The sequence below is a fragment of the Candidatus Binatia bacterium genome (assembly GCA_036563615.1).
GTDB lineage: Bacteria > Desulfobacterota > Binatia > UBA12015 > UBA12015 > DATCMB01.
In genome coordinates this window covers 115,344-230,358 of the sequence record DATCMB010000009.1, presented here as the reverse complement: position 1 = coordinate 230,358, position 115,015 = coordinate 115,344, and the positions used below count along the sequence as shown (strand labels likewise).

Genomic DNA, 115,015 nt, shown 5'->3' with positions numbered 1-115,015 from the left:
GCGCATCGAGGTCACCGACGCGGACGGCGCGACGCGCACGCTCGAGATCCTGCGTCCGCGCCAGCTCTGCTCGCCGGCCGACGTCGCCGGCGAGACGATGAAGCGCGCGCGCGTGCACCTCGCCTGCTACGACGCGCGGCTCGTCGGCAGCAAGGCGACTCGGCAGCGCGGCCTGCGCGTCGACGACGGCTTCGGCGCGACGGCGCTCGACACCGCCGCCGTCAAGGAAGTGTGCCTGCCGTCGACCGCGGTGCACGCCTGCAACGGCGCGCCCGAGCTCTGCGACCGGCGCTTCGACCAGGTCGCCTACGTGACGACGCACAACGCGAACTCGAACGTCGAGGACGGCTTCGTCGGGCCGAACCAGCGCTACGGCGTCGCGCGCCAGCTCGCGGACGGCGTCCGCGGGCTCATGCTCGACACGTACTACGACGCGGGCGAGGTGGTGCTCTGCCACGCGCTCTGCCAGCTCGGGAAGAAGCCGCTCGTCGACACGCTGATCGACATCCGCAAGTTCCTCGAGCGGCACCCGTACGAGATCGTCAGCATCATCTTCGAGAGCTACGTGAGCGCCGCCGACACCGAGGCCGCGTTCGCCGCGGCCGGGCTGCTGCCTTACGTGCACGCGCAGCCGGTCGGCGTTCCGTGGCCGACGCTGCGCGAGATGATCGCCGCCGACCGCAGGCTCGTCGTCTTCACCGACAACCAGGGCGGCGCGTATCCCTGGTACCACCGCGTGTGGACCTACGCGTTCGAGACGCACTACTCGTTCGCCAACCCGGCCGCCCTGAGCTGCGATCCGAACCGCGGCTCGCCGTCGAACAGCCTGTTCATCCTGAACCACTTCCTGACCCAGGTGTTCGGCTCGCCGGCGCTCGCCGAGCAGATCAACCACAACCCGCTGTTCATCGACCGCGCGCTCGAGTGCCAGGCAGCGAACGGCGCGCTGCCGAACTTCGTCACCGTCGACTTCTACGACATCGGCGACGTGATGAAGGTGGTCGCGCAGCTGAACGGGCTGTGATCGAGGGCTGTGAGCGGAGGGCGCCCCGGCGCGCCCCGCGGTCGGCGGCGCCCGCGCGCCGCTCGCGCGGCCGCTCCGTGACAGCACCACGACCAGCCGCTAAAGGCCGTGCACGCCGGCTCCTTCCGGCGCGGGAAAGGTCGAGGCCATGCAAGCGGAAGCGATCCAGACCGAGCGCGAGCCCTTCGCGACGACCACGCTGAACGGCAAGGCGCTGCCGCTCGTCGTGCAGGCGAACGGCGAGCGCGACCCGGCGCTCCTCGCCGAGCGCCTGCGCGCGAACGCGTCGTGGGTGCAGGACAAGCTCATCCGCCACGGCGCGATCCTGTTCCGCGGCTTCGCGGTGCGCACGCCGGACGACTTCGAGCGCATCGCGCGCGCGATCGACGACGACCTGAAGAACGACTACCTCGGCACCTCGCCGCGCGACGCACTCACCGACTACGTCTTCTCCGCGAGCGAGCTGCCGCCGTTCTACCCGATCCCGCAGCACTGCGAGATGAGCTTCGTCAAGGAGCCGCCGCGGCGTCTCTTCTTCTGCTGCCTCGTCGAGCCGGCGGACGGCAGCGGCGAGACGCCGCTGTGCGACTTCCGCGCGGTGTGGCGCGACCTCGACCCGCAGGTGCGCCGACGCTTCGAGGAAGGCGGAATTCGCATCGTGCGCAACTACGCCGGACCGTCGGGCGGCTCGTCCTTCGACCTCTGGAAGCTCAAGCGCTGGGACGAGATGTTCCGCACCACCGACCGCGCGACGGTCGAGGCGCGGTGCCGCGAGGAAGGCTTCGAGCCGATCTGGACCGACGGCGACGGGCTCAGGATCGTCAGCACGCAGCCGGTGTTCCGCGACCACCCGGTGACCGGCGAGCGCGTCTGGCACAACCACGTCACGACCTTCCACCTGTCGTCGGCGGCCGACGAGTACGGGCACATCTACAGGCTGCGTCCGACCGTCAAGCACTTCGCGCTGTGGCAGTTCGCGCGCGCGATGGTCGCGCTGCAGCGCCTGACGCGATCGTCCGACGAGCAGTCGATGCACTGCACGTACCTCGACGGGCGCGAGATCCCGGACGCCGACGTCGCGCACGTGCGCGAGGTGATCTGGCGGCACATGGTGGTCACGCCGTGGCGGCTCGGCGACGTCGTGGCGATCGACAACCACTCGACCGCGCACGGGCGCCTGCCGTACGCGGGGCCGCGTCAGATCGCCGTCTGCTGGGCCTGAGCCCGGCGCGGCCGGGCAGCCGTCAAGCCGTCGCCGGCGCGTCGTCGCGCGGCGGCTTGGCCGCGCGGCGGCGGCGCGCGCGCACGAGGACGTAGATCGCGAGCGCGAGCAGCAGGACGACCAGCGCGAGCCCGACGAACGGCAGCACGAGGACGAGCACCACCGTGCCGAGCGCGCCGAAGAGCTCGAAGCTCGCGAGCAGCAGGTTGCCGAGGCCGCCGGTGAAGAAGGTCGAGCCGACGCGCGTCAGCACGGTCGCGCTCTGCACGATCCCCGCGGTGCCGCCGCCCGCGATCACCGCGAGCGTCCACTGAACGACCGGCGGCACGTCGGTCAGCACCGCGGCGGTCGCGACCGTCCCTGCGACCACCGCGCTCGGGGTCGCGAGGACGTCGAGCAAGTGGTCGAGGAACGGCACGTGGTAGGCGAGCACCTCGATCACCGTCGCGGTGCCGAACGCGATCAGCGCCGGATCGCTCGCGAGCCAGGCGAAGTTGTCGCTGAGTGCGAGGTGACCGGTACGCGCCGCGACGCCGACGGCGAGCAGCGGCAGGAAGACGCGCAGCCCGCACGCGGCGGCGAGCCCGATGCCGAGGGCCACGCTGACGAGCGGCGTCAGATCCGGCGGCGGAGGCTGCACGCTACGACGGATAGCGGAGGTGCCGCGCGCGTACCATCGCTGCGCGCTCGTCGCGCGGCCGTCGCGCAGCGTGATCGGATACGCGGCGTGCGCGCGCGGCTCGCGTCAGACGCGCGCACGACGCGGCGTCGTCACGCCGGGCAGGAGCGCAGCCCCGGCAGCGGCTCGCCCTCGGGAACGAAGGTCAGCGCGACGCCGTTGTTGCAGTAGCGCTTGCCGGTCGGCGGCGGTCCGTCGTCGAAGACGTGGCCCTGGTGTCCGCCGCAGCGGGCGCAGTGGTACTCGGTGCGCGGGAAGATCAGCTTGTAGTCGGCCTTGGTGCCGATCCGTCCCGCGATCGGCGCCCAGAAGCTCGGCCAGCCGGTGCCGCTGTCGAACTTGGTCTTCGACTCGAAGAGCGGCAGCGCGCACGCCGCGCAGACGTACGTGCCGGCGCGCTTCTCCTTCTCGAGCGGGCTCGAGAACGCGCGCTCGGTCGCCTCCTCGAAGAGCACGGCGTACTGCTCGGGGCGCAGCACCTTGCGCCACGCCTCGTGCTCGCAGTCGAGCCGCGGCACGTCGGGCGCGCCGACATCGTCGGCGTGGCCGCGCGAGCAGCCCAGCAGCGCAGCGCCGCAGGCGAGGAGGCCGCGCAGGACGCGGCGCCTGTCGATCGAATCGATCAACGGATGGGTCACGTCGTCAGGATGCCAGAAGCGCCGCGCACGGTCACCCGTGCCGAAAATGCATGGTTGTGCGGGCAAGGTCGGCGCAGCTACAAAGTCCGTCTCACCACCGTGTACGAAGCCGAGGACCAGGCGGCCGCGCACGCGGCGCTCGCCCCCGCAGCGAAGCGCGGGGCGCACGCCGTCATCGAGTTGCAACGTCCGCAGCCCGGGGCGAGCACCAAAGCCCGGCTCGCCCCGGTGGGCGTTTTCCTCGCCACGCTCGGCTTCCTGCTCTTGACGCACGGCGGGCACTTCTACGCCGCCGACTCGCTGATCGTGCACCTGACCGCGACCAAGCTCGTCGAGGAGCAGACTCTCGAGCTCGGCGACGTCTGGGGCACGGTGCAGGGCGCCGACGGCAAGCGCTACGGACGCTACGGGCTCGGTCTGTCGCTGCTGCAAGCGCCGCTCGCGTGGCTCGGCAAGCAGATCGACCTGCGCACCCCCGACGCGTTTCGCGAGCTCGCCGGAGCGAACGTCAGCATCTACTACCCCGAGAGCTTCGCGGTCTTCTTCGCGACGCTGCTCGGACCGCTGTGCGGCGCGCTCGCCGCGGCGATGCTGTGGCTGATCGCTCGCCGGCTCGGGTACGCGCCGCGCGTCGCCGGCGCCCTCGTGCTGCTGCTCGTCGTCGCGACGCAGACGTGGCCCGCGTCGCGTGACGGCTTCCCGCACGTCGTCGTGCTGGCGTGCTTGCTCGTCGCGATCCACGAAGTGCTCGCGTGGCGCTCGCTGCGCAGCCCTGCGCTCGTCGGCGTCGTGCTCGGGTTGCTGCTCCTCGTGCGCCCGTTCGACGCCGTGCTGACCTCGCCCGCCGTGCTGCTCTACGCGGCGCTGCGCCACGCGCGCGACGACGCGCGCGCGGGCGTCCTCGGACGCAAGGTGATCGCGCTCGCTGTTCCGCTCGCGCTCGCCGCCGTGGTCGTCGCGCTGCACAACCACCTGCGCTTCGGCCACGTGCTGCGCTTCGACGAGCCCGGCACGCAGGCGTTCAACACGATCCTGCCGGTCGGCCTCTACGGTCTGCTGCTCAGCTCGGGACGCGGCTTCCTGCTCTACTCGCCGCCGCTCCTCGGCGGCCTCTGCGGTCTGCCGGCGCTCGCGCGCCGGCGACCTGCGGAAGCGGCGCTGCTGCTCGGGACCACGCTGCCGCTGCTCCTCGGCTACGCGTTCTACGCGCACTGGGACGGCGGCATCTGCTGGGGTCCGCGCTACCTCGCGCCGCTCGTGCCGCTGCTGCTCCTGCCGGCGGGCGAGCTCGTCGGCGCGGGCGCCGCGGCGACCGCGTTTCTCTGGGTTCTTGGTTTGACGGGCGCGTTCGTGCAGCTCGTCGGCACCGCGGTCGACTTCCACCGCGCGGCGCACGAGGTCGGCATGACGCGCGACGTGCTCTTCGATCCGACGAAGATGCCGATCCTCTCGCACTGGCGCTTCCTGCGCGCGGGCAAGCACCTCGACTGGCTCGTGCTGCGCATCCTCGAGGCGCGCGGCGCGTCGGTCGCGCTCGCGTGGCTCGCCGTTCCGCTCGCGCTTCTCGTCGCCGGGCTCGCGCTGCTGCGCCGCGCTTGGCGCGCTGCGGCATTCACGACCTCGACCAGCGATTGCACGACGTCGCGGAAGGGGCGAAGCTCGCCCGAGCCCAGCGAAACGGAGGCACCATGGCGAAGATCGTCGGCAACGTGAAGCCCGAGGACGACTACACGCACCCCCTCGGCCCCGAGCCCAACTTCAACGAGTCGGTCTACTTCAACTTCTTCGACCGCGCGCAGCAGCGCGGCGGCTTCGTGCGCATCGGCAACCGCGCGAACGAGGGCTACGCCGAGGTCACGGTGATCGTGTACGAGCCCGACGGCTCGGCGCTGTTCAACTACAAGCGCCCGGCGATCACGAGCAACGACGGCTGGAACGCGGGCGGGCTCGCGGTCGAGGTGCTGGTGCCCGGCGAGAAGCTGCGCACGACCTACGAGGGCTCGGTCGTCCACCTCGCCGACCCGCGCGCGATGCAGGATCCGAGCAAGGCCTTCAAGGAGAACCCGCACCGCCGCCTCGAGCTCGACCTGCTGCACGAGGGCGTCGGCCCGATCTACGGCCACGTCGGCAAGCCCGGCGACGGCAACGAGTTCGCGCGCGCGCACTACGAGCAGCACATGCGCGTCACCGGCACGATGTCGGTCGACGGCGGCCCCGAGGTGAAGCTCTCCGGACACGGCCTGCGCGACCACTCGTGGGGTCCGCGCTACTGGCAGTCGACCCCGTCGTACCGCTGGATCACCGGCAACTTCGGCGACGACCTCGGCATGGTGATCTCGATCGTCGGCGACCGCATCGGCGGCGTCTTCCATCGCGGCGAGGAGCTGCTGAAGATCGACCGCGTCGAGCTCGACACGGAGTACGAGCCCGGCACCCGCTTCCACCGCGCGCTGCGCGCCGAGGTGCTGCTCGAGAACGGCGAGAAGCACCGCATCGACGGCACCGTGAAGGGCTTCATCCCGCTGCGCAACCGCCGCGCCGGGATGCAGACCTACATCGGCGAGGGCATGACCGAGTACGTGCTCGACGGCGAGCGCGTCGGCTACGGGCTCAGCGAGTACCTCGATCAGCCGCAGGAGCCGCCCGCGCAGGCGTAGCGCGCGGCCGTCGTGGGTCGTGCGCGGCGCTAATCGGCCGCCGCGCGCGAGCGCGCCTCAGCCGAGGAACGCGAGCAGCAGCTCGTTCACGCGCTCGGGCTCGTCGTGCTGCACCCAGTGCGTCGCGTTCTCGAGGTAGGTGAGCGTCGCGTCGTCGCACAGGGCGCGGCTGCGCTCCGCGAGGTCGCGGATCGCGTAGGGGTCGTGGACGCCCCAGACGATCGCGGTCGGCACGCGGATGCGCGGCTCGCGCTCGGGCTCCGGCAGATCCTTGGCGAGCAACGCGCGGTACCAGTTCACCATCGCGGTGAGCGCGCCGGGGTGTCGCCACGCCGTGCGGTACACCTCGAGGTCGCGCGCGTCGAAGGCGTCCTTGCGCGCGGCGCCGCGCAGCGCGTCGGCGAGCGCCTTGTAGTTGCCGGCGCGCATCATCAGCTCGGGCAGCCACGGCACGCGGAAGACGCGCACGTACCAGCTGAGCCTGCGCTGCACGGGGTCGTGCCGCATGGCGTGCTTCCACACCGCGGGGTGCGGGGCGTTCAGCACCGCGAGGCGCTCGACGCGCTCGGGGTAGCGCGCGGCCGTCCACCACGCGACGGTCGCGCCCCAGTCGTGGCCGACGAGCGCGCACGTCCGCCGTCCGAGCGCATCGACCAAAGCGACGACGTCCTCCGCAAGGCGGTCGAGGTCGTAGGCCGCGACACCCTGCGGCTTCGAGCTCTCGGCGTAGCCGCGCTGGTCGGGCGCGACGACGCGGAAGCCCGCATCGGCGAGCGCCGGGATCTGGTGCCGCCAGCCGTAGGCGAGCTCGGGAAAGCCGTGCAGCAGCACGACCGGCCGTCCGTCTTGCGGGCCCGCTTGCGTGCAGCCGAGCGTGATGCCGTTTCCGAGCTGGAGCTGCACGCTCAGAACTCGACGCGGTAGAGGCGCACCCAGATGTCCGCCTCGTCCGAGCCGTCCTTGCGGACGTTGAAGCAGCCCGCGCGCTCGCCCTCCCCGCCGGTGCCCGCAGGCGGCTCGAGCACGACCGTGCGGCACAGTGAGCGGCTCTGCTCGAGCGCTTCGCAGAAGTCCTCGGTGCACCAGATCTCGCCTGGCGTGACGCGCGGCTCGATGCGCGCCGCGACCGCGATCGCGTGACCGCCGGTCACGACCGCCGTCGTGCCGCTGGTCTGCAGCCTGACCTCGCCGTAGTGCAGCGCGACGCGCAGCAGCGGCTGTCCCGGCGCGTCGTACACGTCGTCGACGATGCGACGCGCGATGCGGGCGAGCGCCGCCGCGTCGTGGTGCGTGATCAGCACGTGGTCGCCCTCGGTGATCTCGCGCGAGCGCGCGCGGTCGGCGTGCCGCGCGACCGCTTCCTCGATCGCGCGCCGCACGGGCGCGTCCATGCCGCGCTCCATGAGGCCGAGCATGCCGCGCACGTCGGCCTGCATCACGGCGAGCGTCTCCGCGCGCGGCTCGTTCGGGTCGCGCCACGGGCGTCCGCTGCCGACCACGTTCACGCGGTCGATGCGCTCGGCGTAGCCGTGGTTCAGGCGTGCAATGACCTGCGACAGCACCGGGTGGACGAGGTAGTGCGTCGAGCGCGGCAGCACGCCGTCGGGCTCGAACGTCCCCTCGCCGGGGCGCAGGAAGCGCTGACGGCGCGTGCCGTCGACCATGTCGTGCTCGAGCCAGCCGAGCAGCCCGGCGCGGTAGAGCGCGCAGCAGACGTGCAGCTCGTCGCCCGGCAGCGCCCCCGCGGCGTCGTTGTAGTCGCAGAACAGCGCCTCGATCTCGTCGCGCGTCAAGATATGACCGGGAATGCGTGCGAGCAGATCGTTGAGATCGAGGCCGCCCAGGTACGGGGCGATCTCGCGCAGGTACTCGTGCGCGATCTCGGTCGCGGCGGCGTTGACCGCCGTCTTGATGCGGTCCTCGGTGCGCTCGGACGGCTTCAGCGCCGAGATGCGCTGCCCGATGGTCATGAAGTCGCGCGGCCGCAGCAGCGTGTGACGGCAGACGTACGCGAAGACGTCCTCACGCTCGCCGGTGAAGCCGTGCGTGACGTGCGTCGTGCCGAAGTACGCGGTCAGCGGATCGTCCTTGACGCGGTCCGGGAGCACGAGCCGGCTCGCAGGCTCGCGCCGGATGTTGCTCACGAAGATCTCGCGCAGGCTCTCCGGCGTGTACGCGATGTCGACCGCGCTGCCGTGGTACTGCTGCGACATCACCGTGCTGTCGGGCAGGCGGAGAAACGCCTCCTTGCGCACCGCCGCGAACACCTTGAGGTGGTGGTTGATGCGCCGCAGCTGGTAGCCGACCTCGACCAGGCCGAGCTGCGAGAAGTACCAGATGTTCGGCGCCAGCTCGCCGGCCGCGCTCGCGCGCCCCGCCCCGCTCTCGACGTGCTTGTTGAAGTACTCGTCGACGCTGTCGATGAAGATCGCGACCGGCACGTCGATCGCGCGCAGGCGCGGCACGAGGTAGCCGTCGGTCTCGTTCGCGCAGCGCTGCAGCTCGCCCGGCGGAAAGTCGAGCAAGCGGACGAAGTGGTCGATGACGCCGCGCAGGTCCGGGTCGAGGAGCAGGCTCTTGAGCCGCGGTCCGACCTCGAGCCCGGCGGCGCGGTCGAGGCGCTTCAGCGTCGCGAGCGCGATCGACGTGAGCCACACCTTCGACCACCAGAGCGGCGAGTCGGCGTAGATCGAGATCGCCTCCTTGCTGAACACCTTGTCGCCGATCGGCTTGTCGAGGAGGCTGCGGTCGGGCAGGCAGACGACGCCGCCCGACTGGTAGAGGACGCGCTTCGCCTTGAGCAGCAGCGTCTTGCCGAAGCCCTTGGTGCCGATGACGACGAACTTGTCGCCGCCGTGGCTCAGGAAGTCGTCGATCTCGGGCGTGCGGTGCAGCAGCGCCGCGTCGAAATCCTCGGCGACGCGGATGTCGTCGGCGTCTACCGTCCAGGCACGCATGGGCGCACCGAGCGATAGGCGCCCCGGGGTGCTGCGTCAACTCGCCTCGGCGAGAACCACGCGCCGCGACGTCGGCCACGCGAGCCACCAGATCTTGAGCAGCGTGGTCCCGAACTGCCGGCCGAGCGAGCCGGTGTTGTAGTCGAGCCCGTAGCGCGCCGCGATCTCGCGCACGCGCGGCGCGAGCTCGGCGTAGCGGTTGCTCGGCAGGTCCGGGAACAGGTGGTGCTCGATCTGATGGCTCAGGTTGCCCGTCAAGATGTGAAAGAGCTTGCCGCCCTCGATGTTGCACGAGCCGAGAAGCTGGCGCGCGTACCAGTGGCCGCGGCTCTCCCGATTGACGTCCTGACGGCGGAAGTGGTGCACGCCGGCCGGAAAGTGGCCGCAGAAGATGATCGTGAAGGTCCAGAGGTTGCGCATCACGTTGGCGAGCGCGTTCGCGGCGAGGATCCACAGGAAGAAGGGACCTGCGAGCGCGGGCCACAGCACGTAGTCCTTCAGCACCTGCCGCTTCGCCTTGCGCCCGACCTGCCGCAGCAGCGGGCGCGCCTCCGACCACGGCCGCTTGCCGGCGAGCACGCGGCTCAGCTCGACGTCGTGCAGGGCAACGAACCACTCGAAGAAGAGCGCCATCACCACCACCGAGAACGGCTGCAGCAGGTAGAACGGGCTCCAGCGCTGCTCCTTGGTGATGCGCACCATGCCGTAGCCGACGTCGCGGTCCTTGCCGAGCACGTTGGTCCACGCGTGGTGCATGACGTTGTGCGAGTGCTTCCACTGCTCGGACGGGCAGACGATGTCCCACTCCCACGTGCTCGACTGGATCTGCGGGTCGCGCATCCAGTCCCACTGCGCGTGCAGGATGTTGTGCCCGATCTCCATGTTCTCGAGAATCTTCGCGACGCCGAGCATGAGCGTGCCGAGACCGAGCACGCCGAGGAACGCCGCCCAGCCGGCGAGTGCGTGCCCCCACCAGGGATGGAAGGCGATCGCCGCCAGCAGGACGAGACGTCCGCCGAGCGCGAGCGACCGCTGCACGCGGATCACCCGCAGGATGTAGCGACGATCGCGCTCGCCGCGGTCGGCGAGCACCTCCTCGCGCAGCCGATCGAGCTCCTGCCCGAACTCATCGAGGCGCTCGTCGGTGAGGTGTGACAGCACGTTGGTCTTGACGCTCATCTTCAGGCTTCCACTTCCGCGTCGCCGCTCGCCGCGGATACGCACAGCTGAATCATCGCTCCCGGCTCGTCGACGCGGCGGCCGTTGCGGACGTCGCGCACCGAGCCGGCCCGGAGGCGCACGGTGCACGTGTGACAGATGCCGATGCGGCAGCCGTGCGCGGGCCGGAGGCCGGCGTCCTCGGCGGCGCGCAGCAGCGAGGTCTGCGCGTCGGCGTCGATCGTGACGCCGCTGCGCGCGAAGCAGACCCGCCCGCCCACGGCGTCGGCCGAAGGCGGCACGATCCGCGGACGGAAGCTCTCGACGTGCAGACGCCGCGCGAGCCCGGCCGCGCTGCACTCGCGCTCCACCGCGTCGAGCAGGCCCGTCGGGCCGCACGCGTAGACGTCGCGCTGCCGCCAGTCGCACAGCTCCTCGAGCGTCGCGGCGGAGAAGCGCGGCTTCGGCCCCTCGGCGTCGCGCGTCGTGACGACGTGCAGCCGGTAGCTCGGAAAGCGGCGCGCGAGCACCGCGAGGTCGTCGCGGAAGATCACCCGCTCGGCGCTCGGCGCGTAGTGGACGTGCACGACGTCCGGCATCTCGCCGCGCACGGCGAAGCTGCGCAGCATGCTCATCACCGGCGTGATGCCGCTGCCGCCGGTGACGAACAGCGGGCGCACCGGCATCGCCTCGGGCAGCACGAACTCGCCCTGCGGCACGGCGAGGTCGACGTAAGCGCCGACCTCGAGGTCACGCACGAGGTGACGCGACACGCGTCCGCCGGGAACCTCCTGCACCGTGATCGTGATGCGGCCATCGGTGCGCTCGGGCGCAGACGTGATCGAGTACGTGCGCACGTGGCGCGCGCCGTCGATGGTCACGCCGAGCGTGACGAACTGACCGGCGCGGTGGCGCCGGAAGCCGCGCCCGGGACGCAGCACGAGCGTGCGCGCGTCCTCGGTCTCGCGCACGGCGTCGTCGACGCGCGCGCGCACGACGTCGGTCGACCAGAGCGGGTTTGCGAGCTCGAGGTAGCTCGAGGCGCGCAGCGGCCAGGCGAAGCCGTCGGCCAGCGCAGCCAGGCCCGCGCGCAAGCGCGCGAGCGGAGAGCGGGGAGAGGAACGCTCGGAGAGCAAAGCGGCGTCGTCTCGACCCGCGGTGGCGGCATCAATCATTGGGCGGGTCTCCTACGGGGACGGGGGCGCGTGGCTACGCGTTCGTAGCCTACGTTTGCGTAGGTTACGCCCGCGTAATATCCGTGTCAAGGTGAGCGAGCGACGCGTGCACGGAAAAGGACGCCTGCCGGCTGCGGCGCGACGCGCGCAGCTCATCGACGTCGGACGCAAGGTCTTCGCCGAGCGCGGCTTCGAGGCGACCTCGGTCGAGGAGATCGCCGAGCGGGCGAAGGTCTCGAAGCCGATCGTTTACGAGCATTTCGGCGGCAAGGAAGGGCTCTACGCGGTGATCGTCGACCGCGAGGTCGAGCACATCCTGAACAGCATCGCGCAGGCGGTCGCGTCGGGAACGCCGCGCGAGCGCATCGAGCAGGCGGCGCTCGCCTTCCTCACCTACGTGAAGCAGCGTCCAGACGGCTTCGCGATCCTGCTGCGCGACGCGCCGCCCGCGCGCGGCGGCGGCGGGATGCACGCGCTGATGTACGACCTCGCCGACCGCGTCGGCGGCATCTTCAGCGAGCAGTTCCGCAAAGCGGGCTACGACGCCAAGACCGCGCCGATCTACGCGCACGCGCTCGTCGGGATGGTCGCCTTCGTCGGCCAGTGGTGGACCGAGGCGCGCAAGCCGCCGCCCGCCGAGGCGGTCGCGAGCCACATCGCGGCGCTCGCCTGGATGGGGCTGCGCCACCTGCCGAAGCGCCCGGCCCCGATCGCCAAGCGTCGCGACCCGAGCGCCGCGTCGAGCTGAGCGCGTCGCGCGTCGAGCTGAGCGCGGGACGCGTCGACGAGCGCGCGCGGCGCGCGTCGTATTGCCCTGCGCACCGGCATCGGACACGGTGTGGCAGAGGAGCAGCTCTGATGCGGATCCGACAAGTCGCTCTGGTGGCGCGCGACCTCGAACCCGTGGTCGAGGATCTGTGCGCGGTGCTCGGCGTCGAGGTGTCGTTCAACGACCCCGGCGTCGCGGAGTTCGGGCTGCGCAACGCGGTCATGCCGCTCGGCGACCAGTTCCTCGAGGTCGTCTGTCCGGTGCGCGACGACGTCACGGCCGCCCGCTACCTCCAGCGCCGGCGCGGCGACGGCGGCTACATGGTCATCCTGCAGACCGACGACCTCGAGGCCGACCGCGCGCGCCTCGAGGCCTCCGGCGTGCGCGTCGTCTGGCAGATCACGCTACCCGACATCGCGACCATCCACCTGCACCCGCGCGACGTCGGCGGCGCCATCGTGTCGCTCGACCGGCCGCTGCCGCCGGAGTCGTGGCGCTGGGGCGGACCCGGCTGGGAGGAGAAGGGAGCGCGCAGCGAGGCGCGCGGCATCGGCGGCGTCGAGCTGCAGAGCGACGACCCGGCCGGGCTCGCGTGCCGCTGGAGCGAGGTGCTCGGCGCCGAGGTCGCCTACGACGACCGCGGCGCCCCGCACATCGAGCTCGACGGCGGCCACCTGCGCTTCGTCAGCTCCGACGACGACCGCGGCGAGGGCATCGGCTGCGTGCGCGTCGCGCTACGCGACCCCACCGCGGCCGCCGAGCGCGCCCGGGCGCGCGGCTGCGTCGACGCGAACGGCCGGATCGCGATCGGCGGCGTGCGCTTCGACCTCGTCGGCGCCTGAAGCCGGCAGCACGCCGGCGACGCGCTGCGCCATCGCACCATCGCGGGCTCCGTCCGCGGCGCCTCGTCTCCGTCGCAACGACCGTTCGACACGCGATTCGTGCCGTGCGCGCGCCGTGCTTCACCGAACGCGCAATCCTGGGCGCCGATCACCCGGCGATCGCTTGCCCACGAAGCTTCAGGATGGGATCAATCGCCCGAACGCCTACCAGGAGGGACCATGCTTCTCCGTACGAGCGACAAGACGCGAGACGACGAATCGTACGACGGCGGGCTACCGATCCCCACCCAGATCGTCTCCAATAGCGAGTTCTACCCGATCCCCCAGACCGAACGTCAGCGCCGCATCGAGCGGCTGATCCGCGAGATGGCGGACGAGCGCGCCCACGCGCTCGGCTGGTCGCGCCGCCGCTTCCTGCAGTCCGCGTGCGGCACCGCGACCGCCCTGATGGCGCTCAACATCGCGAGCGGCTGCAGCGACGCGAAGAGCGACGGCGGCTTCGACGTCACCGACTGCGCGACCCGCGACCCGGAGGCCGCCCGCGAGGTCTTCCAGCCGGGCGAGTACTTCATCGTCGACGTCCAGACGCACCACGCGGACCTCGAGGGCCCGATCGGCACCAACCCGGCCCTGCAGGACTTCTTCCGCGCCTTCCGCATCTGCGCGCCGGCGACCGAAGCGTCGGGCGACTGCCATCCCAACGAGCTCGCCGAGCTGTCGCGCGCGAACTACCTGAAGGAGATCTTTCTCGACAGCGAGACCGCGGTCGCGATGATGAGCGGCATCCCGGCGCCGAGCCGCGATCTGCAGCTCATCAGCAACGAGGCGATGGCCGCGACCAAGGACCTCGGCAACGAGCTCGGCGCCTCGCAGCGCATGCTCACGCAGGGCATGCTGACACCGAACTTCCCCGAGAGCGCCGACACCGGCACGCGCATCCAGGACATGGAGCACCTGGTGCGCGACCTCGGCATCCGCGCGCTCAAGACCTACACCGGCGCCGGCTACGGCGTGTTCGGCGACATCCCGCCGTGGTGGCTCGACGACGAAGAGGTCGCCTACCCGATGTACGAGGAGGCGCTGCGCCTCGGCATCGACATCATCAACTGCCACAAGGGGCTGCGCCTCGGCATCTTCGATCCGGTGCACATCCACCCGCGCGACATCCCGAAGGCCGCGCGCGACTGGCCGCAGATCCGCTTCGGCATCTACCACGCGGGCTTCGAGTACGTGGAGGAGCTCTGCCGGCTGAAGGTCGAGGAGATCCCCGAGGCGACCAACGTCTACCCCGAGCTCGGCGCGATCTTCGCAAGCCGCGTGCTGTCCGACGACGGCGTCGACGCGATCGGGCACCTGCTCGGCCAGCTGGTCAACGCCTTCGGCGCCGACCACATCCTTTGGGGCACGGACTCGATCTGGTACGGCTCGCCGCAGTGGCAGATCGACGCGCTCAAGACCTTCCGGATGCCGCCGCGCCTGATGGAGCAGTACGGCTACCCGGAGATCACCAAGGAGATGAAGGCGCAGATCTTTGGCTTGAACGCGGCGCGGCTCTACAACCTCAATCCCGACGAGATCCGCTGCACGCTGCCGAGCGACCAGATCGCGCAGGCGAAGAAGGCGTACGCCGACCTGCGCGACCCGAGCCTGCGCACCTACGGTCCGAAGACGCGGCGCGAGTTCCTGAAGCTCGCCTTCGGCGGACGGCCCGACCCGCGCCGGTCCGCATGAAGCGCGCCCGAGCGCTCGTCGCGCTCGGCGCAGCCCTCACCATCGCGGCGGGCGTCGCGGCAACGGCGACGCCCGCCGCTGCTTTTCCGGCGACGCCCGCGGCGTTTCTACGGGCGCGCGCCGCGGCTTCCCCGCAAACACCCGTTGCGCCGACGCCCGCCGGGGCTTCGCCGTCGACACCCGCCGCACCGACGCCCGCCGCGAGCGCTCCGCAAACGCCGACGACACCCTCCACGGTCACGCCGGGCGCCGGCACGTCGTCCGCCGACTCCGCCGCGGTCTCGTCTGCCATCGCGGCCGCGCTCGCTGCGCCCGACCGCAGCCCGGCCGACCGCGCGCTCGATGCGCAGCGCCGTCCCGCGGAGCTGCTCGCCTTCTTCGGCATCGCGCCCGGCATGAAGGTCGCCGAGCTCGGCGGCGGCAGCGGCTACACCGCCGAGCTGCTCGCGCGCGTCGTCGGCCCGCAGGGCCGCGTGTACGGCCAGAACTCGCCGCTCCTGCTCGAGCGCTTCGCGCAGAAGCCGTGGAGCGAGCGCCTCGCGAAGCCGGCGATGAAGAACGTCGTGCGCCTCGATCGGCCGCTCGACGATCCGTTCCCGCCCGACGTGCGCGACCTCGACGTCGTGCTGCTCGTGCTCGGCTACCACGACGCCTACGCGCAGCAGGTCGACGTCGAGGCGATGAACGCGGCCGTGTTCCGCGCGCTCAAGCCGGGCGGCGTCTACGGCATCGTCGACCACAGCTCGGTGCCCGGACTGGGCGCCGAGGACGCCGCGAGGCTGCACCGGATCGACGAGCTGATGGTGATCCTCGACGTCGAGGACGTGGGCTTCGAGCTCGACGCGACCGCCGACTTCCTGCGCAACCCGGAGGACACGCGCGACTGGAGCGCCTCGCCCGCCGACGCGGGCGACAAGCGCGGCACGAGCGATCGCTTCGTGCTGAAGTTCGTCAAGCCAGAAAACGCCGCGGCCCATCCGTAGCCCGCCGGCGCGTCGGAGCCGCGCGCGTCGCGACGAGCGTTTCGCGGAGAGCAGAGAAACAGCGCGGCGCAAAGGCGCAGGAAGCGCGCGCGAGCTCAGCTCCCGAGGTAGCGCTGCACGACGTCCTCCCACTCCGGGTCGTCGAGCACCTCGAGCATCGCGACGTCGAGCTGGCGGCGGCGCGGGCTGTCGAGCGGCAGCGCGAAGCCGACGAAGCCGCGCGCGCGCGGCTGCGGCACGATCGTCAGCTCGCCGGAATACCGGACCTGCGACAGGTAGCGCAGCACCGGCCACTCGTCGACGAAGGCGTCGAGCTCGCGCGCGAGGACGTCGCTCAAGCCCTCCTCGACCGTGCCGTAGGGACGTGCCACGATGCCGAGCGCGCTCAGGTAGTCGGCGGTCCCGGAGTCCTGCACGACGCCGACGCGCACGTGCGCGAGGTCGTACAGGCTGCGGATCGGCGGCTGGAGCTTGACGACGGTCAGCGCCGACGTGACGGTGGCGATGAAGGTCGACACCAGCACGATCGAGGACAGCATCCAGATCATGCCGACGACGCGCCCCCAGAGCGTGATCGGCGTGCGGTCGCCGTAGCCGACCGTGGTCATGGTGCTCACCGACCACCAGATTGCGTCGCCGATGCCCTGCATCACGCCGCCGCCGAAGTGCTCCGGGTTGCGGCGTCGCTCGAGCAGCCAGACGAGGATCGCGAACGCGACCACGATCGCGAGCAGCGTCAGCAGCGCGGTGCCGAGCGAGCCCAGCACGCTGCGCGCGACCGCGAGGAAGGTCGCGTCGTGCGACGGACGGGTCGCGATCGCGAGCGACACCGGCATGAACGGGATCGTCATGTCGTAGCGACGCTCGCGGTGCGCGGTGATCAGGAGCGGCCCGACCGCAACGTCGACCTCGCCGCGCTCGAGCGCGGCGAGCAGCCCCTCGAGGTCGTACTCCTCGACGCGATACGAGATGCTCTGGCGGCGCGCGATCTCCTGCCAGAGCTCGATCGCGAGCCCGTGCCACTCGCCGTCGATCTGCTTCATCACGAACGGCGGCGAGAGGTAGGTTCCGACCACCATCTCCTTGGAGGTCTGGCTTGCGGAGGTCTGCTCGCCCGCGGCCTGCGCGGCGCCCGGGGTTTGCGCGGCAGCCTGCGCGGCCGCCGGCCTCCCGACCGTCACGGCGAGCAAGCCCAGAGTGAGCACGAGCGCGACCAGCGCGCTCACACGGCTTCGCACCACACCAACCACGCCGCCCTCCGTACGTCGGCGAGGACCGTCCGGCAAACGACCCGCGCGCGGGAGCGACGTCACCGCCACAACGAGTGCGTCGTCACCTCGCCGGTCGCGTGGTCGACGAGCACCAGGAGCGGCTCGCTGACCTTGCCGGGGACGGGGACGCGCGTGCCGACGAGCGCGGTCGAGCCCGCGCCGGGGAGGATCTGCTGCAGCCCGAAGCGGTCGAGCTGCGTGTCGGCGCTCCAAAGGACGTTGCCGTCGTCGTCGACGCGCGCGAGCACGACGGTGCCCTTCCCGCCCGGCGCCGAGGTGTGGACCGTCAGCGCTCCGTCGGGGTCGCGCACGCGGATCGGCTCCGACGCTTCGTCGATGCGCAGGAAGGCGGCGTCGAGGTACTGCGCGTCCCCGATCGGCTCCATCGCGACGATCTGCCGGCTGCCGGTGCCGGAGCCCTCCCCGACGATGCCGCGGTACCATCGCCGCATCTCCTTGCTTGACGCCGCGTGCGTGACGCGGCGCAGCCACTGACCGGGCGCGTACTCGCGCGCGCGCTCGGCGTCCGAGAGCAGACCGAGCCAGGTGCCGCGACCGGTGAAGAAGCCGGTCGCGAGGTGGCTCTCGACCCGCGGCGCAAACGCGCGCGGACGCGCGCCCTGCAGCTCGCGCAAGTTCGCCGGCGCGCCCTTCACGAGCTCGTCGGTCGCGAGGTCGACGCCGCCGACGCCGTTCACGTCGAACCACAGCGTGCGGCCGTCGCTGCCGAGGATCTGGACGAGGCCGAGCGAGTTGCCGGAATGTCCGCCGCCGATCGGCACGAGCCGCGGCGCGGAGCCGTCGAGCGGGACGAGGAAGAGGCCGACCGCGTACGTGTCCTTCGCGTGGTCGCGCGCGAGCGACGGCACGTAGGCCTCGAGCGTCTGGATCAGCGTCGCGACGTGCGTGTCGGTCCGCACGCTGCGGCCGATCGGCGTCCCCTTGCCGGGATCGATCGAGAAGATCGTGTTCTCGACGGCGACGAGAAGCGCCAGGAGCAGCGCGAGCGCGCCGACGGCGAGCGCGAGCTTGAGCTGCAGGCCGCGCAGCCGGTGGTACCAGCCGACGTCGTCGTGCCCGACGCGTGCACGCGTCGTCGCCGCGGACCCGGGGCGTCGTGCAGGATCGTCCTCGCGACCGGCGCTCGTCGCGGCAGCGCTCCCGCCTCGTCCCGCCGCCGCGTCCCGCCGCAGCGTGATCCAGCCGCGCGCGTCGTCGATCTCCGCGACGCAGCCCGGGGTCTTCTGCCGGATCACCTCGTCCGCGACGAAGCGCAGGATCTCCTGGCGGCGCTCGGCCGCCCAAGGATACCGCGCGCGCCAGTCCGACGCCGCGCCCACGTGGACGACGGCCAGCGCGTCGTCGCCGCCGAGCTCCCAGTGGAACCTCAGCTCACCGTCCGTCGCGCGGTAAACCACGAGCCCCGCGCGTCCTGCTTCGGTGATCGTGACGCGGGGCGAGCTCATCGTTCGGATACGCGGAGGCGGGCGGACGGCGCCGGGCGGAATCTCATGTCCGAGCGACGCGCGTCTCGTCAAACGGCGTGCGTCGATGCCCGTCGGCGCGAGCGCGTACGCCCCGCGCCGTCGTCGCAGTTGATCTCGGACAAGATCCGAGTCTTGCGTCGCGAGGGTGTACCACACAAGCAAGCCGTCGCCAGCTTCCCACATCGCCTTGCCGGCAACGTACACGACCTCGTTACGGTACGGCTCGTCGATCGCGATCTTGAAGCTGCGCGGGACGCGCTGGCCGCCGATCGTGTAGCCGTCGACGCGCGTCTCGCTGCGCGTCTGGCCGCGCCAGCTCGAGCGCACGCGGAACTCGACCATGCCCTTCTTCGGGTCGGCCGCGATGTCGCGGATCACCGCGCGCAGCGCCGAGCGTGCTCGCGCCGAGCATCGCCTCGGATCCGCGGCAGATCGAGCAGTGGGGACGCTTCGAGCGCCTGTCGGTGAGCCCCGGCGGCGCGCAGACGCTGTTCCGCATGATGCTCGGCCTCGACGTGCGTCACGTGCTGCCGACGATCCGCACCCCGACCGTCGTGCTGCAGCGCAGCGGCGACCGCATCACCACGCCGCCCGGCGCGCGCTACATCGCCGAGCACATCCCCGGCGCGCGCTACGTCGAGCTGCCCGGCGACGACCACTTCCCGTGGATCGGCGACGTCGAGCCGATCGTCGGTGAGGTGCAGGAGCTCGTCACCGGTCACCGCACGGCGCCGGAGCCCGACCGCGTGCTCGCGACCGTGCTGTTCGTCGACATCGTCGACTCGACCGGGCACGTGGCGCGCCTCGGCGACCGCGCATGGCGCGACCTGCTCGTGCGCTTCCGCGCGCTCGTCCGCACGCACCTCGCGGCGTACCGCGGCCGCGAGGTCGACACCAAGGGCGACTCGCTGCTCGCGACCTTCGACGGCCCCGCGCGCGCCGTGCGCTGCGCGCGCGCGATCAGCGACGGCGTCGCCGAGCTCGGCCTCGCGGTGCGCGCCGGGCTGCACACCGGCGAGTGCGAGATGCTCGGCTCCGACGTGACCGGGATCGCGGTGCACATCGGCGCGCGCGTCGCGGAGGCCGCCGATCCGGGCGAGGTGCTGGTATCGAGCACCGTCAAGGACCTGGTCGCGGGGTCGGGGATCGCCTTCAGCAGCCGCGGCACGCACACGCTGGCCGGCGTGCCGGGCGAGTGGGTGCTGTACCGCGCCGAGGTCGGTGCTTGACGCCCTACAAACCCATCAGCGCCGTGACGCCGTGGTCGCGGCCCGCCGTGTAGCCGCCGTCGACCGCGATCGCCTGGCCGGAGACGAACGACGCGTCCGACGACAGCAGGAAGCACGCGACCGAGGCGATCTCCTCGGGCCGCCCGAAGCGGCGCAGCTTGTGCTCCTCGCGGATGTGCTCGCGCACCGTGTCCATCATCGGCAGGTCCAGCACGCCGCGGAGCATCGGCGTGTCGATGAAGCCCGGGCAGATCGCGTTGGCGCGGATGCCCTGCCGGCCGTAGTCGATCGCGACGTTCCGGGTCAGCAGCACGACCCCGCCCTTCGAGGCGTTGTACGCGCTGCCGCCGGCCGTGCCCTCGAGCCCCTCGATGCTCGCGATCGTCACCAGCGAGCCGCGCTCGCCGTCGCGCGGCTCCTGCGTCAGCATCTGCTTGACGGCGTGCTTGACGACGAGGAACGTGCCCTTGAGGTTGACGTCGAGCACCGGATCCCAGCCGCTCGCGGCGTCGAGCAGGTGCACCGGGCCGCCGCCCGCCACGCCGGCCGCGTTGACTACGCCGTCGAGGCGGCCGAAGTCGCGCACCGCGAGCGCGACCGCGGCCTCCACCTCGTCCTCGCGCGTCACGTCGCACTTCGCGAAGCGGCACGCGTCGCCGGAGGCTTCCGGCGGCGGCTCGCTGCGGTCCGCGCCGACGACCCGGGCGCCCTCCGCGAGGCACTGCGCGAGCGTCGCGCGTCCGATGCCGGAGGACGCTCCGGTCACCAGCACCACCTTGCCCTCGAGCCGACCGCTGCGCGCCTGCATGCTCGTGCCCTCCGTCGCTTGCGCCGCGCTTATACAACTTGATAGGAGCTGTTCAAATGTTCAAACCGGCGACAGCGTCGTCGGGCGCCGCACGCGCGGCGTCGCCGCGTCCGCCGGGCGCGACCGCGGAGCGCATCCTCGACGCGACCGAGCGCTGCATGCGTCGCCTCGGGATGGCGCGCTTCTCGATGGCCGACGTCGCGGCGGCGGCGGGTCTGTCGCGCGGCGCGGTGTACTTCCACTTCCCCGACCGCGACGCGCTGGTACGCGCGGCGCTCGCGCGCGCCGCCGAGCGCTTCGTGCGCGACAGCGAGCAGGCGGTGCGCGCGCGGCGCACGCTCGCCGCGCAGGTCGCGGAGGCCGCGGTGTACATCCGCCGCAGGCTGCGCGACGAGCCGCAGGCGTCGGGGGTGGCCGGCGAGAGCGACACGCTGCTCGCGACCCTGCTCACCGCGCACCTCGAGGGCGTGGTCGCGAGCTGGGTCGACTTCTGGCAGCCCTACCTCGCCGCCGCGGCGGCGCGCGGCGAGATCCGCCGCGGCATCGACCGCCGCGAGGCCGCGGAGTGGATCGTCCGCATCATGCTGTCGCTGGTGGTGATGCCGTCGGCGGTCGTCGACCTCGACGACCTCGAGGCGGTCCGCGGCTACGTGAGCCGCTACATCGTGCAGGGCCTCGCGCCGCGCGCGAGCAGTGATCGGAGGAAGTGAGCGATGCGATTCGCGCTGTTCTACGAGATCCCCGTCCCGCGGCCGTGGAGCAAGCAGAGCGAGCACCGGGCCTACAAGAACGTGCTCGAGCAGGCGCTCGCCGGCGAGGAGTTCGGCTGGGACGCCTTCTGGACCGTCGAGCACCACTTCCTCGACGAGTTCTCGCACTGCTCGAACCCCGAGGTGCTCTACGGCGCGATCGCGAGCCGCACGAAGCGCATGCGCATCGGCTACGGCGTGCGGCTGATGCCCAAGCCGTACAACCACCCGGTGCGCACCGCCGAGTCGGTGGCGGTGCTCGACCTGCTCTCGGACGGCCGCGTCGACTTCGGCACCGGACGCTCGTCGACGCGCGCCGAGCTCGAGGGCTTCGGCATCGACCCGCACGAGACGCGCGAGATGTGGGCCGAGGGCATCCGCCACGTCGTCGACTGCTGGACCAACGACGAGGTCGAGCTGAACGGCAAGTTCTGGCAGATGCCGCGCCGTCGCGTGCACCCGAAGCCGCTCCAGGAGCCGCACCCGCCGATCTGGGGCGCGACCTCGAGCGAGGACGGCCACCGGCAGATCGGCGAGGCCGGCATCGGGCTGTGCTCGTTCGCCGTCGGCATCTCGCCCGAGGAAGTCAAGAAGAAGATCGACATCTACCGCGCCGCGATCCAGAACTGCACCAAGCCGCTCGGCAAGTACGTCCACAACCAGGCGTCGACCTTCACCATGGCGCTGTGCGCGCCGACCGAGGCCGAGGCGCGCGAGGTCGCCCGCGAATCCTTCGAGTGGTACCCGAAGGCCGGCGCGCGCCTGATCGGCTCGCTCGCGAGCTGGATGGCCGAGAAGAAGCGCGACCTCGGCAGCTACTCCTACGCCGCCGACATGAAGAACGTCGACGAGGCGGGCGCGCTCGACCTCTTGTCGCTCGAGTACCTGATCGAGAACGGCGCCTGCGTGCTCGGCACGCCCGAGCAGTGCGTCGAGGCGTGCAAGCGCTACGAGGCGGCGGGCGTCGATCTGCTGCTGTGCCTGATCAACCCGTACAAGATCCCGCACGAGAAGTGCATGCAGACGATCGAGCTCATGGGGCGCCACGTCATCCCGAAGTTCCGCTGACGCGGCCGAGGAAGCCCAGCACCGCGTCGCGCAGCACGTCGCCGGCGTCGGCCTGCAGCATGTGGCCGGCGCCCGGGATCAGCACGAGCTCGGCGCCCGGGATGCGCTGCGCGAGCAGCCTGCCGTTCTCCGTCGGCACGAGCAGATCGGCCTCGCCGTGCAGGACCAGCGTCGGCACGCGCAGCGCGCCGAGCTCGTCCCAGGTGTCGTGGTGCATCGCGGCCTGGAGCTGGCCGAAGTAGCCGGTGGGCGTGGTCGGGATCCGCATGCGCTCGGCGAGGTCCTCCTCGATGCGCTCGGGATGGTTTTGCCGCGTGTCCTCGCCGTAGAGGAACCACGCGTTGCGGCGGTAGACCTCCGCCGGATCGTCGCCGCCCGTGGCGAGCGCCTGCAGCACCTCGGGCGACGCCGGAACCGCGTTGCGTCCGCCGGGCGTCGTGCAGATCAGCACCAGCGAGCGCAGTCGCTCCGGATACGTCAGCGCGAGGCGCTGCGCGATCATGCCGCCGAGCGACATGCCGATGACGTGCGCGCGCTCGATGCCGCACGCGTCGAGCACCGCCGCCGCATCGCCCGCCATCTGCGCGATCGTGTAGGCGCCCTTCGGGACGTCGGAGCGTCCGACGCCGCGGTTGTCGAAGGTGATCGCCTGGTAGCGCTCGGCGAGCCACGGAAGGCTGCGGTGCCAGCCGTAGGCGTTCGAGCCGAGGCCCATGATCAGCAGCACGGGCTCGCCCGTGCCGTGCGTCTCGTAGTGGAGGCGGACTCCGTCCGCAGAGGTCGCGTGAGGCATCCGGCGCTTGTCGCATGCGCGGACGCGTCGCGAAAGCGCCGGCGTCACGATCGTGTGCGACACGCGCACAGCCCCGGTTCAGCCCCGCGCGCGAGTTGCGTTCGCGGCCGCAGCTCGTGTAGCGCCGATCGCGGAGGGCAGCAGATGACGCGCAGCGCACAACGGCTTTTCGATCTCACCGGCAAGGTCGCGTTGATCACCGGCGGCAGCCGCGGGCTCGGTCGCGAGATGGCGCTCGCGTTCGCGCAGGCGGGCGCGGACGTCGTGATCGCGAGCCGCAAGGCCGACGCCTGCGAGCGCGTCGCCGCGGAGGTCGAGGCGCTCGGGCGCAAGGCGCTCCCGCACGCCTGTCACGTCGGCGACTGGCAGGCGCTCGACGCGCTCGCCGACGCCGCGTGGTCGCACTTCGGCAAGGTCGACATCCTGGTCAACAACGCCGGGATGTCGCCGCTCTACCCTTCGCTCGCCGAGGTCAGCGAGGCGCTCTGGGACAAGGTGCTGGCGGTGAACCTGAAGGGGCCGTTCCGCCTGACCGCCAACCTCGGCACGCGCATGGCCGCGGCCGGCGGCGGCTCGATCATCAACGTCAGCAGCATCGCTGCGATCCGCCCGACGCCGACCGAGACGCCCTACGCGGCGGCGAAGGCGGGGCTCAACGCGCTGACGGTCGCGTTCGCGCACGCCTTCGGCCCGAAGGTGCGCGTGAACTGCATCATGGCGGGGCCGTTCCTGACCGACATCGCGAAGGCCTGGCCGCCGGCGGCGCTCGCCGCGATCGAGTCGACCTCGGCGCTCCGGCGCGCCGGCAATCCCGACGAGATCATCGGCGCCGCGCTCTACTTCGCGTCCGACGCGTCGAGCTTCACGACGGGAGCGATCCTGCGCGTCGACGGTGGCAGGCCGTAGCGGACCTGCCGCCGTCGCGTGCGGCGAAGCGCTCTTCGTTGCTTGACGAGGCCGTGCGTCAGCGCTGCGCCGGATTCTGCGCGGGGCGCGGCGCCGCGCCCTGACGCTCGTCGAGCTCGTGGCCGGTGGCGAGGCTCTGGCTCACGCTGCGGGCCATGCTCAGGTGATGGTCGAGGACCGGCACCATGCGTCGCGCGTACGCGGCGACGTCGCCGTCACCGGTGCGCGCCTTGGCGTTGAACAGCGCGAGGTCCTTCTCGTGGTCCGCGACCATGTGGCTCATGTACTCACGGTCGAACTCCTCACCTTGCAGCTTCGAGAGCTGGTCCTTGAGCTGCTGGTCCGCCGGGCTGAGCTTCGTCGGCTGCTGGATGCCTTCCTGGGTCGCGGTGTTGGCGAGGATCGACTGCGCCGAGGTGTGATCCTTCTTCATCTGCTCGGCGAAGCTCCTGACGGAGTCGTTCTTCGATTTCTCGAGCGCGAGGTCGGCGAGCTGGACCTCCGCCATGCTGCCCTCGAGCGCCTGCGGCACGAACGCCTGATCGTCGAGCAGAACGGTCTTCCCCGCCGGGCTGTCGGGCACCGCCTGGTTGCTGCCGGGCCTGCCAGCGTCCGTGGTGGTCGCGCTGCCCTGCGCATGGCCTGCGCGGCCTGAATGATCCTCAGCCCACGCGGCCGGCGCGGCGAGCAGCGCGAGCGCGGCCGCGCATGCGAACGTCCTGAGCATCGTCGGACCCTCCTTGCCCGAGCAAGGCAGCAACGCTCGTGCCCCGCGCTTTCGCTGGATCGCACGACGTCCATCGCTGCGCGCGAGCGGGAATTGCACCGCGCGGCTGTAATTCCGTCCGCGCGCGCTCGTCGTCGTGCGTGACGAGCGCGTCCGAGGTCGCGCACCTCGGCGCGTCTCCCTGGCACATGCGCTGCACCACGCAGCCGCCATGAGACGCAAGCTTCACCAGCGGATGATCGTCGCCGGCGCCGCCGCGGCGCTGCTCCTCGCGGGCGGGGTCGCGCACGCGCAGGGTGGCTCGGGCGCCGGCACCGGAGCCAGCGCCGGCACGGGCAGCGGCGTGGGCACGTCCGGCGTCGGCAGCGGGCTCGGCAGCCCGGGGAGCGCGCCCGGCACCGCGAGCGGACGAGGCACCGCCGGCGCACCGGGCACCGCGGGCGGCTCGCTGAGCGGCACGCGTGCCCCGAGCGCGGCGAATCCCGCCGGCGTCCCTCCTTCCGGCATGCGCCGCGGCGGGCTTGACACGGAAGGGACTCCGGGCGACGTCAACCCCGGCCCCCGCAACCCGGTACGTCCCGAGACGACGCGCTGACGTCCCGGGCCGCGTCCTCGTCCAAGGTCGTTCAACGAGTCGGCGCAAAGCGCCGACAACCAGACGAAGTCGCCCTTCCGGCGGCAGGAGGAGGACGAGCCGTGACGACACGAACGCTTCTCATCGGTGCAACCGCCCTGGCGATCGCGCTGCAGGCCTGCGCGAGCCGCAAGCCCGCCCCGCCCCCGCCGCCCACCGTCTCGGTGAGCTCCTCGCGCACGGAAGGCGGCGGCATGGCCGAGGAGACCGTCACCGTCACGGCAACGGTGCAGTCGATCGACCACCAGACGCGCATGGTGACGCTGCTCGGACCCGACGGCGACACCCGCAGGGTGCACGTCAGCGACGACGTCAAGAACCTCGACCAGGTGAAGAAGGGCGACCTGGTCACCCTCGTGCTCTACGAGGCGATCGCCTACCAGGTGCGCAAGAAGGGCACGACGGAGCCCGGCATCGCCGAGGCCGCCGACGTCGCGACGGCGCCGTATGGCGCGCGCCCCGGAATGGCGGGCGCCTCCGCGGTCACGATCACGGCGACGATCGTCTCGGTCGACCGCCACACCAACACCGTCAAGCTCAAGGGACCCGAGGGCAACGTCGTGTCGGTGAAGGTGAGCGATCCGACCCGTCTCGAAGGCGTCGCCGTCGGCGACCTGGTCGAGATCACGTACACCGAGGCGGTCGCGGTCGCGGTCACCCCGGCGCCGAAGAGCTGAGCCGACGTTGCGCGGCGGCGCCGGCGGCTGGAGACGCAGCTTTCCTCCGCCGGCGCCGGTGCGCTGCCCGGCGCCGGTCGGCGCGCGGCCTGGACGCCTGTCCCGGCGTCGCCGGCAGGCGCTCGACCGCACGCGCGCGCGTGACGCGGCGTCGCATCCGCCCGCACGTCCGACGTCGCTTCGCGGACCCACCCGAGCGCAGCGTTCCCTCATTCCTCGCGGCCGCGAACCAGGCATGATGTTCTTGACGGCCGGTCGCGATCCAGCGCCAGCGCCGGGGAGGTTCCGGTGACCGCAGAGCAGCAGCGTTTGGACGAAGCGCGCTCGGGCGTCGCGTGGCGGCGCTGGGGGCCGTACCTCAGCGAACGTCAGTGGGGCACGGTCCGCGAGGACTACAGCGAGACCGGCGCCGCCTGGGACTCCTTCACGCACGACCAGGCGCGCTCGCGCACGTACCGCTGGGGCGAGGACGGGCTCCTCGGGATCAGCGACGACAAGCAGCGTCTCTGCTTCGCGCTCGCGCTGTGGAACGGCCGGGATGGGATCCTGAAGGAGCGTCTCTTCGGCCTCACCAACAGCGAGGGCAACCACGGCGAGGACGTCAAGGAGTACTACTTCTACCTCGACTCGACGCCGACCCACTCGTACATGAAGGCGCTCTACAAGTACCCGCAGCGCGCCTTCCCGTACGCGGACCTGGTGGAGACCAACCGCGCGCGCACGCGGCGCGAGCTCGAGTACGAGCTCATCGACACCGGCGTCCTCGACGACGACCGCTACTTCGACGTCTTCGTCGAGTACGCGAAGGCCGCTCCCGACGACGTCGCGATCCGCATCACGGTCGCGAACCGCGGACCGGAGGACGCGCGGCTGCACGTGCTGCCGACGCTGTGGTTCCGCAACACGTGGCGGCGTCCGCACGGCGGTGCGAAGCCGTCGCTGCGCGCGCGCGACGGCTCGTCCTCGGAGCCCGCGATCGTCGCGTCGCACGACGTGCTCGGCACGTACGTGCTTTCGTGCGACGACGCGTCCGCGACGCTCCTCTTCACCGACAACGAGAGCAACGAGGAGCGTCTCTCCGGGCAGCCGAACGCGAGCCCCTTCGTCAAGGACGCCTTCCACCGCTGGCTCGTCGACGGCGAGGCGGGCGCGGTGAACCCGGAGCGCACGGGGACCAAGTCGGCGGCGCACGTCGCGTACGTCGTGCCGGCGCGCGGCGAGCGCGTGCTGCGTCTGCGGCTCAGGGCAGACGGCAGCCACGAGCCCGCGTTCGGCGCCGGCTTCGATGCGCTCTTCGAGCAGCGCAAGGCCGAGGCCGACGCGTTCTACGACGTGCTCACGCCGCCCGCCGCCGACGCCGAGGAGCGCATGATCGCGCGTCAAGCACTCGCCGGGATGCTGTGGTCGAAGCAGTACTACTTCTTCGACCTCGACGTCTGGCTCGACGAGCACCGGAGCCATCCGCTGCGCCACAAGGAGGCTGGCAGCGTGCGGAACCGCGAGTGGTTCCACATGCTGAACGACGACGTCATCTCGATGCCCGACAAGTGGGAGTACCCGTGGTACGCGGCGTGGGACCTCGCCTTCCACTGCCTCGCGCTGGCGATCGTCGACATCGACTTCGCGAAGCAGCAGCTCGACCTGATGCTGAACGAGCTCTACCTCCACCCGAGCGGTCAGCTTCCCGCCTACGAGTGGAACTTCGGCGACGTCAATCCGCCGGTGCACGGCTGGGCGACGATCCACGTCTACCGCAGCGAGCTCATGCGCACCGGCCGCGCCGATCGCGCCTGGCTCGAGCGCGCCTTCCACAAGCTGCTGGTCAACTTCACCTGGTGGGTCAATCGCAAGGATCCGCGCGGCAAGAACGTCTTCGAGGGCGGCTTCCTCGGCCTCGACAACATCGGCGTCTTCGACCGCTCGAAGCCGCTGCCGACCGGCGGCTCGCTCGAGCAAGCGGACGGCACGGCGTGGATGGTGCTCTACAGCCACAACATGCTCGAGATCGCGCTCGAGCTCGCGGCCGAGGATCCGGCGTACGAGGAGCTCGCGCTGAAGTTCGTCGAGCACGCGCTGTCGATCGCCGCGGCGATGGACCGCATCGGCGAGGCGCACGACGCGATGTGGGACGAGGAGGACGGGTTCTTCTACGACGTGCTGCGCCTCCCCGACGGCAGCGCGCAGCGCCTCAAGGTGCGCTCGCTGGTGGGGCTGCTGCCGCTGTGCGCGACGACCACCATCTGGGCGACCGACGTCAGAGAGCGCTTTCCCCGCCTGTTCCGTGGCGTGCAGCGCTACCTCGAGCGCTACCCCGAGCTGCTGCACAACATCATGCCGCCGACCGAGGTGGGCGTCGGCGGCCGTCGCTTGCTCGGTGTCCTCCAGGAGAGCAAGCTGCGCCGCGTCCTTGCGCACATGCTCGACGAAGGCGAGTTTCTGAGCCCGTTCGGAATCCGCTCGATCTCCCGCCATCACCTCGAGCACCCGTTCGTGTTCGTGGTGCACGGCGAGGAGCACCGCGTCGAGTACCAGCCGGCGGAGTCGACCTCGGGGCTCTTCGGTGGCAACTCGAACTGGCGTGGACCGGTGTGGTTCCCGACCAATCTGCTGATCATCCGCGCGCTGCTGACGATGTACGCCTACTACGGTGACGACTTCACGGTGGAGTGCCCGACCGGCTCGGGACGCCGCATGACGCTCTACGGCGTCGCGGAGGAGATCGCGCGGAGGCTCATCACCATCTTCCGCCGCGGCGCCGACGGCCGCCGCCCCGTCTACGGCGACACGACGAAGTTCCAGACCGATCCCCACTTCCGCGACCTGCTGCTGTTCTACGAGTACTTCCACGGCGACAACGGCGCCGGCATCGGCGCGAGCCACCAGACCGGCTGGACCGGCAACGTCGCGGGTCTGATCCAGCTCTTCCGGCACCTGACGCCGCAAGCCGTCCTCGGCTCGCACGAGCGTCCGTCGGTGTTCTACGTGCCGCCGAGCGAAGGGGCGCGGTGAAGCAGCACACGCTCCACGTCGGCGTCGCGCTGCTGCTCGTCTGCTGCTCGACGATCGCCGGCTGCGGCACGCCGGTCGGCGTCAAGCGCATGGACCCGACCACCGTGCAGCGCGAGCTGCAGCGCAGCATCTTGACCTCGGACACGCTGAGCGCGCCGACGCGCAACACGCTCTACCGCTACGACCTCGTCGAGCTCTGGGAGGACGACCCGGCCGCCACCATCGCCGCGCTGCACGAGGTGCTGGCGCGCGGTGAAGCGCGACGCAACGACGTCTACGCGCTCGCCGAGCTCTCGTTCGCCTACGCCGACAGGAAGAACGACCCGGCCTACCACCGCGCCGCCGCGGTGTACGCCTGGCTCTTCCTCTTCCCGCGCGAAGACGAGCCGCTGCAGCCGCTCGACGCGCGCATCCGCGTCGCGGCCGACATGTACAACCGCGGCCTCGTGCGCGGCTTCGCCTACGGACGGCGCGGCAACTTCGTGCCGCAGTCGGGCAGCTACCCGGTGCCGTTCGGCACGCTCGACGTCTACTTCGACGAGTCGGAGCTGATCTGGGGCAGCCGCAAGCTGACCGACTTCGTGCCGGTCGCCGACCTCGAGGTGAAGGGCCTCGCGACGCGCTACCGCTGGACCGGCATCGGCGCGCCGCTCGCGGCGAGCACCGAGCCGCTGTACGGCAAGAGCTTCGACGATCACGTCGAGCCGTGGGTGAAGGTGCCGGTGACCGCGGTGCTGCGGCTCGGCGACGACGTCGGACCGCAGCTCGAGGCGGGACGGGTCGCCGGCTGGCTGACGCTCGAGGAGCCCGTGCAGCAACGCGACGTCGAGATCGACGGGCAGCGCGTGCCGCTCGAGAGCGAGACGACGGCGTCGCTCGCCTACATGCTCGCCGAGTCGCCGGTCTGGCAGCGCGAGATCGGCGGCTTCCTGCAGCGGGTCGGCGCGATCGAGAAGGGCACGCAGCTCGCGTCGCTGTCGCCGTACCGCCCGGGGCGGATCCCGATCATCCTCGTCCACGGCACGGCGTCGAGCCCGGGTCGCTGGGCGCAGCTCATGAACGAGATCCTCAACGACAGCCGCATCGGGCCGCGCGTGCAGGCGTGGCTCTTCATGTACGACACCGGCAACCCGATCGGCTACTCGGCGATGCTGCTGCGCGAGTCGCTGCGCGAGATGGTCGAGACGCTCGACCCCGAAGGCAAGGACCCCGCGCTGCGCGACATGGTGGTGATCGGCCACAGCCAGGGCGGGCTGCTCGCCAAGCTCACCGCGATCGACAGCGGCGATCGCTTCTGGCGCATCGCGAGCAACCGTCCGTTCGACGAGATCGACCTCGGCAACGACGAGCGCGAGATGATCCGCAACATGGCGTTCATCGAGCCCGTCCCGAGCGTCAAGCGCGTCGTCTTCCTCGCCACCCCGCACCGTGGCAGCTACGTCGCGGGAAGCTGGCTCGCGCACCAGGCGGCGCGGCTGATCGTCTTGCCGGCCGATCTCACGCGCCTCGGCACCGACCTGCTGCGGCGCAACCAGGACAAGCTCAACGCGCGCGCCTGGGGCCTGGGCACGAGCGTCTTCGGCATGACGCCGGGCAACCCGATGATCGAGGAGCTCTCGAAGACGCCGCTCGCGCCCGGGATCAAGGGACACTCGATCATCGCGGTGAAGGATCCCGAGGCGCCGTTCGAGACCGCGGACGACGGCGTCGTCGAGTACACGAGCGCGCACATCGACGGCGTCGAGTCGGAGTTCATCGTGGTGTCCGGGCACTCGTGCCAGGACAATCCGCACACGATCAACGAGATCCGCCGCATCCTGCTCGAGCACATCGCCGAGTACGACGCCGCGCACCCGAACGCCGCAACCGCCCCGCCGCCCGGATGAGAAGAGCCGGAAGCGTCCTGCTCGCCGTCGCGGCTCTGCCCTTCACCCCCTGGGCGGTGCTCGCCCTGTGGTTCCGGCTGCCGGGACCGGCGTGGCTCGCGCACGGCGTCGCGCTCGCGTTCGCCGCGGGCGTGCTGCTCGTGCTCTTGCGCGTGCGCTCGCTCGCGCGTCGCGCGGCGCTCGTCGGCATCGCCTTCGCGGTGGTGCTGCTGTGGTGGTCGTCGCTGCGGCCGTCGAACCAGCGCGACTGGGCGCCCGACGTCGCGCGTCCGCCGACGGCGCGCGTCGAGGGCGACACGCTGATCGTCGAGAACGTCCGCAACTTCGACTACCGCAGCGAGACCGACTTCACCGAGCGCTGGGAGGAGCGCCGCTACGACCTCCGCAAGCTGCGCGGGCTCGACCTCTTCCTCTCCTACTGGGGCTCGCCCGCGATCGCGCACACGATCGTCAGCTTCGACTTCGGCGACGGCGAGCACCTCGCGATCTCGATCGAGACGCGCAAGGAGCGCGATGAGGCGTACTCGGCGATCCGCGGCTTCTTCCGCGAGTACGAGCTGTACTACGTGGTCGCGGACGAGCGGGACGTGGTGCGGCTGCGCACGAACTACCGCGGCGAGCAGGTCTACCTCTACCGCCTGCGCGCGCGCCCGGAGCCCGTCCGCGAGCTGCTGCTCGACTACGTCGAGACCATGAACGAGCTCGCGCGCAAGCCGCGCTGGTACAACGCGCTGCTCGAGAACTGCACGACCGGCATCCGCGTGCACACGCAGCACGTCGGCGTCGCCGCGCCGTGGGACTGGCGGCTGCTCGTCAACGGCCACGTCGACGAGATGCTCTACGAGCGCGGCGCGATCGACACGAGCCTGCCGTTCGCCGAGCTCAAGGAGCGCAGCAACGTGGTCGAGCGCGCCCGGGCCGCCGACCACGACCCGGCGTTCTCCGCCCGCATCCGCGCCGGCCTGCCCACACCCGAGCCTCCGCCCTTCCCCGCGCCGCGAAACAACCGCTAGGGTTTCGCGAGCCGATGCGCTACAAGATGTTGCGCTCGGCCGCGGGACGGGCGCAGGGGACAGCCGCTGTCCGCGAAAGCGGGTAGGCTCGGAGCCGATCGAGGCTCCGAGGGCGCCCGCGGCCCGCGGTGCGAAAGGCGCAGGAGGGAGGCGACGGCATGACGGACTTGGCGGGCATCATCGAATCGGTCGACGTCCTGTACGTCGCGGCCGCCGCCACCGCGCTGCTCACGATCGTGCTGCTGATCGTCGCCCTGCGCCGCCCGCGCCGCGACGAGCTGGCGCCGGTCCTCGACGCGCTCGAGCAGCTCCGCGAGCGCCACGACCGCACCGAGAGCACGGTGCGCGACGAGGGCGAGCGCAACCGCCGCGAGGCGTCGAGCGTCGCGCGCGAGACCCGCGAGGAGCTCGCGCGCAGCCTCGGCGCCTTCGGCGACTCGCTGCACAGCCGCACCACCGACATCGCGCGGCTTCAGCAGACGCAGCTCGAGCAGTTCGGGCAGCAGCTCACCGGCCTCCTGCAGACGGTCGAGCAGCGCCTCGATCGCCTCACCGAGAGCAACGAGGGCCGCCTCGAGCGCCTGCGCGCGACGGTCGACGAGCGCCTCGGCCAGATGCACCGCGACAACGCCGAGAAGCTCGAGCTCGTCCGCCAGACCGTCGACGAGCGCCTGCACGGCACGCTCGAGCAGCGCCTCGGCGAGTCCTTCAAGCAGGTCTCGGAGCGCCTCGAGCAGGTGCACAAGGGGCTCGGCGAGATGCAGTCGCTCGCGTCGGGCGTCGGCGATCTCAAGAAGGTGCTGAGCAACGTCAAGACGCGCGGCGGCTGGGGCGAGGTGCAGCTCGCGGCGCTGCTCGAGCAGGTGCTCGCGCCCGAGCAGTTCGACCGCAACGTGCGCGTGCGCGAAGGCACGCTCGAGGCCGTGGAGTTCGCGATCCGGCTGCCCGGCAATGGCAACGGCAACGGATCGCGCGAGTGGGTGTGGCTGCCGATCGACGCCAAGTTCCCGCTCGAGGACTACCAGCGCCTGGTCGACGCCGCGGAGGCGGCCGACCGCGAAGCGCACGACGCGGCCGTCAAGGCGCTCGAGCGCCGCGTGCAGGCGTGCGCCAAGGACATCTGCGTCAAGTACATCAACCCGCCGCGCACCACGGACTTCGCGATCATGTTCCTGCCGACCGAGGGTCTGTACGCCGAGGTCGCACGTCGTGTGGGCCTGCTCGAGACGCTGCAGCGCGACCACCGCGTCGTCGTCGCCGGCCCGTCGACCTTCGTCGCGCTGCTGAACAGCCTGCAGATGGGCTTCCGCACGCTCGCCATCCAGGAGCGCTCGAGCGAGGTGTGGAAGCTGCTCGGCGCGGTCAAGACGGAGTTCCGCAAGTTCGGCGAGGTGCTCGACGGCGTCAAGAAGAAGCTCGACCAGGCGTCGACCACGATGGAGCAGGCCGCCCGCCGCTCGCGCGCGATCGAGCGCAAGCTGCGCGACGTCGAGCAGCTGCCGATGTCCCAGGCCCAGGCGCTGCTCGGCGACGCAAGCACGCTCGAGGAGCTCGACGAGGCGGTGTAGGCCCTCGCGCTACGGCATCCGGTGCGTCTCCCGCACCGGGAACCTGACCCGGCCACCGACGCGGTAGAGGCCGAGCGTCGCCGTCGCGTCGTCGAGCTGCGCGAACCAGTCGCCGACCTGCGCCGCGCGGTAGCACCATGGGGTGCCGGCGGTGTAGGTCGCGGCGAGCTCGACGCCGCCGCCGACGCTGCGCAGCTCGCGGCACTCGTCGCGCAGCACCTCGAGCTGCGCGGGCGCGAGCCCGAGCATCGCCGCACGCGCGTCGCGCACGACGAGGCTCGCGTCGAGCGAGCGCTCGGCGAGGCGAGCTGACGCGTCCGCCGCCCGTCCCGCGCGCCGGCGGCGCAGCGACACGACGCCGTGCCGATCGATCTCGACCGCGCTCTCGCCGCCGCGGCCGCGCACCCGAAAGCGCACGCCGCGGCCCGTGAGCACGCCCTCGATTTGCGCAGCATCCACCGCGACCGGGACGCGCGCGTACTCGAGGAGCTGGAGCTGGTGCACGGCGAGCGAGGGACGGCGCGCGTCGGCGGCGCGCTCCTCGTCGAGCGGCTGGAGCCGCGCCGGGCGCTCGGAGCGCGCCTGCTCGACGTGGTGACCGTAGAGCACGGAGCCGATCGTGCCGCGCACGAGCGGCGGCTGGCGCTCGAGCACGAGCTCGTCGCCGTCGGCGAGCACGCCGAAGCTCACTCGGCCTTCGTGGTCGGCGTAGGCCTCGACCAGGCGGCGCCCGCCGTCGTAGGCGAGGACGCGGTCGGCCACCCAGAAGCGCTCGCCGAGCACGACCCACAGCCGCTTCTCGTACGGGTGCTCGTAGGGCGGCGGGTCGATCGACCAGCGCGGGTTGTACTTCTGGAAGTAGCGCGTCCAGTCGTCGACCAGCGTCTCGCAGTACGCCACGCGCCAGGCCTGCGCCCAGAACTCGCCCTCCTGGGCGACCTGCGGATCGAGCGGCGGCGGGAACGGGATCCAGACGAGGCGTACGCCCGCGCTGGTCACGACGTGCGTGCGAAAGCACGCCGCAGCCGGCGGGATCTCCCCCGCCGGGATCGAGATCGCGAGCTCGACCTCGCGGGGCTTGTCGGACAGCACGGACCTGCGCACGAACTTGTCGTAGTCCTTGCTCGGCGGCAGCCCCTGAAACGCAATCGTGTCGGGGAAGGTCGCGCACACCGTGACCGGCCAGTCGCCTGCCGTTTGCTTGACGAGGATCGAGCCGTTGGCGCTCCAGTGGAGCGGCCCGTCGCACGTCTTGCGCGGCTCGACCCACGCGAGCGTCCCCGGCACGACCTCGATCGTCGGGCGCGCGAGCCCGCCGACGGAGACGTTGCCCGCGAGCACGAGCCCGTCGGACCGACCGCTGGCCGCATCGAGCGTCAAGCCATAGTCCGCGCCCGGACCCGGCTCGACCGAAAGCTGCAGGTAGCAGACCTGCACGTCGGGATTGCTCGGATCGGGGATCTCGCAGCCGGCGAGCGCCTCGTCGAGCGTGCTCGACGTGTCGCCTTCGAGCGCGAACAGCACGACGTCGACGACGCACAGCGCGAGCAGCGCGACCGGTCCGAACACCACGGCGACGCCGACCGGGAACAGCGGCTTCGTCCCCTGCAGCCAGCCGACGAAGTCGCCGACGAAGCTGCCGTCGAACAGCGACTCGAGGCGGTCGAGCAGGTTGTCGAGCTCGAGCGAGTGCGTGACGCCGTGGCAGAGCGCGGCGATCGCGTCCGGATCGGCGTCGTGCGACGCGCTCACGTCGGCGCGCAGCACCGTCCGCGTCTGTCCGCCGATCTGCCGCTGCGCGATGCCGAGCCCGCAGGCGACCTTGACGGTCACCGGGACGTCGATCCCCTGGCCGAGGCACTTGAGAGCGTCCGGCGCCTTGCCGCTGCACGAGAGATCGATGCGCGGCGGGGACGCGTTCCAGGTCGCCATCGGCGCGCCGCTGCGGCGAAAGGCGTTCTTCTTCTCCGCCGCCTCGAGCCCCTGCTCGAACATCCGCCGCCCGCGCCCGACCAGGATCTCGCGGTCGATCAGCAGCGCCCAGTCGCGTCCCGCGCGCAGGTCGTCGACGCCGGTCTGGTTGTGAAACGCTTGCCAGGCGGCGAAATCGATCCCGGCTTGCCCGCCCTCGCGCAGGTCGAAGCGCATCTCGATCGAGCCGAATCCGACGCTGCCGGCGATCCCCATGTGTGCGACCGGCGGCAGCTCGAGCGCGCCGAGCTCGTCGAGGAAGCCGAGCGGTTGCGCGATCGGTTCGGCGAGCGCCGAGGCGAGCATGTTTTCGACGTCCTTGCTCTCGAGGCCGACCTGGAAGCGGGCAGCCAGCTTCGCGAGGCTCTTCCCGACCGTGACGTCGCGGGTCTGGACGTGCGTCAGGGTCAACGCCCGCTGGGCGTAGTGCATCTCGAGCGCCAGGCGAAAGACGAGCGTGACGTCGAGCGTGTGCACGTCCGGCGCCATGTTGATCTTGCTGTGCAGGTCGAGGAACGTCACGATCCCGAGGGTCACCCTTTGCGCGAAGTGCAGCGCCGGGTGCTCGAGCGGCGTTCCGTCGAGCGCGAAGGTCCGCGACGGTCCGACCTCGAACGGCAGCGGCGGGTTCTCGCTGATCTCGATGTGGTCGAGGAAGACGAGCCCCTTGTGCGTCTGCTGCGGCTTGTTCAGGAGCTCGAACGGGCCGAGGTCGTTGCCTTGCGGCTGCGATGCGACCACCTCGAGAACCTGGGCGTCGCAAAGGTTCTGCTTGGCGAAGCCGCGGCGCAGGATGCGCGCGAACGTCTCCCCCGCGAACTGCACCCGCAGCAACATGGGGCACCTCCTTCCGCCACGCCCTGCGCGAAGGGCGACGAAACCGGCTCCGGGTCACGCGGAAGGAGGGTGCGCGCGCGGACCGTCGCACGGGGCCGGGTTGCCGTCAAGTAGTTCCCTCGTCGTCGCCTGCACGCTTCGCTTCGGCGCGTGAAAACCGCTAAGACCGTGCGCCCACGACACGGGGCGGCACGTCCACCCTCATGAGGCGACGAGGCTCATCAGGCGAATACGGCTTGCTCGCGGGCGTCGTGCTCTTCTTCTGCCTGCTGTCCGCGAGCTATTCGGTCGTCGCACCGCCCTTCGAGAACCCGGACGAGGTCGAGCACGCACGCTACGCGGTCTTCCTCGCGGATCATCGTCGCCTGCCGCGCCTGCTCGGCGACTGCGTGCGCATGGCCTTCCACCCGCCGCTCTACCACGCGCTGCTCGCGCCGCTCGCGGCCGCGACCGGCGTCGACTACGAGCGCGTGTTCCTCGGCTACGCGCTCAATCGCGATCCGAGCACGCCCGGCGTCATCCTGGCGCACGGCTTTCCCGACGAGCGCTTTCCGTACGCGGACGGTCCGCGCTTCGTCCACGCAGCTCGTCTGCTGACGATCCTGCCCGGCGTCGTGCTGCTCTTCTTCACCTGGAAGCTCGCCAGGGTCGTCCTCGGCGGCACGGGACCGCCGCTGGTCGCGACGGCGCTCGCCGCGAGCTTGCCGCAGCTGCAGTACATCTCGGCGTCGCTCAACCACGACGCGCTCGCCGCCGCGGCAGGAGCGGGCGTCGCGTACGCGAGCGTGCTGCTGTTCGCGCGGCCGACGGCGCGCATCGCCGCCTGTGCGGGGCTCGCGCTGTCGGTCGGCCTGCTCACCAAGGCGTCGAGCGTCGCGCTCGTGCCGGTGCCGCTCCTCGCGCTCGCGCTTTCGCCGGCGGGCCCTGTGGCGAGGCGGCTCCGGCTCGCGCTGCTGGTGGCGGTGGTGCCTGCCGTCCTCGCGGGATGGTGGTACGTCGAGCAGTGGCGCGAGCTCGGCTCGCCGTTTCCGACCGCCCGGCTCGTGCGCGACACCTGGGTCGGCTTCGGCCTCCGCCGCACGGAGCCGTTCGCGGGCGTCGATTACTGGCACTTCGCCCGCAACGTCTACGAATCCTTCGTCTTCAAGGCCGGGCTGATGCACGTCGCGGGTCCGAGCGTCGCGTACGTCGTCTGGCTGCCGTTCGTCGCCGCGGCGCTCTGCGGGCTCGCACGGCTCGCCCGCGCGCGGCGCACGCTGCCGCTCGCGGTCGGCGTCGTGTGCTTGACGGCGGCGCTGCTCTCGTTCAACCAGAGCGTGAGCTCGCCGCAGGGGCGCTACCTCTTTCCGGTGCTGCCGGTCCTGGCCGTCGCGGCGACGAGCGCGGGGCTGGCCGCGTTCCGCGCGCGCTTCGCCGTCGTCGCGGGCGGCTACGTCGCGCTGCTCGCGCTGACGTCGCTCGCGACGCTCGTCGGTTACGCGCAGGTGTTCGCGGGCATCGCGCCCCGGCCGCGACCCGACGTCGCCGGCACCGCGCGTCTCTTCTGCGACAACGAGTACCGCCAGCCGCTCGAGGCGACGGGCGACGTGCTCTCCGGGCTGCGGCTGCGCGCGCGCGCGGACGGCGAGCGCGACTTCGTGCTGCGAGTTGCGCTTCACCGCGCCGACGAGCCCGAGCCGGTGCGAGCCGTCGAGCTGCCCGGCCACGCGCTGCCGAGCGAGCTCGCGCCCGTCGAGGTGCGCTTCCCTCCCCTGCCCACGCAGCCCGGCGAGCGCCTGATCGTGAGCTTCTCGACCCGGGACGCGACCCCGCTCGCGAAGCCCGTGCTCGCCTACGAGCCGCGGACCAACGGCGACGGATTCTCCGTCGACGGCGCGCCGCAGCGCGGACGTCTCGTGATCGAGGAGATCGCCGCGAGCTCGATCCCGGCGACGCCCGGCTGACGCCCGCGCGCACGCAGCCTTCGCGCGAAGGCCTCAGCGCATCCCGAGCTGCTTGCGCGCCGCCGCGGTGATCGATTGCTTGACGTCGTGCCAGCCGGCCCACGGGTCCGGGCGCTCGCCGAGGAAGCGCGGCAGCGTCGTGATCGTGAACTCCTTCGGATCGACGCCGCGCTCGAGCTCGTCCCACGAGACCGGCGTCGCCACCGTCGCGTACGGACGCGCGCGCGGCGAGTACGCGGCGACCGCGGTCGCGCCGCGCCCGTTGCGCAGGTAGTCGATCAGGATCTTGCGCTTGCGTCCCGCCTTGGCGGGGTTCGTCGTGTAGAGCTCCGGCTGATCGGCGGCGAGACGGTCGGCGATCGCCTTCGCGAAGGCCTTGAAGTCGTCCCAGCCGATGCGCCGCGCGACCGGCGCGACGACGTGCAGCCCCTTGCCGCCCGTCGTCTTGACGAAGCTCTCGAGGCCGAGGTCGTGCAGACGGCGGCGCAGCTCGAACGCGGTCTCGACCACGATCTGCCACGGCAGCTCGGGGTCCGGATCGATGTCCATCACCAGCAGGTCGGGACGCTCGATCTGGTCCGCGTGGCAGCCCCAGTGGTGGATCTCGAGCGTCCCGAGCTGCGCGAGCGCGATCAGGCCCTCGAGGTCCTCGATCATCATGTACTGCGCGACGCCGTCGTCCTCGGGGATCGGGACGCGCCGGATCGACTTCGGGATGCCGTGTCCCTCGCGAGCGTGCTTCTGGAAGAAGCACTGCTTGTGGTGGCCGTCGGGACAGCGCACGAGCGTCAGCGGACGGCGCCCGGCGTGCTCGAGCAGGCGATCGGCGACCACCGCGAAGTAGGCGATCAGCGCCGCCTTGGTGAGCTCCGCCTCGGGGTAGAGCACCTTGTCGAGGTTCGTGAGCTTGACGTCGACCGGCAGCGCGCGGACCAGATCGAAGAGGCTCTGCCCGCCCTCCTCCGCCGCCGCGCCGTCGTCCTTGGCGCCGCGTTTCTTCTTGACGCGCGTGCCGCCGTCCTGCTCGGCTGCCTGCCGGTTCGAGTGCCACAGCCGGTCGCGCGCCTCGCCGACCTCCTCGAGCGTGCGTCCGGTCGCGACGCTCTCGGGACGCTCCTGCACGATGTCGGTGCGCTCGCTCGCCGCCTCGTCGCGCCCCTTGAACAGCAGCCAGCTCTCGTGCCGGTCGGCGTCGCGCCCCGGGCCGCGCGTGCGCACGAGGTGCCAGCGACCGTGCAGCTTCTCGCCGTGCAGCTCGAAGGTGAGCCGTCCGCGACGCAGCGCCTCCGCGGGGTCGCCCTCCGGCGTCCAGGTGCCGCGGTCCCACACCACGACCGTGCCGCCGCCGTACTCGCCGGCCGGGATGATGCCCTCGAAGTCGGCGTACTCGAGCGGGTGGTCCTCGGTGCGCACCGCGAGCCGACGCGTCTTCGGGTCGAGGCTCGGCCCCTTCGGCACCGACCAGCTCCAAAGCACGCCGTCGTGCTCGAGGCGGAAGTCGTAGTGCAGGTTGCGCGCCGCGTGCTTCTGGATCACGAACAGCGGACCGCGCGCCTTGCGCTTGCGCGCCGCCTTGCCGTCGCCCGAGGGCTCGGGCGTCTTCTCGAAGCGCCGCTTCGCGCGGTAGGTCGCGAGACGTGCCTCGGCCGAGGTCTTCGCCGCGCTCGTCTTCTTCGCGCGCTTCGTCCGCCCCTCGCTCGCGGTGCGAGCGAGGCGCGAGCCGCCGGCACGTGCGCTCGTCTTCATGGCGTTCCCGACCATCGTGCCACCGGCCGGGCGCTGGCGCGAGACGTGCTTCCGCCCTTGGGGTGGCCCGCGGACGCATCCTCGTCGGCACGAGCGGCTGGAACTACCCCTCGTGGCGCGAGCACCTCTACCGGGGCGTGCCGCGCCGCGACTGGCTCGCGCACGCCGCGCGGACCTTCGGCGCGCTCGAGGTGAACGGCTCCTTCTACGTTCAGATCGCGCGCGAGACCTACCGCCGCTGGCGCGACGAGACGCCGCCCGAGACCCGGTTCACGATCAAGGGCCACCGCTTCGTCACCCACTACAAGCGCCTGCGCGACGTCGAGCGCTCGGTCGTGCTGCTGCGCGATCAGGCGAGCGGCCTCGGCGACAAGCTCGAGGCGGTGGTCTGGCAGCTGCCGTCGAGCTTCGCGGCCGACCTCGAGCGCCTCGCGGGCTTCCTGCGCGCGCTGCGCGCCTGGCGCAAGGCGCGGCACGCGATCGAGTTTCGCCATCGCTCGTGGTTCACCGACGCGTGCGCCGAGCTGCTCGAGCGCCACGGTGTCGCGGTGTGCATCAGCGACGCGCCCGACTTTCCGCTCTGGGACGCCGCCACCGCGGACTTCGTCTACGTCCGCCTGCATGGCCACACGCGGAAGTACGCGTCGTGCTACTCGCGCGCGAGCCTGCGCCGCTGGGCGGCGCGCGCGGTCGAGTGGGCGCGCGAGGGCCGCGACGTCTACGTGTTCTTCGACAACGACGCCGAGGGCCACGCGGTGCGCAACGCGCTCACCTTCCGCGCGGAGATCGACGCGCTGACGGCGCCGGGCAGACTCACGCCACCACGCGGACTCAGGCCGGGCGGACGGCGCGCGCGAACTCGTCGGGCGGCAGCGTGTTGAGCACCTCGTGGCGCCGGATCCGCGCGCGGCGTGCGATGCCGACGGCGTTCGCGAGGTAGTCGAGCTGACCGGTCGCGTGCGCGTCCGCCGACAGCACGAAGCGCGCGCCACGCGCCCGCGCGAGCCTGGCGCGCTCGGGATCGAGGTCGAGCCGCCGCGGGTCGCCGTTGATCTCGACCGCGACCCGCGAGTCGCCGATCGCGTCGAGCACCCGATCGAAGTGCACCGCGATCGGGTCGCGGTGGAGAAGGATGCGTCCCAGCGCATGGCCCCAGATCTTGAAGATCGGCTGGCGCAGCGCGGTGACCACGCGCCGGGTCATGGCGTCGACGTCGAGCTTGTGCCGCTGGTGGATGCTCGCGATCACGACGTCCATCTGCGCGAGCACGTCGTGCGGGTAGTCGAGGCTGCCGTCGGCGAGGATGTCGCTCTCGGTGCCGCGCAAGAGCCGCACGGAGGTCGCGCGCTGGGCGGCGTCGATCTCGAGCCACTGCTGCCCGATGCGATCGAGCGTCAGACCGCCCGCGTAGCCGGCGCTGCGCGAGTGGTCGGTGATCGTCAAGTATCCGAGCCCGCGCGCGGCGGCGGCCTGCGCCATCTGGGCGATCGTGTGCTTGCCGTCGCTGTAGGTCGTGTGGCAGTGCACGGCGCCCGCGAGGTCTTCGAGCGCGATCAGATCGTCGAAGCGGTCGCCCGCGAGCGCGGCCGCGATCTCGTCGGTGCCGTCGCGCACCTCGGGCGGCAGCCACGGCAGGCCGAGCGCCGCATAGAGCGTGGCCTCGTCGGGCGCCGCGATGCGCTCGAGCTCGGTGCCGCGCTCGCGCGCGTGCGCGCGCAGCGCCGCGAGGTGCCCATGCGAGCCGGTCGCGAGGACCAGGGCGACGCCGAAGCGCTCGCGTGACGCGACGTACAGCTCGCACACGACGCCGCTCGCGAGCTGGCCGCGCAGCACGCCGATCCTGGCGCCGTCGCGTGCCCCGTCCTGCTGCGCCTCGTCGAGCGCGACGGTCGCGGCGTAGCTGCGCGTTCGCGCGAGCAGCGTGCGCGGGTCGTCGCTCGCGACCGCGAGCACGACGCGGTCCGCGACCTCCATCCAGCGCCGCACCGGCCCGCACACCTGCACGTCCGCGACGCCCGGCGCCGCGCGCACGATCGATGCGAGCTCCTCGCTCGCGAGCCGCGCATCCTCGAGCGTCAGCAGCGCGCCGCGCTCGTGTCGCGTACGGATCGCCTCGAGGACGCGTGCCTCGCTCACGCGGCCGAATCCCGGCAGCTTGCGGACCCGCCCCGCCTCGCAGAGCGCCGCGACCTCCTCGAGGCTCGTCGGCGCGAGCCCCTCGTGCAGCCGTCGCGCGCGCTCGGGCCCGACCTCCGGCAGCGCTGCGAGCTCGAGCACGACGCGCGGCCAGCGCTCGCGCAGGCGCTCGAGCAGCTCGATGCGTCCGCGGGTCGCGAGCTCTTCGATGACGCGCGCGAGCGACTTGCCGATGCCCGGCAGCTCGTCGAGACGTCGCTCGGCGATCAGGCGGTCGAGCTCGGCGACCGCGCCGATGCTGCGCGCCGCGCGCTCGTATGCACGCGCGCGGAAGCGGTTGCCCTCGAGGTCGACGTAGGCCGCGATCTCGCGCAGCGCGGCGGCGATCTCCGCCGGCGTCATGCCTGCTCGCTCATGCGGCGCATCGCGAGAGATCGTGCAACGGACGTGCCCCGGATGTGCGCGCAGCGGCCCCACGCGGGCGTGCGGGTCGAGCGCAACGGACGACGTCGCGCGGCGCGATCTCCGTTTGTCGCTTCGACATCATCCCTCCCGCGAGTTACAGGACGCGCCGCGGCGCCTGCCACTTCGGGCGCGCTCGAGTCGCGGGCATCGCTCTTGCTGTTCTGATCTGCTGTTCTTGGGTTTCGAGTCGATGCGTCCACGCGCGAAGAGCACGAGTCTGGAAGAGCGACGCCGCATGCCGCGCACGCCGCGGCTCGGTCGGCGCTTCACGCGCTGGCTGCGCGCACGGGTGTCGCGCCGTGCGCAGACGCGCCCCGCGCCCGAGCCGTGCGACGTGCTGGTGGTCGGCCGCGACCGCGACTTCCGCGAGTCGCTCACGATGCTGCTCGCCGCCGACGGCGTGTCCGCCACCGAGGCCGCGTTCGGACGCGACGCGCTCTGCCGGCTGCCGCAGCACGCGCCACGCCTGGTCGTGCTCGACCTCGACGACGAGCCATCGGACGGCATCGCCTTCCTCGAGACCAAGCGCATGCTCTGGCGGCGAGACCTGCGCGCCGTGCCGGTGCTGGCGCTGACGGGCGACGAGCTGCTTGCGCGCTCCGCCGAGGAGCTCGGCGCGACCCTGGTGCTGCGCAAGCCGACGCGCTTCGACGTCCTGCTCGATCGCGTCGACCTCGAGCTCGCGCGGGCGTAGCGCGTCGCACCGGACGCCGTTCGTGCTCGCGCGTCTGTGCTTGACATGAACGCGACTGCGCCCACACATCGCGGCGCCGCACGTGCGAACGACGCGGCGCGCGATGGCGGACGCGGTCTCCGGTGTGCGATGAGGGCCGGATGAGCAAGTGGTTCGAAGACGCACGGTTCGGCATGTTCATCCACTTCGGTCACTCCAGCGCGCGGGGGCTCGAGCTCTCGTGGCCGCTCGTCGGCGGGACCAAGGCCATGCCGTACTGCCAGGACGTGCCGGCGGCGGAGTACCACGCGGGCGCCGCGAGCTTCGCGCCGCGCAAGGGTGTCGCGCACGAGTGGATGGCGGCCGCGAAGCGCGCCGGCATGCGCTACGCGGTCCTGACCACGAAGCACCACGACGGCTTCGCGCTCTTCGACACGAAGCTCAGCACCTTCTCGGCGATGCACGCGCCGTATCGCGGCGACCTCGTGCGCGAGTACGTCGACGCCGCGCGCGCAGCGGGGCTCCGCGTCGGCTTCTACTTCTCGCTGTGCGACTGGCACCATCCCGACTATCCGCCGTTCACCGACGCGGACCGTCCCTACACGTACGGCATGAAGCCGCGCCCGACCGAGGAGCAGTGGCAGCGCTACCTCGAGTTCCTCTTCGGCCAGATCCGCGAGCTGCTGACCAACTACGGCCGCATCGACCTGCTGTGGTTCGACGGCGGCTGGGAGCGTCGCGCCTCGGAGTGGAAGAGCGACGAGCTCGAGAAGATGATCCGCTCTTTGCAGCCGGAGATCGTGCTCAACGACCGCCTGCCCGGCGTCGGCGACTACGACACGCCGGAGCAGTTCGTCCCCGCCGTGCCGCCCGCACGCGCCTGGGAGACGTGCTTGACGATGAACGAGAGCTGGGGCCACGTGCCGGCCGACACCGACTACAAGTCGGCACGCCAGCTCGTGCACACGCTGTGCGAGGTCGCGGGACGCGGCGGCAACCTGCTGCTCAACGTCTCGCCAACCGGCGACGGCAGCCTCCCGGAGTGGCAGGTCGAGCGCCTCGACGTGATCTCGCAGTGGATGGCGCAGCACGCCGAAGCGATCCACGACACGCGGCCCGGGCTCGAGCCGTGGCAGTTCTACGGCCCGTCGACGCGCAAGGGGAACCGCATCTTCCTCCACCTGCTCTCACGGCCGTACGAGACGGTCGCGGTGCGCGGGCTGCCGGTGCGCAAGGTGCGCGGCGTGCGCGACCTCGCGACCGGCACGGCGCTCGAGCACCGCGCGCGCTGCACGGTGGTCGACACGCTGTTCAACCAGAACCCGATCGGCGAGCTGACGATCACGGTGCCCGAGCGTCTGATCGATCCGCTCGCGACGGTGATCGAGCTCGAGCTCGAGCCGGACGCACTCTGAGCGCGCGCGAGGCTCGCCGCGCAACGCCGCGCGACGCTGCCTGATCGACGCGCGCGAGGCGTCAGGCGGCGTCGCGCGCGGCCAGCGTCGCGCCGCGCCGCCGCAGCTCGCGCACGAACAGCGCCGCGAGCACGAGGCTCGCGAGCACGTTGCCGGCGGCGATGGTCGCGAACACCGCGCTCTCGCGGAGCCCGAGCGCGCCGACGCACAGCGACGCGGCGCCGAGCACGATCGGCACGCGCACCGCCATGACGACGAGTGGCGGGGTGGCGCGCCCTAGCCCCTGGAACGCGAACGCCAGCACCATCGACAGCCCGACGAAGGGGTACGACGGACCGACGATGCGGAAGTAGAGCGCGCCCACCGCGTGGATCCCGGGGTCGTCGGTGAAGATCCCCATCCACAGCGACGGTCGCCACCACAGCACGGCGCTCGCGACCAGCATCAGGACGGAGATCAGCGCGCAGGCCGAGCAAACGTACGCGGCGATCCGCTCGGGACGACGCGCGCCGGTCGCGAGCCCGACCAGCGTCAGCACCGCCGCGCTCACGCCGAAGGCGAACGACAGCAGCACGAAGTCGAGCCGCGTGCCGAGGCCGTAGGCCGCGAGGTCCGGCGTGCCGAGGCGCGCCACCACGCCGGTCAGCACCATGACGCCGACGTAGTTGATCGTCGTCGAGAGCGACGCCGGGATGCCGATGCGCAGGATCTCGCGCAGCGGCTCGAGCGCAGCGCGCGGCCGGACGAAGCGCGGCCGCAGCACGGCCTGCCCCCGGTAGAGAAAGACGATGCGCGGCAGCATGGCGAGGAACTGCGACAGCAGCATCGCGCCCGCGGCCCCCGGAAGCCCCAGGTCGAGCACGAACATGAAGACCGGCGTCAAGAGGATCTGCAGCAGCAGCGAGGTGCTCGACCAGATCGCCGGCACGCGGACGTTGCCCTCGCCGCGCAGCACGCTGTCGAGCATGCCGGCGAGAAACGTGATCGCGGCGCCGCCGAACAGCACGCGCGCAAACCCGGTCGCGTCGTCGAGCACCGTGCCGCGCCCGCCCATCCAGGCGAAGATCGTGCGCCCGGCGATCTGCATCACCACCGCGAACAGCACGCCGATCGCGATCGCGAGCAGGAACGCGCTGCCGGCCGTCGCGTTGGCGTGCTCCGTGCGCCGCGCGCCGAGCGCGCGCGCGATCGCCGACGTCGTGCCGCCGCCGATGCCGCCGCCCATCGCGGTCATCGCGACCAGCGAGATCGGGAAGACCAGCGAAACGGCGGCGATCGCGTCCGCCCCGAGGCGGCTCACGTAGTACGTGTAGAGCACGTTCGACACCGCGGCGACGAGCATGACGACCGTCGTCGGCACCGCGAGCCGCGTGATCGCGGGCAGCGGCTCGAGCGCGAGCAGGTGCTCTGGAGGTCGCCCCTTGCTCATCGGCGTCGGCGCGAGCGCGCACGGGCGGCGGACGTGGCTCGCGCCACGACGACGCCGCGCGGCCTCAGCGCTTGCTCCTCCTGCGACGCGCCGGCGTCGTCGCGCCGCGCAGATGCTCGTCGAGCAGACGCGCGAGCCAGATGCGGAAGCGACGCTGCACCGTGGCATCGTTGGACGCGCCGGCGAGACGATTCAAGACGTCGCCCATCAGCGCGTCGCCGAGCATCGCCACCGCGACCAGCCGCACCGTGAAGTCCGCCTCCTCGCGCGCCGGCGGCCGCGCGCCGGACGCCTTCGCTTCTTCGACGAGACGTCGGTGTACCGCGTCGCCGAGCATGCGCAGGGTCTGCTGCTGTGGCGGCGGCTCGCTGCGCGTTCGCGGCGTACGCTCGCTCAGCGCCGCCCAGGCGAGGAGCCGCGCGTGTCCCGACTCGCCGAGCGTCTCGAAGACGCGGTCGAGCACCGCCTCGGGCGCGGTGCTGCGGCTCGGGTCGGAGATCGCGCGCAGCACGTCGTCGTTGAGCGCGCCGATCGCCGAGCGCGCGAGCGCCTGCATCAGCCCCTCGCGGCTCTCGAAGTGGTGCAGGATCGTCGGGTGCGAGATGCCGAGGTCGCGCGCGATGTCCTGCAGACGGATCGCCTCGGGTCCGCCCTCCGCGAGCCGACGCTGCGCCGCGGCGAGGATCTCGTGCCGCGCCTCTTCCGCGGTGCGTCGTCGGCGTGGCTTTCGCGTCGCCGCCACTATTGACAATCCTGTACGTAGCCGGATACTGACATTCTGTCAGCAGCTATCACGCCCCGTGCGTCCGGTCACGGAGTTCGAGATGTCCGAGTCGAAGCAGCTCAAGCCCAGGAAGAAGCGCATCCAGCCGCTGCGCGCCTGGCGCGCGATCCGCGAGCTGATCGCGAACCCCGACGATACGGCGAAGGTGTTCGAGATCATCGACGCGCTGTCGGGCAACTCCGGCGAGCGTCAGTTCCAGCGCTTCCGCGCGACCCCGACCGGCGAGCGCATCCTGCGCGAGAAGCGCAACCTGCTCGAGACGCTCGACAACCGCGAGTACCTGCGCTCGCTGCCCCCGGGCACGCTCGGCCGCGCGTACTACGAGTTCATGGAGCGCGAGCAGATCAGCGGGAAGGGCCTCGCCGACGCGAGCATGGTGGCGCGGCGTGACGACATCGGCCCCGAGCGGCGCCTCTTCGCCGACCGCCTGCGCGACATGCACGACCTCTGGCACGTCGCGACCGGGTACGGCCGAGACCTGGTCGGCGAGGCGGCGCTCCTCGCCTTCAGCTACGCGCAGACCCGCAACCCCGGGGTCGGCTTCATCGTCGCCGTCGCCTGGCTGCGCGCGAAGGGCGACGGCGCGTTCGCCCGCCCGGTGATCGTCGAGGGCTACAAGCGCGGGCGTCGCGCCGCGTGGCTCCCGGCGGCCGACTGGGAGCACCTGCTGACGCTGCCGCTCGAGCGCGTGCGCGCCGAGCTCAACCTCGGCACGCCGCCGCAGTACATCCCGATTCGCTCCGCCGGCGCGCCGGCCGTCGCCTGATCGGATCGCGCGAGCGCGCGACGCCGTCGTGCTCGCGCGCCGTCCCGACGCGCCTGCGCGCGGCTCCCGACGCGACGCGCGCTACGCCGCGGCGAGCGCGCGTGCCAGCGAGGCGGCGTCGAAGTAGCGGCGCGCGGCGAGCACGCGGCCGTCGACCAGGTCGAAGCGATCGGCGATGCCGAGCGCGTAGGTGCCGCGCGCGGTCGGCACGCTCGCTTCCCACTCGACGAAGACCAGCGCGTCGTCACCGGCGACCGCGCGCGCGACCGGCACGGCGCCGCGCAGCAGCGTCGCGAGCCGCGCGAGGTAGCCTTCTGCTTCGGCGCCGTGCAGCGGCGTCGGCGCGCCGGGCGCGATCAGCACCGCGTCGTCGCGGAAATGCGCCACGAGCTCGGCGAAGCTGCCGCCACGCCAGCAGCGAGCGAGGAGCGCCACCAGCGCGTCGCGCGCGAGCCCGCGCTCGTCGGTGCCGGGCGGCGCGGGACGAGCGAGCGCGTCGTCGTCGGCGACGGGCGCGGCGGGCAGCAGGTCCGCGAGCCGCGGCGCTTCCGGCTCGAGCGCCGCGAGCAGCGGCGCGCGGTCGTAGTAGCGTCGCCCGCGGCGCACGCGGTCGCCGTCGAGGTCGATGCGGTAGACCGAGCGCCACGCCTTGCGCGCGCCGAAGATCGTCGCCTCGTTGCGCGCCTCGACGAACAGCGCGCCGCCGCTCACGCGCCAGCGCTCGGGTGCCATGACGAAGCCCTGCACGAGCGCCAGCGTCGCCTCGATGCTCGCCGGGATCTCGTCGTAGCCGATCGGGCGCTCCATGCCGTCGTCGAACAGCGTCGCCTCGGGGTGGAAGAGCGGCATGTAGGTCTCGACGCTGGGTGCTGCGCCGAAGCGGCGGAAGCGCTCGAGGAAGCGGGCGACGTCCGCGTCGCTCGCGTGTGCGATTGTCGGAGGAGCGGGCGCACGTCGTGCGGCGTCCGCGGCGTCGGTGTGCACGATGGCCGTCTGCGTCTGCACGGCGCCTCTCCTCAGCTCGCGATGCGCTCGTCGAGCGCGGCGCGCGGAAAGAGACGCACCGGCACGCCGTTCAGGACCGACTGGCCGGCGACGGCGTCGACCAGCGTCTCGTCCGTCCAGTCGTTGATCGACACGCCCGGCGTCGCACCCGCGACCTTCTGCCACGGCGCCGCCTTCGCGTGCCCCCAGCCGTGCGGCAGGCTCACGACGCCGGGCATCATCTCGTCGGTGACGCGCACGCGCACCTCGCCGCGGTGCACGCGGCTCTCCATCACCACGACGTCGCCGTCGCCGATGCCGCATGCGGCCGCGTCATCGGGGTGGACGTAGAGCAGGCAGCGCTCGGAGCCCGCGACCATCGCCGGGACGTTGTGCATCCAGGAGTTGTTGGTGCGCTGCTCGCGGCGTCCGATGAGCAGCAGCACGCCGTCCGCGCGCGGCTCGTCGAGCGACCTGAGGAAGCGGTCCCACTCCTCGAGGATCGGCTGCGGCGCGAGGTGGATGCGCCGATCTTTGTGCTGGACGCGGCGCGAGATGCCGGGCTCGAGCGGACCGAGATCGATGCCGTGCTCCGCGCGCTCGAGATCGCGCATCGTGAGGCCCTTGCGCCACGGCAGGAAGCCGTCGCCCCAGGCGCCGGTGCGCAGCAGGAAGGAGATCGTCGGACGCGGCGTCCAGCGCAGCCCCAGGCGCTCGGCGAAGTTCAGCACGCGGTCGAGCGCCGGCACGCCGCTCGGGCCGCCGCCGAGCCGGCGCGTCAGCGCGAGCAGGATCTCCCAGTCGTGCAGCTCGTCCGGGCGCTTCTCGACCACCGGCGGCGAGCGCCGCACGACGTTGCGCACCGAGATCAGCGGGAACAGCACGTCGAAGTGCTCCTCGGTGAGCGTCCACGCCGGCGGCAGGATGAGGTCCGCATGGCGTGTGGTCTCGTTCACGTAGAGGTCGATCGACGCCATGAACTCGAGGCGCTCGAGCGCGCGGTCGAGCCGGCCGCCGTTGGGCACCGACAGCACCGGGTTGCCGGCGAAGGTGAGCAGCGCCCGCACCTGCCCCTCCCCTTCGGTCTCGATCTCGTCCGCGAGCACCGCGGACGGCACCTCGCCGAACGTCTCGGGAAGATTGCGCACGCGCGTTCGCCAGCGGTCGTGGCCGTCGCCGCCCCCGAGCTGGATCAGGCGGACGGTGTCGATCGCGGGCGTGGTGAACATCGCACCGCCCTCGCGTCCGACGCGCCCCGCGACCACGTTCAGGAGGTCGGTCGCGTAGGTCCCGAGCGTGCCGAAGCGGCCGTTGCACACGCCGATGCGCGAGTACACGACGCCGGACGGCGCGGCGACGAGCTCGCGCGCGAGGCGCTCGATGGTCGCGCGCGGCACGCCGCTCGAGCGCGCGCAGGCATCGACGTCGAGCGCGCGCAGGCGCGGCTCGATCTGCTCCCAGCCGCCGACGACGTCGCGCACGTCCTCCGGCAGCCCGCGCTCGCGCACGATGGTCGCCGCCATCGCGAGCAGGAACGCCGCGTCGCCGCCGGGACGGATCGGCACGTGCTCGTCGGCCTCGCGCGCGGTCTCGGTGCGGCGCGGGTCGACGACCACCACCTTGCCGCCGCGCGCGCGCACCGCGCGCAGACGCCCGCGGATGTTCGGCGCGGTCATCACGCTGCCGTTCGACACCACCGGGTTCGCGCCGACACAGAGGAAGTAGTGCGTGCGGTCGACGTCGGGGATCGGCACGACCAGCGAGCTGCCGTAGAGGTAGTACGAGGTCGCGAAGCGCACGCTCACGTCCTGCGAGCCGGCGCCGAAGTTGTTGCGCGTGCCGAGCGCGCGCGAGAGCGCCGTGCGCAGGATCAGCGCGCCGTGGTTGTGGATGATCGGGTTGCCCCAGTAGACCGCGACGGCGTTGCGTCCGTGCTTTTGCTTGACCTCGGCGAAGCGGCTCGCCGCGAGGTCGAGCGCGTCGTCCCACGAGATCGGCTCGAAGACGCCGCGCGCGTTGCGCTTGACGGGGCGACGCAGCCGGTCGGGATCGTCGTGCACCTTGGCGATCGCGATCCCCTTCGGGCAGGCGAAGCCGCGCGAGAACGGGTCGTCGTGGTCGGGGCGCACCTGCAGGATGCGGTCGCCCTCGACCTCGAAGCTGAGCCCGCAGGTCGCCTCGCACAGCGTGCAGACGCGATGCACCGTGCGCGCCACGTCACGCCCCCGCCGCCGCGAGCGGCGCCGCGTGCTGCTCGGCGGCGACGAGCCCGCCGAGCGCGCGCTGCACGGACTCGACCGGCACGCCGATCTGGCGGCACAGCGTCGCGAGGTCGAAGAAGAAGCGCTCGCCGCGCAGCGCCGTCGAGTCGCAGGCGAAGACCGAGACGAACGGCAGGCGTGCGGCGCGTCCGGTCGGCGCCAGGTCGAGCAGCGGGCCGGCGAAGGTCAGGTGCACGTCGCCCCAGCACGCGACCGAGTCGCCCTCGGCGCTCATGCCCTCGACGGTGACCCCGTAGTCGGGGAAGGCCGCGAAGAAGAGCTCGAGCTGCGGCCGCGCCTCGTCCTTGCCGCGCACGATCGTGCCGAAGGGCGGGCAGTCGAGGACGAAGTCCTGGCTGCAGATGGCGAGCGCCGCCTCGACGTCCTGCTGGCTCTTCGCCGCGCCGTAGCAGCGCACGAGGCTGCGGCGGACGGCGAGCTCGAGGTCGCGCAGGTCGTGCGGCGCGGCGTCGGCCGCGAGCGGCGCGCCGGCGGGACGCAGTCGCGCGCCGTGCTCGCGCAGGTAGGCCGCGGCGCGCTCGCCGGCGCCGGCCTCCGGCGTGTCGAGCAGCTCCGCGATGCGGCCGTCACGATACTTGACGACGTGGTCGCCGGTCATGCGGAGCTCCGGCAAGCCCGCGCGCCGCAGCGTCAGCGCGTAGCGCATCCAGACCCCGTCCTCGCGCACGACCGGACCGGCGAGGATCTCCGGGATGCGCACGTCGAAGCGCCGGTCCATGTCGTGCGTGCTCGCTCGCAGAGCCGCTACCACGCCGTCGCGCCCCGTGCCGCCTTCACCGAACGGCCCCGCGCCGGGCGACGCGTAGCGCGCGTCGGCGGTGAAGTGATCGCCGAGCTGCGACCAGTCGTCCGTCAGCCAGGCGAGCTCGAACGCCTGGACGTAGCCAAAGAACCTCGCGAGATCGCTCGTTGCCATCGTGGCCTCCTCGGCGCGGTTGCGCCTGGGTGACGAGCTTGGCTCCCGCGGGTGGCCCGAGAAAGGGCCACAATTCGCGTTTTCTCAGGAACCAGCTGAAGGTAGCGCTCTGCGGGATCTGCGCTCAGCTGAACGTTCGTCGCAGCAAGTGAACGCGCTCGGCGACCGGACCACTGTGAGGTGACGCGAACGCATGCGCTGCGAGGGGCCCGAGCCGCTGGCCCGACGGATACGGGACACCGAGATGGTAGGCCGCGGTGATGAACTCACCGGAGTCCTCGAGCGGCACCGTCGGCGCGAGGGTCGCGACGTAGAGGAGGAGCGGCAAAGGGAACGCCGCGAGCTCAGCGATGATCTGGGTCCGTGTGGCGGCTGGTCGGTCGGCACTCGTCAGCAAGGGGCCGCACTACCGGCGCGTCACGGAGCGCTAGCGATCCACCCCTGGCGCCGCACGTTGGCGATCCCTTCGGCAGGTGCGAACGAGCGCGCAAGCCCGGCGTCGCGCGAAAGACCGGAGCGCGTCGTCAGCCGGCGGTCTCGTGGAAGCACTCTCCGACCGGCGAGCACTGTCCGATGCGCGGGTAGGCACCGGGGTGGGGGATTGCGCAGTCGTCGATGAACTTTCCGAGCTCGTCCGTGGTCGACACGATCGCGTCGTAGCAGGTGTTGTCCGTCACCTGGCAGCAGATCGACACCGGCGTGATCGGGTCGCTCACGCAGCGGCCGTCGCCGAAGCACGTACCGTCGCTGCAGTCCGAACCCCGGCAGGTCCTTCCCACGGAGAAGCGGCCGCCGCCGACGGTGACGCAGGCCTGCGGGCTCAGCGACTGGGTGGCGCAGATCGACCCTCCGGAGCCGTCGGAGAACTCACAGCAACCGTTGAGCTCGACCTGGCAATCCACACAGAAGTCTTGCCCGTCGCAGAACTCCCCGGGGTCGACGATGCCGTTGCCGCAGCCCGGCGTCGGACGTGGTGTCGCGACCGGTGTGGGCGTCGGCTGGCTTTTGTTCTTGTCACCGTCGCCGCAGGCAGCGGCGAGGGTCAGAGCGAGCAGGACGAGGACACGCGCAATGGTCTGCACGGGCGCGTCTCGTGCCACGAAGTTTGGCGCGCCAACAAGACGGAAAGCGCCAAGACGCGCGCTCGGAGGCGTCCGTCCCAAGCACCCGCCAAAGCACCCGCTCGCTCTCGCTGCGCACCGCCGGCGTCCGCGACGGCGAGCTGCGTCGAGCGTGCGCGCGACGCTCGCTCGATCCGGAAGCGGCTTCCCTACTGGCCCCACGTGCCGCTGCACATCCATCGTCCTTCTGGTACCAGCGCCGCGTGCTCCATCTGCGCCTCGACGGCGACGGACCGCTGCACCGCCAGACCTACCGCGCGCTGCGCGACGCGATCCTCGCCGGACGCCTGCGTCCCGGCGAGCGCCTCACCTCGTCGCGCGACCTGGCGGCCGAGCTCGGCGTGTCGCGCAACACGGTCCTGCAAGCCTACGACCGCCTCGTCGCGGAGGGCTACGCGACGACGCGTCCGGCATCGGGCACGTACGTCGCCGACGCGCTGCCGGCGCGACCGGCCGGTGCGAGCAGCTCGACGGGCGCGCGCGGCGTCACGAGTGGAGCACGCGCGAGCACGGGCGGAGCACGGAGCACAGCCGGCGGAGCACGCGGCGCTGCGGCACGACAGCGCGACGCACATCCGCCGACGATGTCCGCCTTCGCGCGTCGCTTCACGGAAGCCGTGCCGACGAACCGCGCGACCTGGAGCTTGCCGCGCGAGCCCCTGCCCTACGACTTCCGCTACGGCGAGCCGTCGTACGCCGACCTGCCGCTCGCCACCTGGGCGCGTCTGCTCGGACGCCGCGCGCGCCGGCTGTCGGTGCGCCGCCTCGCCTACCAGCCGCCGGGCGGCGCGGAGGAGCTGCGCCGCGCGCTCGCGGGCTACCTCTCCCGCGCGCGCGCCGTGGTGTGCGCGCCGGAGCAGGTGCTGATCGTGCGCGGCTCGCAGCAGGCGATCGATCTCACGATGCGGCTGCTCGTCGATCCGGGCGACACGGTCGTGCTCGAGGAGCCGCACTACACGGGCTTCTCGTTCTGCGCGGCTGCGGCGGGCGCCAGGCTCGTGCACGTGCCGGTCGACGAGCAAGGGCTGCGCACGAGCGAGCTCGGCCGGATCCGCGCCGCGCGCCTCGCCTGCGTCACGCCGTCGCACCAGTTTCCCGCGGGCGGCGTGCTCGCGCTGCCGCGCCGGCTCGAGCTGCTCGACTGGGCGCGCACGCGCTCCGCCTACGTCCTCGAGGACGACTACGACGGCGAGTTTCGCTTCGCGGGTCAGCCGCTCGAGTGCCTGCAGGCGCTCGATCGCGACGGACGCGTGCTCTACTCCGGCACGGCGTCGAAGATCCTCTTCCCGGCGCTCAGGATCGGCTGGCTCGTCGTTCCGGAAGAGTTGCTTGACGTCTTCCGCGCGGCGCTGGCGCTGGCCGACACCGGCACCGCGACGCTCGAGCAGCTCGCCTTCGCGGATCTCATCGCGGAAGGACACCTCGAGCGCCACGTGCGCCGCATCCGCCTGCGCCACGCGACGCGGCGCGCAGCACTGCTCGACGCCGTCGCGCGCGAGCTCGGCTCGCGCGCCGAGCTGCTCGGCGAGAGCGCCGGGCTGCACGTCCTGCTGCGCCTGCGCGAGCTCGGCCGCCGCGACGTCACGCGGCTGCGCGCGGCCTGCCGCGAGCGCGGCGTCGGCGTGTACCCGGCCGCGCACTTCTACGCCGAGCCGCCGCCGTACGCCGAGCTGCTGCTCGGCTACGGCAGCCTGAGCGAGCGCGCGATCCGCGAGGGCATCCGCCGCCTGGCGCAGGCGCTCGACGCGCTCGGGCGTTAGCGCCCAGCAAATTTTGGTCGCGCAGGTACTTGCGGCGGCATGCGGACTGCGCTCTGCTGCGCCGACAGCCCGTCAAGGAGAAGTCCCATGCTGTTCATGTGTCAGGGAAGGCCGCGACCGAACATCTCGCTCGACGACCGTCAGCGCGCCCTCAAGCTGTACGGCGCCTGGCAGCCGCCGCCCGGGATCACGATCCGAGGTCACTACCTCGGCGCGCACGGCGGCGACTTCGTGATCCTCGAGACCGACTCGATCGAGGCGCTGATCGAGGCAACCGGCGCGTGGGCGCCGTTCATCGAGTACCAGGTGACGCCGATCGTCGAGGCGCAGGCGGGCGTGCCGATGCTGGCGCGCGCCGAACAAGCCTGCGCCAAGCTGCTCGAGGAGGTGGCGCCGCGGTCCTTCGCAGACGTCGCCGCGAAGGACCGCGTCCTCGCTTAGGATCAGCGGAGCTCCGCCGAGCGCAGCGGCTCGGGATCGCCCGGATCGACGTCGTCGAGGATGACCAGGGTGCCGCGCAGGTGCTTCGCGTTGCCCGACGTGGTCGCCGAGCAGGCGTACGCCGCGTTGTTCCCGATGTTGGCGAACACCGAGCAGTTGTCACCCGGCTGCAGCGGCGCGCCGCAGAAGTTCGAGCCCGGCAGCGCGTTGCCGGCCTCGTCGTGGATGGTCACGGTCACCGACGTCGGCGTCTTGCCGACGTTGCGCACGATGCACTGCGCGCGGTTCTGAACGTTGCCGCCGAAGGCCGCCGGGCTCGAGATCGTCTGCGCTGCGTGCGCGACACCGTGAAGCCCGAGCATGCTCGCGGCCGCGGACATCAAGATCAGCTTTCTCACGTTCGTTCTCCTTCCTTCTCTTTCTGCCGATGCGTGCGGAGCGACCGCGCTCAGCGCAGATCCTCGGCGACGAGAACCTTCTGGCCGAACACCGTCAGGGCGCGAAACTCCACCGACGCGCGCACGTTCTTCGCGCTTCCCGACACCACTGCCGTGCAGCCGAACGCGACGTCGTCGGGAAGGTCGTTGATCAGCGCGACGCAGGTGCGGCCCGGGGCCAGCGGCACGGCGTTGCAGTTCTGGAAGCTCGACGGCAGGTCGCTGCCGAAGTTCTGCTGGAACTTCACCTCCAGCTTGACGGGCTTCTTGCCGACGTTGCGCACGTAGCAGGCGGCCGCGTTGCCGAGCATGCTGCCGCCGACGAAGTCGGTGGCGTGGAAGGTCGGCAGCATCGGGCTCGACAGCGTCGCCGCCTGCGCGACCGCCGTCGTTCCCACGAGCGCGGCGACCGCAGCCAATCGGGTCAAGATCTTCATACGGGCTCCTCGATCCAGAGGATCGTTTCGACGACGAGAGATTTCGTCGCGGCTCCAAGCGAGCGCGAAACGGCAGGAGCAACGCGCGTACCGTCGCGCATGGCGCGAGAAGAGCCCGTCAATTCGTCGCTTGTCGTCGGGGGAAGCGTCGGAGAGACCGACTGCGGATCGGCGCGATATATCGCCGTGAGCTAGCGGCGTTGCGCCGGGGGGTCGGAATCAGGAGCGCGCGGCGTGTCCAGCGAATGGCAGCGCGCGCGAGGAGCGAACGGAGAGAAGCTTGGAGCTCGAAGGGGTCGGAGCGCGCAGCGCGGCCGGTGCACGACCGCGCTGCAGCGCTCCGCTCGCCCGTGTCGTCTAGCGCTTGGTGTCGACGACCTGGACCTGCGTGAACTCGGCGTAGCCCCAGCGCCCGTTCTCGACGCCGATGCCGCTCCACTTGTGGCCGCCGAACGGCTGGAACGGCGACAGGTCGAGGTGCTGGTTGATCCAGATCGTGCCCGCCTCGAGCTCGCGCGCGACCTCCTGGGCCCGCTGCAGGTCGGCCGACCACACCGAGCCGCCGAGGCCGTAGTTGGTGCGGTTCGCCTGCTCGAGCGCGTCGGACAGGTGCTTGTACTTGACGATCGGCAGCGCGGTGCCGAACTGCTCCTCGTCGACGAGCTGCACACCCTCACCGACGTTGGTCACGATCGTCGGCGGCAGGAAGTAGCCCTTCGGGCCGAGCGGCTCGCCGCCGACCTCGATCTTGCCGCCGGCGCGCTTCGCGTCCTCGACCATGGAGAGCACCTTCTTGAACTGCGGCTCGTTGTTGATCGGGCCGAGCTCGACGTCGGGCTCGAGGCCGTTGCCGACCTTGGTGCGCTTCGCGCGATCGACGAGCCGCGCGACGATCGCGTCGTGCAGCTTCTCCGGGACGTAGAGACGCTTGATCGCCGCGCACACCTGGCCGGAGTTCTGGAACGCGCCCCAGAACAGCCCCTCGGCGATCTGGTCGGGATCGACGTCGTCGAGCACGATCGCCGGATCGTTGCCGCCGAGCTCGAGGGTGACGCGCTTCAGGTCGTCGGCCGCGGCCTGCATCACCTTCTTGCCGGTCGCGACGCTGCCGGTGAACGAGATCTTGCGCACGCCCGGGTGGCGGGTCAGCTCGGCGCCGAGGTCGTTGCCGCCCGAGAGCACGTTGAGCACGCCCGGCGGCAGGACTTCGCGCAGCGCGTCGGCGACGAGGAGCGACGAGAGCGGCGTGAACGGCGACGGCTTCGCGACCACCGTGTTGCCGGCGAGGAACGCGGGCGCGAGCTTCCACGACAGCAGGATCACCGGGAAGTTCCACGGCGTGATCGCGGCCACCACGCCGAGCGGCTTGCGCACGACCTCGACCCGCTTCTGGCCGTCGTCCTGCAGCACCTCGGGCTCGATCTGGAGGTTGGCGAAGTACGAGAACCACATCGAGGCCCCGAAGACCTCCATCATCGCCTGCTGCAGCGGCTTGCCCTGCTCCTGCGACAGGATCGGCGCGATCTCGCCGGCCTTCGCCTGCAGCGTCGCCGCGCAGGCGTTGAGCTTCTCGCGCCGCAGCGCCTCGTCCTTGCGCCACGTCTTGAAGGCGCGCGCCGCGGCGTCGACCGCCTCGTCGACGTGCGCCTTGGTCGCGCGCGCGCACGTCGCGAAGGGCTCGCCGAACGCCGGATTGATCACCGGATCCTGCTCGCTGGTATTGACGATCCGACCGTCAATCAGCATGCCGTAGCTCTGCATCGCCAGACCTCTCTTCTCTCCTCGAGTTTGCGAACCTTTGCCGACCGGAAACCGTGGGGATGCCGGGCATCCTACGGGGACGCGGCGCGCGCTCGCAACTGGGCCCGGGCGTCGAAGACGACGCCCCGCGTCGAGAGGGATCGCCACATGTGATTGACGCTGCGTGAGCACGGGAGCCGTCGGCTCATCTACGCCTCGAGCTTCACCGTCCGCAGACGCAGCGCGTTGGCGATCACCGACACCGAGCTCAGCGACATCGCCGCGGCGGCGAAGATCGGGCTCAGCAGCAGGCCGAGCACGGGGTACAGCACGCCCGCCGCGACCGGGACGCCGGCCGCGTTGTACACGAAGGCGAAGAACAGGTTCTGGCGGATGTTGCGCATGGTCGCCGCGGACAGCCGCCGCGCGCGCACGATGCCGGTGAGGTCGCCCTTGAGAAGCGTGACGCCGGCGCTCTCGATCGCGACGTCGGTGCCGGTGCCCATCGCGATGCCGACGTCCGCAGCGGCGAGCGCCGGCGCGTCGTTGACGCCGTCGCCCGCCATCGCGACGACGCGGCCCTGCGCGCGCAGACGGCGCACGACGTCGCCCTTCGCCTCGGGCAGCACCTCGGCCTCGACCTCGTCGATGCCGAGCTCGGACGCGACCGCCTGCGCGGTCGCGCGGTTGTCGCCGGTCAGCATGACGACGCGCACGCCGTCCTCGCGCAGCGCGCGGATCGCGTCGCGCGTCGTCGGCTTGATCGGGTCGGAGACGGCGAGCAGACCTGCGGGACGGCCGTCGACCGCGAGGAACATCACCGTCGCACCCTTCGCGCGCAGCTCGCCGGCCGCTTGCTCGAGCTCCTGCACCGCGACGCCCGACTCCTCGAGTAGGCGGCGGCTGCCGAGCAGCAGCTTGCGTCCCTCGACCGCGCCGACGACGCCCTTGCCGGTCGGCGCGTCGAAGCCCGTCACCTCCGACGTCGCGAGACCGCGCTCGCGGGCGCCGGCGACGATCGCGGTCGCGAGCGGATGCTCGCTCGGACGCTCGAGGCTCGCGGCGAGACGCAGCACCTCGTCCTCGGTGAAGCCCGCAGCAGCGCGCACCGCGGTGAGCGCCGGACGTCCCTCGGTGAGCGTGCCCGTCTTGTCGACCACCAGCGTGTCGACCTTCTCCATGCGCTCGAGCGCTTCCGCGTTCTTGATCAGCACGCCGGCCGTGGCGCCGCGTCCGACGCCGACCATGATCGACATCGGCGTCGCGAGACCGAGCGCGCACGGACACGCGATGATCAGCACGCTCACCGCCGCGACCAGCGCGTAGCCCATCGCGGGCGGCGGGCCGAAGAGCGACCAGCCGACGAACGCCGCCACCGCGACCAGCAGCACGGCCGGCACGAACCAGCCCGCGACGCGGTCGGCGAGGCGCTGGATCGGCGCGCGGCTGCGCTGCGCCTCCGACACCATCTGCACGATGTGCGCGAGCATCGTGTCGCGCCCGACCTTCTCGGCGCGCATGACGAAGCTGCCGCTGCGGTTGAGCGTGCCGCCGATCACGCGCGCGCCCGCTTCCTTGGTGACCGGCATCGACTCGCCGGTGACCATCGACTCGTCGACCGCGCTGCGGCCTTCGACCAGCACGCCGTCGACCGGCACCCTCTCGCCGGGGCGCACGCGCAAGAGATCGCCGACCTGCACGTCCTCCAGCGCGACCTCCTCGTCGTCGCCCGACGCGCGCACGCGGCGCGCGGTCTTCGGGCTCAGGTCGAGCAGCGCGCGGATCGCGCCTCCCGTGCGCTCGCGGGCGCGCAGCTCGAGCACCTGCCCGAGCAGCACGAGCACGACGATCACCGCCGCGGCCTCGAAGTACACCGCGACGCTGCCGTCCGGAGCGCGGAACGCCGCGGGGAAGATCCCGGGCGCGAGCGTCGCGACCACGCTGTAGAGCCACGCGGTGCCGGTGCCGATCGCGATCAGCGTGAACATGTTGAGGCTGCGCGCGCGGATCGACGCCCAGCCGCGGACGAAGAACGGCCAGCCCGCCCACAGCACGACCGGCGTGGCGAGCACGAGCTGGATCCAGGTCGAGACGCGCGCGGGTACCAGGTGCGCGCGACCGAGCAGGTGACCGCCCATCTCGAGCGCGAACACCGGCAGCGTCAGCACGAGGCCGATCCAGAAGCGCCGCCGCATGTCGAGGAGCTCCTCGTTCGGTCCGGCGTCGGCGGTGACGAGCTCGGGCTCGAGCGCCATGCCGCAGATCGGGCACGTGCCCGGACCGACCTGCCGCACCTCGGGGTGCATCGGGCAGGTGTAGATCGCGCCCTCGGGTGCCGGCTGCGCTTCGCTGCGCGCACGCTCCTCGGGCGACGCGAGGAAGCGCGCCGGCTCGGCGAGGAAGCGCTCGCGGCAGCGCGCGGAGCAGAAGAAGTACTCCTTGCCGTCGTGCTCGGCGCGGTGCTTCGCGGTCGCGGGGTCGACGCTCATGCCGCAGACCGGGTCCTTGGCGCCGCCCGCGTGCGCGGCGTGGTGGCCGTGGCCGTGTCCCGCGTGAGCAGCGTGCGCGTCCCCGTGCGTCGCGTGGTACTGGCAGCCCTCGTGCGAACCGCCGCCGTGCGCGTGCTGCTCGTGCGAAGCTTGGCCGTGCGCGTGCGCCGCGTGCGCGGCGTCACCGTGCGCGTGGCAGGCGCCGTGCGTCTGCGCGTCGTCCGCGCCGTGCGCCGCAGCGTGCGGGTCACGCGCCTCGGCCGCCGCAGCGCGCGCGTCGCCCGCGTCGTGCGTCGCCGCGGGGGCGTCCGACGCAGCACGCTCCTTCGAGCAGCACGCGTGCGACGACTGCGCGGCCGTCCGGTGGGAATCGCTCATGACAGCCTCCTGCGGACGACCGTATACCCCGTGGGGGTATTTGTCCAGGCGTCCCTGAACGAGTCGTCAGCCCTCGCTCACGCCCTTCGGCGCGCGCTGCTTCATGAAGCCGAACATGTAGCCCGCGACCCGCCGCATCTGGATCTCCTCCGTGCCCTCGGTGATCCGGTAGCGGCGGTGGTGGCGGTAGATGTGCTCGAACGGCTTGTGGCGCGAGTAGCCGAGCCCGCCGTGGATCTGCATCGCGCGGTCGGCCGCCTCGCAGCACAGCCGGTTCGCCCAGTAGTTGCACATCGACACCTTGTCCGACGCGGCGAAGTTGCCCTTGGTGTCCATGATCCACGCCGTCTTGTGGATCAGCGCGCGCAGCATCTCGCACTGCGTCTGCAGTTCGACGAGCGGGAACTGGATGCCCTGGTTCTCGGCGAGCGGCTTGCCAAAGGGCTTGCGCACCTTCGCGTACTCGACGGACTCGTTGATGCAGTACTGCGCGGCGCCCAGGCTCGACGCTGCTTGACGGATGCGGTTCTCGTTGAAGAAGTGCTGCACGACCGCGAGCCCGCGCCCCTCGCCGCCGAAGATCGCGTCGTGCGGCACGCGGACGTTCTTCAGCGTCACGTGGGCGTGATCGGTCGGCATGTTGAACGTCCACAGGTACTTCTCGACCTTGAAGCCCTCCGCGGACGTCGGGACGAGGAACGCCGTGATGCCGTGCGCGTCGCCGGGCTTGCCGCTCGTGCGCGCGAAGATCAGGTCGTAGTCGGCGACGTGCACGCCGGTGTTCCAGGTCTTCTCGCCGTTGATCTCCCAGATGTCGCCGCGGCGCACGGCGGTGGTCTCCATGTGCGTCGCGTCCGAGCCGTGCTCGGGCTCGGTGATGCCGAAGGCGAAGCCGGTGGTGCCGGCGAGCAGACCGTCGAGGAACTGCTCTTTTTGCTTGTCGGTGCCGTACTCGATCATGAGCAGCAGCCCGACGTGGTTCGAGACGATCGAGTGCTCGTTCTGCAGGTCGCAGTGCAGCCCGAGCCCCTTCGCCGCGAGGTGCTCGCGAATGATCGCCATGCCGAGGTTGGTGCCGTCGCGTCCGCCGAGCGACTTCGGCAGCGGGTAGCGGTAGATGCCGGCCTCGTCGGCCATGCGCCGCACCTTGTGCAGCAGCGCCTCCCACTCGCGGTTCGGCAGGCCGCCGCGATCCCAGTCCGTGCGCGCGTCCTCGCGCCGGTGGTCGAAGAAGCGGATGTTGTCGTCCTGCTGCTCGAGCGGCCTGAGCTTCTGCTCGATGAACGCGTCCATCTCGTCGAGGAACGCGGCGATGTCGGCGGGGATCTCGAAGTCCATGCCCGGCAGTTGAGCCTGGCTCCGGGCACTCCGTCAATGGTGCGCCCCCGCGCGCTGCAGTCGCCGTTTCCGCGGCCGGGAACAGCGCTCGGGCTGCACGCGCCGCGCGCGAAGTCGACCTCGCCTGTCCTCCAAAGTTCGATCCGATCGCCGTCGAAACGAGCGACAGGCACCGCGTCCAGGCGGCGTCGCGTGCCGCTCGGCCGCCGTCGCTGCACGAAAGGAACGCGCGCGAGCGGCGCGCTCGTCGCTGCGCCGTCGTGCTCGCCGCGAGGTGGCCGGAGCGCGTTGCCGCCGGATGGCGCGGGAGAAGTCACGATGCGCAAGATCACGGCTCGGGCGTTCGTCGTCGCCGCGCTTCTGGGAGGCTTTCTCACGGGCGGCGAGGCCGGCACGCGAGCCAGCCTCGAGAAGTCCGCGTTCACGCCCAGCGTCGTGCGCGCGACCGTCAGCGATGCGCACGAAGAAGAGGGCGCTGCGATGTGTCTGACCTGCGAACTCGTGCAGGCCCTGGCGTCGACGGCCGGAGGCGTCGTCGGACCGCGCCCCGCCGTCGCAGCCGACGCGTCCGCGACACCCGCGGCGAAGACCGAGCCGGCAGGCGGTACGGTCGCGACCGGTACCGCAAGCGATGCGTCACCGGCGTCGGTCGTCTTCCGCGGCAGCCGCGTTTACACCGTCGACCCGAAGCGCCCGTGGGCCGAGGCGGTCGCGATCCGTGACGGAGCGATCGTCGCCGTCGGCTCGGACCAAGAAATCGCAAAATTCACTGGGCCCGACACCACGGTCGTCGAGCTCGTGGGTCGCAAGATGCTGCCGGGGTTCGTCGAGGCGCACATGAATCCGGCGGCGAGGTGTCGTTCGGCACGGACTGGCCGGCGGCCGGCTACTTCTCGACGTACAAGCTCGACTCGCTGCAGGTCGCGGTGTCACGCGTCAACTCGTCGGCAAGCCCGGCGCGCCGGTGCTCGAGCCGGCAGGCGAGCGTCTCGACCTCGCGCAGGCGATCCGCGCCAGCACCATGGGCAGCGCGCGCCAGCTCCGCCTCGACCACCAGATCGGATCGATCGAGGTCGGGAAGCGCGCGGATCTGGTCGTGCTCGAGCGCAACCTGTTCGACATCGACCCGCACGAGATCGCGCAGACGCGCGTCGACATGACGATGATGGACGGCCGCTTCACGCACGGCACGCCGTAGCCGATCGTCCATCCCGCTCGGATTTGGGCTTGACCGGCGTTTCACGCTTGCCAAGAAGACGAGAGCCCGCTCCGACGTCTCATGCCCGGGCTTCGCTTCGAAGGAGAGACCGCACGTGAGAGCCCGAGCCATCGCCCTGACGGCGCTTCTCGTTTGCCTGCTCGCCACCGCCGCGCACGCGGGCCGTCCGACGGCCAGCGAGCGCTGCGCCGCCGACCTCGAGCGTGCCTTGGCGACGTACGTACAGTGCCGCTTCGACGCCGAGTCGCGCCACGCGACGATGCGCCGTCCGTCGCAGCGCGCGGACGCGCTCGCGCGATGCGCGCGGAAGCTGACCAGTGCGTTTGCGCGGGCGCAGGCGCGGCACGGGGCGAGCTGCGCCGTGACCGAGACGGCGTCCGCCTTCGGTGACTACTTGACGCAATGCACGGATGTCGTGGTCGAAGCCGTCACGAGCGGTGCGGCGCTTCCGGACTGCGCGGGCGATCCGGCTACGTGCGAGGCGCTCCCGCGCGCGCCGCTACTCAAGACGGGACAGACGATCCGTTACGGCACCGGCAGCGACGGTGACCTGCAGCGCGGTGTCGCGCGCGACTTCGTCGACAACGGCGACGGCACGATCACCGACGTCAGGACCGGGCTCATGTGGGAGAAGAAGTCCCGCGACGGCTCGATCCACGACGTGGACGACATCTACACCTGGAGCGTCGAAGGCTCGCCGTCCGAGCTGAACGGGACGGTCGTGACGGTCTTCCTCGCGACGCTCAACGCGGGCGAGGGCTTCGCGGGCTACACCGACTGGCGCCTGCCGAACGTCTTCGAGCTCGAGAGCTTGCGGAACCTCGGTGCCGCCGACCCCGCCGCGTTTCCCGAGTTCGACACCGCGTGCGCGCCCGGCTGCACCGTGCTCACGTGTAGCTGCACGGCGTCCTGGGACCACTGGACCTCGACGTCGTACGCGGACGACCCGCTGCGCGCGTGGCTCGTCTCGTTCAAGGGCGGCTTCACGTCGCTCGACCTCAAGCCGAACGCCAATCCGGTCCGTGCCGTGCGCGGCGGCTCGTAGGTCGGCGCTCGCGGACGCGGGCTCGAGGCATCGACGCGCCGGCGGGAGTCGGAGGAATTGGCCGCGCGGCGGTCGCTGGCCCACCGCCGCCACTTCCGCTCGCCGCAATGTCCACGACGGAGTCTGGCGGCCGACGCGTCCGCCCGGGCGACACTCGCCGGCTCGCCGTCAGGGGCGGGTGCGCCCTTGCCACTCCGCGCGGCGTCGACTAGTCGAAATCGGTAATCAATTTCAGCAATTTCTCCGGTCGCGGCGCGGACGTTCGCACCGGGAGGGGCGAATGGACTGGCTGGTCTTCGTGCGCGCACTACATGTCCTCGCAGCGTCGTGCTGGCTCGGCGAGGTGCTGGTGATCAACCTGATCCTGGTGCCGACCCTGTCGAGCTACACGGGGGCGGCGCGGCGCGACTTCCTCGCAACGGTCTTCCCGCGCGTGTTTCGTCTGGCGTCGGTGCTCGCCGGCACGGTCGCGGTGACGGGCGCGCTGCTGCTCTACCGCTTCACGGCGGGCGACTGGCGCGTGCTCACCGACGGACGCTGGGGCCTGTGCATCCTGATCGGCGGCAGCCTCGGCGGGCTGCTGATCGGCTTCCACTTCTTCATGGAGGACCGCCTCGCGCGCCGGGTCGGCATCGGGCGGCCCGACATCGGTCAGGACGTGGTGGAAGACGTGCACGTCAAGCTCAAGATCGTACCGCGCGTCGGGCTGGCGGTGATCACCACGATCTACGTCCTGATGCTGTTCGCGGTCCGGGGTGTCTGAGCCGGCTCGTCTCGACAGCTTCCGCCGGTACAGCCTCGTCGCCCTGCTGATCGCACCGCTCGCGTTCGCAGGAGGAGCGCCGCAGTCGCTCGCCGCGGAAGCCTCCGCTCCGGCGGCGACGCCCGCGCCGCTCGCCGCGCCGACGCCGAAGCCCGCGCGCGCCGCGGACGGCAGCACGCCCGCCGACGCCGGAAGCACGGCCTCACCCGCAGCGGCTGCAGACGCCCCGGCCACCGACGACGCGATCGTGCCCGAGGCGTTCGCGATCGACGAGATCGTCGTGTCGGCGCGGCGTCGCGAGGAGTCGCTCGAGGACGTGCCGGTCTCCGTCACCGTGCTGTCGAACGACGACCTGCGCGCATCCGAGGTGAGCCGCCTCGATCAGATCCAGCAGCTCGTGCCGAGCCTGGTCGTGGCGCGCGATCAAGCGGGACGGCCGCAGTTTTTCCTGCGCGGCGTCGGCTCGCCGCCGGGCCTCTTGCCGGGCCTCGCCTTCGATCCCGGGGTCGGCGTCTACGTCGACGGCGTCTTCCTGCCGCGCGCCGCCGGACAGCTCCTCGAGCTGGTCGACGTCGAGCGGATCGAGGTGCTGCGGGGCCCGCAGGGGACGCTCTACGGCAAGAACACGGTCGGCGGCGCGATCAAGGTCGACACCGTCAAGCCAGGAAAAGACCTCGCCGCGGCGGCGATGCTGCGCCCGGGCAACTACGGCAGCCTCGACACCCGCGCGATGCTGAACTTCCCGGTCGACTTCGCGGGGCTCGGCGACCGGATGTTCACGCGGGTCGCGTTCGGCTCGTCGCAGCGCGACGGCTACGTCTGGAACTCGTACCGCGACGAGTCGCTGTCCGACCTCGACTCGCTCGCGTTCCTCGGCACCTTGCGCTTCGTGCCCGCCGACGACGCGACGATCGACCTCACCGGGTCGTGGACCAAGAACCACTCGAAGCAGCGCGGCGGCCAGTGCGTGTTCCGCACCGCCGGCGCCTTCGGCGCGCTGCTGCCGCCGGATCCCGTGACCGGCGAGACGTACTTCGACGCGTGCAAGGCGTCGCGGCCGTTCGACGTGCAGTCCGACGTCGCCTCGCTGATCGACAGCGAGAGCTGGGGCACGTGGCTCGACGCGCGCGCGAAGATCGACCTGCCGGGGCTGGTCGACGGGCTCGCGGTGCGATCGTTGACCGCGGTGCAGGAGCAGACGCTGCGCGCGCGCATCGACGTCGACATGACGCGCTTCTTCCTCGCACGGCAGAGCGAGGCCGGCGGCGCGGGCATCGGCAACGGCGGACCGCGTCACCAGCGGCAGGTGAGCCAGGAGCTGCAGGTCACGGGCACGGCGCTCGACGGCCGGCTGCCGTTCGTCGCCGGCGTGTTCGCGGAATGGGAGGACGGCGGCCTCGACGCCGACATCTGGGCGCTGCCGCAGGTCGTGAACATCCGCGCGAAGAACCGCATCGACATCGACAACTGGACCTGGGCGCTGTTCGGCCAGGGGACCTACGAGCTGACGCCGTGGCTGGGCCTCACCGGCGGCCTGCGCTACACGCAGGAGAAGAAGGGCGCGGACGTCTGGTGGACGTCACCGTTCGACAACCCGACGCCGCTGTTCGCCGACTCGGCGCGCAGGGTCTACGACGCGTGGACGCCGACGGCGAGCCTCGCCGCGAAGGCGCCCGAGTCGCTCCTCGACGGCACGCCGCTGCAGCACGCGCTCGCCTACTTCACCTACGCGCGCGGCTTCCGCGGCGGCGGCTTCGACGCGGTGGTGACGCCGACGCAGCCCGACGGCATCGACCCGGTCGCGCCCGAGCACCTCGATTCGTCCGAGGTCGGCATCAAGACGTCGTCCTTCGACCGCCGCTTGACGCTGAACCTCGCGCTCTACCAGTCGCTCTACGACGACCTGCAGGTGCAGACGATCGTCGCCAGCACGAACGCGTTCGACCCGCGCGCCGTCGTGCTGAACGCGGCGAGCGCGAAGCTGCGCGGCCTCGAGCTCGAGGCGCTCGCGCTGCCGATGCAGGGGCTGTCGATTCAAGGATCGGTCGCGCTGTTCCACGGGCGCTTCACCGACTTCGAGTCGGTGAGCGCCGCGACCGGCGATCCGATCAATCGCGCCGGACAGCGCTTCCCGTACGTCCCCGAGGTGCAGACGTTCCTCGCGGTCCAGTACTCGCACCCGATCTCGCCGGGCGGGCCGTCGTGGCTCGACGGTTGGATCACGCCGCGCCTCGAGTGGTACTACCAGAGCGACGTCATCTACATCGCGCCCGAGGTGCCGCAGGGCACGCAGCCGGGGTACAACCTACTCAACGCGCGCCTCGCCTACGAGCTCATGGACGGCCGCGCCGAGGTCGCGCTGTGGGCGAAGAACCTCACCGACGAGGCCTACTTCGACTTCGCCTTCAACCTGCTGCCGGCCGGAACGTTGACGCGCTACTACCAGCTGCCGCGTACCTTCGGCGCGGAGATCAGCTACCGGCTCTGAGCCGGGAGAGCCCGGCGCCGCGGCCGGCCGACGACGGTAGCTGCGGCGCCTGCCACGCGCGCGCCGGAGGACTTCACGTCTTCCCCGGCACCGGCCAAATGGCGTACATCGCCCGCCATGCCACGCGTCGCTCCTGCCCTGCTTCCCGTGCCAGCTTCGACCGCGTCCTCGCGGGCGCGCTTCCCGAGCCGCGCCGTCTGCGGCCTGCTCGCCTGGCTCGCGCTCGCCGTCGCCGACTTGGCCGTCCCGCCGCACGCGGACGCGCAGCCCGGCTTCGATCCGTTCGGCGGCTGGCTCGGCGTCTCGACCACCGCGACCGGACGCTTCCGCACCGAGCAGATCGACGGCGTCTGGTGGCTCGTCACGCCGGACGGGCACGGGATGTTCTCCGCGGGCATCGTCGGCGTGCGCGTGGAAGGCGACTTCGCACCGACGATCGGCACCGCGCCGTACCGCGACAACGTTCTCGCGCGCTACGGCAGCGCGACCGCGTGGGCCGAGGTCACGCTCATCCGCCTGCTCGACATCCACGTCAACACGATCGGCTCGTGGAGCGACTACGGGCTCTTCGTCCAGGTGATGCCCTACACGCCGATCCTCGGCTTCGCGCAGCACGCGCCCGCGGTGCCGGACGTGCCGAACGGGCTCACCGGGCAGCCGGTGCGCGACTACTTCGCTCCCGCGTTCGTCGCGGGCGCGAGCGTCGAGGCGGCGAAAGCCGCGAGCTGCGCCGCCGACCCGTGGTGCATCGGCGTGTTCAGCGACAACGAGCTCGGCTGGGGTCCGCCTTTGATCTTGACGCAGCCGATCTTCGACGCCTACTTCCGCCTGCCCGCGGGCGCCCCCGGCAAGGTGGCGCTGCAGAGCTATCTCGAGACGCGCTACGGCGGCGACGTCGCCGCCTTCAACGCCGACTTCGGGCTCTCGCTCGCGAGCTTCGACGACGTGCAGACCCTCACCGAGCTCGGCGCGGACTGGCAGACCGACGCTCCGGCGCGCCAGGCGGTGCGGCACGCGTTCACCGGCGTGGTCGCGGAGCAGTACTTCCGCACCGTGCACGACGCGCTGCGCGCCGTCTCGCCGACGATGCTGATCCTCGGCGCGCGCTTCCTCTCGTACTCGACGCCGCCCGAAGTTGCGGCGGCGGCGGGTCCGTACGTCGACGTGCTGAGCACGAACTACTACGAGTTCGGGGCGGTGTGGTTCGACCTCGCGCAGCAGCTCGCCGCGCAGGCCGGCTACATCCAGGCGGCGCGCATGTTCGACGACGTCGACACGCTCTACGCGCTCACCGGCAAGCCGATCCTGATCAGCGAGTACGGCTACCGCTCCGCCGAGTCGGAGCTGCCCAACACCTTCCCGCCGTTCTATCCGACGTTGCCGACGCAGGCGGCGCGCGCCGACGCGTTCAGCGCGTACACGCGCCGTGCGGTGCAGCGGCCGTACGTCGTCGGCACGCACTGGTTCAAGCACGCCGACCAGCCGATCGAGGGGCGCTTCGACGGCGAGGACAACAACTGGGGCATCGTCGACCTGCACGACGAGCCGTACGTCGTGCTCAACGACCGCATGCGGCTGCTGAACGCCGACACGCCGACGCGCCGCACGCTGATTCCCGGCGGCACGGAGAAGCGCAACGAGTGCCTGCTCGAGTGGAGCGTGAGCGGCGTCTCGGCGAGCCGCGTCAAGCAAGGCGTCCCCTTCCCGACCGGGCGGATCGTGTGCCGGGACAACGACCCGACCTGCGACCTCGACGCCACGCCGGGCCGCTGCGTGATCGCCGTCGCGCCGTGCGCGCCGACCGTGGACTCGCGCTTCGCCGCCTGCACGCCGGAGCCGCTCACCGGGGTCCGGCTCATGAAGCCGGTCGCGAGGCGCGCGCCGGAGACGGCCGCAGCGCTCGCCGCGAGCCTCGGCTCGCTGGTCGGCCGTCCGGTGCCGGGCCTCGCGCCGAGCGCGTGCGGGAACGCGGTCGAGATTGCGCTCGAGCTCGGCAGCCGCAAGCGCGTCGCGCAGACGGTCGCCGCGCGCGCGTTCGCCGGCAAGCGGCGCGACGCGGATCGGCTGCAGCTCGTCTGCGAGCGCTCCTGACGCCGACGTTGGCGCGGCGGCGGGGCGGGCTCCGCTGACCCGCTGAGCCGTCCCCCGAGCGACGTCGACGCTTCTCTCGCGCGCGCCCGAGACCGCGCGCGGCCCGCGCTTGCGACCAGCGCGCCCAGAGCGTCGCCCTTTCCAAGGCTTGGCGCGGAGCAGCAACATCCGCGCAAAAATTGGATAGGACGCCTCCGGGCGCGTTTTGTCGTCTCAAATCAATTTTTTGTCAGAAACGATCATCGCGACGTCCGCGACGATTGTGATAGGCGAGCGGCCGCGAACGCGCCCGGATCTTCGAGATCTCGGCGCATCGTGAGTTTGCAGCGCCCGTTGGTTGCCGGCGGGTCGACGAGAACGAGGGGCCACCTATGCGAACCTTCCTTCTTGCTTGCGCGATGCTCGGCCTCGCCCTCTCCGGGCCTGCCAGGGCCGCCACGAACGTCGAGCGGCAGCTCGAGCAGCTCGCCGTCGCGCTCGAGCAGCTCGGTCGCGCGGACGAGGCTCGACGCTTCCGTGAGGCGGTCGCCGCGACGCCACCGCAGGATCTCGAGGCGGTGTACGGCGACACGGACCTCACGCCGCTCGCCGAGAAGCTCTTCGAGGCCGCGCCGCTGGAAGCGGAGGTCCAGGCAGGTCTCGCGGAGTCGCGTGCGACCGCGCTCGCGAGGGCGAGCGCCGCGACGCTCCAGACGGCGCGCCCGCCGGAGTCGATCTTGAGTCATGGCAACGGGCCGTTGCCCGAGGCTCCGTGGCCGGACATCAGCGGTGACTTCTGCGACGCGCAGGAGATTCCGGGCAGGACCACGTCCGACACGCACGAGGGATTCGTCAAGCTCCGGGACCTGAACACCGCCACGAAGACCGTCGAGCAGTTCGAGATCCTCTACGCGTTCGCGCGCGGCGTCTGGGACGGCCTCAGCCGCGCCTGCGATCAGACGACGATCGTGGCCGGATCGGGCGCCAACACGTCGCTCGCTTGCCTGCCGATCGACATCGTCCTCGCGGTCGCCGAGCTGCTCGTCGCAGAGGCGAAGTGGGCCGTCGAGTTCGTGCAGATGGAGCTCGACATGATCGGCTTGTGCGACGGCGCGGTCGAGACGGCGCAGATGGCCGGCACCTACAAGCGCCTCGGCCACCTGCACGAGGACCTGCAGGCCTTCAAGGCCTCCGTGCGAACGCGCCTCGCCGAGGCCCACCGCCAGGCGGATCTCGTGCTCGAGGTCCTGCTCGAGGGCGATCTGCGCGAGAAGTCCGTGCGACGCCTCAACGTCAACTACACGACGCGCCTCGAGGAGGCCTGCGACGAGGCGCAGGCAGCGATCGACGAGACGGCTGCCGCGGGATACTCGCCGACACCTCAACCCCAGGCGCTGGTCGACGCGGGTCGCAAGGCGATGGCGACCGACCCCAAGCGGGCCTTCGATTACTGCCAGGCGGGGTACCGCCTCGTCACGTCGCGTGGAACCGTCCGGCGCCGCTGAGCGGGGCGGGGGCACTCAACGATCGAGCTGGAGAACGCCGATGAGAACCTGGACTTTCCTGGGCACGACCCTCGCTCTGCTCCTCCTCACGTCGTCGACGGCCGCGGCCGACGCGGGCTCCGTCCGCCAGCAGATGGAGGAGCTCGCGACCGCGATCGAGCAGGTCGGACAGTGGGAAAATGCCGCGCGGCTGCGTGGCTTTCTCGACGCGACGCCGGACGAGGAGCTCGAACAGGTCTACGGTCGCACCGATCTCACGCCGCTGATCAGCGCCTTCCAGCAGGCCGGTGCCTTGCGCGGCAACGCGGTCGCGCGCGTCACGTCCGCGCGTGAGGCGATCGAGGCGGCGCAGCGCGAAGCCCGCGAGCGAAAGTTGCGTACACCGCCGCTCGCCAGCCGCGCGCTGAGCGCCGACGATTTCCCGGAGGCAGACTATCCCAACGAGCTGGAGTTCTGCCCGACCCATGCGCTGGTCGACGGCGAGCTGCCCCGGCGCTCGAGAGCGATGGATACCCTGGAGCTCGCGCGCGACCTGAACATCACCATCCTCGCGCTGGAGCAGGTCGAGAACCTGCGCTCGCTCGCCAAGAACATCTGGAGCGGCCTGAGCCGTGCCTGCGACCAGTTCGTCGCCGTCCTGTTCGGCGGCAACCTGTCGGTGGCGTGCATCCCGGCCGACATCGTGTTCGCAGCGGCCGAGCTGGTGGTCGCCGAGGTGAAGTGGGCGATCGGGATCGCGCAGTCGAACCTCGAGCTCGTCGCAGCGTGCGACGCAGCCGTGACGAGCGAGGAGCTCGCGGCGAACTACGACCGGAGCAAGGCGCTTCACGACGACCTGGAAGCGTTCCGGACCGAGGTCGAGACCCAGCTCGACGCCCTCGACGAGAAGTGGGCTCTCGTGCTTCGCGTCCTGCTCGAGCGCGACCTGCAGTGGAACTCGGGCCCGCGCATGGCCGTGAACTACGGCGAGCGCCTGAAGGAGTCGTGTGACGCGACCGAGCAGGCGATCCTGGACGCGAAGGCCCTCGGTTACAAGGTTCCTGCCCGCGCCGAGGAGAATCTGGCGCTGGCTCGCACGCTCTTCACGACGGACCCGAAGGCGGCGCTCGATCTCTGCCGGACGGCCTACCGTCTCACCACCCGCTGACGCCAACCCGCGCAAACGAGGTTCGCCATGAAGCGTCCAAGCGCCCCGACCTTCGATCTTCCGATGGCCTCCCTGCTCCGGCGAGCCGAGCCCGGACGGCGCGCGCGCGCGCCGCGGCGTGTCGCCTGGCTCACCACGACGTTGCTGCTCGTCGCGGCTCCGGTGCTCGCCCAGACGAACGTGTCGCTCACGACGACGCCTTCGAGCGTCAAGCCAGGCGGCCGGCTCGCCTACGGCGTGACGGTCTTCAACGAGGGAGGGGCAAGCGCAGACTTCGACCTGTCGTTTACCTGGGATGCGCACCTCCAGCTGAAGGGCGTCGCGGGGACCGAGGGAACGAGCCTCATCCCTTTCTGCATCATCGAGAGTTGCGAGTTCCCAGGTCCTTGCCTTCTCACCGGCGGCACGTGCAAGCCGTCGGGAATCTGCGCCGTCGCGAACTTCACGTGCATCGCGGAACGGGGCGTGGCGAAGTGGACGATCCTCAATCTCGCCCCTGGTAAGGCGGCTACCCTGACCTTCGAGCACGAGGTCGATCCGCAAACCCCTCTCACGGATCCCGAAGAGTTCGAGCCGCAGCTCTCGACCATCGTCGAGGCTGCGCGGTACCGCGCGGACGGCAGCCTCGAAGCGCCCATCGTCCGCCAGCAAAGGACGAGCGTTCTCGCCGACGGCGAAGCGCTTCCGCTGGTCGCCGACCTGGCCGCGATCCCGACTGAGGTACGCCCGGGCGAGGAGCTCGCCTACCGCCTGAACGTGATCAACAAGGGCGCCGTGCGTCGAAAGCTCCGCGTGAACCTCGACCTCGATCCGGACTTCGGGTCGCGCGCACGGCACACCGACACGCCTGGATGCGACGACGTCATCCGACCCATCTGCGTCCGCTTCGAGAGCACGGAGCGCTTCGAAGTCGAGATGGAACCTGCGCAGATCTTCGTGCTGCGCGTGACTGGCCGCGTGGCCGCCGAGACCCTCAAGACGGAGCTTCGCGCCCATCTCCAGATCGTCGACGACGAGACGCGGCACGCGATGACGGACGACGAGGTGACGACCGTCCTCGTCTGCGAGGGCAAGGCGGACGGCGCGCAGTGCGACAACGGCGACACGTGCACGGCCGACGTCTGCCGCGAGGGGAACTGCGTCGCGGCGGCATGCCCGCAGGCATGCGACGGCGCCCCCCGCGGCGCCCCGTGCTCCGACGGCAACGCGTGCACGCTCGAGGAGTGTGACGGCAACGGCCAGTGCGTGCCGAAGACGACGGGCAGCGGGAGGCCGCTCGAGGTGCGGTGCAGCTCCTGCCAGCAGTGCGTTGCGGACGTCGGCTGCTCTACGGTGGCCGCGCAGGGCAAGGTCTGCCGAATGGCGTTCGGTACCTGCGACGTAGCAGAGGTTTGCGACGGCGTGAGCCCGCTGTGCCCCGAGGATCTGTTCAAGGCGCCTGGCACGACGTGCGACGACGGCGATCCCGAGACCGTCAACGACAAATGCGTCGCGCAGCCCTCGGGGCCGCCGCGCTGCGACGGTGATCCGCATCCGTGCGGCAACGGCGTCCTCGATGCCGGTGAGCAATGCGACGACGGGAACAGGGACGCTGGCGACTGCTGCTCGCCGAGCTGCCAGTACGAGCCTGCCGGGACGGCCTGCGACGACGACACCGTGTGCAACGGCCGCGAGACGTGCGACGGGGCCGGTTCCTGCACTGCCGGCGCACCGCTGGACTGCGACGCCGGGACCGTCTGCGCCACCGGCTCGTGCGACCCGGTCGAGGGGTGCGTGCTCGCCCCCGCGCCGGCGAGCTCGTGCGTGAGCGGGTTCAGGAAGGCCTCGCTGCTCGTCAACGAGGTGCGGAAAGGCTTCGAGTCGCTGAGCTTGAAGCTCGCGAGCGGGCCGAAGCTCGACGCGAGCGTCTTCGGCGACCCGACCGCAGCCGGTGGGCCGGGCTACACCGTGTGCTTCTACCGGCGCGACGACGGCGGGTTCGCCGGCGACCTCCAGATCGACCGGGCCGGCCAGTCCTGCGGTGCGAAGCCCTGCTGGCGGCGGCTCGGCGCCCGGGGGTTCCAGTACACGGACCGCGACTACGCGACCGACGGCGTCGGCGTGCTCAAGCTGCGCGCCGGTGCGGCAGGGCAGTCGCAGATCTTGGTCACCGGCCGCAACAGAGCGACCAAGGGGCAAGGATCTCTGCCGGCCGGGACCTCGCCGACGGCGCCGGGCATCGCCAAGGGGCTCGAACGCTCGTTCGCCGGAGCGCTGGTGCAGGTGCGGCGCGACGACGGAGGCGCGTGCTTCGAGGCGGAGCTTCCGAACGTCGCCCGATCGGGGCCCACCTACTTCAAGGCCAAGAAGTGAGCAGGTCTGGCCCAGCCTAGCGTCGCCGGGCCCGCGCGGTGCGCGCGCGCCGCGCGGGCCCGGGACGCGTGATCCGCTCGATCACGCCCTCGCGGGCGAGCGCGACGACGGTGCTGCCCGGCTTCACCACGCCGAGGATCGCGAGCGACGTCACGCCGTGCATCGTCGTCCAGTACGCGAGCGTCGCCTCGTCGACGCTGCAGCGGAGCCGCCCCGCGCGCTCGACGTCGCTCATGCCGCGGCGCAGGCGGTCGCACTGGTTCCTCGGCGACGGGATGGTGCACGGCGTCCGCCTCGAGCGCGGCCGCGCGCGCTGGTACCGCAACCGCTACGTCCGCACGGGCTTCTGGAAGAACCAGGTCAGCTTCAACGACGCGATCCGCCTCGGTCTCGCGCCGGGCGGCGAGAACGGCCAGAGAAACGTGAGCGTCGTCTACCAAGGCGGACGGCTCCTGAGCTCGGGCGAGATCGGCGCCGCGTTCGAGCTCGACCCGCGCGACCTCTCGACCAAGGGCGTCTTCGACTTCGGCGGCGTCGTGCGGAACTCCTTCACCGCCCACCCGAAGGTCGACCCCGCAACCGGCTACCTGCACTTCTTCGGCTACTGGTTCGTGCCGCCATACTCGACGTACTACGTCGCGGACGAGACCGGCCGCGTGATCTCCGCCGAGCCGATCGAGGTCGCCAAGCCGACGATGATCCACTCGTTCGCGATCACCGACCGCGAGGCGGTGTTTTGGGAGGGACCGGTCGTCTTCGACCTCGCGGAGGCGATCGACGAGCCGCTCGCGGGCTTCAAGTGGACGCCGAGCTACGGCTCGCGGATCGGCATCCTGCCGTTCGGGCGTCCGGGCTCGGAGATCCGCTGGGTCGAGATCGAGAACTGCTACGTCTTCCACGAGGTGAACGCCTTCCGCGACGGCGACGACGTGGTGATCGACGTCTCGCGCCTGCCGTCGATCTTCGCGACCGGCGACCGCGGCGACGGCGACATCCGGGTGACGCGCTGGCGCGTGGGCACGGCGGGACCGGAGCTGACCTTCCGCGAGGAGATCGTGAGCTGGAGCCAGCTCGACCTCGCGACCCACGACCGCCACTTCACCGGACGCGCCGGCTACCGCAACGGCTGGTTCTCCCACCTCCGCCACCACCCCGACACCGTCGACCTCGGCGGCATCGGCCGCATCGACTTCCGCACCGGCGAGGAGGAGATCTGGGATCCGGGGCTCCACCGCCACGCGGGCGAGGCGCTGTTCGTCCCCGCCGGCCCCGGCGATGGCGAGGGCTATGTGCTGTCGTTCGTCTACGACCGCGCGCGCGACGCGAGCACGCTCGCGGTGTTCGAGGCGCTGCGCATCGCGCGCGGGGCGATCGCCGAGGTCGAGCTGCCGCGCCGCGTGCCGTTCGGCTTCCACGGCTGGTGGGTGCCGGGCGACGCGATCGGCTGAAGCGCGACGTCAAGCCAATACGTAGTCAAGCATAAGAGCTGCACGCGCGCGTCGGCGCGGGCCGCCGCAGACGAGACCGGCTCAGCCGCCCGGCGTCACGCAGATGCACAGATCGCTGCCCGGGACGCCGACCGGCACGCACTCGCGCCCGCCGCTGCACGTCCCGCCGCACTCCGGGGCGCTGCCGCACGGAATCGGCAGGCACTGGTAGCCGCTGCCCGGGATGACGACGCACTGCAGGTCGGGGTGCGGGCACGCGCCGAAGCCCGGCGCGCCGCACACCGCCGCCGGATCGGTGCAGCCGCACGCGCTCTCGAAGATCGCGTTGCCGGGAATCAGCTGGCACTCGAGCCCGTCGGGACACGCGCCGTCGCACGCCATGCCGCTCGTGCCGCAGGGCGGCGTGTCGGAAGGCGCGCACAGGCACGCGTTCGTCGGGCCGGGGAAGCCGCCGTCGATCGGCCAGCAGCTCTGGCCCGCGGGGCACGTGCCGCCGCAGAGCGGCGCGGTGTCGCCGCACGGCTGCGTCGGATAGACGCAGCGACAGACGCTGCCCACGACGTCCGGCGCGCACGTGCCGCCGTCCGGGCACGGCGCGCCGCAGAACGGGAAGCTCTCGCTCGCGCACGGATCGCCGAGCGCGAGCAGCAGGGTGTCGTCCGCGCAATCGGCGAGCTGCGGCGCCGGCGCGTTGCGCGCGGCGAAGAGGCCCGCGCGGTCGCGCTGCACGCTCGTCTCGGTGAACACCGCGCAGCTCCGCAGCGAGCCCAGCGTGACGCGGACCGCGACCGCGCCGAGCGGCGCCGTGACGTCCATCCCGAGGTCCGACGCGGCGACCTGCAGCCGCTTGCCCTCGCGCAGCAGCACGGATGCGAGCGCGCCACCTCGCCCGCGGTAGCGGTACGTGCGGATCTTCGCCCGCACGAGGCGCCAGCCCGGCGTGCCGATGCCCGGCGGCGCGCCGACCGAGGCGGGCGCCGCACCGCGCGCGAACACGTCGACAGTGATGCCGCCCGGCGTGCCGCTGGTCGGATCGTCCGCGCTCTCGGGTTCGGGGAAGAGAAACGCCGGATCCGTGGTCACGAAGACGAGACGCGTCTTCGGACCGGATTTCGAGATCTTGACGGACCGGCCGCTGACGGGTCGGTCCACGGCCTCCGCCGAACGGGCTGCGACCGCCGTCGCGAGAACGCACGCGGCAGCGAGCAGCACGGTGAAGGCCGCCCGCTGATCGCGAGCGCTCGACTGGCCCATGCGACTCCCTCCTGCCGAGGCTTCTACGAGCATTTGGCGCTGCCGATCAAGCGACGAATCACGCCCGCGTTCTTTCGTCTCTGCTGCGGGTAGCGAGCCGCTACCTCGCAGGTAGCGCCCTTCCGCCAAACGGACCGCGCTCGTCGTACGTCGCCGTCGACCGGCGACGAGCCGCCTCAGGAGGAAGGAATGCTCACCAAGAACGGCCCTCGAGCCCGCAACCTGCGCGAGCTCCGCGGGCGTCTCGCTTCCGCGCTCGTCGCGTCGCTCGCCCTCGCGCTGTGCGTCGGCCCCGTGTCGTCGGTCGCAGGCGACCAGAGCGTCGTCCGCCCGCCGTACGACGAAGCGCTCCTCGCCGAGATCGCGGAGGCGGTCCTCGCCGGACTGCCGGCGTCGCCGCCCGAGGCGACGTCGCCCGCAGCGCCGAGCAGCGCGCCCGGCGCCGCCGCGAGCGACGCGGCGGCGGCGGACGCGTCCGCAGCCGAGCCCGAGCTCGCGCCCGACGAGCTCGCGGCCGAGCTCGCGCCGGCGGTCGAGGGCGTCAACGTCCTGATCCCGCCGGGTGCGATGGCGTCGCGCAAGAAGCCCGACGCGAAGGCGACCGCGACCTACCTCTCGAACTCGTCGCGGCAGCGCGCCGACGCCGGACGCGCGCTCAGCTTCTCGTCCGGCGTGCGCGCGCCGGCGTCGGGGCTCGACCCGGCGCTCGAGGCGCACGCGCACGGCCTGCGCGATCGGGGGCGCGACACCGTCTACGGCTTCGTCCTGCTGCGCGTGCCGCTCGACGAGCGCGTCGAGGAGAAGCTCGCGGCGCTCGGCGTCCGCCTCCTCGGCCGCCACGACGACCACCACAAGGCGCGCCTGCCGATCCGTACGCTGTCTGCCGTCGCGGCGCTGCCCGAGGTCGAGTGGGTGGGCGTCAGCACCACCGAGCAGAAGTCGAGCCCGGAGCTCGCCGCGCTGCGCACGCCGACGGCCGCCGCGCCTGCGCTCGATCCGACGACGCCGATCCCGGTGGTCGTCAACCTCTTCGAGGCGGACGAAGACGGCAGCTTCCGGCGCGCGCTCGAAGCGGCCGGGGCCGCGGTCGGCGCGTACGACGCCGACCTGCACTCCTACGAGGCGGTCGCGACCGGTCCGGTGCTCGAGCGTCTCGCGGCGCTCGACTTCGTGCTGTTCATCGAGACGATCGACGTGAACCCGCCGGGCCACGACCAGAGCGCGCCGCTGATGGACGTCGACATGATCCGCCCGGGCAGCATTTCTTATGGATTGACGCGGTTTAGCGGCGCGCCGATCCCGGTCGGCATCATCGACAGCGGCGCGATGATCGGCGGGCCGAGCGGGCACGTCGACCTCGCGGGCAAGCGCGCCTGCGGCAAGAACTTCACGAGCGAGCCGGGCGGCGCGTTCATCGATCTGTTCGAGCACGGCACGCACTTGCTCGGGACGATCGCGGGCACCGGCACCGCAAACCCGCGCTACCGTGGCGTCGCGCCGGGCGTGGGCGAGCTCGCGCAAGGCGGCCACCTGCGCGTCGCCAAGGTCTGGGACAAGAACGGTCAGGGCAACACGGACTCGGTGCTCAAGGCCGCGATGGACTGGATGACCGCGCCGGGCGAGTGCAGCACGAACCCGGTCGATCCCGCGCCGATGGTGATCAACTACAGCGGCGGCGCCGGGACCAACCTCCGCGGCACCGACGAGATCTCGCGCAAGGCCGACTACCGCACCTGGATCAACGCACAGCTCTACGTCGTCTGCTCCGGCAACGGCGGCGCGCCGGGCACGATCGGCACGCCCGGCGTCGCGAAGAACGTGCTCGCGGTCGGCAACGTGTTCGACAAGGGATACTTGACGGTCGGCGATCGGAAGTCGACGAGCAGCCAGGGGCCGACCGGCGACGGCCGCATGAAGCCGAACGTCGTCGCGCCCGGCGCGACCATCACCTCGGCGTGGGCCGCGACCACCAACGGCTACAAGAACCTCGACGGCTGCAGCATGGCGACGCCGCACGTCACGGGGCTCGCGGCCTCGCTCCTGCAGCACTACCCGCAGTTCCAGTTCCGTCCGGCGATGACGCGCGCGCACCTGATGGCGACCGCGCTGGGCCACGACGGCGCGGTGGGCAAGAGCAACGAGTACGGCCTCGGGCGCGTCTCGAGCTACGTCGCGCACTGGGACCATCCGAACTCGGACGGCTGGGAGACACGCCGCTTCTGGGGCACGATCAACTCCTTCGGCTTCGCCTTCAGCGACATCACGGTGCCGCCGGGCGCGAAGCGTCTGGTCGTCGTGCTCACCTGGGACGAGCCGCCGGCGAGCGCGGGCGCGAGCCGCGCGGTGCTCTACGACATCGACCTCTACGTCGACCGCAACGTCGACTGCGGCGATCCGACCGGCGCCTGCGGCGAGTACGTCTCGGTGTCGTCAATCGACAACGTCGAGTACCTCGTGGTGCACGATCCGCCGCCGGGCACCTACCGGCTAAAGGTCGTGCCCACCGACGCCGAGAACACCGTGCTGCCCTGGGGCATGAGCGCGCTCATCGTGCGCGGCGATGTCCTGCCGCTGGCGCGCGTCCAGTCGTCGCCGCCCGCGATGACGGCATACGCGAGCGGCCCGACGAGCGTCGGCGTCGGCTCGCTCATCACGGTGGGCGTCAACGTCGCGAACGACTCGTGGGTCGCGTCCGGCGTGCACGTCCACCAGCTGCCGCTGCCGTCCGGCGTGCTGCCGGTCGACGTCCAGCCGACGCGGCTCGACGGCACGAGCATGGCGTTCACCGATCCCGACGGCTCGATCACGCTCGGCAACATCCCGCCGAGCTGGTCGCGCACGGCGACGTACTCGTTCCTCGCGCAGACGCCGGGCAGCAAGACCTTCAGCTTCCGCGTCTGGTCGGAGAACTCGGGCGAGATCACGCTGAGCCGCACGGTGAACGTCGTCGGGAGCGCGACGAGCGCGAACCTCGGCGTGGCGTCGATGTCGACCAATCCGTCGGCGCCGTCGGGCGCGCCGGGCAGCAAGTTCAAGCTGACGTCGACCGTGCAGAACGGCGGCGGGACGCGCTCCACGTCGTCGACGACGCGCTTCTACCTCTCGAGCGACGCGGTGAAGAGCGCCGACGATCGGCTCTTGACGGGCATCCGCTCGGTGCCGGCGCTCGATCCCGGTGCCGGCGCGTCGGGAACGACGACGGTGACGATTCCCGCGTCGACCCCGCTCGGCTCCTACTTCGTGCTCGCCTGCGCCGACGACAAGGGCACCGTCGTCGAGAGCAACGAGGACGACAACTGCGCGGCGACGTCGGGCGCGGTCGTGACGGTGGGCCAGCCCGACCTGGTCGAGGGCCAAGTCTCGAACCCGCCGGCGACGAAGAAGCGCGGCACCACGTTCTCGGTCGGCGACACGGCGCAGAACCTCGGCAACGTCGCGGCCAAGGCCTCGAAGACGCGCTACTACCTCTCGACCGACGCGACCAAGAGCTCGGGCGACAAGCTCCTGAGCGGCGCGCGCGCGGTGCCTGCGCTCGCGCCCGGCGCCGCGCACACCGGGAGCAAGTCGGTGAAGATCCCCGCGGCGACCGTGCCCGGGAGCTACTACGTGCTCGCCTGCGCCGACGACACCAAGACGTCGGCGGAGACCAGCGAGAGCAACAACTGCGCCGCGTCAAGCTCCAAGATCACCGTGACCCAGTGAGCGCACGCGAGCCCCCGTCCCGGCACGCCGGGGCGGGGGCGTCGTGCGTCTCGTCGCTCGCTTCGCGGCGCGCGTCGCGTGGCGCGAGGTGCCTCAGCCCCACACCGGCGGACGCCGATCGCGCCACGGCCGCGCCTCCTCCAGCTCCGCCGCGATCCGCAGCAGCGTCGCCTCGTCGGCGTAGCGCGCGGCGAACATCATGCCGATCGGCAGACCGTCCGCGGACCAGCCGAGCGGCAGCGAGATCGCTGGCTGGCCGGTGAAGTTGAACGGCGGCGTGAAGCCGAAGGTCGTCGCTTGACGGCGGTTCAGCTCCTTCGGCTCGAGCCGGCACGGATCGATGTAGCCGACCTTGGGCGGCGGCGTGATGGTCGTCGGGCAGAGGAAGACGTCGAACTGCTCGAACTGCTCGAGGATGCCGACGATCATCTCCTTGAGCGTGTGCTCGGCCTGCACGTGCATCGCGGCCGTGACGTGCTTGCCGTTCTCCCAGATCCAGCGCGTCAGCTTCTCGATCTCGTCTTCACCCGGCTCGCGACCGAGCGCCTCGACGTGGGACGCCATCATGCCGACGAAGTTGCCGGCGCTCCACACGCCCTGCGCGCGGTAGAGCTTCCGCCAGTCGACCTCGAGCGGGCGCTCGAAGACCTCGTGGCCGAGCTCCTTCAGGACGCGCACGGTGTCGTCGAGCGTCTTCGCGACGTCGGGGTGCAGCGCGACCTGCGACGGCGGCTCGCCGTGGAACGCGATGCGCAGCCGCGGCCCCTTGCGCGCGATCTCTTCGAGGTAGGGTCGCTCCTTGGGCGGCGCCGTGAACCAGACGTTCTTCATCGGCCGTCCGGTCCAGTCGAGCATCGCCGCGCAGTCGCGCACCGTGCGCGAAACGATGTGATTGACCTCGAACGCGATCCCGCCCTGCGACGTGCGACGGATCGGGTTGCGGTCGCGCGTCGGCTTGAGCCCGACGAGCCCGCAGCACGCGGCCGGGATGCGGATCGAGCCGAGGCCGTCGGAGGCGTGCGCCATCGGCACGATGCCCGCCGCCACGGCCGACGCCGCGCCGCCGCTCGAGCCGCCCGAGATGTGCTCGGGGTTCCACGGGTTGCGGCACGGGCCGAGCGCCGCGCCCTCGGTCGTGCCGGTGATGCCGAACTCCGGTGTGTTCGACTTGCCGAGCAGCACCATGCCGCTCGCGCGGTAGCGACGGACGAGCTCGTCGTCCTCCGCGCTCGCCGGCGCCGACGCGAACCAGCGCGAGCCGTTCGACATCGGCCAGCCCGCGACCGGGCAGTAGAGATCCTTCACGAGAAAGGGGACGCCGCGGAACGGCCCGTCGGGCAGCGTGCCGGCAGCCGCGCGCCGCGCGTCCTCGTAGCCCTTGTAGACCACGGCGTTGAGCGTCCCGTTGTGGCGCTCGACGCGCTCGATCGCCGCCTCGACCAGCTCGGCGGGCGTCACCTCGCCCTTGCGGACCAGCTCGGCGAGGCCGAGGCCGTCGAACTCCGAGTACTCGCTGAACGCCATGCTTCCCCTCCCGTACGCGTACGCGCGCGGCGAAGACAGGCGCCGCGCGACGGGGCGTCATACGGTGCGCGCGAAGCGGCGGTCAATCGAGCCGCTCGGCGCGGCGCGAGCGCGCTCACGCACCGGGCCGGACGCTCTGCGCCGGGCGATGGCCCCGGGAACGCCGCGGCTTCTGCCCAGCAAACGAGCGCCCACGAAGCAGGCGGCTGATGCTTTTCTGAGCAGGCATCCGCTCGTTTCGTGGGCACACCGGCTGGTCCAGCCGCGCAAACCCTCGTTTCGACGGCACATCGCTGCGTGGCGCAGCCATTGCTGCCGGCGGCATCACCGCTCGCGATCCCTGGATCACCACAGCTGATCTCGATGCCCTGAGGAGGGAAGAAGGATGGACAAGCTCGCAACGAAGGGCCCCTTCGGGCCGCGATTCGCGGCGGCCGCGACCGCCGCACTGTGCTCGCTCACCGGCGCCGCCGCGTGGGCCCAGGATGCGGCCGCGGCCGCGCCCGTCTTCGACTCGGGCGACACCGCGTGGGTGATCACCGCCGCCGCCCTCGTGCTGATGATGACCCTGCCCGGCCTGGCGCTGTTCTACGGCGGGCTCGTGCGCTCGAAGAACGTCCTCAACGTGCTCATGCAGTGCTTCATCTCGGCGGGCATCGCGGGCGTCCTCTGGATCCTCATCGGCTACAGCCTCGCCTTCGGCGACGGCAACGCCTTCATCGGCGACTTCTCGAAGGTCGGGCTCGCGAGCGTGACCCTCGACTCGGTCGTGACCAACGGCGCCGACCGCAACATCCCCGAGCTGATCTTCGCGATGTTCCAGGGCATGTTCGCGATCATCACCCCGGCGCTGATCCTCGGCGCAGTCGCCGAGCGCATGAAGTTCAGCGTCTGGGTCGCGTTCATCACGATCTGGCTGCTCGTCGTCTACTGCCCGCTCGCGCACATGGTGTGGGGCTCCGAGGGCTGGATCTTCCAGTCCGGCGCGATCGACTTCGCGGGCGGCCTCGTCGTGCACATGTCGAGCGGCTTCTCGGCGCTCGTCGCGGCGATCATGCTCGGCAAGCGGCGCGGCTTCGGCAAGGAGCCGATGCCGCCGCACAGCCTTCCTTTGTGCTTGATCGGCGCGGGCCTGCTGTGGACCGGCTGGTTCGGCTTCAACGCCGGTAGCGCGCTCGCGGCGAGCCCGCTCGCGGCGCTCGCGTTCCTCAACACCTCCACCGCGGCGTCGATGGCGGTGCTCGTCTGGGCGGCGATCGAGTGGATCCACCGCGGCAAGCCGACCGCGCTCGGCGGCGCGACCGCCGCGGTCGCAGGTCTTGTCGCGATCACGCCCGCCTGCGGCGCGGTCTCGCCGCTCGGCGCGATGGCGACCGGCGCCGGCGTCGCGGTCATCTCCTACGCGGCCTGCATGTTCCTGAAGCCCGCGCTCGGCTACGACGACTCGCTCGACGTCTTCGGCGTGCACGCGCTCGGCGGCGCCTGGGGCGCGCTCGCGTCGGGTCTGTTCGCCGTGTCGCTCGGCGACGGCATCGAGAGCAACGCGCAGCAGGTGCTCGTGCAGCTCGAGGGCATCGCGTTCACGGCGGTGTTCGCGCCGCTCGCGACCGCCATCATCCTCTTCGTCCTGAAGCTCTTCTTCGGCTCGCTGCGGGTCTCCGAGGAGGAGGAGATCGAGGGTCTCGACCTCTCGCAGCACAGCGAGAGCGCCTACGGCTTCGCCGGCGGCTCGACGATCGTCCCCGAGCTCGGCCACGTCGCGCACGGCCACGTCTCGGCGGCGGCGGTCAAGCGCGAGTACGCCTGAGCGGCGCGTCGGCTCTGGTGATCGGGACGCGGCCCCTTCCGAACGGGAGGGGCCGCGTTTCTTTTTGCGCGCGAGCCGCGGGCTTCGCGCGCGCCGCGCTCGAGCTGCCTGCGCGTGCCGCGCGCGTCAGCCGCGCACGTCGACCCAGCTCTGCTTCTCGACCCGCTTCGCGATCCGCCAGCCGTCCGCCGTGCGCACGAGCTCGTCGAGGTACCAGCCGCCGACGAAGAACAGCGCCACGCCGCCACCGTCCTTCGGACGCCCCATCGGGTTGTAGAAGTACGTGCGGCTCGTCGCGCGGTCGCCCGTGATCTCGACCGAGAAGTTGGTCACCAGGTGTTGCTTGACAGGGAAGCCCGGCAGCACCTGCGCGAGCCAGGCGCGCACCTCGGGATACGCGCCCGCGATGCCGCCCGAGCTCGTGTAGTCGATCTGCGCGTCCGGCGTGAACACGGTGTCGAGCAGCTCCCAGTCGTCGCCGTCGATCGCGACGCAGTAGCGCGTCAAGAGATCCTGGATCGCGAGGCGGTCCGCGATCGCGGCGGGGTCGTTCGCGTCGTGCGCCATGGCGCGGTGCTAGCGCGACGCCCTAGCCGACGGCAATCGCCGCCGGACAGGCGTCAGAGCGCCGCCGTCTCCTCGAGCTCGCGCCCGACCGTCTCCGGCAAGAGCGCCAGGATCAGCACCAGCGCGACGATCGGGAAGAGCGCGGTCGCGGCGAGCGTCGGTCCGAAGCCGAAGCTCTCCGCCACCACTCCGACCGCGAGCGGCGACGCGAGGTACGCCGTGCGCGCGATCAGGTTGTTCGCCCACGCCCAGGCCTCGCTGCGCAGCTCGGTCGGGAAGAGCTCCGCGGTATAGGTGTTGAGCACCGGCAGCACCGCGCTCGTGCCGAAGATGCCGACCACCAGCGCGCCCGTGAGGGCTGTCGGCGACTCCAGCGTGTAGCCGAGGAAGACGCCGAGCGCGGTCAGCGAGAACACCACCGTCGCGCCGCGCCGCCGTCCGATCACGTCGAGCAGCTTGCCGACGAAGAACAGGAAGGGCATCGAGACGATCGACGCGAACGCGAGCGCCGTGCCGACCTGCGCGTCGGTCATGCCGCGCTCGGCGAGCGCGAACTCCTTCCAGAACGCGACCGCGTTCTGCGTGCAGAAGAACGTGATCGACCAGATCAGCGCGAGCTGCAGCACGCGACCGCGGTACGGCGTGCGGAAGATGCGCGCGAACGACGCTTGCGCCGTGCGTCCCGCCGCCGCCTCGCGCGCGAAGCGCTCGGTCTCGCGCAGGCTGCGCCGCGCGAACGCGATGATGACCAGCGGCACCGTGCCGACGAGGTACACCGAGCGCCAGCCGAGCGGCGTCTGCAGCAGCGCCGGCACCACCGCGGCGCACGTGATCGCGCCGAGGCTCGAGCACGCCTGGATCACGCCGATCACCATGCCGCGGCGCTCGGCGGGATACTCCTCGGCCGCGTACACCATCGCCACCGCGTACTCGCCGAGCAGGAACATGCGCGCGACGAGCTGGCAGACGGCGAAGGTCCAGACGTCGGGCGCGAGCGCGGTGAGAAACGAGAACAGCGTGTAGCCGGCGATGGTGATGGTCAGCACGCGGCGACGGCCGAGGCGGTCGGCGCGGCTCACGACGAAGTACGCGAGCACGTTGCCGACGCTCGTCACCGAGATCAGGACGCCCGAGTACGCCGGCGACAGGCCCATGTCGGCGCGCAGGTTCGGCAGGATCTGCGCGAGCGCGAACAGGTCGTAGCCCTCGAAGAAGGTCGCGACCGAGAGGAAGAAGAACAGCCACTTCTGGTAGCGCGTGAGCGGCGTTACGGCACGACCGGACGCGGTCGCGACGGCGGCCTGCGAGACGGGCGTGTTCATGGCGTGTCCCCGCTACAGGGCGAGCTGCTTCGGTGGCCGCACGACGATCTCGGCCACGTTGACGTGGATCGGCTGGGTGACGGCGTAAAGCACAGCATCGGCGACGTCCTCCGGGCGGCCGAGGATCTGTCGCATCGACGGCGGCAGACCGTCGAGCGCCTCGTCCGGCAGGCGCTCGCCGCGCTTCACCTCGACGTCCACGCCGGAGGCCCCGACGATGCCACGGACGATCTGCGGATCGAAGTTGCGCGCGAAGTTGGTCGCGATCGCGCCCGGCATGACGTTGACGACGCGAATGTCGTCCTCCTCGAGCTCGCGGCGCAGCGTCGCCGAGATGCAGTTCACGGCGTGCTTGGTCGCGCCGTAGACGCCCGAGTCCGGACGCAGCGCCGCGATCGACGACACGTTGACCACGTGCCCTTCGGCGCCGCACGCGCGCATCGCGCGGATCGCCGCCTGGCAGCCGACGAGCAGCGCGAGCACGTTGGTCTCGAGCATCGTGCGCCACTCCTCCACGTCGCCCTCGATGATCGGCTGATGGAAGGACACGCCCGCGTTGTTCACCATGATGTCGAGGCGGCCGGTGTCGCGCATCGCCGCGTCGATCAGGCCCTGCACGTGGCGCGGATCGCGCACGTCGCCGACCGCGCAGGTCGCGCGCCCGCCCGCTCGCTCGATCCTCTCCTGCGACGCGAGCATCGCGTCGCGCGTCCGTCCCGACAGGAACACGTGCGCCCCCTCGCCGCCGAGACGCTCCGCAATGGCCCGACCGATGCCGCTCGACGCGCCGGTGACGACGGCGGTCTTCCCCGAGAGTCGCTTGCCCATGACGGCCTCCTCACGTTTCTGACGTTCTAGATCGAAAACGTCAGGTTGTGCAGACCACGTTTGACGAGGTGCACGACTCTTGTCAACATGCCTCGCATGCCGAGAGAGGCGATTGCGACGCCGGAGCGGATTCTGTCCGCCGCCTTCGTGCGCTTCTCGCGCTACGGCTTCCGCCGCACCTCGATGGAGGACATCGCGACCGAGGCCGGGGTGTCGCGCGCCGCGCTCTACCTCCAGTTCCGCAACAAGGAGGAGATCTTCCGCCGCCTCGCCCAGCAGATGCAGGACGAGGCCCTGTCGCGCGCGGCCGCCGCCCTCGCCCAGGACGCGCCGCTCGCCGACCGGATCGTCGCGGCGATCCTCGCCAAGGGCCTGCGCTTCGTCGAGATCAGCCTCGCCTCGCCGCACGCGAGCGAGCTGCTCGACGAGACCAACCGGCTGTGCGGCGACCTGATCGGCGAGACCGAGCGTCGCTTCCTCGACCAGCTCGCGCGCGTGCTGCGCCGCGCGGCGCAGGCGGGCGAGATCGACCTCGGCGAGACCGGGCTCGCGGCGGGCGACGTCGCGCAGCTCCTGCTCCGCGCGGTGAAGGGGCTCAAGGGCCCCGGCGTCACCGTCGAAGACTACCGCAAGAACGTCGACTCGCTGGTGCGCGTCTTCGTCGCCGGGCTGCGACCCCGGGTCGCCGCCCGACCAGCCGCGCGCAGCACACGGACACGGCAGCGGGCCGCCGCGAGCCGCTGAGGGACGCAATGATCCTCGCCGCGTTGCACGTCTACCCCGTCAAGTCGTGCCGCGGCATTGCGGTCACGAGCTGGCCGCTCGACGCGTTCGGCCTCGCCGGCGACCGCGCCTGGATGGTGGTCGACGAGCACGGCCGCTTCCTCACCCAGCGCGAGGAGCCGAAGCTCGCGCTCGTCGCGACCCGCTTCGTCGCACCGGACGGCAAAGACGCGCGCAGCGGCGTCGTGCTGAGCGCGCCCGGTCGCGCGGAGCTGCGCCTGCCGCCGGCGTGTGCAGCCGAGGGCGACCGCGAGATCGAGGTCTGGCGTCATCGAGGCCCCGCGGTCGACGCCGGCGACGAAGCCGCCGCGTGGATCTCGTCGCACCTCGGACGCCCGGCGCGCGTGGTCGCGCTGCCGCGCGGCCACCGGCGCCCGGTGAACCCCGACTGGTATCCCGGCCACGCCCAGGCGGCGTTCGCCGACGCCTACCCGCTGCTGCTGATCGGCGAGGCGTCGCTCGACGATCTCAACGCACGGCTCGCGCGCCCGCTGCCGATGGAGCGCTTCCGCCCGAACCTCGTGATCCGCGGCGCCGCGCCCTACGCCGAGGACCGCTGGAAGCGCATCTGCATCGGCGACGTCGAGCTCGAGATCGTCAAGCCCTGCGCGCGCTGCGTGATCACCACCACCGAGCAGTCGACCGGCGAGCGCGACGGCAACGAGCCGCTCGCGACGCTCGCGACCTACCGCAAGACCGGGCTCGGCGTCGTGTTCGGGCAGAACGCCGTCCACCTCGAGCGCGGCACCCTCGAGGTCGGCGCGCCCGTCGAGGTGCTCGAGACGCGCGAGACCCTGCGCGAGCGCGCGGGAATGGATTGACGCGCGTCGCTCGCGACTCGAGATCGTCGACGCGACCGTCGAGGAGCTCGAGCAACTGGCGGCCGCCGGCTACTCGTTGCCGCGCGCTTGCGTCGACGACGAAGCAGCTATCGTGCTGCAGCTTCAGGACGCCGCCGAAGAGACGCGGAAGTTTCTGAGCGACCACGAGTCCATGGAGAGGGCGGTGGTCGCGGCCTTCCTGCGGGCCGTCGGGGTCAAGTTCTGCTGCCGCGAGGTGGAGAAGATCAAAGACGCGCAGGCGCCCGACGTGAGGTTCCGCGGAGCCGCCTTCGAGGTGTGCACCGCCTTCGAACCAGGACGAAGACCGCAAGCCGAATGGCGAGAAAAGACCGACCGCCTTCGAGCTGCAACCAGCCTCGAAGATCTCTCGCTCGAGATTCCACGAGGAAGGATGTCTACCCCGAAAGCAGCATTCGGCGGGAAGCTCTCTCACGAATCGGTCGCTCGCCTTGCAGCGACGAAGCTCGCCAAGAAGGCGACGCGCTACGGGCCAACCACCTGCGCGAGCTTCGACGCCCTGATCTACGTCAATCACCGCGCGCACTTCGACCAAGCCAGCCCACTTCCGCCTAGTGAGGTCCTCGCCGAGCTGGCGACTCAAGGATGGCGCTCGGTCTCGGCCTTCACTTGGCCGGTTGGCTGGGTGATCAGCGCGAGCCCAGCGGCGCCGGAGTGGTTGCAGCAACTCGTCGGCCCCGCGAAAGACGAGGGCGACTCGCCGCTGCGGACGAACATCTTTCGGCTCGACGACGACGAGGAATAACGCGTCACACGGACGACGCCACCCGCCGGTCCGCCGCTCGAGATCGCCCTTCGTCCATTCGATTTGCTCGCCGGAACGCTTCGGCACGGCCACCTGCCGTTCGCCGACGACGGCTGAGCGGCTACTAAACCGCCGGGCTCGGGACAGCTACGGAGCGCCCACGCTCGCCGCGCGCTCGCGCTCGGCTTCCTCGCGCAGCGCCGGCGGCAGATCGGGCAGCGCGGCGAGACGCTCCCACGCGGCGCGCGCACCGGCCTCGTCGCCGCTCGCGCGCGAAGCCAGCGCGACGCCGCGCAGCGCGCGCAGCGAATTCGGCCGCGCCTCGCTCTCGGCGCGGAACAGCGCGAGCGCGGTCTGTGCGTCACCGAGCGCGAGCGCGCTCTCGGCGAGGTCGAGGCGTCCTGCCGTGCGCTCGCCTTCCGGCGCCAGCGCGGCGAACGCGAGCGCGGCCTCGAGAGCGAGGCGCGCGCGCTGGCGCTCGGCGTCGGACGCGCTCGCGCGCGGCGCGCGCGCGCCGAGGTCGTCGCGCAGGTCGCCGGCGATGGCGGCGGCCGTCGCGGGACGCGCGTCCGCGGGCAGCACGTCGAGCATGGCCGTGTCCGGCGCCTCGCCGAGCGCGACCTCGAGCAGCGCCCGCGCGCGCAGCACGGCGGGCAGCATCGCCTGCGCATCCGGGAAGCGGCGCGGGAACTCGCGCAGCCGCGCGAGCGCCGCGCGCTGGGATGCGTCGTCGAGCGCTCCGGCGCTCGCACCATCGACATCCGCCGCCGCGCTCGCGGCCTCGCTCCGCGCAGAGCCGCTCGCCGACGCAGCACCGCTGCCGGCCGCGATCGCGGCGCCCGTGCGATCCGTGCCCGCCTCCGTCGCGGGCATCGTCCGCACCGTCGCGTCGAGCACGATCGCCGTCGCGCGCGCGTCGTCGGGCAGATCCTCGCGCGCGAGCCACGCCTCGAGGTCGGCGAGCAGCGCCGCGCGCGGCTCGCGCTCGGGTGCGCGCGCGTGGCGCAGGACGCGCGCCTGCAGCGCCGCGGTGCCCGCCGCCGCACGCCACGCGGGCGCGTCGATCGCCGTGAAGCCGGCGATCGCGGCGTCGAGGTCGCCCTGCGCGCGCGCGACCTCGGCGCGGCGGAACGCGGCCTCGGCGCGGTCGTCCGGCTCGACGCCCTGCGCGCGCTCGAGCGCGTCGGCGGCGCGCGCCACCTCGCTCGCCGCCTGCGCGTCGCCGCTTTGCTGCCAGGCGCCGTACGCCGCGCGCAGATCGACGAGCGCCATGTCGCGCGAGCGCGGACGCGGCGCACCGTCCTCGCCCGTGTCGAGCGCGTCGAGGCGCGCGACCGCGTCGCGCACCGTCTGCCACTCGCTCATCGCGAGCGCGCTGCGCGCGAGGCCCTCGAGCGCCATGCGATCCTTCGGATCGCGCTCGACGGCGCGGCGGTAGAGATCGAGCGCCTGCGCGGCGTCGCCGGCGCGCGCCGCGGCGTCGGCGCGCAGACGCAGCGCGAGCGCGTCGGCGTCGGGACCCGTGGGCAGCAGATCCTCGTTGCCCTCGAGCGTCGCGAGCGCAGCACTCCGCCACGGCTCGCCCGCATTCAGCAGGTGCTCGACCTGCGCGCTGATGCCGGAGGGCGGCGTCTGGCCCGCTTTGCGCGTCGCGACCGCGAGCTGCAGGCGCAAGAGCTCGGCGCGCAGCGCGAGGTCCGCCGGGAGGTTGCCGCCGGCGAGCTGCTTCGAGACCACGTCGAGCGCCTCCTTCCGGTTGCCGCCCTCGGCGAGCGCCTCGGCGAGCGCGAGACGCGCGCGCGGCGCGACCGACGCGACCTGCGCCGCGGCGCGCAGGTCGGCGATGCCGCCCGCGCGATCGCCGGCGACGATGCGCGCGAGGCCGCGGCCGTAGCGTCCCTCCGCGGCGACCGTCGGATCCGCGGCCTCGGCGAACGCTCCGAAGCCGTCCGCCGCCGCGCGCGCGAGACGCTCCTTGTCCGGATCGCCGGCGCGCGCGCGCTCGAGCTGCAGCGCGGCGATGCGAAAGCGCAGCTTCAGGAGCAGCGCTTCGAGCGCCTGCCATTCGCGGCTCTCGACCACGGCGCGCATGTCGGCGTCGCGCTCGGCCGCGTCCTCGCGCAGCGCGGCGAGCGCGCGCGACGCCTCCTCGGCGAGCGCGTGCGCGCGCCGGTCGAGCTCGGCGAGCGCCTTGCGGTCGGGCTGCGGCGACTTGGCGAGCGCGTTCGCGCGCGCCTCGATCTCGCGAAGCTGCGCCTCGCCCTGCGCGGCGGTGAGCGCGTGCGCCGCGCACGGCAGCGCGAGCGCCGCGAGCAACGACAGCAGCGTCAGCCGGAGGACGACGCCGGTGATCGCGCGGCGCCGCACGCGTGCCGCTACTGGCTCTCGGTCGCGAGCGCGAACGCGCTCGCGCCGGCCTGCTTCGCGAGCCCGAGCAGCCGCACGACGTCGTTCAGCGACGCCTGCTGATCGCCGGCGAGCACGACGGTCTTGCTCTCGCTCTGGTCGAGCGCGTCGCGCAGCGCCGCCACGATCTCGGCGTCGCCCTTGCCGACCGGGCGTCCGCCGACCGCGATCTGGTCGTCGGCGCCGAGCGACACCGTGATCGCCGCCGCGGGATCCTCGTCGGACTTGGCCTTCGGCAAATGCACCTGGGACGCCGACTGCACCGCCGCCGAGGTCGCGACCATGAAGATGATCAGCAGCACGAGGAACACGTCGGTGAGCGGCGTGACGTTGATCTCGGCGACGAAGCCGCGTCGCCTGCGGACCTGCATCGCCATGGTCAAGCCGCCAGGGCCGCGTCGCCGGCCTCGGTGAGATGGTTCGCCTGGATGCGCAGCGTCGCCTCGATGCGCTCGAGCCGCGCCTCGAAGTAGTTGTAGAAGGCGACCGCGACCACCGCGACGCCGAGGCCGAGCGCGGTCGCGACCAGCGCCTCGGAGATGCCCGAGGCGACCACCGCGAAGCCGCCGGTGCCGGTCTCGCCGATGAAGTGGAACGACTTCATGATGCCGATCACGGTGCCGAAGAGGCCGACGAACGGCGCGATCGAGCCGATCGTCGCGAGCAGCCAGAGGCGCTGACGGAGCGTCTCGAGCGCCTCGAAGATGCGCGCGTCGAGCAGACGCGCGACGTCCTCCGCGGCCGACCCGCGCGCGACCGCGCGCGCGACCGGCAGCAGCACCGTGGTCGCGACCGGCACGCCGGCCGCCGCGTCCTCGAGCGCGCGTCCGCCGCCGCCGCGCGCGAGCGCTTCCGCCAGACGCGCGCCGGCGCGCTCCGCGGCGCGCTCGGTGCCGCGCAGCGCGAGCACGCGGTCGATGACCACCGCGAGCGCCAGCACCGAGCCGACGAGCAGCGGCCACGTCGTGATGCCGCCCGCGACGATCAGTCCGAACAGGTCGAAGCCTTGCTCCATTGTCGTGCTCCGTTGATTGACGCGTCGCTCGCGCGACTCACTCCTGCGGGCGCGACAGCCCGGCGAGCTGCTGCACCTCTTCCTTCCAGCGCGTGCCGAAGGTCAGCACCAACAGGTGCTCGACCAGGCGCTCGTTCTGCTGAAACTCGATCAGCTCGCCGCCGCCCGCGCGGACGATGTCGCGGAAGGTCTGGCGCACCTCGTCGTAGAAGCCGGGCAGCTCGTCGGCGAGCTCTTCGGGCGTCGCCTCGCGACGGTAGAGCGTGCGGATGAACTTCCGCTTGAACTCGACGTGCATGATGCGCGACAGGTCGACCGCGCTCACCGCGCCGCCGGCCGCGCGCACGCGGCGCGCGGTGTCGATCGTCGCCTCGATCTCGTCGTCGTGCGGCGGCGAGCTCGCGACGAAGACCAGCAGACGCTTCGCGTCGGGCCGCCACGGCATGCGCTCGAGCGCCGCCTCGAGGCCGAGGTTCAGGCTCTCCGGCCAGTCGCCGCCACCGTCGGCGCGGACGCCGGAGAGAAAGGCGTCGAGCTTCTTGCGGCTCGCGGTGAGCGGCGCGACATCGATGGGCACCTCGTCGTTGCGGTCGCGGTAGACGACGAAGCCGATGCGCGCGACCGGCACCAGCGCCTGGATGCTGCCGACGAGCTGCGCGAGGTTCTTGCGGACGTGGGCGATCACGTCGCCCATGCTGCTCGTGCCGTCGACGACGAAGACGACGTCGAGCCCGGTGCGCCGCAGCTCGCTCACGTAGCGACCGAAGTTGCCGAGCGAGATTCCGAAGCCGCCACCCCCGCCCGCGCCGCCGAGGCCGCCGAACACCACCGCGCCCGCCGTCCCCTTGGCTGCGACGTCCGAGCGCGGCGCCGCCGACGCCGGCGGCAGCGACACCCGCTGCGGCAGCGCGACCGGCAGATCGCCCGCGAGCGCGATGCGCGACTGCTCGGGCGCGCTCGGTGGCGTCAGCGCCGAGAGCCGCTCCTCGATCTTGCCGCGACGCGGCGGCGCGGGCTGCGCGTTCACGTCCTGCAGCGCGAAGATCTGGCGCTTCTTGCCCTTGCCGAGCCCGAAGCCGCCGCCCTGCCCGATGCCGACGCCGGGCCCGGCTCCGATGCCGAAGCCGCCGCCCGGTCCCATGACGTCGAAGTACAGGAGCAGACCGGGCAGGACGTGGATCGCCGCCGAGAGCGCGAGGCTGACAGCAAAGCGGCGCTGGCTCATGAAGGATCCACGGAGTGCGTGTCGAAGGCGGGCGGCGCGCGCGTCGTCGCGCCGTGTTTTCAGAGTTCGGGGCCGAGGGCGCGAATGTCAAGCGCGACGGACGCGACGCGGCGCGAACGGCACGCTTCGCGGTCTCAGCGGCTCTGCTGCTCGGCGATGATGCCGCGCACCGTCGGATGCGCGGCGAGCGCGCGCAGCTTCGGGTCGGCGAGCAGCGCGCCGAGGTCGCCCGCGCGCAGCGCCTGCATCGTCGCCGGATCCTTCAGGATCTGCTGCACGGCGGGATCGTCCTGCAGCGACAGAACGCGCTCGCGCGTCGCAGGGTCGGCGAGCATCTGCGCCTGCAGCGCCTGCACTGCGGCGTTGCCGCCGCCGGCGAGCGGATCGCTCGCGCCTGCGCCGTCCTGCGCCGTCGCGGGGTGCGCGAGCACGGCGCCGAGCACGGCGCCTGCGGCGATCGCGACCTGCCAGCGTGTTCCGCGCACGCTCCTTCGAGCGGCGCTCGCGGCCGAGAACTTTAGCGCGCGGCGTGCGAGACCGGCTCCTCCGCCAGCGTCGCCTGGACGAAGGCGCGCGGACGACGCCGCTCGCGAGCAGCAACCGCGCGATCTCGCGGCCGGCGAGCGCGTTCCCCGCGTGGTTCAGGTGCTCGTCCTCCTCCCAGAACGGCGGCTCGTGCGCCGCCTCGAACGCGGGCAGCAGGTCGAGCACGGCGACGCCGCGGGCGCGGTAGTAGCGCAGCAAGCGCTCCTGCGGCTCGCGCGCGTCGAGGAAGGCGTCGCTGACGTCGATCCGCCAGCGTCGGTGGAGGTCGTAGTGCAAGCGGCTCACCTGAAACGAGTGCGGGAACACCACCGCGACGACGCGCGCCCCGGCGGCCGATGCGCGGCGGAGGATCTCGTCGAGCACGCGCTCGACGTTCTGCCAGGCGCGCTCCGCGCAGTCGGACTCGAGCAGCAGGACGTCGCGGTAGTAGTGCGGACGCATCACGCCGAGCGTGACCACGTACGGGTTGAGCGTGAAGCTGCGCGCACGCGCGACGCCATCGGCGGGGACGCCGGCCCGAACGAGCGCGTCCCAGGCGAAGCTCGGATGTCGCGTCGAGCGCGCGCGCCGGAGCGCGGCGACGTGCTGCACGAGGAAGCTGCGCTCGAGCAGCGACGGCTCGTGATCGAGGATGCGGCGCAGGCGCTCCTCCGCGTCGTCCCCGCAGCCGACGTCCATCAGATCGTTGCCGACGTAGTGCGAGACGAGCACGACGTCCGGCGTCGTGCGCGCGAGCGCCGCGATCAGGAGCTCGAGGTACTGGTAGGGACCGTAGCCAGGGACGGACGGATTCAGGATGCGGACGCCCGTGCCGCGGAGGTGGTCGCGCAGGTGTTGCTCGAGGTCGCCGCCCGCCGCCCAGCGCGCGAAGAAGGAGTCGCCGACGGTCAAGAGACGCGCTCCGTCGCCCGCGCCGTCCACTTCGTACGTCCAGCGCAGGTAGGGGTCGCTCGTGCCAACGCCGCGCCGCAGCGCGATCTCCGCCGCGAGGCAGGAGATCGCCAGCGTCGTGACGAGCGCGCCGACGAGCGTCCAAGGGAGGTCCGTCAAGCATATCGTCCGCATGCGCGAGAGACGATCGAGGCGCCGCGCACCGAGCAGCGCGCACCCACGGCGTGCATGAGCGCGCGTCTCGTGCTTTGTCCTCGTGACGGGAGGTGCCGCATGACGAAGCCGCTCGAGGCCGCGGTCGCGGGTCCGCCGCAGACGGACGCTGCGCCGATGCGCGCCGCTGCCGCGCACGACGCGACCGCCGCAGAGCGCGCGCCGCACGGCGCGACGCTGCCTCCCGGGCCGCGGCTCCCGTCGATCCTCCAGGCCCTGCAGCTCGCGGTCCGACCGACGGCGTACCTGAAGGCGTGCCAGCGCCGCTACGGTGACACGTTCACCATCCGCTTTCCGGGCGCGCCGCCGATCGTCGCCGTCGCCCATCCCGATGCCGTCAAGCAAGTCTTCACCGGCGGCACCGACGAGCTGCACGCGGGCGAGTCGAACGCGCAGCTCGGACCGCTCCTCGGCTGGCGCTCGCTGCTGCTGCTCGACGGCGAGCGGCACCTCGAGGAGCGTCGGCTGCTGATGCCGCCGTTCCACGGCGAGCGCATGCAGGCCTACGCCGACGTCATGCGCGACGTCACCGAGCGCGCGATCGCGCGCTGGCCGCACGGACGCCCCTTCCGCTTCCACGTCGAAATGCAGGCGATCACGCTCGACGTGATCCTGCACGCGGTGTTCGGCTTCACCGAAGGCGCGGAGTACGAGCGGCTGCGCGGGCGGCTGCGCGCGCTCGTCGAGGTGGCGGCGAACCCGCTGTGGCTGCTGCCCGCGGCGCGCATCGAGCTCGGCGGACTCTCGCCGTGGGCGCGGCTCGTCGCGGCGCGGCGCGACGTCGAGCGCATCCTGGTCGCGGAGTTCGCGCGCCGCCGCGCGCAGCCCGACCGCGAGCGCAACGACGTGCTCTCGATGCTGCTCGAAGCGCGCTACGAGGACGGCCGCGCGATGACCGACGAGGAGCTGATCGACGAGATGATCACCCTGCTCCTCGCCGGTCACGAGACCACCGCGACCTCGCTCGCCTGGACGATGCACCACGTGCTGCGCGATCCGGCGGTGCTCACGCGCATCCGCGCCGAGCTCGACGAGGTGCTCGCCTGTCGCCCGCTCGCGGCCGAGCACCTGCCGCGCCTCGAGTACCTCGACGCGGTCATCAAGGAAGGGCTCCGGATCTCGCCGGTGCTCGACGACGTCGGCCGCCTGGTGAAGAAGCCGGTGACGATCGCGGGCTGGCGGCTCCCCGCGGGCGTCGCCGTAGCGCCGCAGATCGCGCTCGTGCACCATCGCCAGGACCTCTGGCGCGAGCCCGGACGCTTCGACCCGACCCGCTTCCTCGGCGTGCGTCCGAACCCCTACACCTTCTTCCCGTTCGGCGGCGGCGTGCGGCGCTGCCTCGGGATGGCGTTCGCGCTCTACGAGATGAAGGTCGTGCTGGCGTGCGTCTTCTCGAAGACGGAGCTGCGCCTGGTCTCGCAGCGTCCGGTGCGCGCGAAGCGGCGCGCGATCACGCTCGCCCCGGCGGACGGCGTGCGCGTCGTGCAGGTCAGTGCAGGACGAAGATGAGCACCTGCACCGAGAAGACGCGCAGCAGGGTGAGCGGATACACCGTCGCGTAGGCGACGGCGGGGACGTCGCTCTCGGTCGACTGCTGCGCGAACGCGAGCGCGGGCGGGTCGGTCATGCTGCCGGCCAGCAGCCCACACAGCTCGGGATGGCCGAGTCCGTACCAGGCGCGCGCGACGACGCCGACCAGGGCGATCGGGACGACGGTGATCAGCGCGCCAAGACTGCCGAGCACGAGGCCGACGAACAGCACGCCGCCGACCCCGAAGCTCATGCCGAAGACGCGCAGGTTCCCGAGCGCAGTCCCGAGTCCGCCGGCGATCGCGAGCAGCGCGAGCGTCCGGGCGGCGGAGGGCTCGGTGAAGAGCTGCGCGAGCCACTCGAGCAGCCGGACCTGAGGTGCGCGCGTCGCGCGCGCGAGCTTCTGCTACGCGAGCTGCCGCCCATCCCTGCTCGACGAGGAAGTGCTCGTGGTCGAGCTCCCGAGGCTCGTCGCCATGCGCACGAGCCACGGCCAGGCGAGCGCGACCGCGATCAGCGCGAGCGCGATTCCCTGCTGGTGCGAGAGGCCGAGAAAGCGCTCGGGGCGGCCGTCGGCGCGCAGCGGGTCGAGCGCGAAGCGCAGCAGCCCGTAGAGCCCGAGGTAGGTGCGAAACGCCGTGCCCGGCGCGAGCGCGCCCGTCTCGACGCGCGCGAGCACGCTCGACGCCGCCCACGCGATCAGCAGCAGCCCCGCGGATTCGTAGAGCTGCACCGGGTGCGGCGGGTGCCCCGCGCAGCAGCCGGCGAAGAAGCAGCCGACGCGGCCGATCGCATGGCCGAGCGGGACCGCGACCGCGAAGTAGTCGGCGCCGCGGACGAAGCTCAGCCTGCGCCAGCGCGCGTACGCGAGGCCCGCGAGCGCAGCACCCGCGAGCCCGCCGAAGAACACGAAGCCCACCCCGAAGTCGCGCCAGAAGCGCAGCTCGCCGCGTGCGTAGTGCTCCCAGCCGAGGACGACGAACAGCCCCTTCGCGCCGACCACGGCGCCGAGCACCATGAGCCAGATCGCGATCCAGAAGCCGTTCTCGTCGAGCCCGAGGCGCTCGCGCCGGCGCTCGAGCCAGAGCACGCCGGTCACGCAGCCGGCGGCGACGAACGTGCCGTACACGGTGGGCATGACGTGCGACGGCGGCGCGAGCTCAGCGTCCGGAGCCCGAGCGTGACTCGCAATCGGCGCGCGCCGCGCCGGTGAGCCCGGCGCACGGATCGGTCGACGACGTGCTCGGCGCCGGATCCTCGCGCGTGAACAGTCCGAAGCAGGCGGTCGATGCGCCAGCGAAGAGCGCCAGGGTCGCGAGCATGGCGATGCGCTTGGTCATGCCGCTGCAAAGCCACGTCACCGATCTTGGTGCAAGTGGATTCACGGCTGACGGCGTCCGCGCCCTTCCCGACGCCGCGGCGAAGCGCGAGCCGCGTGATCGACGTCCGGCGCGCGCCGCGGCGTCGAGCCGCCGGCCCCGTCGGCGTGCCGCACGCGGCGGCGCAAGCGCTCGAGAAACTGCGTTGAGCCGAACGGCGCCTGCCGCTAGTGGATCGTCGGCCCCGGCGGAGGCCCACGGCATGCACCTCCCACGTTCGCAAGAAGCGGTCGCGCTCGACGCTTCGCCACGACGCGCGTCCGACGCGCTCGCCTACGAGCCGGCCCTCGACGGCCTGCGCGGCGCGTGCGTGCTCGCCGTGCTGCTGTTCCACTCCGGCTTCACCTGGGCGTCGGGCGGCTTCCTCGGCGTCTCGACCTTCTTCACGCTCTCGGGCTTCCTCATCACGACGCTGCTGGTCGCCGAGCGCGACGCGAGCGGACGGCTCTCGCTGCGCCGCTTCTGGGAGCGGCGCGTGCGGCGTCTGCTGCCGGCCGCGCTGCTGACCGTCGCCGCCGTGGTGGTGAGCGCGCCGCTGTGGCTCTCGCCGGCGCAGTGGGTGCGCCTCGAGCTCGATGCGCTCGCGACGCTGCTCTACGTCGTCAACTGGCGCTACGTCAGCGCGGAGTACGCCTACGAGCTGATCTTCACCGACCCTTCGCCGCTGCAGCACTTCTGGTCGCTCGCGATCGAGGGGCAGTTCTACCTCGTCTTCCCGCTCGTGGCGGGGCTGCTGCTGCGCCGCGGCGTGCGCGCGCTCGCGGTCGCCTGCGTCGTGCTGTGCGTGGCGTCGATCGCGGTGTGCTTCACGGTGCCGACGATCGAGGAGGCGCAGCACCGTCTCTACTACGGCACCGACGCGCGCGCGGTGGAGCTGCTCGTGGGGGCGCTGCTCGCGCTGCTGCGCCGCTCGCGCGGCTACGCGCCGTGGCGCGCCGCAGGCGCGCTCCCCGCGCTGGGCGTCGCGGCGGCGCTCGTCATCCTGCTCGCGTGGAGCCGCGCGACGGTCGGCGACGCGTGGCTCTACCACGGCGGCTTCGCCGGCTACGCGGTGCTGTCGGCGCTCGTCATCGCGGCGGCGCTGCAGCCGCAGGGTGCAGTGCGCAGCGCGCTCTCGGCGCGCTGGCTGCGCTGGGTCGGCGAGGTGTCGTACGGCGCCTACCTCTTCCACTGGCCGATCTTCATGCTGCTCTCCGCGGAGCGCACCGGCCTTCCGGCGCCCGCGCTCTTCGCGCTCCGCCTCGCGGTGACGCTCGCGCTCGCCGGGCTCTCGTACCGCTTCCTCGAGCGACCGGTGCGACGCGCCTCCGTGCTGCCCGGTCGGCGTCTCGCCTGGGCGAGCGTGCTCGCGCTGCTGCTGGTCGCGGCGGCCGCGGTGGTGACGAGCCCGATCTCGATCCCCGTGCAGGCGGTGATCGCGCGCAACATGGCGCGCGCCGCGCTCGGCCTCGAGCCTGCGAACGCCCGTCTGCCGCGGATCGCGATGTTCGGCGACTCGACGGCGTTCTCGCTGTGGAACGGCCTCGCGGCCTGGTTGCGCGACGGCGAGGAGGCGCGCCCCGCCGGCGGCGTGACGGACCTCGGCTGCGGCCTCTTCGTCTTCGGCGAGATGGAGAAGTTCGGCCGCTGGGCGCCAGAGAACAAGAAGTGCCACGGCGCGCTCGAGCGCTGGAAGGCGAAGGTCGTCGAGGACCGTCCGGACGTCGCGATCGTGCTCGTCGGTCCGTGGGAGGTGCGCAACCGCCGCCGCTCCCCGGACGATCCGCCGCGCGCGCTCGGCGATCCCGTGCTTGACGCCGCGACGCGCGACGCCATCGTCGCCGCCGTCGAGGCGCTGACCGAGAGCGGTGCGTCCGTCGTCTGGCTCACGTCACCGCACATCCGCGCGCTCGGCCCGACGGGCAAGCCGACGGTGTCCGAGATCGCGGCCTCCGAGCCGGCGCGCATCGACCGGCTGAACGAGCTGATCCGCGAGGTCGCGCGCGAGTACCCCGATCGCATGCGCGTCGTCGACCTCGCGCGGCACATGCAGGAGCGGCCGGAGGGCGAGTTCGACGTCGGGCTGCGGCACGACTTCGTGCACTTCTCGCCCGAGGGGGCGCTGCGCGTCTCGCAGGACTGGCTCGGCCCCGAGGTGCTGCGCGCGGTGCGCGAGCTGCGGCAAGCGAGCGCGAGCGCGCGCGCCGACTGAGCCTCTCAGCTCCGGCGCAGCAGGCGCGACAGCCACTGCGACGCCTGCGAGCCCCAGTAGACGACCGAGTCCGCCATGCCGGGCGCGAGCGCGGCGAGCTTCTCGAGGGTCGCGGCCCCCGGCGGCACCGAGATCTCGACCAGACGAAAGCGCGCCGCCGCGAAGATCGCCCACACCACCCACGACGGCGGCATGTTGAGCCGCGCGGGCCACAGGTTCTCGAGCTCCTGGTCGGGACCGTGCGCCATCGGCGTCTCGATGACGCCGGGCAGGACGAGGCCGACGTGGATCTTCGTCGTGTGCAGCTCGGTGCGCAGCGCCTCGGTCAGCCCGACGAGCGCGAACTTGGTCGCGCAGTAGCCGCCGAGCGGCGAGATGCCGCGTCGCCCGGCGAGCGAGCCGACGTTGATGATCGTCCCCTCGCCGCCCTGCTCGCGCATCTGACGGACGGCGGCCTGCATCACGAACAGCGCGCCGAAGAGGTTGACCCGCAGCATCGCCTCGAGGTCGGACGCCTCGAGGCTCTCGACCGTCGACGGGACCAGCACGCCGGCGTTGTTCACCACCAGGTCGACGCGTCCGAAGGCGTCGCGCGCGTCGAGCATGACGTCGTAGACCGCGGGCTGGTGCGTCACATCGGCCGGCGCGACCAGCGCCTTGCCGCCCGCGGCGCGGATCTGCTCCGCGACCGCGTCGAGCTCGCCGCGCCGGCGCGCGACCAACACGACGTGCGCGCCGACGCTGCCGAAGGCGAGCGCCGTCTCCCGTCCGATGCCGCTCGATGCGCCGGTGACGATGACGCTCTTGCCGCGGAAGTCGTCGAACCACGCCATGGCGTCTCCCCCCGGCGCGAGCGTACCACGGATCGTCGCCGCGCCCGCCGTGGCGCGACGAAGAATTCGTTCGGGGTCAGGTCGCCGGCGTCGCGAAGCGCGCCGCCGCCCGCGCCCGAGCGCGCGCCGCCTCCGCCTCGCGGCTGCGCGGCGGCGCCGTCGTGACCAGCCCTGCGAGCAGCTCGCGCGCGGCCTCGGTCACGCGCTCGACGGCGCGCTCGAACACCGCCGCGTTGGCCTTCGACGGCCGCGTCGCGCCGGCGATCTTGCGCACGAACTGCAGCGACGCGGCGCGGATCTCCTCGTCGGTCGCGGGCGGCTCGAAGTTGTGCAGCGTCTTGATGCTGCGGCACATGGCGCTTCTCCTCGAACGTCAAGCCGGCGGGAACGGCCGGTTCAGAGCCGGGCGCGGCGGCGCCGCGTAATCGGGCACCGTGGTCGCGTGGCCGACGTAGTCCGCGAAGTAGCGTAGCAGCCCGGCGCGCTCGAGCACGGCGTCGAGCTCGGGGCTGCGCAGCGCGACGTAGCGCGCGAGCAACACGCCGCGCGCCTCGCGCAGGAAGTCGGTGGCGCGGATCCGCACCGTCGTGCCGTCCGAAAACGTGAGGTCCGCCTCGCCGTCGACGCACGCGCGGCTCACCCACGGCAGGTACATGCGGCCGAGCTCGCGCAGCAGATCGAGCAGCGTCGGCGCGAGCTCGCGGGCGTCGTCCCAGTCGCCGAAGGGCTGATCCTCGGGCTCGAGCAGACGGTTCGTGTGCAGCACGAGCGCCGGCGCGTCCTCGTCGACCCAGCGCCGGCACAGCGGGTCGTTGACGAAGTGTGCCGCGTTGCCGCCGAAGATCCCGAAGTCGGCGAGCGAGGCGCGCTCGCCGAACACGTACGGTCGCGCCGCGAGGTGCGCGCCCGCGACGCGCAGCCACGGCCGCAGCACCTCGTCCATCCAGCGCTGCACGTTGTCCGGCGTCACGCCGAGCGGCGCGAGCGACGCGGTGACGTGCGCGCCGGTCGCGGCGTAGGCCTGCTCGCAGGGGATCGGCGTGCGCACGGTGAAGTCGCGCGCGAGCTCCCAGCCGCCGACACGGTGGTTCTCCTCGAAGCTCCAGCGCGAGCCGACGGCGACGCGGTAGTACCACTCGTCGGCCGCGTCCTCGATGACGTAGGCGAGGAAGCGCTGCACGGGATCGTCGGGCAGCACGCTGCGCTCGGGGAAGCGCAGCTCGAGGTGGTGGATCATCGCCGTCGAGTCCCACATCCACTCGCCGTCCGGCGTCTGCATCGCGGGGATGCCGCCGGGGAAGCCCGCCGCCAGCGACTCCTCGGACATGCCGTAGAAGCGACGCAGCAGGTACGGGATGCCCTTGTACTCGAGGTACCCGGTCATCTTGCGGGTGAAGTAGGACTGCACCATGCCGTGCAGGCGGTAGGGCTTCACGAAAACGTTCCTTTCTTGCTCTTGCTCTTCGTGCGACGCGGACGCCGCGGCCGCGCGCCGTTCGCGCGCGCTTTGCTTGACGACACGGCGTTCGATGGCTGCGCGACGAGGCGCGCGAAGCGGCCGAGCAGCGTGCGCGCCTGCGGCAGCGCGATCTCGCCGTCGTCGACCAGGTCGGCGAGACCCCACACCGCGTTGATCATCATCCAGGCGAGCGCGCGTGCCGTCTTCGGCGGCAGCGCCGTGCGCTCGCGCACGTCCGGCGTCCACAGCTCGAGGATCTTGTCGCGCACGTAGCGCTGCGCGCGGTGCAGATCGGGGACGTCGCTCGCCGAAGCGGCGCTGAGCGCGCGCAGGATGCGGCGCTGCTCGGGCGGCAGCTCGAGGTAGAGCTCGTAGCTGCGCTGCGCGACGGTGCCGGGATCCTCGGCGGCGCCCTGCTCGATGATCGCGACCGTCGCCTCGCGTGCGCGCTCGTAGAGGTGCTCCGTGACCGCGACCAGCAGCTCCGGCAGATCCGGGAAGTGCTGGTAGACGAGCTGGCGGCTCACCCCGGCCGCGTCGGCCAGCCCCTTCATGGTGAGCGCGCGCCAGCCGCGCTCGAGAACGATGCGCGCCGCGACCGCGAGCAGCTCGGCGCGCCGGCGGTCGGCCGGCAGGTAGCTGCGCTTCGCCGGCGTGCGCCTCGCGGTCGTCTTTGCCGCCGTCGTCACGAGCGGCCGTGCTAGCGTGAATTGTACATAGTGTCAATTTTCTGCGGGCTCGACGGTCCACGCGGCGACGCCGCCGCCGCTCGGGCAGCGCTCGGGCGCGAGCGCGCCGGCGTCGTCCTCCCAGCGCGCGACGAGCTCGATGCGGCCGTCGCCGTCGAGGTCACGCGCGGCGATCGCGCGGCCGTCGCAGCGCTCGATCGCCGGCAGCGCCTGCGCGACGCGCACGAAGCCGTGGTCCGCGGCGCCGAGGAAGATCCAGCTCCGTCCGCCGCGGCCGAGCGCGACCAGGTCGCGCGCGCCGTCGGCGTCGAGATCCGCGCTGGTGAGCGCGGTGACGCCGCCCGGCGCGCGCTCCTCGAAGCGCCAGCGCCGCCGCCAGCGACCGCGCCCGTCGAGCTCGAGCAGCGCGACGCCGCTCAGCGAGCCGCGCGCGCCCGAGCGCGCGTAGCCCGCGAGCAGCTCGTCGCGCGCGTCGCCGTCGAGGTCCGCCGCGTGCAGCGCGCGGACGTAGGCGCGCGGCGGCAGGCGCTCGAGCGGTGCGCGCCGTCCGTCGAGCACGACCAGCGTGCGGCGCTCGGGCGCGTCCCAGGCGGCGGCGACGTCGGTGGTCCCGTCGCCGTCGAAGTCGCCGCGGGCGAACGCGGTGGGTGGCGTGTCGGCGTCGGCGGTGACGGCGTCCGCGACGGACACAGCAGACGGCGACGCGTCGAGCAGCGGCGCGCCGGGCGAAGCCGAAACGTCCTGCGGCGGCACACCGGCGTACGGCGTCAAGCGCAAGACATCCGCCGCTCTCGGCGATGTCTCCCGTCCGTCACCGAGCCGCGCGCGCACGTCCGCGCACGCGGCGAGCAGCGCGAGCGCGAGCGCGGCGCGGGCGAGCGAAGAACCCGCCCGCGCGCGCGCCGTGCTCGCGATGCCCACGCCGCGATCCGCTCTCCCGCGCCTCAGGACGCGGGCGAGTAGTTCACCATCCAGGGGATGTTGAAGCGGTCGGTGACCATGCCGAAGCGCTTCGCCCAGAAGGTCTCCTGCAGCGGCATGTCGACCCGGCCGCCCTCGGCGAGCGCGTCGAATACGCGCTTCGCCTCGGCCGCGGAGTCGACGTGCACGGCGATCGCGAACCCCGTCGGGCGCTCGTAGCGCTCGGGCGTCGCGTCCGAGCCCATCAGCACCGAGTCGCGCAGGTTGAGCTGCGCGTGCATCACCTTGCTGCGCCACGGCGCGGGAACCTCGCCGGCCGAGGGCGACTCGCCGTGGGTCATGATGCCCTCGATCTCTCCGCCGAGGAGCTTGGCGTAGAACTCGAACGCCTCGCGACAGCGGCCGTCGAACGTCAAGTATGGATTCGCTAGCACCCGCATCGCTTCCCTCCTGATCGACGCACCGTGCGTCCGCCCGATCCTCGATCGCTTGACGGGGTGAAGTCCAGAGGTCGCGGCTCCGACCCCGGCACCGCCGTGCCAGGACGGGCGCACGGCGTCAACGTCCTCAGCGTCCCTCCTCGCCCGTCCCGACCTGCCAGGGCGGCAGGCTCGGCAGCTCCATCACCGGGCGGATCTCGATCGTGCCCTTCTTCGCCATCGGGATGCGCGCCGCGATCGCGATCGCCTCGTCGAGGTTCGGCACGTCGACCATGTAGAAGCCGCCGAGCTGCTCGCGCGTCTCGGCGAAGGGGCCGTCGGTGACCATGCGCCGGCCGTCGCGGACGCGCACGCTGGTCGCGGTCGAGGTCGGGTGGAGCGGCGACGCCCCGACGTAGGCTCCCTTCTTCGCGAGCTCGTGGGCGAGCTCCGAGGACTCGCGGTAGCAGCCCTCGCGGTACTCGTCGTCGAGCTCCCTCTCGTCGCCGTAGATCAGCAGCATGTACTTCATTCGTCTCGCTCTCCGTCGTGAATCGTGAAGGGGTTCAGCCGCCGGCCATCGCGCCGACGACCAGGAAGGGCTCCGCGCCGCGCACGACCGCGTCCGGCAAGCGCGTGTCCGCCGGATCGTGCGACAGGTCCTGCTCGCAAGCAAAGAATCGCACGAACGGACGGCGGCGCTGGCGCGCGTGGTCGCGCATCGTGCCGCGCAGCACCGGGAAGCGCGCCTCGAGCGCATCGAGCACGGCGCCGAGCGTGACGTCGCCCGCGACCTCGAGCGCGACCTCGCCGTCGACGCGCGCGAGCTTGCGCAGGTGCGCCGGCAGCACGACGCGGATGGTGCGCGTCTGCACGGAGACGTCGGTCATGGCAGGGTCTGCGCTTCCACCGACAGCACCGGCGGCAGGTCGCGCACGATCGCGGTCCACGAGTCGCCGCCGTTCGCCGACGCGTAGACCTGTCCGCCGGTCGTGCCGAAGTAGATCCCGCACGGGTCGAGCCGGTCGACCGACATCGCGTCGCGCAGGACGTTCACGTAGCAGTCGCGCTGCGGCAGCCCGTCGGTGAGCGGCTCCCACTCGTTGCCGCCCGTGCGGCTGCGGTAGACGCGCAGCTGGCCGTCGGGCGGAAAGTGCTCCGAGTCGCTCTTGATCGGCACGACGTAGATCGTCTCCGGCTCGTGCGCGTGGACGTCGATCGGGAAGCCGAAGTCGCTCGGCAGGTTGCCGCTCACCTCGCGCCAGCTCTCGCCGCCGTCGTCGCTGCGCATCACGTCCCAGTGCTTCTGCATGAACAGCACGTCGGGACGCGAGGGGTGCAGCGCGATGCGGTGCACGCAGTGACCGACCTCGGCGTCGGGGTCGGGGATGCCCTCCGAATGGAGTCCGCGGTTGATCGGCTTCCAGCTCTTGCCGCCGTCGTCGCTGCGGAACGCGCCCGCCGCCGAGATGGCGACGAAGATGCGGCGCTGGTCGCGCGGGTCGAGCACGATCGTGTGCAGGCACATGCCGCCGGCACCGGGCTGCCAGTACGGACCGGAGCCGTGCTTGCGGAGCCCCGAGAGCTCGCGCCAGGTCTTGCCGCCGTCGGTGGTCTTGAACAGCGCCGCGTCCTCGACGCCGGCGTACACCGTGTCCGGGTCGTCGAGCGAGGGCTCGAGGTGCCAGACGCGCGCGAACTCCCAGGGGTGCGGCGTGCCGTCGTACCACTGGTGGGTGCCGGGGACGCCGTCGTAGGTGAACTCGTTGCCGACCGCCTCCCAGGTCTTGCCGCCGTCGTCCGAGCGCTGGATCAGCTGGCCGAACCAGCCGCTCGACTGCGAGGCGTAGATCCGGTTCGGGTCCGCCGGCGAGCCCTTCAGGTGGTAGATCTCCCAGCCCGCGAAGTGCGGGCCGCTCACGTCCCAGCGCTCGCGCTTGCCGTCCGAGGTGAGGACGAAGGCGCCTTTCCGCGTCCCCACGAGCAGCCGTACCCCGCTCATCGTCGCTCCTTTCTCCGTGTGAACGTCCACTTGGCCCGCGCCACCGGGAGCGACCCGGGGCGCTTTCGTCACCTAGTCGAACGGCTCTGCCCGAAATCGACAGCCGGATGTCGATTCACGCGCTCTCCGCTCGACCACTCACGGCACGACCGAGCGAACGGTCCATCACCGAGCCACCGAGACGAGGGCAGCATGAAGTACGCGTGCATGATCTATTACGACGAACACACGTTGGATACCCTCAGCCCCAGCGAGTACGACGCCCTCGTGCGCGAGGCGCTCGCCTACGACCAGGAGCTGCGCGAGAGCGGGCACTTCATCCTCGGTCAGGCGCTCGAGAGCGCGCGCAGCGCGGCCATCGTGCGACCGCGCGCCGGCGGGCGGATCACGACCAGCGACGGCCCGCTCCTCGAGACCAAGGAGCAGCTCGGCGGCTTCGTCCTGATCGAGGCGCGCGACCTGAACGAAGCGATCCAGCTCGCGGCGCGGATCCCGCCGGCGCGCTTCGGCTGCGTCGAGGTCCGTCCGGTGAAGCGGCTCGAGCCGACGGAGAGGTAGCGATGGTCGAGACGCGCCCGTCGCAGAGCGATCGCCGATGAACGAGGAGGCGACCGCACGCATCCGCGAGCGGGTCGACGCGCTCTACCGCAGCGAGTCGCGTCGCGTGCTCGCGACCTTGATCCGCCTGCTCGGCGACTTCGACCTCGCCGAGGAGGCGCTGCACACCGCGTTCGCCGCCGCGGTCGAGCGCTGGCCGATCGACGGCGAGCCCGAGAACCCGCGCGCCTGGCTGGTGTCGACCGGGCGCTTCAAGGCGATCGACGCGCTCCGCCGCCGCGCGCGCTTCGACGCCTCGCAGGGCGAGATCGCCGAGCGCCTCGCGGCCGAGGCGGAGGACGCCGCGGGACGCGACGAGCACGAGGTCGAGGACGACCGCCTGCGCCTCATCTTCACCTGCTGCCACCCGGCGCTCACGCCCGAGGCGCAGATCGCGCTCACGCTGCGCGAGATCTGCGGGCTCACGACCGAGGAGATCGCGCGCGCGTTTCTCGCCGCGCCGCCGACGATCGCGCAGCGCATCGTGCGCGCCAAGGCGAAGATCCGCGACGCGCGCATCCCCTACCAGGTGCCGTCGCGCGCCGAGCTGCCCGAGCGGCTCGATACCGTGCTGCACGTCATCTACCTGGTGTTCAACGAGGGCTACTCGGCGTCCTCCGGCGACTCGCTGACCCGGCCCGACCTGTCCGGCGAGGCGATCCGCCTGGGGCGCTTGCTGGTCGAGCTGCTGCCCGAGCCCGAGGCGATCGGGCTGCTCGCGCTGATGCTGCTGCACGAGAGCCGGCGCGCCGCGCGCACGACCGGCGACGGCGACCTCGTGCTGCTCGACGACCAGGACCGCACGCTGTGGAACCGCGAGATGATCGCGGAGGGCCTCGAGCTCGTCGAGCGCGCGCTCGCGACGCGTCGCTTCGGGCCCTACACGCTGCAGGCCGCGATCGCCGGCGTGCACGCGCAGGCGCGGACGCCGGCCGAGACCGACTGGCCGCAGATCGTCGCGCTGTACGACATCCTTCTGCGCTTGACGCCGTCGCCGATCGTCGAGCTGAACCGCGCGGTGGCGGTCGCGATGCGCGACGGACCGGAGGCGGGCCTCGCGCTCGTCGACGCGCTGCTCGGGCGCGGCGAGCTCGCGGACTACCTGTTCGCGCACGCGGCGCGCGCCGACCTCTGCCGGCGGCTCGGGCGGACCATGGAGGCGCGCACGGCGTACCGGCGCGCCCTCGAGCTCACCCGCCAGGAGCCCGAGCGCCGCTTCCTCGAGCGGCGGCTCGTCGAGCTCGAGCGCTCGGCGGACGCCTGAGGCGAGCGCGCGGGCGCTCGCCGCGACGTCCGCCCCGGCGAGCGCGCCACGGCGCTGGCGAGCACGCCGGGGGACCTGGCGAGCGCATCGCGGCGCCGACGCGACGCCGCGCGCGTGAACCGGGTTCACCGCGCTCAAACGACCCACCCACGAAGCCGGACGCACGACTCCGGCTCGGAGGACAGACGCCATGCACAAGATCATCCCCGCGCTGCTCGCGACCGTCGCCGTGCTCGCCACGAGCGGCTCGTCCGAGGCGCTCGATCTGCTGCTCAACGGCAAGTTCGACAGCCACCTCTTCCCCTGGAGCACCTGCTGCGCTCCGACCGGCACGGTCCGCTTGGACAAAACGCGCGACGCGAGCGGCTCCGCCCTGTCGGGCTCGCTCGAGCTCGACAACACGTCGCCGCAGTACGTCATCATGAGCATCTCGCGCTGCCTTTCGGGGCCCGAGATCCAGGGCGGCAAGAAGCTCTTCGCCGGCGCCAAGGTCCGCCTGCGCGAGGGGCAGACGGCGGGCGCCGCCGCCCAGCTGCGGCTCCACGCCCACCCCGACGGCAACTGCTCGAAGAACACCCTGGGCGATGAGCTGTTCCAGGCAACGTCGAGCGAGGTGCCGCGCGGCACGTGGATCCCGCTCACGATCGGCAGCCAGAAGGCGCCGATCGTCCTGCCGGAGGGGACGAACAGCGTGAACCTCGTCGTCTCCCTGGTGAGGAAGGGCGATCCGCCGCTGACGATGAACATCGACGACGTCTTCCTCGCCACCGGCGGGACGCCGCTCTGCGACGGCATGCCGGCGACCATCGTGGGCACGCCGGCGGGAGACCTCATCCACGGCACGAGCGGAAGCGACGTCATCGTCGGCCGCGGCGGCGGCGACGTGATCCGTGGCGGCGCCGGCAACGACAGAATCTGCGGCGGACCGGGCAACGACGTGCTCCTCGGCGGGCCCGGCGACGACAGGCTGTTCGGTCAGGGTGGCGACGACAGCCTGTACGGCGGCGCGCGCCACGACTTCCTGAACGGAGGTCGCGGCAACGACACGCTCCGGGGCAACGCCGGCAAGGACCGCTTGAACGGCGGCAGCGGCACGGACCACTGCCACGGCGGCCCCGGCGCGGACGTCGCGAAGAAGTGCAACATCAGCGTGGCGGTGCCCTGAGCGCGGCGGCGGGGGTGGTGGCGCGGGCCGGTGTGCATCTCGCACCCGGCCCGCGCGTCGTGGTCACAGATCGACCAGCGTCCGGAAGCCGCCGTACACCATCCGCTTCGACTCGAACGGCGTCCCGAGCGCGCCGAGCTTCGCGAGGCGCGGAGCCTTCATGACGCGCGCGTCGACGCGGTCGCGGTGCGCGCGCGAGCGGTAGACGATGAACGAGAAGATCACGGTCTCACCGGGCTTGGTGCGCGCCGCACGCGGGAACGGCGTGAGGAGCTTGCCCTGGTCGAGGTCGTCGCCGACGCACTCGACGTACTGGAGCGCGCCGTGCTCCATCCAGATCTTGCCGGGCTTGCGAGCGATCTTGCGGTAGAGCGCGACGTTCTTCTTCGGAACCGGGATGACGAAGCCGTCGACGTAGCGGGCCATGGGCTGATCCCCCTCCTCCTTCTCCAGCAGCGAGCGACGCGCGCACGCGCGCCGCGAGCAGCGCGCACGACGTCATCGTCCGACGCGCGCGCGGCGCCAGCCGGATGGTCGGCGACGGTGCGAGCCGCGTCGTCCGCGCAGCTCAGCGCGGACGCAGCAGGACGACCGGGATGTCGCGCTTGGTGCCCGCCTGGTACTTGTCGTAGTCCGGCCACTGACGGGTCATGATCGGCCAGACCCGCTTCTTGTCCTCCGGCGTCCCGGTGCGCGCCGTGACCGGGATGACCTGGTCCCACACCTGGATCGTCACCTCGGGGTGCGCGAGCAGGTTCTTGTACCAGCCGGGGTGGTCCGGCGCGCCGCCCTTCGACGCGACGACCACGTAGTCCTCGCCGTCGCGTCCGTAGATCAGCGGGAACTTGCGCGTCTTGCCGGTCTTGCGGTCGATCGTGTGCAGGATCAGGCAGCTCGCGCCGTTCCAGTCGTGGCCGATCTTGCCGCCCGTCGCCTCGTACTGCCGAACGTGCTCGTCACCGAAGAGACTGAAGTCGTGTGCCATCCCACGACGTTGCCACGGGCGCGAAGTCGAAGCGACGGCGTTCGCGTCAGGGAGAGGCACGACGACGACCGCGGACGCGCGCCACCGGCCCTCGCGAAGCGCCGCACCGCGAAGCAACGCGGCGCATCGTCAAGACCAAGTTCTTGCACTGCAACGAAAATCATTCACTGCGCCGCAGCCAGCGTGGAGTTACGCACGAATTTGCGGAAATTCTCCTCGTGACGATCGCCGCAACGGCGGCGCACCATGCAGCAAAATCTTTCGTTGCGAGGAGGCTCGCATGGGTACGACAGTGGCATCGTCGGACATCCGCTCGCAGGGGAAAGCCCGGCTCCTCGCGCCGATCGCGCTCGCCCTCTCCCTCTTGCTCCCCACCGCAGCGCACGGACAGGACTTCTGCCCTCCGGAAGCGAGCCTCGAAACCGCGCAGTGCTGGATCGGCTGGCTGCGCGACGACGTCGCGCAGGTGACGCGTCCCGGGCTGCGGAAGAACCTCGGGATGAAGGTCGACCGCATCGAAGCGAAGCTCGTCGACGCCGACTCGGCGCTCGCGCAAGGCAAGACGGTGCGCGGCAAGAACCTGCGCCGCGCGGCGCTGAACAACGCGAAGCAGCTTCTCCGTCAGCTCCTCGGCAAGGGCGTCGAGCGGCAGATGGATCCGGGGCTGCGCGACTTCTTCGTGTTCGACACCGAGTCCCTGATCGCGACGCTCGAGGGGCTGTTCGCCGAGGTCGAGCAGTGCGGCAAGTGCAACGACCGCAACCGCAGCACGTTCGACGTCTGCGTCAAAGGCGAGTGTCGCTCGATCCCGGACACCTGCCCCTGCTTCACCGGCGCGCAGCTCGGCGCCGCCGGGATCGTGACCTGCTTCCCCACGGAGCCCGGACTCGTCGCGCCGAACGCGGCGTTCTTCGACGCCGCCGAGCCCGTGCAGTGCTCCGCGAACGACGGCACGGTGGCTGTCGCGGTCGCCCAGGTGCGGGCGGAGACGTCGTCGTGCATGTGCATGACGGATTCGGGCGACATCCCCTTCGTGTCGCTGACCGAGGAGCAGAAGGAGAGCTGCCGGGCGCTCGTCGCGGCGAGCTGCGGCGCGCCCGCGCCCGAGCCGGTCGTGCCGCTCCCGACGCCGACACCGGTCACGTGCGTACCGAAGACGTGCGGCGACGTCGGCGCCCAGTGCGGCACCGTTCCCGACGGCTGCGGCGGGCTCATCACCTGCGGCGGCTGCGACGACGGCTCGCCGGCGACCTACGACGTGTGCGTGCAGGGCTCCTGCCAGTCGATCGTCGACGACTGCCCGTGCTGGACCGGTGCGCAGCTCGAGGCGGCGGAGGTCGGCGTCTGCTTCTTCCCGCCGCACGTGACCGGCCCGACGACGGGCACCACCACCGAGCCGGGTGGGCTGTCCTGCTCGCAGGACCCGGTCCAGCTCATCGCCACGACGAACCAATGTGCTTGCCTCGACGTCGACGATGACATCCACGTCCTGACCCCCACCTCGGAGCAGCTCCTGCACTGCGCCGACCTCGTCACCGCGCGCTGCGGAATCCGCGACCTGTGCCCGGACGACCCGTTCAAGGTCGAGCCGCTCGCCTGTGGCTGCAACCAGCCCGATACCGACGCCAACGGGAACGGCGTTGCGGATTGCCGCGAGGTTCCGCCGCCACCGCCCCCTCCTCAGGCCCCGCCCCTCATCGTCGTCGATGCCACGTTCACGACGCTGGACACCGACGGCGACGGCGCGACCGACGACGTCGACGAGTGCCCCACCAACCCCCACAAGACCGCCGCGAGCGCGTGCGGCTGCTCGATCGACGTCGACGACGTCAACGGCGATGGGATGCCCGACTGCATCAAGCTGAACGTCATCGAGGTCCTGACCGCGGACCTCCAGGTCGACAACAACGTCGAGTTCGTCGACCCGAGCGCCTCCATCGTCCGCCACACCATCGACGTCAAGAACAACGGCCCGCACACCGTCGCGGCGGTGGTCGATCTCGAGCTCTCGCCCGTGCTGGAGATCGTGACGAGGCTCGTCGAGAACGGACAACCGGGGGAGGTGGAGGAAGCCCGCTCGTGCTCGCGCGGCACCCTTCTTCCGACGGTCTTCGTGGTGCCGCCCACGGGTCCGGCGAAGATCCTCGTGACCTGCGAGCTCGGCACGATGGAGGCTGGCGCGACGGCGACCCTCACGGTCGACGTCATCGTGCCCCAAGACGGGTTCTTCCTCGCCGCCAACGCCCTCCCCGTGGTGTACCGCCGCGTCCCCGAAGGGGGCGTCTGCGACGGACCGAACGGGGAGTGTGACACGTTCGAGCTCAAGGGGAGCGCCATCGCTCGCGTGCGGTCGATCACCCCCGGCAACGTCGGCGACCCGCTCGGGAACAACATGTCGCCGACCATCATCTGGCCGCCGACCGAGCCGCAGCGCCTCGTGGTCGCGATGGCGGAGGAGTGCGAGGACGACATCGTGTCGGGGTCGATGTTCGAGGTCCTGCTCGACGTCGACGATTGCGAACACGACCTGACCGACATCGCGCGCATCGCGGTCTCCATCGCGAGCTCCGCGGTCGCGCTCGGAGGTGTCCTCGTCGGCACGGGTACCGTCGCCCTCACGTCCGGGAACTTCTTCTACAGGGGCGGAACCTTCTTCCTCCCGCTGCTCCCCGGCGGCTGAACGCGAGGCCGTTCGCTGTCGGGAGCCTCTTCCTCCCGTCGATCTAGCGCTGCGCGCTCTCGGTGCGCCGCGTGCGGGCGCGCGGGAAGTGTCGCACCTTGGGCAGCAGCGTGCGGTGCGGCCTGCCCTCCGCCGCCGCGGACCAGCCGACGAGATCGGGGCGCCGGCCGAACAGCACGATGACCTTGCCGTTGCGCGGGCGGGCGGGCTCGAGCCCGCCCGCGACGCGCCAGCCGCGCGCGTCGCCCTCGCGCAGCGCGGCCGAGGGCGCGACGAGCCCCTTCGCGCCGCTCGCGCGCAGCCGCCGCGCCTCCTCCTGGCAGGCGGCGTAGCTCGTGCGGCCGCCGCACAGGACCTGGGTCGGCAGGCGCGGCTTCGCGAGCGGCTCGTCGGGCAGCTCGACCGCCCACAGCGCGCGGCGGATCGTCGCCAGATCGGCCTCGTCGCGGATCTCCTCGTGGCGCAGCAGCTCGGCCCACGCGCCGTCGGGCGTGTCGGCGAAGTACTGCACGGGGCCCTCGCCTTCCGCGTGCCAGCGTCCCTCCGGCTGCTGCTCGCTCTCCCAGAGGAACGGGAAGCGCGCGTCGACGTGGCGGAAGCCGATCACGTCGCGACCGCCCCGGCGAGCGAGCGCGACAGCCGCGCCACCGCCTTCGCGTCCTCGCCTTCGGGATCGAAGCCCGGCCCGAGCAGCTCGCGCGGCGCGCGTCCGTCGAGCGCCGAACGCGGGCGATCGAACCAGCGCCGGATGCCGAGCTCGTCGTACGTACCGGCGAGGTCGCCGACCACGAGCGCGATGAAGTGCAGGCGCGCGGCGACGTCGTCGGGCGTCGTGCGCTCGCCCGCGAGGTAGCGCCGCGCGCTCGGCAGCGAGACGCCGACCAGCTTCGCGAGCAGCTCGAGCCCCAGCACCTCGCGCAGACGCGGCCACTCGAGGTCCGGCACCGGCGACTCCTCGAGCACCGCGGCGAGCTCGCGCAGGATGCGGCGCAGCTCGCTCGCACGCTTCGTGCGGGCGCTGTCGAGCT

Annotated in this window: 96 protein-coding genes and 1 pseudogene (2 of these 97 only partly in view); 45 read left to right on the top strand and 52 right to left on the bottom strand. The window is 71.9% G+C overall.

Annotated elements, in window-relative coordinates:
* Both VIS07_08765 and VIS07_08760 read left to right on the top strand, forming a co-directional pair.
* A protein-coding gene (locus VIS07_08765) for a hypothetical protein (GenBank protein ID HEY8515592.1) crosses the window boundary here: on the top strand, positions 1-1,024 show its 3' portion. The gene continues 524 nt to the left of window position 1, outside the view; only the last 1,024 of its 1,548 coding nucleotides appear in the window; its start codon lies off the left edge, out of view; its stop codon occupies positions 1,022-1,024.
* Positions 1,025-1,172: 148 nt separating this feature from the next.
* Positions 1,173-2,246, top strand: a complete 1,074-nt coding sequence (locus tag VIS07_08760; GenBank protein ID HEY8515591.1) for a TauD/TfdA family dioxygenase — start codon at positions 1,173-1,175, stop codon at positions 2,244-2,246.
* A gap of 22 nt (positions 2,247-2,268) precedes the next feature.
* Here the strand turns inward: VIS07_08760 and VIS07_08755 are convergent, their stop codons facing one another.
* A complete protein-coding gene (locus VIS07_08755; GenBank protein ID HEY8515590.1) occupies positions 2,269-2,886 on the bottom strand; it encodes a DUF4126 domain-containing protein in 618 nt (205 codons plus the stop codon).
* Between the two features lie 131 nt (positions 2,887-3,017).
* Positions 3,018-3,563, bottom strand: a complete 546-nt coding sequence (gene msrB, locus VIS07_08750; protein ID HEY8515589.1) for a peptide-methionine (R)-S-oxide reductase MsrB — start codon at positions 3,561-3,563, stop codon at positions 3,018-3,020.
* Positions 3,564-3,662: 99 nt separating this feature from the next.
* Between msrB and VIS07_08745 the strand changes: the two genes are divergently transcribed.
* Together VIS07_08745 and VIS07_08740 are read left to right on the top strand one after the other, a co-directional pair.
* A complete protein-coding gene (locus VIS07_08745; GenBank protein ID HEY8515588.1) occupies positions 3,663-5,276 on the top strand; it encodes a hypothetical protein in 1,614 nt (537 codons plus the stop codon).
* A complete protein-coding gene (locus VIS07_08740; GenBank protein ID HEY8515587.1) occupies positions 5,252-6,220 on the top strand; it encodes a hypothetical protein in 969 nt (322 codons plus the stop codon). Before VIS07_08745 ends, VIS07_08740 begins: the two co-directional genes overlap by 25 nt.
* 57 nt (positions 6,221-6,277) lie before the next feature.
* Here VIS07_08740 and VIS07_08735 read toward each other — a convergent pair whose 3' ends face one another.
* Genes VIS07_08735 through VIS07_08720 form a run of 4 tightly spaced genes read right to left on the bottom strand, consistent with a single transcriptional unit; the run spans position 6,278 to position 11,429 of the window.
* Positions 6,278-7,123, bottom strand: coding sequence for an alpha/beta hydrolase (locus VIS07_08735; GenBank protein ID HEY8515586.1), 846 nt, complete (start codon positions 7,121-7,123; stop codon positions 6,278-6,280).
* A 2-nt stretch (positions 7,124-7,125) separates the two neighbouring features.
* The gene (locus tag VIS07_08730; GenBank protein HEY8515585.1) at positions 7,126-9,177 is read right to left on the bottom strand and encodes a hypothetical protein; all 2,052 of its coding nucleotides are present in this window, start codon (positions 9,175-9,177) and stop codon (positions 7,126-7,128) included.
* A 36-nt stretch (positions 9,178-9,213) separates the two neighbouring features.
* On the bottom strand, positions 9,214-10,356 hold the full coding sequence (locus VIS07_08725) for an acyl-CoA desaturase (GenBank protein HEY8515584.1): 1,143 nt from the start codon (positions 10,354-10,356) through the stop codon (positions 9,214-9,216).
* 2 nt (positions 10,357-10,358) lie between these two features.
* The gene (locus VIS07_08720; GenBank protein HEY8515583.1) at positions 10,359-11,429 is read right to left on the bottom strand and encodes a ferredoxin reductase; all 1,071 of its coding nucleotides are present in this window, start codon (positions 11,427-11,429) and stop codon (positions 10,359-10,361) included.
* Positions 11,430-11,601: 172 nt separating this feature from the next.
* On the opposite strand from VIS07_08720, the gene VIS07_08715 reads away from it, so the two are divergent.
* The 4 genes from VIS07_08715 (at position 11,602) to VIS07_08700 (ending at position 15,835) form a co-directional block, all read left to right on the top strand.
* On the top strand, positions 11,602-12,258 hold the full coding sequence (locus VIS07_08715; GenBank protein HEY8515582.1) for a TetR/AcrR family transcriptional regulator: 657 nt from the start codon (positions 11,602-11,604) through the stop codon (positions 12,256-12,258).
* Positions 12,259-12,368: 110 nt separating this feature from the next.
* Positions 12,369-13,121: a VOC family protein gene (locus VIS07_08710; protein ID HEY8515581.1), complete on the top strand. Its 753-nt coding sequence runs from the start codon at positions 12,369-12,371 to the stop codon at positions 13,119-13,121.
* Between the two features lie 219 nt (positions 13,122-13,340).
* Positions 13,341-14,852: an amidohydrolase family protein gene (locus VIS07_08705; GenBank protein HEY8515580.1), complete on the top strand. Its 1,512-nt coding sequence runs from the start codon at positions 13,341-13,343 to the stop codon at positions 14,850-14,852.
* Positions 14,849-15,835, top strand: a complete 987-nt coding sequence (locus VIS07_08700; protein HEY8515579.1) for an SAM-dependent methyltransferase — start codon at positions 14,849-14,851, stop codon at positions 15,833-15,835. The genes VIS07_08705 and VIS07_08700 overlap by 4 nt, the downstream gene beginning before the upstream one ends.
* Positions 15,836-15,930: 95 nt before the next feature.
* Here VIS07_08700 and VIS07_08695 read toward each other — a convergent pair whose 3' ends face one another.
* The gene (locus tag VIS07_08695) at positions 15,931-17,073 is read right to left on the bottom strand and encodes a transporter substrate-binding domain-containing protein (protein HEY8515578.1); all 1,143 of its coding nucleotides are present in this window, start codon (positions 17,071-17,073) and stop codon (positions 15,931-15,933) included.
* Between the two features lie 71 nt (positions 17,074-17,144).
* Positions 17,145-18,572 (bottom strand): hypothetical protein, encoded by a 1,428-nt coding sequence (locus tag VIS07_08690; GenBank protein HEY8515577.1) that lies wholly within the window; start codon positions 18,570-18,572, stop codon positions 17,145-17,147.
* Between the two features lie 416 nt (positions 18,573-18,988).
* Here VIS07_08690 and VIS07_08685 point away from each other — a divergent pair, with 416 nt between their 5' ends.
* Positions 18,989-19,822: an adenylate/guanylate cyclase domain-containing protein gene (locus tag VIS07_08685; GenBank protein ID HEY8515576.1), complete on the top strand. Its 834-nt coding sequence runs from the start codon at positions 18,989-18,991 to the stop codon at positions 19,820-19,822.
* A 4-nt stretch (positions 19,823-19,826) separates the two neighbouring features.
* Here VIS07_08685 and VIS07_08680 read toward each other — a convergent pair whose 3' ends face one another.
* Complete coding sequence (locus tag VIS07_08680; protein HEY8515575.1) at positions 19,827-20,630, bottom strand: SDR family NAD(P)-dependent oxidoreductase; 804 nt, start codon at positions 20,628-20,630, stop codon at positions 19,827-19,829.
* Positions 20,631-20,686: 56 nt separating this feature from the next.
* Here VIS07_08680 and VIS07_08675 point away from each other — a divergent pair, with 56 nt between their 5' ends.
* Positions 20,687-21,340, top strand: a complete 654-nt coding sequence (locus VIS07_08675; protein ID HEY8515574.1) for a helix-turn-helix domain-containing protein — start codon at positions 20,687-20,689, stop codon at positions 21,338-21,340.
* A 3-nt stretch (positions 21,341-21,343) separates the two neighbouring features.
* Positions 21,344-22,447: an LLM class flavin-dependent oxidoreductase gene (locus tag VIS07_08670; GenBank protein ID HEY8515573.1), complete on the top strand. Its 1,104-nt coding sequence runs from the start codon at positions 21,344-21,346 to the stop codon at positions 22,445-22,447.
* Here VIS07_08670 and VIS07_08665 read toward each other — a convergent pair.
* Positions 22,428-23,240: an alpha/beta fold hydrolase gene (locus tag VIS07_08665; GenBank protein ID HEY8515572.1), complete on the bottom strand. Its 813-nt coding sequence runs from the start codon at positions 23,238-23,240 to the stop codon at positions 22,428-22,430. The two genes, VIS07_08670 and VIS07_08665, sit on opposite strands and share 20 nt — an antisense overlap.
* Positions 23,241-23,384: 144 nt before the next feature.
* Here VIS07_08665 and VIS07_08660 point away from each other — a divergent pair, with 144 nt between their 5' ends.
* Complete coding sequence (locus VIS07_08660; GenBank protein ID HEY8515571.1) at positions 23,385-24,146, top strand: SDR family oxidoreductase; 762 nt, start codon at positions 23,385-23,387, stop codon at positions 24,144-24,146.
* Between the two features lie 58 nt (positions 24,147-24,204).
* Here VIS07_08660 and VIS07_08655 read toward each other — a convergent pair whose 3' ends face one another.
* On the bottom strand, positions 24,205-24,873 hold the full coding sequence (locus tag VIS07_08655) for a DUF4142 domain-containing protein (protein ID HEY8515570.1): 669 nt from the start codon (positions 24,871-24,873) through the stop codon (positions 24,205-24,207).
* Between the two features lie 211 nt (positions 24,874-25,084).
* Here VIS07_08655 and VIS07_08650 point away from each other — a divergent pair, with 211 nt between their 5' ends.
* The 6 genes from VIS07_08650 to rmuC all read left to right on the top strand — a co-directional run bounded on the left by VIS07_08650 (position 25,085) and on the right by rmuC (position 33,660).
* On the top strand, positions 25,085-25,468 hold the full coding sequence (locus tag VIS07_08650; GenBank protein HEY8515569.1) for a hypothetical protein: 384 nt from the start codon (positions 25,085-25,087) through the stop codon (positions 25,466-25,468).
* A gap of 101 nt (positions 25,469-25,569) precedes the next feature.
* Positions 25,570-26,184: a hypothetical protein gene (locus VIS07_08645; protein ID HEY8515568.1), complete on the top strand. Its 615-nt coding sequence runs from the start codon at positions 25,570-25,572 to the stop codon at positions 26,182-26,184.
* 288 nt (positions 26,185-26,472) lie between these two features.
* On the top strand, positions 26,473-29,193 hold the full coding sequence (locus VIS07_08640) for a glucosidase (protein ID HEY8515567.1): 2,721 nt from the start codon (positions 26,473-26,475) through the stop codon (positions 29,191-29,193).
* The gene (locus VIS07_08635) at positions 29,190-31,079 is read left to right on the top strand and encodes an alpha/beta hydrolase (protein HEY8515566.1); all 1,890 of its coding nucleotides are present in this window, start codon (positions 29,190-29,192) and stop codon (positions 31,077-31,079) included. Before VIS07_08640 ends, VIS07_08635 begins: the two co-directional genes overlap by 4 nt.
* Positions 31,076-32,092, top strand: a complete 1,017-nt coding sequence (locus tag VIS07_08630; protein HEY8515565.1) for a DUF4105 domain-containing protein — start codon at positions 31,076-31,078, stop codon at positions 32,090-32,092. The genes VIS07_08635 and VIS07_08630 overlap by 4 nt, the downstream gene beginning before the upstream one ends.
* A gap of 158 nt (positions 32,093-32,250) precedes the next feature.
* A complete protein-coding gene (gene rmuC, locus VIS07_08625; protein HEY8515564.1) occupies positions 32,251-33,660 on the top strand; it encodes a DNA recombination protein RmuC in 1,410 nt (469 codons plus the stop codon).
* A 9-nt stretch (positions 33,661-33,669) separates the two neighbouring features.
* On the opposite strand, the gene VIS07_08620 is transcribed toward rmuC, so the two are convergent.
* Entirely contained in the window at positions 33,670-36,468 is a 2,799-nt protein-coding gene (locus VIS07_08620) for a hypothetical protein (GenBank protein ID HEY8515563.1), read from the bottom strand.
* A 236-nt stretch (positions 36,469-36,704) separates the two neighbouring features.
* Here VIS07_08620 and VIS07_08615 point away from each other — a divergent pair, with 236 nt between their 5' ends.
* On the top strand, positions 36,705-38,411 hold the full coding sequence (locus tag VIS07_08615) for a glycosyltransferase family 39 protein (GenBank protein HEY8515562.1): 1,707 nt from the start codon (positions 36,705-36,707) through the stop codon (positions 38,409-38,411).
* A 33-nt stretch (positions 38,412-38,444) separates the two neighbouring features.
* Here VIS07_08615 and ligD read toward each other — a convergent pair whose 3' ends face one another.
* Positions 38,445-40,157: a non-homologous end-joining DNA ligase gene (ligD, locus tag VIS07_08610; protein ID HEY8515561.1), complete on the bottom strand. Its 1,713-nt coding sequence runs from the start codon at positions 40,155-40,157 to the stop codon at positions 38,445-38,447.
* Positions 40,158-40,219: 62 nt separating this feature from the next.
* Here ligD and VIS07_08605 point away from each other — a divergent pair, with 62 nt between their 5' ends.
* Positions 40,220-41,038 (top strand): DUF72 domain-containing protein, encoded by an 819-nt coding sequence (locus VIS07_08605; GenBank protein HEY8515560.1) that lies wholly within the window; start codon positions 40,220-40,222, stop codon positions 41,036-41,038.
* Here the strand turns inward: VIS07_08605 and VIS07_08600 are convergent.
* Positions 40,989-42,695 (bottom strand): PHP domain-containing protein, encoded by a 1,707-nt coding sequence (locus VIS07_08600; protein ID HEY8515559.1) that lies wholly within the window; start codon positions 42,693-42,695, stop codon positions 40,989-40,991. The two genes, VIS07_08605 and VIS07_08600, sit on opposite strands and share 50 nt — an antisense overlap.
* A gap of 298 nt (positions 42,696-42,993) precedes the next feature.
* Here VIS07_08600 and VIS07_08595 point away from each other — a divergent pair, with 298 nt between their 5' ends.
* Together VIS07_08595 and VIS07_08590 are read left to right on the top strand one after the other, a co-directional pair.
* A complete protein-coding gene (locus tag VIS07_08595; protein HEY8515558.1) occupies positions 42,994-43,452 on the top strand; it encodes a response regulator in 459 nt (152 codons plus the stop codon).
* Between the two features lie 140 nt (positions 43,453-43,592).
* Positions 43,593-44,846: an alpha-L-fucosidase gene (locus VIS07_08590; GenBank protein ID HEY8515557.1), complete on the top strand. Its 1,254-nt coding sequence runs from the start codon at positions 43,593-43,595 to the stop codon at positions 44,844-44,846.
* Between the two features lie 61 nt (positions 44,847-44,907).
* Here VIS07_08590 and VIS07_08585 read toward each other — a convergent pair whose 3' ends face one another.
* Positions 44,908-46,275, bottom strand: coding sequence for an MATE family efflux transporter (locus VIS07_08585; GenBank protein ID HEY8515556.1), 1,368 nt, complete (start codon positions 46,273-46,275; stop codon positions 44,908-44,910).
* Positions 46,276-46,339: 64 nt separating this feature from the next.
* A complete protein-coding gene (locus VIS07_08580) occupies positions 46,340-47,017 on the bottom strand; it encodes a helix-turn-helix domain-containing protein (protein ID HEY8515555.1) in 678 nt (225 codons plus the stop codon).
* An 82-nt stretch (positions 47,018-47,099) separates the two neighbouring features.
* On the opposite strand from VIS07_08580, the gene VIS07_08575 reads away from it, so the two are divergent.
* On the top strand, positions 47,100-47,825 hold the full coding sequence (locus VIS07_08575; protein ID HEY8515554.1) for a Coq4 family protein: 726 nt from the start codon (positions 47,100-47,102) through the stop codon (positions 47,823-47,825).
* Positions 47,826-47,906: 81 nt separating this feature from the next.
* Here VIS07_08575 and VIS07_08570 read toward each other — a convergent pair whose 3' ends face one another.
* The 4 genes from VIS07_08570 to VIS07_08555 all read right to left on the bottom strand — a co-directional run bounded on the left by VIS07_08570 (position 47,907) and on the right by VIS07_08555 (position 53,089).
* A complete protein-coding gene (locus VIS07_08570) occupies positions 47,907-48,830 on the bottom strand; it encodes a nuclear transport factor 2 family protein (protein HEY8515553.1) in 924 nt (307 codons plus the stop codon).
* A gap of 11 nt (positions 48,831-48,841) precedes the next feature.
* A complete protein-coding gene (locus VIS07_08565) occupies positions 48,842-51,025 on the bottom strand; it encodes a molybdopterin-dependent oxidoreductase (protein ID HEY8515552.1) in 2,184 nt (727 codons plus the stop codon).
* 1 nt (position 51,026) lies between these two features.
* Positions 51,027-52,007: a nuclear transport factor 2 family protein gene (locus VIS07_08560; GenBank protein ID HEY8515551.1), complete on the bottom strand. Its 981-nt coding sequence runs from the start codon at positions 52,005-52,007 to the stop codon at positions 51,027-51,029.
* A gap of 524 nt (positions 52,008-52,531) precedes the next feature.
* Positions 52,532-53,089 carry a hypothetical protein gene (locus tag VIS07_08555; GenBank protein ID HEY8515550.1) on the bottom strand — a complete coding sequence of 186 codons (558 nt, stop codon included), beginning with the start codon at positions 53,087-53,089 and terminating at the stop codon, positions 52,532-52,534.
* Between the two features lie 242 nt (positions 53,090-53,331).
* Between VIS07_08555 and VIS07_08550 the strand changes: the two genes are divergently transcribed.
* Both VIS07_08550 and VIS07_08545 read left to right on the top strand, forming a co-directional pair.
* Complete coding sequence (locus tag VIS07_08550) at positions 53,332-54,888, top strand: PLP-dependent aminotransferase family protein (protein ID HEY8515549.1); 1,557 nt, start codon at positions 53,332-53,334, stop codon at positions 54,886-54,888.
* An 87-nt stretch (positions 54,889-54,975) separates the two neighbouring features.
* Positions 54,976-55,329 (top strand): DUF3303 family protein, encoded by a 354-nt coding sequence (locus VIS07_08545; GenBank protein ID HEY8515548.1) that lies wholly within the window; start codon positions 54,976-54,978, stop codon positions 55,327-55,329.
* A 2-nt stretch (positions 55,330-55,331) separates the two neighbouring features.
* Here VIS07_08545 and VIS07_08540 read toward each other — a convergent pair whose 3' ends face one another.
* The 5 genes from VIS07_08540 to VIS07_08520 all read right to left on the bottom strand — a co-directional run bounded on the left by VIS07_08540 (position 55,332) and on the right by VIS07_08520 (position 62,148).
* A complete protein-coding gene (locus VIS07_08540) occupies positions 55,332-55,727 on the bottom strand; it encodes a hypothetical protein (GenBank protein ID HEY8515547.1) in 396 nt (131 codons plus the stop codon).
* 50 nt (positions 55,728-55,777) lie between these two features.
* Positions 55,778-56,203, bottom strand: coding sequence for a hypothetical protein (locus VIS07_08535; GenBank protein ID HEY8515546.1), 426 nt, complete (start codon positions 56,201-56,203; stop codon positions 55,778-55,780).
* Positions 56,204-56,560: 357 nt separating this feature from the next.
* Entirely contained in the window at positions 56,561-57,964 is a 1,404-nt protein-coding gene (locus VIS07_08530) for an aldehyde dehydrogenase family protein (protein ID HEY8515545.1), read from the bottom strand.
* A 188-nt stretch (positions 57,965-58,152) separates the two neighbouring features.
* On the bottom strand, positions 58,153-60,810 hold the full coding sequence (locus VIS07_08525; protein HEY8515544.1) for a heavy metal translocating P-type ATPase: 2,658 nt from the start codon (positions 60,808-60,810) through the stop codon (positions 58,153-58,155).
* A 66-nt stretch (positions 60,811-60,876) separates the two neighbouring features.
* The gene (locus VIS07_08520) at positions 60,877-62,148 is read right to left on the bottom strand and encodes an acyl-CoA dehydrogenase family protein (GenBank protein HEY8515543.1); all 1,272 of its coding nucleotides are present in this window, start codon (positions 62,146-62,148) and stop codon (positions 60,877-60,879) included.
* A gap of 842 nt (positions 62,149-62,990) precedes the next feature.
* Between VIS07_08520 and VIS07_08515 the strand changes: the two are divergent.
* From VIS07_08515 to VIS07_08480, 8 genes and pseudogenes are all read left to right on the top strand, one after another.
* Positions 62,991-63,346 (top strand): annotated as a pseudogene (locus VIS07_08515) (amidohydrolase family protein).
* A gap of 382 nt (positions 63,347-63,728) precedes the next feature.
* Positions 63,729-64,412: a DUF1566 domain-containing protein gene (locus VIS07_08510; protein HEY8515542.1), complete on the top strand. Its 684-nt coding sequence runs from the start codon at positions 63,729-63,731 to the stop codon at positions 64,410-64,412.
* Between the two features lie 280 nt (positions 64,413-64,692).
* Positions 64,693-65,175 (top strand): hypothetical protein, encoded by a 483-nt coding sequence (locus VIS07_08505; protein HEY8515541.1) that lies wholly within the window; start codon positions 64,693-64,695, stop codon positions 65,173-65,175.
* Entirely contained in the window at positions 65,168-67,663 is a 2,496-nt protein-coding gene (locus VIS07_08500; GenBank protein HEY8515540.1) for a TonB-dependent receptor, read from the top strand. The genes VIS07_08505 and VIS07_08500 overlap by 8 nt, the downstream gene beginning before the upstream one ends.
* A 147-nt stretch (positions 67,664-67,810) precedes the next feature.
* The gene (locus tag VIS07_08495; protein ID HEY8515539.1) at positions 67,811-69,754 is read left to right on the top strand and encodes a hypothetical protein; all 1,944 of its coding nucleotides are present in this window, start codon (positions 67,811-67,813) and stop codon (positions 69,752-69,754) included.
* 371 nt (positions 69,755-70,125) lie between these two features.
* On the top strand, positions 70,126-71,238 hold the full coding sequence (locus tag VIS07_08490) for a hypothetical protein (GenBank protein ID HEY8515538.1): 1,113 nt from the start codon (positions 70,126-70,128) through the stop codon (positions 71,236-71,238).
* On the top strand, positions 71,216-72,385 hold the full coding sequence (locus VIS07_08485; GenBank protein ID HEY8515537.1) for a hypothetical protein: 1,170 nt from the start codon (positions 71,216-71,218) through the stop codon (positions 72,383-72,385). The genes VIS07_08490 and VIS07_08485 overlap by 23 nt, the downstream gene beginning before the upstream one ends.
* A 27-nt stretch (positions 72,386-72,412) precedes the next feature.
* Positions 72,413-74,737 (top strand): hypothetical protein, encoded by a 2,325-nt coding sequence (locus tag VIS07_08480; protein ID HEY8515536.1) that lies wholly within the window; start codon positions 72,413-72,415, stop codon positions 74,735-74,737.
* Between the two features lie 16 nt (positions 74,738-74,753).
* Here the strand turns inward: VIS07_08480 and VIS07_08475 are convergent, their stop codons facing one another.
* On the bottom strand, positions 74,754-74,972 hold the full coding sequence (locus VIS07_08475) for a hypothetical protein (GenBank protein ID HEY8515535.1): 219 nt from the start codon (positions 74,970-74,972) through the stop codon (positions 74,754-74,756).
* On the opposite strand from VIS07_08475, the gene VIS07_08470 reads away from it, so the two are divergent.
* Positions 74,971-76,185: a carotenoid oxygenase family protein gene (locus VIS07_08470; GenBank protein ID HEY8515534.1), complete on the top strand. Its 1,215-nt coding sequence runs from the start codon at positions 74,971-74,973 to the stop codon at positions 76,183-76,185. The two genes, VIS07_08475 and VIS07_08470, sit on opposite strands and share 2 nt — an antisense overlap.
* A gap of 81 nt (positions 76,186-76,266) precedes the next feature.
* Here VIS07_08470 and VIS07_08465 read toward each other — a convergent pair whose 3' ends face one another.
* Positions 76,267-77,337, bottom strand: a complete 1,071-nt coding sequence (locus VIS07_08465; protein HEY8515533.1) for a hypothetical protein — start codon at positions 77,335-77,337, stop codon at positions 76,267-76,269.
* A 291-nt stretch (positions 77,338-77,628) separates the two neighbouring features.
* Here VIS07_08465 and VIS07_08460 point away from each other — a divergent pair, with 291 nt between their 5' ends.
* A complete protein-coding gene (locus VIS07_08460) occupies positions 77,629-81,141 on the top strand; it encodes a S8 family serine peptidase (GenBank protein ID HEY8515532.1) in 3,513 nt (1,170 codons plus the stop codon).
* 93 nt (positions 81,142-81,234) lie between these two features.
* Here the strand turns inward: VIS07_08460 and VIS07_08455 are convergent, their stop codons facing one another.
* Positions 81,235-82,665, bottom strand: coding sequence for an amidase family protein (locus tag VIS07_08455; protein HEY8515531.1), 1,431 nt, complete (start codon positions 82,663-82,665; stop codon positions 81,235-81,237).
* A gap of 385 nt (positions 82,666-83,050) precedes the next feature.
* Between VIS07_08455 and VIS07_08450 the strand changes: the two genes are divergently transcribed.
* Positions 83,051-84,472, top strand: coding sequence for an ammonium transporter (locus VIS07_08450; GenBank protein HEY8515530.1), 1,422 nt, complete (start codon positions 83,051-83,053; stop codon positions 84,470-84,472).
* Between the two features lie 126 nt (positions 84,473-84,598).
* On the opposite strand, the gene VIS07_08445 is transcribed toward VIS07_08450, so the two are convergent.
* The 3 genes from VIS07_08445 to VIS07_08435 are packed head-to-tail and all read right to left on the bottom strand — an operon-like array spanning position 84,599 to position 87,189.
* Positions 84,599-85,039, bottom strand: a complete 441-nt coding sequence (locus VIS07_08445) for a nuclear transport factor 2 family protein (GenBank protein HEY8515529.1) — start codon at positions 85,037-85,039, stop codon at positions 84,599-84,601.
* A gap of 53 nt (positions 85,040-85,092) precedes the next feature.
* On the bottom strand, positions 85,093-86,361 hold the full coding sequence (locus tag VIS07_08440; protein ID HEY8515528.1) for an MFS transporter: 1,269 nt from the start codon (positions 86,359-86,361) through the stop codon (positions 85,093-85,095).
* 12 nt (positions 86,362-86,373) lie between these two features.
* The gene (locus VIS07_08435; GenBank protein HEY8515527.1) at positions 86,374-87,189 is read right to left on the bottom strand and encodes an SDR family oxidoreductase; all 816 of its coding nucleotides are present in this window, start codon (positions 87,187-87,189) and stop codon (positions 86,374-86,376) included.
* 96 nt (positions 87,190-87,285) lie between these two features.
* Between VIS07_08435 and VIS07_08430 the strand changes: the two genes are divergently transcribed.
* The 3 genes from VIS07_08430 to VIS07_08420 all read left to right on the top strand — a co-directional run bounded on the left by VIS07_08430 (position 87,286) and on the right by VIS07_08420 (position 89,577).
* On the top strand, positions 87,286-87,933 hold the full coding sequence (locus tag VIS07_08430; protein HEY8515526.1) for a helix-turn-helix domain-containing protein: 648 nt from the start codon (positions 87,286-87,288) through the stop codon (positions 87,931-87,933).
* Between the two features lie 8 nt (positions 87,934-87,941).
* Entirely contained in the window at positions 87,942-88,793 is an 852-nt protein-coding gene (locus VIS07_08425; protein ID HEY8515525.1) for an MOSC N-terminal beta barrel domain-containing protein, read from the top strand.
* Positions 88,794-88,905: 112 nt separating this feature from the next.
* Positions 88,906-89,577: a DUF1780 domain-containing protein gene (locus VIS07_08420; GenBank protein HEY8515524.1), complete on the top strand. Its 672-nt coding sequence runs from the start codon at positions 88,906-88,908 to the stop codon at positions 89,575-89,577.
* Between the two features lie 147 nt (positions 89,578-89,724).
* Here VIS07_08420 and VIS07_08415 read toward each other — a convergent pair whose 3' ends face one another.
* The 5 genes from VIS07_08415 to VIS07_08395 all read right to left on the bottom strand — a co-directional run bounded on the left by VIS07_08415 (position 89,725) and on the right by VIS07_08395 (position 94,708).
* Positions 89,725-91,944, bottom strand: coding sequence for a hypothetical protein (locus VIS07_08415; GenBank protein HEY8515523.1), 2,220 nt, complete (start codon positions 91,942-91,944; stop codon positions 89,725-89,727).
* An 8-nt stretch (positions 91,945-91,952) separates the two neighbouring features.
* The gene (locus VIS07_08410) at positions 91,953-92,360 is read right to left on the bottom strand and encodes a biopolymer transporter ExbD (protein ID HEY8515522.1); all 408 of its coding nucleotides are present in this window, start codon (positions 92,358-92,360) and stop codon (positions 91,953-91,955) included.
* Between the two features lie 2 nt (positions 92,361-92,362).
* Positions 92,363-92,998: a MotA/TolQ/ExbB proton channel family protein gene (locus VIS07_08405; protein ID HEY8515521.1), complete on the bottom strand. Its 636-nt coding sequence runs from the start codon at positions 92,996-92,998 to the stop codon at positions 92,363-92,365.
* A gap of 37 nt (positions 92,999-93,035) precedes the next feature.
* On the bottom strand, positions 93,036-94,223 hold the full coding sequence (locus tag VIS07_08400) for a vWA domain-containing protein (GenBank protein ID HEY8515520.1): 1,188 nt from the start codon (positions 94,221-94,223) through the stop codon (positions 93,036-93,038).
* Between the two features lie 134 nt (positions 94,224-94,357).
* Positions 94,358-94,708, bottom strand: coding sequence for a hypothetical protein (locus tag VIS07_08395; GenBank protein ID HEY8515519.1), 351 nt, complete (start codon positions 94,706-94,708; stop codon positions 94,358-94,360).
* Positions 94,709-95,933: 1,225 nt separating this feature from the next.
* Here VIS07_08395 and VIS07_08390 point away from each other — a divergent pair.
* Positions 95,934-97,382, top strand: a complete 1,449-nt coding sequence (locus tag VIS07_08390) for a cytochrome P450 (GenBank protein HEY8515518.1) — start codon at positions 95,934-95,936, stop codon at positions 97,380-97,382.
* On the opposite strand, the gene VIS07_08385 is transcribed toward VIS07_08390, so the two are convergent.
* The 3 genes from VIS07_08385 to VIS07_08375 form a co-directional block, all read right to left on the bottom strand.
* A complete protein-coding gene (locus VIS07_08385) occupies positions 97,363-97,656 on the bottom strand; it encodes a hypothetical protein (protein HEY8515517.1) in 294 nt (97 codons plus the stop codon). The genes VIS07_08390 and VIS07_08385 overlap by 20 nt on opposite strands.
* A gap of 153 nt (positions 97,657-97,809) precedes the next feature.
* Positions 97,810-98,541: a prolipoprotein diacylglyceryl transferase family protein gene (locus VIS07_08380; GenBank protein ID HEY8515516.1), complete on the bottom strand. Its 732-nt coding sequence runs from the start codon at positions 98,539-98,541 to the stop codon at positions 97,810-97,812.
* A 22-nt stretch (positions 98,542-98,563) separates the two neighbouring features.
* Complete coding sequence (locus VIS07_08375) at positions 98,564-98,743, bottom strand: hypothetical protein (GenBank protein ID HEY8515515.1); 180 nt, start codon at positions 98,741-98,743, stop codon at positions 98,564-98,566.
* A gap of 241 nt (positions 98,744-98,984) precedes the next feature.
* On the opposite strand from VIS07_08375, the gene VIS07_08370 reads away from it, so the two are divergent.
* A complete protein-coding gene (locus tag VIS07_08370) occupies positions 98,985-100,973 on the top strand; it encodes an acyltransferase family protein (GenBank protein HEY8515514.1) in 1,989 nt (662 codons plus the stop codon).
* A gap of 5 nt (positions 100,974-100,978) precedes the next feature.
* Here the strand turns inward: VIS07_08370 and VIS07_08365 are convergent, their stop codons facing one another.
* The 9 genes from VIS07_08365 to VIS07_08325 all read right to left on the bottom strand — a co-directional run bounded on the left by VIS07_08365 (position 100,979) and on the right by VIS07_08325 (position 107,296).
* Positions 100,979-101,806, bottom strand: a complete 828-nt coding sequence (locus VIS07_08365) for an SDR family oxidoreductase (protein ID HEY8515513.1) — start codon at positions 101,804-101,806, stop codon at positions 100,979-100,981.
* A gap of 76 nt (positions 101,807-101,882) precedes the next feature.
* Complete coding sequence (locus tag VIS07_08360; protein HEY8515512.1) at positions 101,883-102,161, bottom strand: DUF2277 domain-containing protein; 279 nt, start codon at positions 102,159-102,161, stop codon at positions 101,883-101,885.
* Positions 102,162-102,179: 18 nt separating this feature from the next.
* A complete protein-coding gene (locus VIS07_08355; GenBank protein HEY8515511.1) occupies positions 102,180-103,241 on the bottom strand; it encodes a glutathione S-transferase family protein in 1,062 nt (353 codons plus the stop codon).
* Positions 103,238-103,954, bottom strand: coding sequence for a TetR/AcrR family transcriptional regulator (locus tag VIS07_08350; protein ID HEY8515510.1), 717 nt, complete (start codon positions 103,952-103,954; stop codon positions 103,238-103,240). Before VIS07_08350 ends, VIS07_08355 begins: the two co-directional genes overlap by 4 nt.
* 33 nt (positions 103,955-103,987) lie before the next feature.
* On the bottom strand, positions 103,988-104,875 hold the full coding sequence (locus VIS07_08345) for a VCBS repeat-containing protein (protein ID HEY8515509.1): 888 nt from the start codon (positions 104,873-104,875) through the stop codon (positions 103,988-103,990).
* A gap of 23 nt (positions 104,876-104,898) precedes the next feature.
* Complete coding sequence (locus VIS07_08340) at positions 104,899-105,315, bottom strand: VOC family protein (GenBank protein ID HEY8515508.1); 417 nt, start codon at positions 105,313-105,315, stop codon at positions 104,899-104,901.
* 127 nt (positions 105,316-105,442) lie between these two features.
* Positions 105,443-105,826, bottom strand: coding sequence for a YciI family protein (locus VIS07_08335; GenBank protein HEY8515507.1), 384 nt, complete (start codon positions 105,824-105,826; stop codon positions 105,443-105,445).
* Between the two features lie 34 nt (positions 105,827-105,860).
* Positions 105,861-106,184: a MoaD/ThiS family protein gene (locus tag VIS07_08330; protein ID HEY8515506.1), complete on the bottom strand. Its 324-nt coding sequence runs from the start codon at positions 106,182-106,184 to the stop codon at positions 105,861-105,863.
* Positions 106,181-107,296, bottom strand: coding sequence for an exo-alpha-sialidase (locus tag VIS07_08325; GenBank protein HEY8515505.1), 1,116 nt, complete (start codon positions 107,294-107,296; stop codon positions 106,181-106,183). Before VIS07_08325 ends, VIS07_08330 begins: the two co-directional genes overlap by 4 nt.
* A 192-nt stretch (positions 107,297-107,488) precedes the next feature.
* Here VIS07_08325 and VIS07_08320 point away from each other — a divergent pair, with 192 nt between their 5' ends.
* The 3 genes from VIS07_08320 (at position 107,489) to VIS07_08310 (ending at position 110,322) form a co-directional block, all read left to right on the top strand.
* A complete protein-coding gene (locus tag VIS07_08320; protein ID HEY8515504.1) occupies positions 107,489-107,854 on the top strand; it encodes a YciI family protein in 366 nt (121 codons plus the stop codon).
* A 61-nt stretch (positions 107,855-107,915) separates the two neighbouring features.
* Positions 107,916-109,157 (top strand): RNA polymerase sigma factor, encoded by a 1,242-nt coding sequence (locus VIS07_08315; GenBank protein HEY8515503.1) that lies wholly within the window; start codon positions 107,916-107,918, stop codon positions 109,155-109,157.
* Positions 109,158-109,347: 190 nt separating this feature from the next.
* The gene (locus VIS07_08310; protein ID HEY8515502.1) at positions 109,348-110,322 is read left to right on the top strand and encodes a calcium-binding protein; all 975 of its coding nucleotides are present in this window, start codon (positions 109,348-109,350) and stop codon (positions 110,320-110,322) included.
* Between the two features lie 63 nt (positions 110,323-110,385).
* On the opposite strand, the gene VIS07_08305 is transcribed toward VIS07_08310, so the two are convergent.
* Together VIS07_08305 and VIS07_08300 are read right to left on the bottom strand one after the other, a co-directional pair.
* Positions 110,386-110,748, bottom strand: a complete 363-nt coding sequence (locus tag VIS07_08305; protein HEY8515501.1) for a DUF1428 domain-containing protein — start codon at positions 110,746-110,748, stop codon at positions 110,386-110,388.
* 142 nt (positions 110,749-110,890) lie between these two features.
* Positions 110,891-111,307: a nitroreductase family deazaflavin-dependent oxidoreductase gene (locus VIS07_08300; protein ID HEY8515500.1), complete on the bottom strand. Its 417-nt coding sequence runs from the start codon at positions 111,305-111,307 to the stop codon at positions 110,891-110,893.
* Positions 111,308-111,587: 280 nt separating this feature from the next.
* On the opposite strand from VIS07_08300, the gene VIS07_08295 reads away from it, so the two are divergent.
* On the top strand, positions 111,588-113,987 hold the full coding sequence (locus VIS07_08295) for a hypothetical protein (protein HEY8515499.1): 2,400 nt from the start codon (positions 111,588-111,590) through the stop codon (positions 113,985-113,987).
* 43 nt (positions 113,988-114,030) lie between these two features.
* Here the strand turns inward: VIS07_08295 and VIS07_08290 are convergent, their stop codons facing one another.
* The gene (locus VIS07_08290; GenBank protein HEY8515498.1) at positions 114,031-114,594 is read right to left on the bottom strand and encodes an RES family NAD+ phosphorylase; all 564 of its coding nucleotides are present in this window, start codon (positions 114,592-114,594) and stop codon (positions 114,031-114,033) included.
* A protein-coding gene (locus tag VIS07_08285) for a hypothetical protein (protein HEY8515497.1) crosses the window boundary here: on the bottom strand, positions 114,591-115,015 show its 3' portion. 196 nt of this gene lie beyond the right edge of the window; 425 of the gene's 621 nt are visible here — the last part of the coding sequence; its start codon lies off the right edge, out of view; the stop codon is at positions 114,591-114,593. Before VIS07_08285 ends, VIS07_08290 begins: the two co-directional genes overlap by 4 nt.

Excerpts from the sequence above, each read along its gene's own strand:
- VIS07_08760 (HEY8515591.1), top strand. The coding sequence starts at position 1,173 with ATGCAAGCGGAAGCGATCCAGACCGAGCGCGAGCCCTTCGCGACGACC.
- VIS07_08740 (HEY8515587.1), top strand. The coding sequence starts at position 5,252 with ATGGCGAAGATCGTCGGCAACGTGAAGCCCGAGGACGACTACACGCAC.
- VIS07_08730 (HEY8515585.1), bottom strand. The coding sequence starts at position 9,177 with ATGCGTGCCTGGACGGTAGACGCCGACGACATCCGCGTCGCCGAGGAT.
- VIS07_08725 (HEY8515584.1), bottom strand. The coding sequence starts at position 10,356 with ATGAGCGTCAAGACCAACGTGCTGTCACACCTCACCGACGAGCGCCTC.
- VIS07_08710 (HEY8515581.1), top strand. The coding sequence starts at position 12,369 with ATGCGGATCCGACAAGTCGCTCTGGTGGCGCGCGACCTCGAACCCGTG.
- VIS07_08705 (HEY8515580.1), top strand. The coding sequence starts at position 13,341 with ATGCTTCTCCGTACGAGCGACAAGACGCGAGACGACGAATCGTACGAC.
- VIS07_08700 (HEY8515579.1), top strand. The coding sequence starts at position 14,849 with ATGAAGCGCGCCCGAGCGCTCGTCGCGCTCGGCGCAGCCCTCACCATC.
- VIS07_08690 (HEY8515577.1), bottom strand. The coding sequence starts at position 18,572 with ATGAGCTCGCCCCGCGTCACGATCACCGAAGCAGGACGCGCGGGGCTC.
- VIS07_08680 (HEY8515575.1), bottom strand. The coding sequence starts at position 20,630 with ATGCAGGCGCGCAGCGGTCGGCTCGAGGGCAAGGTGGTGCTGGTGACC.
- VIS07_08675 (HEY8515574.1), top strand. The coding sequence starts at position 20,687 with ATGTTCAAACCGGCGACAGCGTCGTCGGGCGCCGCACGCGCGGCGTCG.
- VIS07_08670 (HEY8515573.1), top strand. The coding sequence starts at position 21,344 with ATGCGATTCGCGCTGTTCTACGAGATCCCCGTCCCGCGGCCGTGGAGC.
- VIS07_08665 (HEY8515572.1), bottom strand. The coding sequence starts at position 23,240 with ATGCCTCACGCGACCTCTGCGGACGGAGTCCGCCTCCACTACGAGACG.
- VIS07_08660 (HEY8515571.1), top strand. The coding sequence starts at position 23,385 with ATGACGCGCAGCGCACAACGGCTTTTCGATCTCACCGGCAAGGTCGCG.
- VIS07_08655 (HEY8515570.1), bottom strand. The coding sequence starts at position 24,873 with ATGCTCAGGACGTTCGCATGCGCGGCCGCGCTCGCGCTGCTCGCCGCG.
- VIS07_08650 (HEY8515569.1), top strand. The coding sequence starts at position 25,085 with ATGAGACGCAAGCTTCACCAGCGGATGATCGTCGCCGGCGCCGCCGCG.
- VIS07_08630 (HEY8515565.1), top strand. The coding sequence starts at position 31,076 with ATGAGAAGAGCCGGAAGCGTCCTGCTCGCCGTCGCGGCTCTGCCCTTC.
- rmuC (HEY8515564.1), top strand. The coding sequence starts at position 32,251 with ATGACGGACTTGGCGGGCATCATCGAATCGGTCGACGTCCTGTACGTC.
- VIS07_08620 (HEY8515563.1), bottom strand. The coding sequence starts at position 36,468 with ATGTTGCTGCGGGTGCAGTTCGCGGGGGAGACGTTCGCGCGCATCCTG.
- ligD (HEY8515561.1), bottom strand. The coding sequence starts at position 40,157 with ATGAAGACGAGCGCACGTGCCGGCGGCTCGCGCCTCGCTCGCACCGCG.
- VIS07_08600 (HEY8515559.1), bottom strand. The coding sequence starts at position 42,695 with ATGACGCCGGCGGAGATCGCCGCCGCGCTGCGCGAGATCGCGGCCTAC.
- VIS07_08595 (HEY8515558.1), top strand. The coding sequence starts at position 42,994 with ATGCCGCGCACGCCGCGGCTCGGTCGGCGCTTCACGCGCTGGCTGCGC.
- VIS07_08590 (HEY8515557.1), top strand. The coding sequence starts at position 43,593 with ATGAGCAAGTGGTTCGAAGACGCACGGTTCGGCATGTTCATCCACTTC.
- VIS07_08585 (HEY8515556.1), bottom strand. The coding sequence starts at position 46,275 with ATGAGCAAGGGGCGACCTCCAGAGCACCTGCTCGCGCTCGAGCCGCTG.
- VIS07_08575 (HEY8515554.1), top strand. The coding sequence starts at position 47,100 with ATGTCCGAGTCGAAGCAGCTCAAGCCCAGGAAGAAGCGCATCCAGCCG.
- VIS07_08560 (HEY8515551.1), bottom strand. The coding sequence starts at position 52,007 with ATGGCAACGAGCGATCTCGCGAGGTTCTTTGGCTACGTCCAGGCGTTC.
- VIS07_08545 (HEY8515548.1), top strand. The coding sequence starts at position 54,976 with ATGCTGTTCATGTGTCAGGGAAGGCCGCGACCGAACATCTCGCTCGAC.
- VIS07_08535 (HEY8515546.1), bottom strand. The coding sequence starts at position 56,203 with ATGAAGATCTTGACCCGATTGGCTGCGGTCGCCGCGCTCGTGGGAACG.
- VIS07_08530 (HEY8515545.1), bottom strand. The coding sequence starts at position 57,964 with ATGCAGAGCTACGGCATGCTGATTGACGGTCGGATCGTCAATACCAGC.
- VIS07_08525 (HEY8515544.1), bottom strand. The coding sequence starts at position 60,810 with ATGAGCGATTCCCACCGGACGGCCGCGCAGTCGTCGCACGCGTGCTGC.
- VIS07_08520 (HEY8515543.1), bottom strand. The coding sequence starts at position 62,148 with ATGGACTTCGAGATCCCCGCCGACATCGCCGCGTTCCTCGACGAGATG.
- VIS07_08505 (HEY8515541.1), top strand. The coding sequence starts at position 64,693 with ATGGACTGGCTGGTCTTCGTGCGCGCACTACATGTCCTCGCAGCGTCG.
- VIS07_08490 (HEY8515538.1), top strand. The coding sequence starts at position 70,126 with ATGCGAACCTTCCTTCTTGCTTGCGCGATGCTCGGCCTCGCCCTCTCC.
- VIS07_08480 (HEY8515536.1), top strand. The coding sequence starts at position 72,413 with ATGAAGCGTCCAAGCGCCCCGACCTTCGATCTTCCGATGGCCTCCCTG.
- VIS07_08470 (HEY8515534.1), top strand. The coding sequence starts at position 74,971 with ATGCCGCGGCGCAGGCGGTCGCACTGGTTCCTCGGCGACGGGATGGTG.
- VIS07_08475 (HEY8515535.1), bottom strand. The coding sequence starts at position 74,972 with ATGAGCGACGTCGAGCGCGCGGGGCGGCTCCGCTGCAGCGTCGACGAG.
- VIS07_08460 (HEY8515532.1), top strand. The coding sequence starts at position 77,629 with ATGCTCACCAAGAACGGCCCTCGAGCCCGCAACCTGCGCGAGCTCCGC.
- VIS07_08455 (HEY8515531.1), bottom strand. The coding sequence starts at position 82,665 with ATGGCGTTCAGCGAGTACTCGGAGTTCGACGGCCTCGGCCTCGCCGAG.
- VIS07_08450 (HEY8515530.1), top strand. The coding sequence starts at position 83,051 with ATGGACAAGCTCGCAACGAAGGGCCCCTTCGGGCCGCGATTCGCGGCG.
- VIS07_08445 (HEY8515529.1), bottom strand. The coding sequence starts at position 85,039 with ATGGCGCACGACGCGAACGACCCCGCCGCGATCGCGGACCGCCTCGCG.
- VIS07_08440 (HEY8515528.1), bottom strand. The coding sequence starts at position 86,361 with ATGAACACGCCCGTCTCGCAGGCCGCCGTCGCGACCGCGTCCGGTCGT.
- VIS07_08435 (HEY8515527.1), bottom strand. The coding sequence starts at position 87,189 with ATGGGCAAGCGACTCTCGGGGAAGACCGCCGTCGTCACCGGCGCGTCG.
- VIS07_08430 (HEY8515526.1), top strand. The coding sequence starts at position 87,286 with ATGCCGAGAGAGGCGATTGCGACGCCGGAGCGGATTCTGTCCGCCGCC.
- VIS07_08425 (HEY8515525.1), top strand. The coding sequence starts at position 87,942 with ATGATCCTCGCCGCGTTGCACGTCTACCCCGTCAAGTCGTGCCGCGGC.
- VIS07_08410 (HEY8515522.1), bottom strand. The coding sequence starts at position 92,360 with ATGGCGATGCAGGTCCGCAGGCGACGCGGCTTCGTCGCCGAGATCAAC.
- VIS07_08405 (HEY8515521.1), bottom strand. The coding sequence starts at position 92,998 with ATGGAGCAAGGCTTCGACCTGTTCGGACTGATCGTCGCGGGCGGCATC.
- VIS07_08400 (HEY8515520.1), bottom strand. The coding sequence starts at position 94,223 with ATGAGCCAGCGCCGCTTTGCTGTCAGCCTCGCGCTCTCGGCGGCGATC.
- VIS07_08390 (HEY8515518.1), top strand. The coding sequence starts at position 95,934 with ATGACGAAGCCGCTCGAGGCCGCGGTCGCGGGTCCGCCGCAGACGGAC.
- VIS07_08385 (HEY8515517.1), bottom strand. The coding sequence starts at position 97,656 with ATGAGCTTCGGGGTCGGCGGCGTGCTGTTCGTCGGCCTCGTGCTCGGC.
- VIS07_08380 (HEY8515516.1), bottom strand. The coding sequence starts at position 98,541 with ATGCCCACCGTGTACGGCACGTTCGTCGCCGCCGGCTGCGTGACCGGC.
- VIS07_08375 (HEY8515515.1), bottom strand. The coding sequence starts at position 98,743 with ATGACCAAGCGCATCGCCATGCTCGCGACCCTGGCGCTCTTCGCTGGC.
- VIS07_08370 (HEY8515514.1), top strand. The coding sequence starts at position 98,985 with ATGCACCTCCCACGTTCGCAAGAAGCGGTCGCGCTCGACGCTTCGCCA.
- VIS07_08365 (HEY8515513.1), bottom strand. The coding sequence starts at position 101,806 with ATGGCGTGGTTCGACGACTTCCGCGGCAAGAGCGTCATCGTCACCGGC.
- VIS07_08360 (HEY8515512.1), bottom strand. The coding sequence starts at position 102,161 with ATGTGCCGCAGCATCAAGACGCTGCACAACTTCGAGCCGCCCGCGACC.
- VIS07_08340 (HEY8515508.1), bottom strand. The coding sequence starts at position 105,315 with ATGCGGGTGCTAGCGAATCCATACTTGACGTTCGACGGCCGCTGTCGC.
- VIS07_08335 (HEY8515507.1), bottom strand. The coding sequence starts at position 105,826 with ATGAAGTACATGCTGCTGATCTACGGCGACGAGAGGGAGCTCGACGAC.
- VIS07_08330 (HEY8515506.1), bottom strand. The coding sequence starts at position 106,184 with ATGACCGACGTCTCCGTGCAGACGCGCACCATCCGCGTCGTGCTGCCG.
- VIS07_08325 (HEY8515505.1), bottom strand. The coding sequence starts at position 107,296 with ATGAGCGGGGTACGGCTGCTCGTGGGGACGCGGAAAGGCGCCTTCGTC.
- VIS07_08320 (HEY8515504.1), top strand. The coding sequence starts at position 107,489 with ATGAAGTACGCGTGCATGATCTATTACGACGAACACACGTTGGATACC.
- VIS07_08310 (HEY8515502.1), top strand. The coding sequence starts at position 109,348 with ATGCACAAGATCATCCCCGCGCTGCTCGCGACCGTCGCCGTGCTCGCC.
- VIS07_08305 (HEY8515501.1), bottom strand. The coding sequence starts at position 110,748 with ATGGCCCGCTACGTCGACGGCTTCGTCATCCCGGTTCCGAAGAAGAAC.
- VIS07_08300 (HEY8515500.1), bottom strand. The coding sequence starts at position 111,307 with ATGGCACACGACTTCAGTCTCTTCGGTGACGAGCACGTTCGGCAGTAC.
- VIS07_08295 (HEY8515499.1), top strand. The coding sequence starts at position 111,588 with ATGGGTACGACAGTGGCATCGTCGGACATCCGCTCGCAGGGGAAAGCC.